The sequence below is a fragment of the Pseudomonas fluorescens genome, from assembly GCF_000968015.1.
GTDB lineage: Bacteria > Pseudomonadota > Gammaproteobacteria > Pseudomonadales > Pseudomonadaceae > Aquipseudomonas > Aquipseudomonas fluorescens_W.
In genome coordinates, this window is record NZ_LACH01000072.1 from 1 (window position 1) to 115,343 (window position 115,343).

Annotated in this window: 105 protein-coding genes and 1 pseudogene (1 of these 106 running past the window's edge); 61 read left to right on the forward strand and 45 right to left on the reverse strand. The window is 58.5% G+C overall.

The window, feature by feature from the left end; genetic code table 11:
• Positions 1–307: 307 nt before the first annotated feature.
• Entirely contained in the window at positions 308–1,609 is a 1,302-nt protein-coding gene (locus tag VD17_RS27385; RefSeq protein WP_259674599.1) for an MFS transporter, read from the forward strand.
• 62 nt (positions 1,610–1,671) lie between these two features.
• On the opposite strand, the gene VD17_RS27390 is transcribed toward VD17_RS27385, so the two are convergent.
• From VD17_RS27390 to VD17_RS27405, 4 genes are all read right to left on the reverse strand, one after another.
• Entirely contained in the window at positions 1,672–2,550 is an 879-nt protein-coding gene (locus tag VD17_RS27390) for a DMT family transporter (RefSeq protein ID WP_033054230.1), read from the reverse strand.
• 43 nt (positions 2,551–2,593) lie between these two features.
• The gene (locus VD17_RS27395; protein ID WP_046056562.1) at positions 2,594–3,409 is read right to left on the reverse strand and encodes a sugar phosphate isomerase/epimerase family protein; all 816 of its coding nucleotides are present in this window, start codon (positions 3,407–3,409) and stop codon (positions 2,594–2,596) included.
• A 2-nt stretch (positions 3,410–3,411) separates the two neighbouring features.
• Positions 3,412–4,467 carry a Gfo/Idh/MocA family protein gene (locus VD17_RS27400; protein WP_046056563.1) on the reverse strand — a complete coding sequence of 352 codons (1,056 nt, stop codon included), beginning with the start codon at positions 4,465–4,467 and terminating at the stop codon, positions 3,412–3,414.
• Positions 4,468–4,652: 185 nt separating this feature from the next.
• Entirely contained in the window at positions 4,653–5,429 is a 777-nt protein-coding gene (locus VD17_RS27405) for an IclR family transcriptional regulator (RefSeq protein WP_046056564.1), read from the reverse strand.
• Between the two features lie 177 nt (positions 5,430–5,606).
• Between VD17_RS27405 and VD17_RS27410 the strand changes: the two genes are divergently transcribed.
• From VD17_RS27410 to VD17_RS27425, 4 genes are all read left to right on the forward strand, one after another.
• A complete protein-coding gene (locus VD17_RS27410) occupies positions 5,607–7,355 on the forward strand; it encodes an FAD-dependent oxidoreductase (RefSeq protein WP_046056565.1) in 1,749 nt (582 codons plus the stop codon).
• On the forward strand, positions 7,339–8,172 hold the full coding sequence (locus VD17_RS27415; protein ID WP_046056566.1) for an aldo/keto reductase: 834 nt from the start codon (positions 7,339–7,341) through the stop codon (positions 8,170–8,172). The genes VD17_RS27410 and VD17_RS27415 overlap by 17 nt, the downstream gene beginning before the upstream one ends.
• A 216-nt stretch (positions 8,173–8,388) precedes the next feature.
• Entirely contained in the window at positions 8,389–9,282 is an 894-nt protein-coding gene (ypfJ, locus tag VD17_RS27420) for a KPN_02809 family neutral zinc metallopeptidase (RefSeq protein ID WP_046056567.1), read from the forward strand.
• Complete coding sequence (locus VD17_RS27425) at positions 9,283–10,239, forward strand: alpha/beta fold hydrolase (protein ID WP_046056568.1); 957 nt, start codon at positions 9,283–9,285, stop codon at positions 10,237–10,239.
• A 93-nt stretch (positions 10,240–10,332) separates the two neighbouring features.
• Here VD17_RS27425 and VD17_RS27430 read toward each other — a convergent pair whose 3' ends face one another.
• The 3 genes from VD17_RS27430 to VD17_RS27440 all read right to left on the reverse strand — a co-directional run bounded on the left by VD17_RS27430 (position 10,333) and on the right by VD17_RS27440 (position 12,465).
• On the reverse strand, positions 10,333–10,926 hold the full coding sequence (locus tag VD17_RS27430; protein WP_046056569.1) for an HAD family hydrolase: 594 nt from the start codon (positions 10,924–10,926) through the stop codon (positions 10,333–10,335).
• On the reverse strand, positions 10,923–11,792 hold the full coding sequence (tesB, locus tag VD17_RS27435) for an acyl-CoA thioesterase II (protein ID WP_046056570.1): 870 nt from the start codon (positions 11,790–11,792) through the stop codon (positions 10,923–10,925). The genes VD17_RS27430 and tesB overlap by 4 nt, the downstream gene beginning before the upstream one ends.
• A gap of 103 nt (positions 11,793–11,895) precedes the next feature.
• On the reverse strand, positions 11,896–12,465 hold the full coding sequence (locus VD17_RS27440; protein WP_046056571.1) for a GNAT family N-acetyltransferase: 570 nt from the start codon (positions 12,463–12,465) through the stop codon (positions 11,896–11,898).
• An 85-nt stretch (positions 12,466–12,550) separates the two neighbouring features.
• On the opposite strand from VD17_RS27440, the gene VD17_RS27445 reads away from it, so the two are divergent.
• Both VD17_RS27445 and VD17_RS27450 read left to right on the forward strand, forming a co-directional pair.
• Positions 12,551–13,471 (forward strand): histone deacetylase family protein, encoded by a 921-nt coding sequence (locus VD17_RS27445; RefSeq protein WP_046056572.1) that lies wholly within the window; start codon positions 12,551–12,553, stop codon positions 13,469–13,471.
• A 185-nt stretch (positions 13,472–13,656) separates the two neighbouring features.
• Entirely contained in the window at positions 13,657–14,898 is a 1,242-nt protein-coding gene (locus tag VD17_RS27450; RefSeq protein WP_185753234.1) for a TIGR03862 family flavoprotein, read from the forward strand.
• A gap of 238 nt (positions 14,899–15,136) precedes the next feature.
• On the opposite strand, the gene VD17_RS27455 is transcribed toward VD17_RS27450, so the two are convergent.
• Both VD17_RS27455 and yedA read right to left on the reverse strand, forming a co-directional pair.
• Positions 15,137–16,471, reverse strand: a complete 1,335-nt coding sequence (locus VD17_RS27455) for a DEAD/DEAH box helicase (protein ID WP_046056574.1) — start codon at positions 16,469–16,471, stop codon at positions 15,137–15,139.
• A gap of 52 nt (positions 16,472–16,523) precedes the next feature.
• Positions 16,524–17,450 carry a drug/metabolite exporter YedA gene (gene yedA, locus VD17_RS27460; protein WP_046056575.1) on the reverse strand — a complete coding sequence of 309 codons (927 nt, stop codon included), beginning with the start codon at positions 17,448–17,450 and terminating at the stop codon, positions 16,524–16,526.
• A 163-nt stretch (positions 17,451–17,613) separates the two neighbouring features.
• On the opposite strand from yedA, the gene VD17_RS27465 reads away from it, so the two are divergent.
• The gene (locus tag VD17_RS27465; protein WP_046056576.1) at positions 17,614–18,057 is read left to right on the forward strand and encodes an Lrp/AsnC family transcriptional regulator; all 444 of its coding nucleotides are present in this window, start codon (positions 17,614–17,616) and stop codon (positions 18,055–18,057) included.
• A 133-nt stretch (positions 18,058–18,190) separates the two neighbouring features.
• Here VD17_RS27465 and VD17_RS27470 read toward each other — a convergent pair whose 3' ends face one another.
• The 3 genes from VD17_RS27470 to VD17_RS27480 all read right to left on the reverse strand — a co-directional run bounded on the left by VD17_RS27470 (position 18,191) and on the right by VD17_RS27480 (position 20,197).
• On the reverse strand, positions 18,191–18,802 hold the full coding sequence (locus tag VD17_RS27470; protein WP_033054214.1) for a 3'-5' exonuclease: 612 nt from the start codon (positions 18,800–18,802) through the stop codon (positions 18,191–18,193).
• A gap of 22 nt (positions 18,803–18,824) precedes the next feature.
• On the reverse strand, positions 18,825–19,304 hold the full coding sequence (locus tag VD17_RS27475) for a LabA-like NYN domain-containing protein (protein WP_046056577.1): 480 nt from the start codon (positions 19,302–19,304) through the stop codon (positions 18,825–18,827).
• Positions 19,305–19,441: 137 nt separating this feature from the next.
• Complete coding sequence (locus VD17_RS27480; protein WP_046056578.1) at positions 19,442–20,197, reverse strand: DUF2076 domain-containing protein; 756 nt, start codon at positions 20,195–20,197, stop codon at positions 19,442–19,444.
• A gap of 178 nt (positions 20,198–20,375) precedes the next feature.
• On the opposite strand from VD17_RS27480, the gene VD17_RS27485 reads away from it, so the two are divergent.
• Complete coding sequence (locus VD17_RS27485) at positions 20,376–21,050, forward strand: YciC family protein (RefSeq protein WP_046056657.1); 675 nt, start codon at positions 20,376–20,378, stop codon at positions 21,048–21,050.
• 75 nt (positions 21,051–21,125) lie between these two features.
• A complete protein-coding gene (locus VD17_RS27490) occupies positions 21,126–22,202 on the forward strand; it encodes an endonuclease/exonuclease/phosphatase family protein (RefSeq protein ID WP_046056579.1) in 1,077 nt (358 codons plus the stop codon).
• Between the two features lie 121 nt (positions 22,203–22,323).
• On the opposite strand, the gene VD17_RS27495 is transcribed toward VD17_RS27490, so the two are convergent.
• The 5 genes from VD17_RS27495 to VD17_RS27515 form a co-directional block, all read right to left on the reverse strand.
• Positions 22,324–23,160, reverse strand: a complete 837-nt coding sequence (locus tag VD17_RS27495; protein WP_046056580.1) for an ABC transporter ATP-binding protein — start codon at positions 23,158–23,160, stop codon at positions 22,324–22,326.
• On the reverse strand, positions 23,148–23,951 hold the full coding sequence (locus VD17_RS27500) for an ABC transporter permease (protein WP_046056581.1): 804 nt from the start codon (positions 23,949–23,951) through the stop codon (positions 23,148–23,150). Before VD17_RS27500 ends, VD17_RS27495 begins: the two co-directional genes overlap by 13 nt.
• 9 nt (positions 23,952–23,960) lie before the next feature.
• Entirely contained in the window at positions 23,961–24,947 is a 987-nt protein-coding gene (locus tag VD17_RS27505) for an ABC transporter substrate-binding protein (RefSeq protein WP_046056582.1), read from the reverse strand.
• A gap of 397 nt (positions 24,948–25,344) precedes the next feature.
• The gene (locus VD17_RS27510) at positions 25,345–26,715 is read right to left on the reverse strand and encodes an aspartate aminotransferase family protein (RefSeq protein ID WP_046056583.1); all 1,371 of its coding nucleotides are present in this window, start codon (positions 26,713–26,715) and stop codon (positions 25,345–25,347) included.
• 23 nt (positions 26,716–26,738) lie between these two features.
• Positions 26,739–28,229 carry an aldehyde dehydrogenase gene (locus VD17_RS27515; protein ID WP_046056658.1) on the reverse strand — a complete coding sequence of 497 codons (1,491 nt, stop codon included), beginning with the start codon at positions 28,227–28,229 and terminating at the stop codon, positions 26,739–26,741.
• 225 nt (positions 28,230–28,454) lie between these two features.
• On the opposite strand from VD17_RS27515, the gene VD17_RS27520 reads away from it, so the two are divergent.
• Positions 28,455–29,369: a LysR substrate-binding domain-containing protein gene (locus VD17_RS27520; protein WP_046048823.1), complete on the forward strand. Its 915-nt coding sequence runs from the start codon at positions 28,455–28,457 to the stop codon at positions 29,367–29,369.
• A gap of 108 nt (positions 29,370–29,477) precedes the next feature.
• Here the strand turns inward: VD17_RS27520 and hrpB are convergent, their stop codons facing one another.
• From hrpB to VD17_RS33220, 4 genes and pseudogenes are all read right to left on the reverse strand, one after another.
• Positions 29,478–31,997, reverse strand: coding sequence for an ATP-dependent helicase HrpB (gene hrpB, locus VD17_RS27525; RefSeq protein WP_046056584.1), 2,520 nt, complete (start codon positions 31,995–31,997; stop codon positions 29,478–29,480).
• A gap of 324 nt (positions 31,998–32,321) precedes the next feature.
• Entirely contained in the window at positions 32,322–33,074 is a 753-nt protein-coding gene (locus tag VD17_RS27530; protein ID WP_046056585.1) for a nucleotidyl transferase AbiEii/AbiGii toxin family protein, read from the reverse strand.
• A complete protein-coding gene (locus VD17_RS27535; RefSeq protein ID WP_185753235.1) occupies positions 33,068–34,075 on the reverse strand; it encodes a hypothetical protein in 1,008 nt (335 codons plus the stop codon). Before VD17_RS27535 ends, VD17_RS27530 begins: the two co-directional genes overlap by 7 nt.
• An 80-nt stretch (positions 34,076–34,155) precedes the next feature.
• Positions 34,156–34,236, reverse strand: a pseudogene (locus VD17_RS33220) (DEAD/DEAH box helicase); the annotation flags it as partial.
• A gap of 362 nt (positions 34,237–34,598) precedes the next feature.
• Between VD17_RS33220 and VD17_RS27540 the strand changes: the two are divergent.
• Positions 34,599–35,018 carry a hypothetical protein gene (locus tag VD17_RS27540; RefSeq protein ID WP_046056587.1) on the forward strand — a complete coding sequence of 140 codons (420 nt, stop codon included), beginning with the start codon at positions 34,599–34,601 and terminating at the stop codon, positions 35,016–35,018.
• Between the two features lie 29 nt (positions 35,019–35,047).
• On the forward strand, positions 35,048–35,953 hold the full coding sequence (locus tag VD17_RS27545; RefSeq protein ID WP_046056588.1) for a cation diffusion facilitator family transporter: 906 nt from the start codon (positions 35,048–35,050) through the stop codon (positions 35,951–35,953).
• Here the strand turns inward: VD17_RS27545 and VD17_RS27550 are convergent.
• Positions 35,938–36,993: a DUF6515 family protein gene (locus VD17_RS27550; RefSeq protein ID WP_046056589.1), complete on the reverse strand. Its 1,056-nt coding sequence runs from the start codon at positions 36,991–36,993 to the stop codon at positions 35,938–35,940. The two genes, VD17_RS27545 and VD17_RS27550, sit on opposite strands and share 16 nt — an antisense overlap.
• Before the next feature lie 436 nt (positions 36,994–37,429).
• Here VD17_RS27550 and VD17_RS27555 point away from each other — a divergent pair, with 436 nt between their 5' ends.
• On the forward strand, positions 37,430–37,909 hold the full coding sequence (locus VD17_RS27555) for an Lrp/AsnC family transcriptional regulator (protein ID WP_007937367.1): 480 nt from the start codon (positions 37,430–37,432) through the stop codon (positions 37,907–37,909).
• 250 nt (positions 37,910–38,159) lie between these two features.
• Positions 38,160–38,369: a DUF2788 domain-containing protein gene (locus tag VD17_RS27560; RefSeq protein WP_007937369.1), complete on the forward strand. Its 210-nt coding sequence runs from the start codon at positions 38,160–38,162 to the stop codon at positions 38,367–38,369.
• On the opposite strand, the gene VD17_RS27565 is transcribed toward VD17_RS27560, so the two are convergent.
• From VD17_RS27565 to VD17_RS27580, 4 genes are all read right to left on the reverse strand, one after another.
• A complete protein-coding gene (locus VD17_RS27565) occupies positions 38,364–39,005 on the reverse strand; it encodes a pseudouridine synthase (RefSeq protein WP_033054187.1) in 642 nt (213 codons plus the stop codon). The genes VD17_RS27560 and VD17_RS27565 overlap by 6 nt on opposite strands.
• A 70-nt stretch (positions 39,006–39,075) precedes the next feature.
• Entirely contained in the window at positions 39,076–40,575 is a 1,500-nt protein-coding gene (gene amn, locus VD17_RS27570) for an AMP nucleosidase (protein ID WP_185753236.1), read from the reverse strand.
• 191 nt (positions 40,576–40,766) lie between these two features.
• Positions 40,767–42,416 (reverse strand): acyl-CoA dehydrogenase family protein, encoded by a 1,650-nt coding sequence (locus VD17_RS27575; protein WP_046056590.1) that lies wholly within the window; start codon positions 42,414–42,416, stop codon positions 40,767–40,769.
• 74 nt (positions 42,417–42,490) lie between these two features.
• On the reverse strand, positions 42,491–44,875 hold the full coding sequence (locus VD17_RS27580; protein ID WP_046056591.1) for a hybrid sensor histidine kinase/response regulator: 2,385 nt from the start codon (positions 44,873–44,875) through the stop codon (positions 42,491–42,493).
• A gap of 325 nt (positions 44,876–45,200) precedes the next feature.
• Here VD17_RS27580 and VD17_RS27585 point away from each other — a divergent pair, with 325 nt between their 5' ends.
• The 4 genes from VD17_RS27585 (at position 45,201) to VD17_RS27600 (ending at position 48,732) form a co-directional block, all read left to right on the forward strand.
• Positions 45,201–45,998 carry a hydroxymethylpyrimidine/phosphomethylpyrimidine kinase gene (locus VD17_RS27585; protein WP_008152868.1) on the forward strand — a complete coding sequence of 266 codons (798 nt, stop codon included), beginning with the start codon at positions 45,201–45,203 and terminating at the stop codon, positions 45,996–45,998.
• A 32-nt stretch (positions 45,999–46,030) separates the two neighbouring features.
• Positions 46,031–46,654: a thiamine phosphate synthase gene (thiE, locus tag VD17_RS27590; protein ID WP_046056592.1), complete on the forward strand. Its 624-nt coding sequence runs from the start codon at positions 46,031–46,033 to the stop codon at positions 46,652–46,654.
• A gap of 15 nt (positions 46,655–46,669) precedes the next feature.
• Complete coding sequence (gene hemL, locus VD17_RS27595) at positions 46,670–47,953, forward strand: glutamate-1-semialdehyde 2,1-aminomutase (protein WP_046056593.1); 1,284 nt, start codon at positions 46,670–46,672, stop codon at positions 47,951–47,953.
• Between the two features lie 224 nt (positions 47,954–48,177).
• Positions 48,178–48,732, forward strand: coding sequence for a tetratricopeptide repeat protein (locus VD17_RS27600; protein WP_046056594.1), 555 nt, complete (start codon positions 48,178–48,180; stop codon positions 48,730–48,732).
• Between the two features lie 159 nt (positions 48,733–48,891).
• Here the strand turns inward: VD17_RS27600 and VD17_RS27605 are convergent, their stop codons facing one another.
• The 4 genes from VD17_RS27605 to VD17_RS27620 form a co-directional block, all read right to left on the reverse strand.
• Positions 48,892–50,268, reverse strand: a complete 1,377-nt coding sequence (locus VD17_RS27605) for a M16 family metallopeptidase (RefSeq protein ID WP_046056595.1) — start codon at positions 50,266–50,268, stop codon at positions 48,892–48,894.
• A 195-nt stretch (positions 50,269–50,463) separates the two neighbouring features.
• Positions 50,464–52,122 carry a Na/Pi cotransporter family protein gene (locus VD17_RS27610; RefSeq protein ID WP_046056596.1) on the reverse strand — a complete coding sequence of 553 codons (1,659 nt, stop codon included), beginning with the start codon at positions 52,120–52,122 and terminating at the stop codon, positions 50,464–50,466.
• A gap of 214 nt (positions 52,123–52,336) precedes the next feature.
• Entirely contained in the window at positions 52,337–53,104 is a 768-nt protein-coding gene (locus tag VD17_RS27615; RefSeq protein ID WP_046056597.1) for a TerC family protein, read from the reverse strand.
• An 85-nt stretch (positions 53,105–53,189) separates the two neighbouring features.
• Complete coding sequence (locus VD17_RS27620) at positions 53,190–54,497, reverse strand: CitMHS family transporter (protein WP_046056598.1); 1,308 nt, start codon at positions 54,495–54,497, stop codon at positions 53,190–53,192.
• Positions 54,498–54,816: 319 nt separating this feature from the next.
• On the opposite strand from VD17_RS27620, the gene VD17_RS27625 reads away from it, so the two are divergent.
• Positions 54,817–55,218, forward strand: coding sequence for a GFA family protein (locus VD17_RS27625; protein ID WP_046056599.1), 402 nt, complete (start codon positions 54,817–54,819; stop codon positions 55,216–55,218).
• Between the two features lie 5 nt (positions 55,219–55,223).
• Here the strand turns inward: VD17_RS27625 and VD17_RS27630 are convergent, their stop codons facing one another.
• The gene (locus VD17_RS27630; protein ID WP_046056600.1) at positions 55,224–55,550 is read right to left on the reverse strand and encodes a DOPA 4,5-dioxygenase family protein; all 327 of its coding nucleotides are present in this window, start codon (positions 55,548–55,550) and stop codon (positions 55,224–55,226) included.
• Between the two features lie 82 nt (positions 55,551–55,632).
• On the opposite strand from VD17_RS27630, the gene VD17_RS27635 reads away from it, so the two are divergent.
• Positions 55,633–56,298, forward strand: coding sequence for an NAD(P)-dependent oxidoreductase (locus VD17_RS27635; protein WP_046056601.1), 666 nt, complete (start codon positions 55,633–55,635; stop codon positions 56,296–56,298).
• A gap of 104 nt (positions 56,299–56,402) precedes the next feature.
• On the opposite strand, the gene VD17_RS27640 is transcribed toward VD17_RS27635, so the two are convergent.
• On the reverse strand, positions 56,403–57,353 hold the full coding sequence (locus tag VD17_RS27640; RefSeq protein WP_046056602.1) for a choline sulfate utilization transcriptional regulator: 951 nt from the start codon (positions 57,351–57,353) through the stop codon (positions 56,403–56,405).
• 114 nt (positions 57,354–57,467) lie between these two features.
• Here VD17_RS27640 and betC point away from each other — a divergent pair, with 114 nt between their 5' ends.
• The 3 genes from betC to VD17_RS27655 all read left to right on the forward strand — a co-directional run bounded on the left by betC (position 57,468) and on the right by VD17_RS27655 (position 61,766).
• Complete coding sequence (betC, locus tag VD17_RS27645; RefSeq protein WP_046056603.1) at positions 57,468–58,982, forward strand: choline-sulfatase; 1,515 nt, start codon at positions 57,468–57,470, stop codon at positions 58,980–58,982.
• 16 nt (positions 58,983–58,998) lie between these two features.
• Positions 58,999–59,919: a choline ABC transporter substrate-binding protein gene (gene choX, locus VD17_RS27650; protein WP_046056604.1), complete on the forward strand. Its 921-nt coding sequence runs from the start codon at positions 58,999–59,001 to the stop codon at positions 59,917–59,919.
• Between the two features lie 278 nt (positions 59,920–60,197).
• Positions 60,198–61,766: a SulP family inorganic anion transporter gene (locus VD17_RS27655; RefSeq protein WP_046056605.1), complete on the forward strand. Its 1,569-nt coding sequence runs from the start codon at positions 60,198–60,200 to the stop codon at positions 61,764–61,766.
• 130 nt (positions 61,767–61,896) lie between these two features.
• On the opposite strand, the gene aroE is transcribed toward VD17_RS27655, so the two are convergent.
• Entirely contained in the window at positions 61,897–62,718 is an 822-nt protein-coding gene (gene aroE, locus VD17_RS27660; RefSeq protein ID WP_046056606.1) for a shikimate dehydrogenase, read from the reverse strand.
• A 13-nt stretch (positions 62,719–62,731) separates the two neighbouring features.
• Complete coding sequence (gene hemF / locus VD17_RS27665; RefSeq protein ID WP_046056607.1) at positions 62,732–63,646, reverse strand: oxygen-dependent coproporphyrinogen oxidase; 915 nt, start codon at positions 63,644–63,646, stop codon at positions 62,732–62,734.
• Between the two features lie 178 nt (positions 63,647–63,824).
• On the opposite strand from hemF, the gene VD17_RS27670 reads away from it, so the two are divergent.
• Positions 63,825–64,802, forward strand: a complete 978-nt coding sequence (locus tag VD17_RS27670) for an NADPH:quinone reductase (RefSeq protein WP_046056608.1) — start codon at positions 63,825–63,827, stop codon at positions 64,800–64,802.
• A gap of 133 nt (positions 64,803–64,935) precedes the next feature.
• Here the strand turns inward: VD17_RS27670 and VD17_RS27675 are convergent, their stop codons facing one another.
• The 3 genes from VD17_RS27675 to VD17_RS27685 form a co-directional block, all read right to left on the reverse strand.
• Positions 64,936–65,493 (reverse strand): L-threonylcarbamoyladenylate synthase, encoded by a 558-nt coding sequence (locus tag VD17_RS27675; protein WP_046056609.1) that lies wholly within the window; start codon positions 65,491–65,493, stop codon positions 64,936–64,938.
• A gap of 54 nt (positions 65,494–65,547) precedes the next feature.
• Positions 65,548–66,651 carry a DNA-processing protein DprA gene (gene dprA, locus VD17_RS27680; protein ID WP_046056610.1) on the reverse strand — a complete coding sequence of 368 codons (1,104 nt, stop codon included), beginning with the start codon at positions 66,649–66,651 and terminating at the stop codon, positions 65,548–65,550.
• An 80-nt stretch (positions 66,652–66,731) separates the two neighbouring features.
• Positions 66,732–67,757 (reverse strand): LysM peptidoglycan-binding domain-containing protein, encoded by a 1,026-nt coding sequence (locus VD17_RS27685; protein ID WP_046056611.1) that lies wholly within the window; start codon positions 67,755–67,757, stop codon positions 66,732–66,734.
• A 172-nt stretch (positions 67,758–67,929) separates the two neighbouring features.
• On the opposite strand from VD17_RS27685, the gene def reads away from it, so the two are divergent.
• From def to VD17_RS27710, 5 genes are all read left to right on the forward strand, one after another.
• Entirely contained in the window at positions 67,930–68,436 is a 507-nt protein-coding gene (gene def / locus VD17_RS27690) for a peptide deformylase (protein ID WP_046056612.1), read from the forward strand.
• A gap of 57 nt (positions 68,437–68,493) precedes the next feature.
• Complete coding sequence (gene fmt / locus VD17_RS27695; RefSeq protein ID WP_046056613.1) at positions 68,494–69,453, forward strand: methionyl-tRNA formyltransferase; 960 nt, start codon at positions 68,494–68,496, stop codon at positions 69,451–69,453.
• A complete protein-coding gene (gene rsmB / locus VD17_RS27700) occupies positions 69,450–70,760 on the forward strand; it encodes a 16S rRNA (cytosine(967)-C(5))-methyltransferase RsmB (RefSeq protein WP_046044915.1) in 1,311 nt (436 codons plus the stop codon). Before fmt ends, rsmB begins: the two co-directional genes overlap by 4 nt.
• A 22-nt stretch (positions 70,761–70,782) precedes the next feature.
• Positions 70,783–72,156: a Trk system potassium transporter TrkA gene (gene trkA, locus VD17_RS27705; protein WP_046056614.1), complete on the forward strand. Its 1,374-nt coding sequence runs from the start codon at positions 70,783–70,785 to the stop codon at positions 72,154–72,156.
• A gap of 192 nt (positions 72,157–72,348) precedes the next feature.
• On the forward strand, positions 72,349–72,663 hold the full coding sequence (locus VD17_RS27710) for a tetratricopeptide repeat protein (protein WP_046056615.1): 315 nt from the start codon (positions 72,349–72,351) through the stop codon (positions 72,661–72,663).
• On the opposite strand, the gene VD17_RS27715 is transcribed toward VD17_RS27710, so the two are convergent.
• From VD17_RS27715 to tag, 3 genes are all read right to left on the reverse strand, one after another.
• On the reverse strand, positions 72,664–72,903 hold the full coding sequence (locus VD17_RS27715; protein ID WP_046056616.1) for a PilZ domain-containing protein: 240 nt from the start codon (positions 72,901–72,903) through the stop codon (positions 72,664–72,666).
• A 106-nt stretch (positions 72,904–73,009) separates the two neighbouring features.
• Positions 73,010–73,897: a lysophospholipid acyltransferase gene (locus VD17_RS27720; RefSeq protein WP_046056617.1), complete on the reverse strand. Its 888-nt coding sequence runs from the start codon at positions 73,895–73,897 to the stop codon at positions 73,010–73,012.
• A 40-nt stretch (positions 73,898–73,937) separates the two neighbouring features.
• Positions 73,938–74,495 carry a DNA-3-methyladenine glycosylase I gene (gene tag / locus VD17_RS27725; RefSeq protein WP_033059707.1) on the reverse strand — a complete coding sequence of 186 codons (558 nt, stop codon included), beginning with the start codon at positions 74,493–74,495 and terminating at the stop codon, positions 73,938–73,940.
• 81 nt (positions 74,496–74,576) lie between these two features.
• Between tag and glyQ the strand changes: the two genes are divergently transcribed.
• The 4 genes from glyQ to VD17_RS27745 all read left to right on the forward strand — a co-directional run bounded on the left by glyQ (position 74,577) and on the right by VD17_RS27745 (position 78,987).
• On the forward strand, positions 74,577–75,530 hold the full coding sequence (gene glyQ, locus VD17_RS27730) for a glycine--tRNA ligase subunit alpha (RefSeq protein ID WP_003213601.1): 954 nt from the start codon (positions 74,577–74,579) through the stop codon (positions 75,528–75,530).
• Positions 75,527–77,581 carry a glycine--tRNA ligase subunit beta gene (gene glyS / locus VD17_RS27735; RefSeq protein WP_046056618.1) on the forward strand — a complete coding sequence of 685 codons (2,055 nt, stop codon included), beginning with the start codon at positions 75,527–75,529 and terminating at the stop codon, positions 77,579–77,581. Before glyQ ends, glyS begins: the two co-directional genes overlap by 4 nt.
• Before the next feature lie 4 nt (positions 77,582–77,585).
• Positions 77,586–78,125, forward strand: coding sequence for a D-glycero-beta-D-manno-heptose 1,7-bisphosphate 7-phosphatase (gene gmhB, locus VD17_RS27740; protein ID WP_185753241.1), 540 nt, complete (start codon positions 77,586–77,588; stop codon positions 78,123–78,125).
• An 82-nt stretch (positions 78,126–78,207) separates the two neighbouring features.
• Positions 78,208–78,987 (forward strand): lysophospholipid acyltransferase family protein, encoded by a 780-nt coding sequence (locus tag VD17_RS27745; protein ID WP_046056620.1) that lies wholly within the window; start codon positions 78,208–78,210, stop codon positions 78,985–78,987.
• 286 nt (positions 78,988–79,273) lie between these two features.
• On the opposite strand, the gene gyrB is transcribed toward VD17_RS27745, so the two are convergent.
• From gyrB to dnaA, 4 genes are read right to left on the reverse strand one after another with little or no spacing between them, the layout of a single operon-like run.
• Positions 79,274–81,697, reverse strand: coding sequence for a DNA topoisomerase (ATP-hydrolyzing) subunit B (gene gyrB / locus VD17_RS27750; protein WP_008155700.1), 2,424 nt, complete (start codon positions 81,695–81,697; stop codon positions 79,274–79,276).
• Between the two features lie 5 nt (positions 81,698–81,702).
• On the reverse strand, positions 81,703–82,806 hold the full coding sequence (recF, locus tag VD17_RS27755) for a DNA replication/repair protein RecF (protein WP_007969883.1): 1,104 nt from the start codon (positions 82,804–82,806) through the stop codon (positions 81,703–81,705).
• Between the two features lie 20 nt (positions 82,807–82,826).
• On the reverse strand, positions 82,827–83,930 hold the full coding sequence (gene dnaN / locus VD17_RS27760) for a DNA polymerase III subunit beta (protein ID WP_008155702.1): 1,104 nt from the start codon (positions 83,928–83,930) through the stop codon (positions 82,827–82,829).
• A 39-nt stretch (positions 83,931–83,969) separates the two neighbouring features.
• Positions 83,970–85,490, reverse strand: coding sequence for a chromosomal replication initiator protein DnaA (dnaA, locus tag VD17_RS27765; RefSeq protein WP_046056621.1), 1,521 nt, complete (start codon positions 85,488–85,490; stop codon positions 83,970–83,972).
• Between the two features lie 567 nt (positions 85,491–86,057).
• Here dnaA and rpmH point away from each other — a divergent pair.
• The 27 genes from rpmH to rloA3 all read left to right on the forward strand — a co-directional run bounded on the left by rpmH (position 86,058) and on the right by rloA3 (position 113,629).
• Positions 86,058–86,192: a 50S ribosomal protein L34 gene (rpmH, locus tag VD17_RS31925; RefSeq protein ID WP_003213577.1), complete on the forward strand. Its 135-nt coding sequence runs from the start codon at positions 86,058–86,060 to the stop codon at positions 86,190–86,192.
• A 16-nt stretch (positions 86,193–86,208) separates the two neighbouring features.
• Complete coding sequence (rnpA, locus tag VD17_RS27770) at positions 86,209–86,610, forward strand: ribonuclease P protein component (RefSeq protein ID WP_027926203.1); 402 nt, start codon at positions 86,209–86,211, stop codon at positions 86,608–86,610.
• Positions 86,603–86,848, forward strand: coding sequence for a membrane protein insertion efficiency factor YidD (gene yidD, locus VD17_RS31930; RefSeq protein ID WP_077430980.1), 246 nt, complete (start codon positions 86,603–86,605; stop codon positions 86,846–86,848). Before rnpA ends, yidD begins: the two co-directional genes overlap by 8 nt.
• A gap of 2 nt (positions 86,849–86,850) precedes the next feature.
• Positions 86,851–88,536, forward strand: a complete 1,686-nt coding sequence (yidC, locus tag VD17_RS27775; protein WP_046056622.1) for a membrane protein insertase YidC — start codon at positions 86,851–86,853, stop codon at positions 88,534–88,536.
• 79 nt (positions 88,537–88,615) lie between these two features.
• The gene (mnmE, locus tag VD17_RS27780) at positions 88,616–89,986 is read left to right on the forward strand and encodes a tRNA uridine-5-carboxymethylaminomethyl(34) synthesis GTPase MnmE (RefSeq protein ID WP_046056623.1); all 1,371 of its coding nucleotides are present in this window, start codon (positions 88,616–88,618) and stop codon (positions 89,984–89,986) included.
• Between the two features lie 551 nt (positions 89,987–90,537).
• Positions 90,538–92,436 (forward strand): tRNA uridine-5-carboxymethylaminomethyl(34) synthesis enzyme MnmG, encoded by a 1,899-nt coding sequence (mnmG, locus tag VD17_RS27785; RefSeq protein WP_046056624.1) that lies wholly within the window; start codon positions 90,538–90,540, stop codon positions 92,434–92,436.
• Positions 92,433–93,077 carry a 16S rRNA (guanine(527)-N(7))-methyltransferase RsmG gene (gene rsmG, locus VD17_RS27790; protein WP_046056625.1) on the forward strand — a complete coding sequence of 215 codons (645 nt, stop codon included), beginning with the start codon at positions 92,433–92,435 and terminating at the stop codon, positions 93,075–93,077. The genes mnmG and rsmG overlap by 4 nt, the downstream gene beginning before the upstream one ends.
• An 18-nt stretch (positions 93,078–93,095) precedes the next feature.
• The gene (locus tag VD17_RS27795; protein ID WP_008155709.1) at positions 93,096–93,893 is read left to right on the forward strand and encodes a ParA family protein; all 798 of its coding nucleotides are present in this window, start codon (positions 93,096–93,098) and stop codon (positions 93,891–93,893) included.
• Positions 93,894–93,902: 9 nt separating this feature from the next.
• On the forward strand, positions 93,903–94,775 hold the full coding sequence (locus tag VD17_RS27800) for a ParB/RepB/Spo0J family partition protein (RefSeq protein ID WP_033059686.1): 873 nt from the start codon (positions 93,903–93,905) through the stop codon (positions 94,773–94,775).
• Positions 94,776–94,923: 148 nt separating this feature from the next.
• Complete coding sequence (locus VD17_RS27805; RefSeq protein WP_007948092.1) at positions 94,924–95,331, forward strand: F0F1 ATP synthase subunit I; 408 nt, start codon at positions 94,924–94,926, stop codon at positions 95,329–95,331.
• A gap of 16 nt (positions 95,332–95,347) precedes the next feature.
• Positions 95,348–96,217: a F0F1 ATP synthase subunit A gene (gene atpB, locus VD17_RS27810; protein ID WP_033059685.1), complete on the forward strand. Its 870-nt coding sequence runs from the start codon at positions 95,348–95,350 to the stop codon at positions 96,215–96,217.
• Between the two features lie 133 nt (positions 96,218–96,350).
• Positions 96,351–96,608 (forward strand): F0F1 ATP synthase subunit C, encoded by a 258-nt coding sequence (atpE, locus tag VD17_RS27815; protein ID WP_002555987.1) that lies wholly within the window; start codon positions 96,351–96,353, stop codon positions 96,606–96,608.
• 56 nt (positions 96,609–96,664) lie between these two features.
• On the forward strand, positions 96,665–97,135 hold the full coding sequence (locus VD17_RS27820; protein WP_008027535.1) for a F0F1 ATP synthase subunit B: 471 nt from the start codon (positions 96,665–96,667) through the stop codon (positions 97,133–97,135).
• A gap of 12 nt (positions 97,136–97,147) precedes the next feature.
• Complete coding sequence (locus VD17_RS27825; RefSeq protein WP_008155712.1) at positions 97,148–97,684, forward strand: F0F1 ATP synthase subunit delta; 537 nt, start codon at positions 97,148–97,150, stop codon at positions 97,682–97,684.
• Positions 97,685–97,705: 21 nt separating this feature from the next.
• Entirely contained in the window at positions 97,706–99,250 is a 1,545-nt protein-coding gene (gene atpA / locus VD17_RS27830; protein ID WP_046056626.1) for a F0F1 ATP synthase subunit alpha, read from the forward strand.
• A gap of 50 nt (positions 99,251–99,300) precedes the next feature.
• A complete protein-coding gene (atpG, locus tag VD17_RS27835) occupies positions 99,301–100,161 on the forward strand; it encodes a F0F1 ATP synthase subunit gamma (RefSeq protein WP_046056627.1) in 861 nt (286 codons plus the stop codon).
• Positions 100,162–100,188: 27 nt separating this feature from the next.
• Positions 100,189–101,568, forward strand: coding sequence for a F0F1 ATP synthase subunit beta (gene atpD / locus VD17_RS27840; protein WP_033059678.1), 1,380 nt, complete (start codon positions 100,189–100,191; stop codon positions 101,566–101,568).
• Positions 101,569–101,613: 45 nt separating this feature from the next.
• Positions 101,614–102,039: a F0F1 ATP synthase subunit epsilon gene (locus VD17_RS27845; protein ID WP_033059677.1), complete on the forward strand. Its 426-nt coding sequence runs from the start codon at positions 101,614–101,616 to the stop codon at positions 102,037–102,039.
• Between the two features lie 116 nt (positions 102,040–102,155).
• The gene (glmU, locus tag VD17_RS27850) at positions 102,156–103,523 is read left to right on the forward strand and encodes a bifunctional UDP-N-acetylglucosamine diphosphorylase/glucosamine-1-phosphate N-acetyltransferase GlmU (RefSeq protein WP_046056628.1); all 1,368 of its coding nucleotides are present in this window, start codon (positions 102,156–102,158) and stop codon (positions 103,521–103,523) included.
• A gap of 203 nt (positions 103,524–103,726) precedes the next feature.
• A complete protein-coding gene (locus VD17_RS27855) occupies positions 103,727–104,503 on the forward strand; it encodes a DeoR family transcriptional regulator (protein WP_046056629.1) in 777 nt (258 codons plus the stop codon).
• A gap of 1 nt (position 104,504) precedes the next feature.
• Positions 104,505–106,337: a glutamine--fructose-6-phosphate transaminase (isomerizing) gene (glmS, locus tag VD17_RS27860; RefSeq protein ID WP_046056630.1), complete on the forward strand. Its 1,833-nt coding sequence runs from the start codon at positions 104,505–104,507 to the stop codon at positions 106,335–106,337.
• Between the two features lie 148 nt (positions 106,338–106,485).
• Positions 106,486–107,643: a TniQ family protein gene (locus VD17_RS32975; RefSeq protein WP_080932084.1), complete on the forward strand. Its 1,158-nt coding sequence runs from the start codon at positions 106,486–106,488 to the stop codon at positions 107,641–107,643.
• A gap of 642 nt (positions 107,644–108,285) precedes the next feature.
• On the forward strand, positions 108,286–108,711 hold the full coding sequence (locus VD17_RS33225) for a DUF6957 family protein (RefSeq protein WP_440130588.1): 426 nt from the start codon (positions 108,286–108,288) through the stop codon (positions 108,709–108,711).
• Between the two features lie 424 nt (positions 108,712–109,135).
• A complete protein-coding gene (locus tag VD17_RS27870) occupies positions 109,136–111,508 on the forward strand; it encodes a heavy metal translocating P-type ATPase (protein WP_080932085.1) in 2,373 nt (790 codons plus the stop codon).
• Positions 111,509–111,598: 90 nt separating this feature from the next.
• Positions 111,599–111,949, forward strand: a complete 351-nt coding sequence (locus VD17_RS32930) for a zf-TFIIB domain-containing protein (RefSeq protein WP_311132814.1) — start codon at positions 111,599–111,601, stop codon at positions 111,947–111,949.
• Positions 111,950–112,128: 179 nt separating this feature from the next.
• Positions 112,129–113,043 (forward strand): cation diffusion facilitator family transporter, encoded by a 915-nt coding sequence (locus VD17_RS27880; protein ID WP_046056633.1) that lies wholly within the window; start codon positions 112,129–112,131, stop codon positions 113,041–113,043.
• Between the two features lie 70 nt (positions 113,044–113,113).
• Positions 113,114–113,629, forward strand: a complete 516-nt coding sequence (rloA3, locus tag VD17_RS27885) for a retropepsin-like aspartic peptidase RloA3 (protein WP_185753237.1) — start codon at positions 113,114–113,116, stop codon at positions 113,627–113,629.
• A gap of 245 nt (positions 113,630–113,874) precedes the next feature.
• On the opposite strand, the gene VD17_RS27890 is transcribed toward rloA3, so the two are convergent.
• A protein-coding gene (locus VD17_RS27890) for a phosphoethanolamine transferase (RefSeq protein ID WP_046056635.1) crosses the window boundary here: on the reverse strand, positions 113,875–115,343 show its 3' portion. The gene runs 232 nt beyond the window's last position; 1,469 of the gene's 1,701 nt are visible here — the last part of the coding sequence; its start codon lies off the right edge, out of view — the gene reads right to left on this strand; it ends in the stop codon at positions 113,875–113,877.

Genomic DNA, 115,343 nt, shown 5'->3' on the forward strand with positions numbered 1-115,343 from the left:
ATCGCAGCCTCGTTTCACTCGACAGCTCCTACGGGGATCAGGGATCGCGTTTATCTGTGAGCGAATTATTGGCCGGGGGAATCTGCACAGCAATTCAAAGTGTACTACCCAGTTAGTTTTGCGTGCGATTATCGAACACAATGGCCCTTGGCGAATTGACGATTTTTCGTCCACTGCGCAACATCGACTCCACATTGAGCCCGGTCACACACCTCGGTCTCGGTGACCAAAGACCCAGAACACCACATAAAAACAATCGGTGGCCTACATGACTCCTTCTCAAAGCTCTCCCGTGGAGCGTTCCTCCATGACTCCTGCCACTGGTGGCATCGGCGACAAGATCCGCGGCGCGATGGCGGTTGGCAAAACCCGTTGGGGCATGCTGGCGCTGGTGTTCTTCGCCACCACCCTGAACTACATTGACCGCGCCGCACTGGGCGTGATGCAGCCCATTCTTGCCAAGGAAATGAGCTGGACGGCGATGGACTACGCCAACATCAACTTCTGGTTCCAGGTCGGCTACGCCATCGGTTTCGTGCTGCAAGGCCGGTTGATCGATCGGGTCGGCGTCAAGCGCGTGTTCTTCTTCGCCGTGCTGCTCTGGAGCCTGGCGACCGGTGCCCATGGCCTGGCCACTTCGGCCGTCGGTTTCATGGTCTGCCGATTCATTCTGGGTCTGACGGAAGCCGCCAACTACCCGGCGTGCGTGAAGACCACCCGGTTGTGGTTCCCGGCCGGCGAACGCGCCGTGGCCACCGGCATCTTCAACGCTGGCACCAACGTCGGGGCGATGTTCACGCCTATGTTGTTGCCGCTGATCCTGCACGTCTGGGGCTGGCAAGCCGCGTTTCTGTGCATGTCGTCACTGGGCGGGATCTGGTTGCTGTTCTGGGGTTTGAAGTACTTCAACCCGGAAGATCACCCGAGCGTTAAACAATCGGAACTGGACTACATCCAGAAGGAAGTAGAGCCGGAACAATCCCGCGTACCGTTCTCGAAAATCCTGCGCATGCGTGGCACCTGGGCCTTCGCCCTGGCTTACGCGATCACCGCGCCGGTGTTCTGGTTCTACCTCTACTGGCTGCCGCCGTTCCTCAATCAGCAATACAACCTGGGGATCAACGTGACCCAGATGGGTATCCCGCTGATCATCATTTACCTCACTGCCGATTTCGGCAGCGTCGGCGGCGGGATCCTGTCCTCGTTCCTGATCGGCCGCGGCGTCAACCCGATCAAGGCGCGGCTAATGTCCATGTTCCTGTTCGCCTGCTGCATCGTCGGCGTGATCATGGCGGCGGGTTCGAGCAGTCTGTGGGTCGCGGTGTTCGCCATCTCCCTGGCCATCGGTGCGCACCAGGCCTGGACCGCGAACATCTGGAGCCTGGTGATGGACTACACGCCTAAACACATGATGAGTACGGTGTTCGGCTTCGGTGGCATGTGCGCGGCCATCGGCGGGATGTTCATGACCCAGTTGGTCGGCCACATTCTGACGATCACCAACAACAACTACACCGTGCTGTTCACCATGATTCCGGCGATGTACTTCATCGCGCTGATCTGGATGTACTTCATGGCGCCGCGCAAAATTCCTACCGTCACAGAGTAACTGTCTGACGCAATACCCCTGTGGGAGCGAGCCGGCTCGCTCCCACAGTTCGTTCACCGTTTTTATCGACGACTCTGCTGCCAGGCTGCCGCCAACCCGCTGCAGCAAATCACCGCGATCCCGACCACCGTGGTCAGGGTCGGCGTGTGAGAAAACAGCAACCAACCCAGCAAACCAGCAAAGACAATCTGGCAATAGCCGAACGGCGCCAACAACGCCGGGGCGGCGTGGCGGAAGGCTTGTGTCAGAAACAGGTGAGCCGTCATCCCGCAGGCGCCCAGCGCCACCATCATCAATCCATGGCCCAGGCTGGGGACTTGCCAGAAGAATGGCACCAGCGCGCTCATCACCAGGGTGTTGCACAGCCCGGCGAAGAAGTTGCTGGTGGTTGGGCTATCGATGTTGCTGAGCTTGCGGGTGAGCAACTGATAGAAGCAGAAAAACAGCGCCGAGCAGAGCGGTAGCAACACCGCCGGGGTAAAGAGTTCTCCGCCGGGATGGACGATGATCAGCACGCCGATGAACCCGCAAATCACCGCAATCCACTGGCCACGCGTGACGTGCTCGCGCAGCAGTGGCACCGACAGCGCAGTCACCAGAACCGGCGCAAGAAAGTTGACCGCCGTGGCTTCCGCCAAGGGGATGTACTGCAAGCCGGTGGTGAAAAACAGACTGGTGCCCAACAGGCACAACGCCCGCAACAGCTGAAGTAACGGCCGTTTGGTTCGTAGGACACCAAGCCCGGATTGCGGTAGAAAAATCCCGGCCATGAGTAAGGTGTGAACCACATAACGAGCCCACACCACCATGACGATCGGGTAGAAGCCCGAGAGGTATTTCGACAAGGCGTCGTGACTGGAAAACAGGAAGGTCGCAACGACGATCAGCAGAATCCCTTTGAAGGGTTGGTTTACACCGGAGAGCGGAGTGCTGACAGTCATTCGGTATCCCTTTTGTTTTGCATCAACTAGTTAAAAGCATCCCTTACAGCCGCGCTAACAACTCATGGGTTTTACTCAACGCCATCCGCGCCCGCTGCAACCCGCTCACGCCCTGCTCAAGCAACTGCACGGTGGGGATCTCCAGGCTCAACGGAATATCGGCCGGTAAATGCTGCAACAACCCCGCCAGATCACAATCGCCATCGCCCGGAAAACGCCGCTCGTTACGGGCCTGGCGCAGAGTTTCCGCCATGTCCGTCGGCCGTGGCCCGGCAACGTCGCACAGCTGGGCATACCGTAACCGTGACGGGGCAACTCTGGCCAGAGCTTCCAGCCGTGAAGCCGAACGGTCGAAGTGAAACGCGTCCACCAACACCGCGCCGTTTTCACGCCCCGCGTTTTCGACGATGCGCACCGCCTGTTCGAGATTGCGCGCATCGGTCCACGGCATGAATTCCAAATGCGGATGAAGCCCGTAAGGTGCCGCCAGATCACACAGCCGAGCGAAGTTGTCGGTGAGCCGCTGTTCGTCAGAATCGTTACCGGCCACCAGCAATTCACTGGCACCAAATTCGGCACCGACAGCCAGCATCTTCTCGAAATCGGCGACGACGGTTTCTGGTTTAAGACGCAGGATCTCGACATCCAACACACGAATGCCGGTCTCGCGCAGTCGCGCCAACGTCCTGCGCCGTAACCCGACATCGGCGACCAGCGCAAAGTGGTGTTCTTCAGGCGTCGCAGGCTCCAACCGTAATCCGACATGACTGTAACCAGCCTGTGCTGCCACTTCGACCATCTCCGGTGGTGACAATTCCAGCACCGTCAGGCTGGCCAGGGAAAAGATCCGATCGTTCATGGTCATTCCTCGATCAAGGTCGGTGCGCAGGCACGGCCGGTTTCGGCGGCCTCGCGTATCGCTTCGATCAGCGCCAACGTGCGGGCGGCGTCGGCGACGCTCACCAACGGCTCGACTTCGCGACGCGCCACGCGCACGAAATGCTGCAACTGCAAACGCAGCGCTTCATCGGCGCTGAAGCTTTCCTGCACCGCCAGCAACGGTTGATGCCATCCCCCATCGGTGTCGGCGTAGTGCCAACGCTTGAGTTGCGGAATGCTCAACGCACCGCCGGTCCCGGCCAGCAGATAGCACGGCTGATCGGCCTGACGTGGGTACACCGGGTTCTCGCCGGAATCCAGCTCCCAGCTCCAGGGCGCCGCGACCGCATCGGAACCGGTCAGGCTACCCAGCGCGCCGCTGTCGAATTGCAGCAACACCGCCGCGCAATCTTCGTTGGCAAACCCGCGCACCGCATTGCTGGTGATCGCCTGAACCTGCCGCACTTCTCCGCACAAGTGCCGGAGCAGATCGAGGTCGTGAATCAGGTTGGTCAGCAACATTCCCGCGCCGGATTCGCGGCGCCAGGACGTCTCGAAATAGCTGTCGGGTTTGCGCAGTTGCCAGAGCGCCGTCACTGTCGTCAGCCGGCCCAGTGCGCCGCTTTGCACCAGTTCATGGGCGCGGACGATCAACGGATTGTGCCGGCGATGATGACCGACCAGCACAGGAACGCCGGTGGCTTTCGAAGCGGCGACCAGCTCGCGGACTTCATCCAGGTGCACGCCCACCGGTTTTTCCAGCAGGACCGGCACGCCGACAGCGAGGCAATCGAGTGCGGTGCTGACGTGCAGCGTATTCGGGTTGGCGACGATCACCGCGTCTGGCTTGACCTGCTCCAACATCTGATGGTGATCAGCGAAATACGCCACACCCCACTCGGCCGCCAGGCCCGCTGCTTGCGGACCCGGATCGGCCACTGCGCACAAGGCCGCTTCCGTCAGGGATTGCAGATGCCGGTAATGCTGTTGGCCCATATTGCCAGCCCCGATCAGGGCAATACGCAGGGGTGAAGTCATCGTGCGGTCCTCTTGTAATCATTGTTGGAAGGGCGAACTCCAATAATTTAGAACCTGGTTCCAGATTCTTACACAAGCAAACCGAAAAAGTGTGCGATCAACGCACAAGATCAAAAGATCGCAGCCTTCGGCAGCTCCGACGCAAACGGTGTAGGAGCTGCCGAAGGCTGCGATCTTTTAGACCGTCATGTGAACAACTCAGAAGCCAGGCTCGCCGCCGACAGCTCCTCGGTAAACTTCAACAACAACGGCGCCAATTCATGCAATCGCGCCCCCGGCATCCGCGCGCTGGGCCCGGCGATGCTCAGCACACCGATGACTCGACCATCACTCGGATGTCGCACCACCGCAGCAATCGCCGAGGTGCCCACCGCCGAACTCTCCTCGACCCAGGCATACCCCTGCTCCCGCGCCATACGCAGGCGCTCCAGCAGTTCGATGTTGGAACGTGGTGCATTCGGCCCAAGGTCCTTTGGCCGCTCGCCACCCTGCCGTTCGACCAGGGACAGCGCCTCGGCATCGCTCATACACGCCAGCCATGCATGCCCCGACGCCGTATAAAACAAAGGCGCATCGCGGCCCATGTCCGGGTCGTAGCGCAGGCCGGAACGGGCGCCCTGGGATTTGGCGATCCAGATCTGCCGCTCACCTTCAATCACCCCAAGCCGCACCAGCTCGCCAGTTTCCTGGGCGAGGCGGTCAAGCACCGGCTGCACAATATCGGCGCCGCTGCCCGACAGGTAACGGAAACCCATGGCCACCAGTTTGGTCGACAGGTGATACCGCAGGCTCTCTGGATTCTGTAGCACGTAACCAAGCCGAATCAGCTCGGCGAGCAACCGGTGGGTCGCGCTTTTGGGAATATCCAGTTGCTCCGCCAGCGTCTGCATCGGCAGGCCCCGAGGGTCACTGGTGAGGCTTTCAAGCACGCTGAAAACACGTTCGATCTGACTGCCGGCCATGGGAGGTTCCACACAAAATTTGTCCGATTCTAGAAGACAACCGACCGAATGCGAAATCTGGAACCCACTGTCCGATAACCGCCCGCTTTACCTGGCGAAAGGTTGCCGAGCTCGATTGCGCTCCTATATTTTCTGGAATCAAATTCTAAAAAATACAAACCGCTGGAGCTTCAGACGATGCCTGCCGATTCAAAAAATCTCCCGGATATCGATTGCGACGTGCTCATCGTCGGCTCCGGTGCGGCCGGACTATCGACTGCAGTGACCGCGGCGTGGCACGGCCTAAAAGTCATCGTGGTCGAAAAAGATCCGGTGTTCGGCGGCGCCACGGCGTGGTCCGGTGGTTGGGCGTGGGTTCCTTGCAATCCTCTGGCTCGACGCGCCGGGATCGTCGAAGACGTCGAGCAACCGCGCACTTACCTGGAACACGAATTGGGCGAGCATTACGAGCCGGCCATGATCGATGCTTTCCTCGAAGCCGGTCCGCGGATGGTGGCGTTCTTTGAGCAGCACACCTCGCTGCAGTTTGCCGACGGCAACGCCATTGCCGATATTCATGGCGATACACCGGGCGCCGGCACGGGAGGACGCTCGGTCATCGCGGCACCTTACGATGGGCGAAAAGTCGGCAAGCTGCTTAAGCGTCTTCGCAAGACTATGCGGGAAACTTCGTTCATGGGCATGCCAATCATGGCAGGCGCGGACCTCTCGGCATTTCTCAATCTGACGCGCTCGCTGTCGGCGGCCTGGCACGTGACCCGGCGCTTTTCGCGGCACCTGCTCGATCTCGCGGTTCATGGTCGGGCGATGCAACTGGTCAACGGTGTCGCGCTGGTGGCTCGGTTGGCAAAATCCGCCGAAGACCTCGGCGTATTGCTCTGGGAGTCGGCACCCGTTACCGAGTTGCTGCGCGATGGCGATCAGGTTCGAGGCGCCGTAGTCAGCACTGCCAAAGGCAAAATCCGCATCCATGCTCGCAAGGCTGTCGTGCTCGCGGCCGGCGGTTTCGCCAATGACATCGAGCGGCGCAAGGCATTGTTTCCCCGTACGCCAACCGGGCACGAACACCTGGCACTGCCACCCCTCGGCGTCTGCGGCGATGGCTTGCGACTGGGTGAAAGCGCTGGCGCCCGAGTCATCACCGACATGGCCTCCCCCGTGGCCTGGGCACCGGTTTCGCAAGTGCCACACGAGGACGGCAGCACCGGCCACTTCCCGCACATCATTGAGCGCGGCAAACCGGGGGTGATTGGCGTGTTGAGCAACGGCCAGCGTTTCGTCAACGAAGCCAACGGCTACTACGACTATGTGACGGCCATGGTCGCCGCCGCTCCGAAGGGCGAAGCAGTCGTCTCCTGGCTGGTCTGCACGCATGGCTTTCAGCGGCGCTATGGCTTGGGTATCTCTCGGCCCTTTCCGCTGCCGCTGTCATCCTTTATCCGCAGCGGCTATCTGAAAACCGGCAACACCCTTGAGGAATTGGCCCACGCCTGCGGCATCGACCCGAATGGTTTGCGCAGCACTGTGTCCGAATACAACCGGCACGCGCGCAATGGTGAAGACCCGCTGTTCGGGCGCGGTTCGACGCCTTACAACCGCAAACAAGGTGATGCGTTGCAGCAACCCAACCCTTGCGTCGCACCGATCGAACAAGGCCCGTTCTATGCCGTGAAGGTCCAGCCCGGCTGCTTCGGCACCTTCGCCGGCCTCAAGGTCAATGAACACGCCCAGGTGCTCGGCGAATCGGGCAAGGCCATCGCCGGGCTGTACGCAGCGGGTGGTGACATGGCCAGCATCATGGGCGGGCACTACCCCGCCGGCGGCATCAATCTGGGGCCGGCGCTGACCTTCGGCTACATCGCCGCGCGACATATCGCAGGTATTACCGTTTACGAACAGGAGATCGACTATGCAGCGCATCGTTAACGCACAGGGTTTGAACATGCCCAAACTCGGCCTCGGCACCTGGCCGATGCTCGGCGAGGAATGCACTCGCGCCGTGGAACAGGCCTTGGCATTGGGTTATCGGCACATCGACACCGCTGCGGCTTACAACAATGAAGACGCCGTCGGCCAGGCGCTGGTGAACAGTCCTACCCCTCGCGATCACATCCACGTCACCACCAAAGTCTGGTGGGATCAGCTTCAACCCGATGCCATGCGCCATTCCCTGGACCGCAGCCTCAAGGCCTTGCGCAGCGATTACGTTGACCTGCTTATGATCCACTGGCCGACCATCGACTGGGACCTGTCGCGCACGATCGAGACCCTGGTGTCGTTCAAGGAACAAGGACTGGCGCGCAACATTGGTGTGGCGAATTTTCCACTGCCGTTGTTGCGCAAAGTCGTCGAGGAACTGGGGGCGCCGCTGTCAGCCATCCAGGTCGAATACCACGTACTGCTCGGACAAAACGCTCTGCTGGACTACGCCCGTCAACATGATCTGGCGCTGACGGCCTACACGCCACTGGCCCGCAACAAGGTCTCGGACATCCCGCAAATCCAGCAAATCGCTACCAAACACGGAGTCCTGCCAACGCAAGTGGCACTCAAGTGGCTGCTTGATCAACCGAACGTGGCCGCCATTCCAAAAGCCAGCAGCCAGGCCAATCAACTGGCCAACCTGGCAGCGCTCGAGGTAAATCTGGATGACGAAGACCGAACGTTGATCGCCGGTTTGTCCAAACGCGAACGCCAGGTCAATCCAGACTTTGCGCCAGTGTGGGATGCGTTCGACCGTTAATCTCGCCGACGCAGGCGGTCGCCTGCTCGATAAAAACCCGTCGCCTGAAGGAATTAGATGGGTTGTCCGTGTTCAATACGAGTCTGGAAGACTCCCGGCCACCCACCACAGGTTGCCGGGAAGGCTGCTGTGCGCAACAAAAGATGGACGACCGGACTGGCGCCGCTCCCACTCAGCAGCAACACTCATCCCCACGGACAATCAGAGGATTCCCACATGCTATGGAAAAAAGGCCGACGCAGCGACAACGTGGTCGATGCACGTGGTGATGATGTCGGCGGTGGCGGTGGCGGGATGCGCTTCGGTGGCGGCAAGGGGCTGAGCCTGACGGCGATTATCTTGATCGTCGGGATTGGCTGGATCACCGGCCAGGACCCGATGCAAATCCTCGGGCAACTGACCGGGCAGATGAGCGAGCAATCGGCACCGGCCCCGACTCAAACCCGCAAGGCGCCGCCGGCCAATGATGAAGGCGCCGAGTTCGTGCGTTCGATCCTCGGCGATACCGAAGACACCTGGGGCCAGATTTTCCAGCAGGCCGGTCGTCAATATAAAAACCCGACCCTGGTGCTGTTCAGCAACCGCGTCAACTCGGCCTGTGGCCTGGCGACATCCGCGACCGGCCCGTTCTATTGCCCGGCGGACCAGAAGGTCTACCTGGACATGAGTTTCTTCCAGGAAATGTCCCAACGTTTTGCTGCCGCTGGCGACTTCGCTCAGGCCTACGTGATCGCTCACGAAATCGGACACCATGTGCAGACCTTGCTCGGTGTTTCCGCGAAAATTCAGACCGCCCGCCAACAGGGCCGGCAGATGGAAGGCGACGGCGGTTTGCTGGTACGCCAGGAACTACAAGCCGATTGCCTGGCCGGCGTCTGGGCCAACAATGCGCAGAAACGGCTGAACTGGCTGGAACCCGGTGACATCGAAGAAGCCTTGAACGCCGCCAACGCCATCGGCGATGACCGCTTGCAACAGCAAGGTCAGGGTCGTGTGGTGCCGGACTCGTTTACTCATGGTACGTCGGCGCAAAGGGTGCGCTGGTTCAAAACCGGATTCGCGCAAGGCCAGGTCGGCCAGTGCGATACCTTTGCAGCGAAAAACCTATAAATGAATAAGTGGCTGTTAGCTCTACTGATCACCTGCGCAAGCGCCCAGGCTGCCGAGCATGCGGTCAAGGACGTCAGCCCCGGACGCCTGTTGCTGACTTCAGGTGAAATCGCGGTGGGCATCGGCCCGGCGCCGAAGAAAATCGAACGCGTGCTGATCATCATCCATGGTCGATTGCGCAATGCCGACACCTATCGCCAGAGCGCCGTGCGCGCAGCCGAACAGGCCGGGCAAAGCGCGAGTACCTTGGTGATCGCACCGCAATTTCTCAATGAAACCGACGTCACGGCCCATACCGTGGCTGACAGCGTATTGCGCTGGCAGGGCAATGACTGGATGGCGGGCGGTTTATCCACCGCTCCACTTTCCATGAGCTCCTACGCGGCGCTAGACGAAATCATCGCCCGAATCGGCGACCGGAAGCAGTTTCCGGACGTGAAGCAGATTGTCATTGCCGGTCACTCCGGCGGCGCTCAGGTGGTGCAGCGATACGCGTTGCTGGGCCACGATCAGCCAGCGCTCAAGGCGGCCGACATACAGGTGCGTTACGTCATTGCCAACCCGTCGTCTTATGCGTACTTCGATGAACGACGGCCAGTAGCGTTCAGCCACGCCGGTTGCCCGAATTTCAATCGCTGGAAGTACGGACTGACGGATTTACCCGCCTATGCCAAAGGGCAAAACGCCAAGCAGCTGGAGGAAAACTACGTCCAACGCGATATCGTTTACCTACTCGGGCAGCAGGACAGCGACCCGAAGCAGCCGGCGCTGGATAAAAGCTGTGAGGCCCAAGCTCAAGGAGCCAATCGATTGGCTCGCGGGCGCAATTATTTTGCTTATCTGAAGCGGCTGCATCCTCAAGGATTGAGTCAGCAACTGATTGAAGTGCCCGGGGTCGGGCATGACGGGGATGGGATGTTCAATTCGCCGCAGGGGCAGAAGGCGTTGTTTCAATAAAAACAAAAAGATCGCAGCCTTCGGCAGCTCCTACAGATGTACACGATTCCACTGTAGGAGTTGCCGAAGGCTGCGATCTTTTGATTTTGAATCTCAAGCCGACAACATTTCCCGCAACGCCACGCAATCGGCGGCATGCCAATCCGTCAATTCCGGCCACGGATTATCCGGCAGGTTCACCAACACCGTCCGCGCTCCTGCCGCCCGACCGCAATCCAGATCAAAGCGGTAGTCACCAACCATCACCATCTCACTGGCCGGTACATTCCAGGCCTGGGCCAACTTCAGCAAACCACCGGGATGCGGTTTTGGCGGTGCTTCATCACGGCCCAGCACATCCTCCACCGCGAAGCAGTCAGCCAGGCCGATCGCCTCCAGCGTGACATGCGCCAGTTCGCGCGCATTGCGCGTGAGAATGCCCAGGCGATAACCGCGCCCGGCCAGCTCACGCACCAGCTCTACCGCACCCGGTGCCGCTTTCGAACCAAGCGCCAGGTCCCGTTCGTGTTCCAGCAGCCACGCATGTTTGGCTGCGGCTTCATCGGCCGGCAGCGCGGCGAGGTGGGTCAGGATGTCGTCTTCGGCAGGAATCGCCAACGCAACGCGGATCGCCGCGAAGTCATGCACGGCCACCGTCAGGGTGCCGTCCATGTCGAACACCCAGTGCCGCACCTCGGCCAGGCTCATGCCCAATCCTTGCGGTGGCGAATCAGGCCTTCCTGCGTGACCGACGCCACCAGTTGCCCGGCACGATTGAACACGCTGCCACGGCAGAAACCGCGCGAGTTGCCCGCCCAAGGACTGTCCATCGCATACAGCAACCAATCATCGGCACGTAGATCCTGATGGAACCACAGTGCGTGATCGAGGCTGGCGACCTGCATGTCTTTCTGCCAGACCGATTTGCCATGGGGCTGCATCGAGGTGGTCAACAGACCGAAATCCGAGGCGTAGGCCAGCAGGTATTTATGCAGCGCCGGCGAATCGGCCAAGGCACCGTCAGCGCGAAACCATACGTACTTGATCGGATCGGACGGTTGCGGGTTGTAGGGATCTTTCTCGGTGATCGGTCGGAACTCGATCGGTTTGGGGCACAGAAATTTTTCGCGCATGTGCTCGGGAATCAGGTGCGCACGCTGCTGAGTCAGTTCCAGCTCTGACGGCAGGTTTTCCGGGCCGACCACAATCGGCATCTCGGCCTGGTGCTGGAAGCCTTCTTCATCGTACTGGAACGACGCACTGCAAGTGAAAATCGGGTTGCCCTTCTGGATCGCCGTCACCCGGCGCGTGCTGAAACTGCCACCGTCGCGTACCCGATCAACCTGATAAACCACAGGCAACGCGGAATCGCCCGGACGCAGGAAATAGCCGTGCATCGAATGCACATGGCGCGCTTCTTCGACCGTCTGACTGGCCGCCGACAGGGACTGACCGATTACCTGACCACCGAACAGCTGACGAAAACCCAGGTCCTGGCTGCGGCCACGGAACAGGTTTTCTTCAATTGGTTCCAGGGTCAGCAGGTCAACCAGATCATCCAACACTTGGCTCATTCAGACTCTCCTCACACAACGCATGCCGCGCAGTCTTGGCTGCGACGGTCGATTCAATTTCTGGCCAGGGCCCATGGGAGCCATTGTAAACGTCCGTGCCGGCTTATCCATGCAAGGTTTGCAGCCATTGTTCACGGGTGATGCGGTACAGCGCATGGTGACGCAGGGGATGATCGGCCGCGAGCATCGGGTGGTTGAAATCATCGGCTGAATCATGGTGCATGCCGATGGCCTGCATGACTTTCTGCGACGGCGTGTTGGTTGCGGTGGTGAAGGACACGACTTCTTTCAGCGCCAACCGGTCAAACCCGCAGCGCAGAGCGGTCCACGCCGCTTCACTGGCGTAGCCAAGGCCCCAGTGCTCGCGGGCCAGGCGCCAGCCGATTTCGGTGGCGGGAGTAAAACGCGCGTCGAAACCGACCACGGCGAGCCCGGTAAAACCGATAAATGCCCCGGTGTCCTTGCGTTCCAACGCCCAGAGACCGAAGCCATGTTCGGCAAAATGGCCACGAATCCGCCCGATCAGCGAGGCACTTTCCAGACGACTCAAGGGCGCCGGAAAATATCGCATCACCTGTGGATCGGCGCACATCGCCGCAAACTCCGGCAAATCCTCATCGCGCCACTGCCGCAACAGCAATCGCGCGCTCTCGAGTTCCAGTATCGGTTCCATCGTGCCCCCCGTTCCCATGCCACAAGTCTACATCGCTGGTAGGATCCTTCACTCATTCCTACCGACCGTCCTGTATAAATCAGCCATGCCCCTGCCCCTGATCTACCACGAAGACTACAGTCCCGAGTTCCCGGCGGATCACCGTTTCCCCATGGACAAGTTTCGCCTGCTGCGCGATCACCTGGTGGACAGCGGACTGACCCGGGACGCTGACCTGCTGCGCCCCGACCTCTGCCCGCCAGAGATTCTCGCGCTCGCACATGACCCTGCGTATATCGAACGCTACATGGGCGGCGAGTTGTCCCGCGAAGACCAGCGGCGCCTCGGCCTGCCATGGAGCGAAGCCCTGGCCCGGCGCACGGTGCGTGCGGTCGGCGGCTCGCTGCTGGCGGCCGAGCAAGCGCTGGAACATGGTTTGGCCTGTCACTTGGCCGGCGGCACCCATCACGCGCATTACGACCATCCTGCCGGGTTCTGCATCTTCAATGACCTGGCGGTGATCAGCCATTTCCTGCTGGAAAGCGGCCGTGTAAATCGGGTGCTGATCTTCGACTGTGATGTGCATCAGGGCGACGGGACCGCGCGGATTCTGCACAACACCCCGGAAGCGGTGACCGTTTCCCTCCACTGCGAGAAGAACTTTCCTGCACGCAAAGCCGATAGTGACTGGGACATTCCACTGCCCAAGGGTATGGGCGATGCTGACTACCTGAAGGTGGTGGACGACGCGCTCAACTATTTGCTTCCGCTCTACCAACCTGACCTGGTGTTGTACGACGCCGGTGTCGATGTGCATAAAGATGACGCGCTCGGCTACCTGAAGCTGACAGACGAAGGCGTCGCCGCCAGGGATGAAAGTGTGATGCGTCATTGCCTGGGCCGGGATATTCCAGTGGTTGGCGTGATCGGCGGCGGCTACAGCAAGGACCGCAAGGCGTTGGCGCGCCGTCATGGAATCCTGCATCACAGTGCGCAACGGGTCTGGCAGTCATCAGGTTGTCATTGAGGTGTGGGTCTTTACCCACAATGCCTGTGGAACTGCCTGTGGATAACCTGAGTGAAAGCGCCTACAGGCCATGCTGCATATAGCCTGCAAAGGGGTGGTTATTTTTTAACCAGCCAGTCAAAACAACATAGAACACCTGTGCTGGTAGAATGCGCCGCTTATCCCGCCAAACCGCAGCGCACTCCATGACTCAGCCTTCGACCGCCCTCACCCCCCACGTTGCCATCATCGGTGGCGGCCCTGCCGGTTTGATGGCGGCCGAAGTGCTGAGCCAAGCCGGGATCAAGGTCGACCTGTACGACGGCATGCCTTCAGTGGGGCGAAAATTCCTGCTGGCCGGCGTGGGTGGCATGAACATCACCCATTCCGAAGCCTACCCGGCATTTCTCTCACGCTACGCCGAGCGCGCGCCGCAGATTGCGCCGCTGTTGCGGTTATTTGGCGCTGATGCGCTGTGCCAATGGATTCATGACCTGGGCATCGAAACCTTTGTCGGCAGTTCCGGCCGAGTATTTCCTACCGACATGAAAGCCGCCCCCCTGTTGCGCGCCTGGCTCAAACGTCTGCGAGACAGCGGCGTCGTTATCCACACCCGTCACCGCTGGCTTGGTTGGGATGACAGCGGTGGTTTGCGCATCGACAGCCCCGAAGGCGAGAAAACCGTCAAGCCTGACGCAACCTTGCTGGCCCTCGGCGGTGGCAGCTGGTCGCGGCTCGGCTCGGACGGCGCCTGGATGCTGCCACTGGAACAACGCGGCGTAAGACTCGCGCCGCTGCAGCCTAGTAATTGCGGCTTCGAGGTGCAGGCCTGGAGCGAGTTGATGGTCAGCAAATTCGCCGGCGCCCCACTGAAAAACATCGCCATCGGCCTCAATGACGACGTGCCGCGGCTCGGTGAATGTGTAATCACGGCAACCGGGATTGAAGGCAGTTTGATCTACGCCCTGTCGGCGCCGATCCGCGAAGCCATCAATCAGCACGCCTCGGCAACCATTCACCTGGACCTGTTGCCGGGCAGGCCTGTGGATAAAGTGCAGGCTGCGCTGAGCAAACCACGCGGTTCACGCTCCATGTCGAAACATCTGCACAGCCAGCTCGGGATCGATGGTGTGAAAGCGGCGTTGCTGCGCGAACTCACGCCAGCCGAAAGCTTCGCTGACCCGGCGCTGCTGGCCAAAGCGATCAAGGCGTTGCCACTGACGTTAGTGAAAACCCGCCCACTGGACGAGGCCATCAGCAGCGCCGGTGGCGTGATGTTCGAGTCGATGGATGAGCGTTTGATGCTCAAGCAACAGCCCGGCGTGTTCTGCGCGGGGGAAATGCTGGATTGGGAAGCGCCGACGGGCGGCTATCTGCTGACCGCGTGTTTCGCCAGTGGGCGAGCGGCGGGATTGGGGATGGTGGAGTGGTTGAAGCGAGGGGCGTGATGTGTTGGCCACACGTACTTCTACAGCCTTCAAGATCCACCCCTCACCCTAACCCTCTCCCCAAAGGGGCGAGGGGACTGACCGAGATGTACTTTCAAGCTACATCGACCTGAAAGTTCGAGTCGAACTCACGTTTGAAAGCTATGAAGATCGGCTCCCTTTCCCCCTCTCCCCCTTGGGGCGGTCCGACGTTTCGGGAGGGCTGGGGTGAGGGGTGGTTCTAGAACCGATCACACCATCAAGGCTTCTTCTTACGCGGCCCGGTATTAAACACCGGCACCTTGCGCACAGGTTTGATCGAAGGCTCCGGCGCCGACGCATCACCGCTCTCAACCCACTTGCCCAGGTTGCGTTTACCGCCACCGGAGGTCTTTGGCTTCTTCGGTTTTTTCGGCTTCTTGACCACCTGACCGCTGGCATCGGTATCCGGCACCCGGTGCTCAGGCTCGAAGTCATGCTCCATCTGGCGAGGCAATGTCTGACGGGTCAACGTCTCGATGGCCGACAGCAGATTCACTTCATCGGCGCAGACCAGCGAAATAGCCTGCCCGGTTGCACCCGCGCGACCGGTACGGCCGATCCGGTGGATGTAGTCCTCTGCCACGATCGGCAGGTCGAAGTTGACCACCAATGGCAAATCTTCGATATCCAGACCACGGGCTGCAACGTCAGTGGCCACAAGAATCTGCACTTCACTGGCCTTGAAACGGTCCAGTGCGCGCTGACGGGTTGCCTGCGGTTTGTCGCCGTGGATGCCGTCGGCGTTGATGCCCAGGCCCTGGAGTTTTTCCACCAGCGCGTCTACGCCGTTGCGGGTCTTGGCAAACACCAGCACCTGCTTCCACTTGCCCTTGCGCATCAAGTGAACGAACAGTTCCGACTTGCGCTTCTTGTCGACCGTCACCACCCATTGCTTGACGGTGTTGGCAGCCACGTTGCGTGGGCTGACTTCGATGCTCAGTGGATCGTTGAGCATTTGTCCGGCCAGCAAGCGGATCGCGTCGGAGAACGTCGCGGAGAACAACAGCGTCTGACGTTGCTTGGGCAGCACGCGGTAGATGTTCCCCAGTTCCTCGGAGAAACCCAGATCAAGCATGCGATCGGCTTCGTCCAGAATCAGGGTTTGCAGCTGATTGAACTTGAGGGCCTTCTGGCGATACAGGTCGAGCAAACGACCCGGCGTCGCCACCAGCACGTCAACACCCTTGCGCAGCTTCATCATTTGCGGGTTGATGCTGACGCCGCCGTACACCGCGTAAGTGCTCAACGGCAGGTTCTCGGCGTACTGACGCACGGCTTCGTGAACCTGTTCGGCCAATTCGCGGGTCGGCACCAGGATCAGTGCGCGCACCGAGTTAGACGCCACTTTCGGCCCTTCCATGGCCAGCAATTGCAGGAGCGGCAGCGCGAAGCCGGCGGTCTTGCCAGTCCCGGTCTGGGCGGCGGCCATCAGGTCGCGACCGGCCAGCACCGCCGGAATGGCTTGCGCCTGAACCGGCGTCGGGGTCTGGTAGCCGAGCGTCTCGAGAGAGCGCAGCAAGGGTTCGATCAGGCCAAGGGTGGCGAAAGTCATGGGATTACCGTAGGAAAAATCAGCGCGGGTGTGCAATGGCGCGCAGTTTACCCTAATTCACACGGGATTCTGTCGGCACAACAACGGCGGGCCGTTCAGGCGCACGGCGCCACTGCGGCAATCCGATCAGCACCACGGCGCTGATGATCACCAACATGGCCAGCGCTTCTTCGATCCCGATGGTCTCGCCGACAAACACGATCCCCAGCAACACCGCCACGGCCGGGTTGACGTAGGCATAACTGGTGGCCGCCGCCGGCCGCACGTTTTTCAACAGATACATATAAGCGTTGAAAGCGATGATCGAGCCGAAGAAGGTCAAGTAGGCCAGGGCCGCCCAGCCTTCGATCGGCGGCATGGCCTCCAGATGCTCACCACTCAGTGCACTGCCGATCAGCAGCGCGACACCGCCCACCAACATTTCCACGGCACTGGCCATCGCGCCCTGGGGCAACGGCAAGTGTTTGCTCCACACCGAACCGAAGGCCCAGGACGCAGCCGCGAATATCAGCAACATGGCACCCAGCGGGCTCGATTGCAGGTTGGAACCGAGGTTGAGCATGGCAATGCCGATCAGCCCGAGCACAATCCCGGCCCATTCGAGACGGGTATTACGCGCGCCCCAGAAATATCCGCAGAGCAAGGTAAACAGCGGCACCGTTGCCACCGCCAACGCAGCCACACCCGAGGCGACACCCATGTGTTCAGCCACGCTCACCCCGCCGTTACCGCACGCCAGCAGCAAAATCCCGATGATCCCGGCGGCTTTCCACTGCGCCCAGGTCGGTGCCGGCGCCCCGCGCCAACGCAGGAACGCATACATCAACGTCCCGGCGATTACGAAGCGGATACCGGCGAGCAGCAACGGCGGCCAGTACTCCACGCCGATGCGAATCACCAGGTAAGTCGAGCCCCAAATCACGTACAACGCGAAGAAGGCAGCGATCAACGGTATGGGAAAACGACGTAAGCCAGGCATGGGGCAGCTCGTAGGCAAGACAAGTGAACAGCTATTCTAGAAAGGCCAGCGGCGTAAAATAAGTTACAAAACCTGTTTATAGGGCCGGTACACTTTTCAAAACACGGAGATCATCGCTATAAACCGTGTTTTCGAAAGTCAGTCATTTTTCAGGAGTCCGACGATGGACAAATACGACCGCATGCTCCTCAGCGCCCTGTTGGAAAACGGTCGTGCGTCCTACGCCGACCTGGCGCGCAAGGTCAACCTGTCCGCTCCGGCCGTAGCCGAGCGCGTGGCCAAACTCGAAGCCTGCGGGGTGATCACCGGTTACCAGGCGAAAGTCGACATGGCCAAGCTTGGCTTGCCGATCCAGTGCGTGATCGAACTGCGTTTGAACCAGCACGGTAATCAGAAGGCCTACGACGATTTGATCAAAATCCCGCAACTGACCGAATGCCATCGGGTGACGGGTGATCCGTGTGTGATCATGCAAGCGGCCGTGGGTTCGATGCCTGAGCTGGAAGAGTTGATCAACCGGATCGCCAAGTTCGGGTTCAGCAAGACGTCGATTGTGTTGTCGAGCGCGATAGAGAAGCGCGTGCCGTTGGGGCAGTTGGAAGGATGACCAATCTGATGTCGAACGACAATCCCCGTGGGAGCGAGCTTGCTCGCGATGGCGACTGATCAGTCAACATTGATGTCGACTGACAGCCCGCAATCGCGAGCAAGCTCGCTCCCACAGGGGATTTGCATCGTTATCAGAACCCGCGATGACGCTTCAGGTGCTCATTGATCTTCGCCGCCGGCACTTTCTGCAAGCTCACCAGCAGATCATGCGACAACTCGCGCAACCCATGCTTGTGCCGCAACTCCTGCGCCAGATGCGCCGTCAGGTTGGCCGCCATCTCGGCATCGGCCATGGCCCGGTGAGCTTTACCGGTGTGAGGCAGGTTGGCGAACGTGGTGAGGGTGCCGAGTTTGTGGTTCGGCGCGGCGGGCATCAAACGGCGGGCCAGGAGCAGCGAGCAGGCGAAGTTCTGCAAGCGTGTGCGTTTGATCCGCCCCAGCTCAAAGTCCCAGAACTTCTGGTCGAACGCGGCGTTGTGGGCCAGCAGCGGTGTGATGCCGACGAATTCGTTGACCTCGTTCATCACCTGCTCGGCCGACGGTGCGGTGCGCAGCATGGCGTTGCTGATGCCGGTGAGTTGTTCAATGAAGGCCGGGACGCGCACGCCGGCATTCATCAGGCTCTGGTAACGCTCGACGATGCGCCCCTGTTCAAGGATCACCACGGCAATTTCCGTGGCCCGGCAGCTGCTGCTCGGGGAGATCCCGGTGGTTTCAAAGTCGATGACTGCTATGCGTTCCAAACCTGTTTCAACTCCGTAAAAATCAATTCTTGAGCAGCAAGGCGCCTTCGATCGGCACATAGCGGCTGGCGGCGCGGATCAGCGAATTGGCCGTCAGGCCCGGCACGCCGTAGGCCACGGCTTGCACCCCGTGCTTGGTGATGATGCGCTCCAGCAACATGTCGAAATCACCGTCACCGGAGGCCAGCACCACTTCGTCGACATGATCGGCGGCGTCCATGATGTCGAGGGTGATGCCCACGTCCCAGTCGCCCTTGGCCGAGCCATCGCTGCGCTGGATGTAGGGCTTGAGCTTCACAGTGAAACCGAGGTTGCGCAGGATCTGCTGGAATTGCTGTTGTTTGCTGTCGCCACGATCGATGGCGTAGGCATAGGCCTCGACGATATCGCCCTGTTTGCTGATATCAGCCCACAGCGCGGCATAGTTGAAATGGCAACCATAGGCCTGACGCACGGTGTAATAGAGGTTCTGGACATCGGCGAACACTGCGATTTTTTTCACCGGTCATCCTCGTTGGCGCGCCGGAGCGCGGGCAGGATCAGGCACCAGGCCCGAAAAGTTGCCCAGTATGCCAGTCTGAAGGATTGTTCCGCGAATAATCGGCCCGAAGCGCCGTAGCGCTCCGGACGAATGGCGTATCAGACGAAGGAATCGTCGTCGCCGCCGAAGAACGATGAGCTGTCATCGCTGTAGTCGGCGTCGGTAAAACCGCCCTGATCATTGGCGTTGTCAGCCACGCGCTGATCATCGCCCCAGCCGTTGCCACCGCTCTGATCGTTGACCTGAGCCGGTTCTTCCTTGATCACTTCAACCACTTCCGGCTGCTGATTGTGATGGAACAGGCTGCTGATACCTTGCGCCAGCATCACGCCACCGGCCACACCGGCGGCGGTTTTCAGCGCGCCCCCGAGGAAACTGCTGCCGGCAGGCTGTTGCGGCGCGTAATTCTGCTGAGGCGGCGCTGCACCGAAGTTCTGTTGTGGCGGTTGCGAGTTGAACGACGGCCGCGCCGGTTCACGCCAGCCGCCACCGCTCGATGCGGGTGGGCTTTGGGTCGGCGCTGGCTGCGGATCACGGGAACCGCCACCGAAGATGCTCGACAGGAAGCCACCGCTGCCCGGTGCCGCAGCAGCCGGCTGAGCCTTGGCCGATTGCAGTTCGGCCTGCAATTGCTGGACTTGCCGAGCGAGTTGTTTGTTCTGTTCGTCGAGGCTTTTGATGGCGGCCTCTTGCACCAGAATCGCCTGGGTCATGAAATAGCCCGCCGTGGGCTGGCGAGTCAGGTGTTCCTTGATCCGCGCCTCGGCCTGGGCGTCGCGCGGGGCTGAGTCCGTTTCGGCCTGTTGCAGCCGGGAAAACAGTCCATCGATCAGGGTTTGTTCTTCGCTGTTCATGGCGACCTCGTAGATTGCCGGGAATATCGTCACCCTTATCCACTGTGGATAAGGTGCTCATCCGTAATGGAGGCTGATACAGGATGTTTCAATGGTCTTTACCGAACGTTTACGTTTGCGCCCCAAAGCGCATCATCGGTTAAAGTGGGCCACTGCTTCCAACCTGCGATACCGACTGATGAATTCGTTCGATGTGCTGCGTGACTCTCTGTATTTCTTCAAGCGCAATCTGGGCCAGATCGTGCGGCTGTGCCTGCCGCTGGTGATCTTCGAGTCGCTCCTGCAACAAGTGGTCGACCACTCCACCGAGCCGGACAGCTTTCCCGGAATCAGCGTGATGGTTGGCTTGCTGGTTTATCCGCTGTACACCGCCGCGCTGATCCTGTTTCTCGATGCCCGCAGTCGTGGCGAATCACCGCGCAATCGCGACCTGCTGGCGATGTCCGCGACCCTGTGGCCACGCTTCGCCCTGCTCACCGCGCTCAACACCCTGCTGATCCTGATCGGCCTGTCGCTGTATTTCCTGCCGGGCATCTGGCTGATGGTGACGCTGGCGTTTGGCGAGTACCTGCTGGTGCTGCGCGGCTTCGCACCGCTGGCGGCGATGAAGGAAAGCCTGCGCCTGACCCGCGGCCATTTCCTGCGCATTCTGGTGTGCATTCTCTGTGTAATGGGCCCGTTGTGGGTGCTCAAGGGCGCGACCCTTGCGGTCTATCCCGAACCGCAGAACCCGGTGATTTCCGTGCTGATCGACAGTGCCCACAGCTTCCTGCAACTGTTCGTCAGCGTGGTGCTGTTCCGCTTGTTCATGCTGATCGACGAGGTGCCCGAGAAAATTGACGGGCCGCTCTGACCGCTCTACCCGTGGGCTTAAGGCCGTCTGTCGGTTATGCTCAGGCTCAACTTTTGTAACGCTATAAGCCGAGCCATGACCCGTCTACTGCGCTACACCCTGCTGGGCCTGTTGATCGTGACCGGCCTGATTGCCTTGCTGATCTATAACCTGACCTGGCGCCCCGAAGCCAAGGAAACCCTACCGGTCAGTTGCAACGCCCAGGCACCGACGCTGGTGCCCGGTCAGGCGCTGAAGGTGATGACCTGGAACGTCCAGTACCTGGCGGGAAAACGCTACGTGTTCTGGAATGACCTGGCGGCCGGCAATGACGAAAAACCCACGCCCGAAGACATGGCCTTCAGCCTCGATGAAGTGGCGCGGGTAATCCGCGACGAGCAACCGGACGTCGTGCTGGTGCAAGAGCTCGATGACGGCGCCAAGGCCAGCGATTACCAAAACCAGCTCAAGCTGCTTCAGGAGCGGGTCGCAGACTTGTATCCGTGCAGCGCTCACGCCTTCGACTGGAAAGCCGACTTCGTGCCTGAGCCACACATCTTTGGCAGCGTCGGCCGGCAACTGGCCACCCTCAGCCGCTACCAGATCGAACATGCCGAACGCCTGCAGTTACCGGTCGAACCAGCGAACTTCATCACCCGCCAATTCAAACCGAAAAATGCCTTGTTGGTCACGTATCTGCCGTTGAGCGACAACAGTCAGATAGCGGTGCTCAACACCCATCTGGACCGCGTTATCCCGCCCGGCGAAACACTGCAATCCCAGGTGACGGCCACGGTCAAAGTCCTCGACAAGCTCGAAAGCCGCGGCACGCCGTGGTTGATCGGTGGGGACTTCAGCCTGTTGCCGCTGGGGCAATATCGACGCCTGCCCGACGAGCAACGCACGCCCTACTCCGCCGACAGCGCGCTGCATGTGCTGTGGGACAAATACCCGATGATCCCGACCAACAACGAAGCCAGCGGCATCGACCGGGCGCGGTGGTTGACCCATTACCCGAATGATCCGGGCTTGAACGGCCCGGACCGGACTGTCGACTACCTGTTCTACAGTCCGCGGATCAAACGGGTCGAGGCGACGGTGAGACAGGACGACACCTTGCGGATCTCCGATCACTTGCCGGTGATCGCCCGCTTCCTGCTGCCGGCCAACTGACAACGAGCAACTGTAGGAGTGAGCCTGCTCGCGATGGCGTCGTGTCAGTCGACATCAATGTAGCTGGAACACCGCAATCGCGAGCAGGCTCACTCCTACAGGGATTGGTGCAAGGCTGGCATCAATGCACCTCCTCCAATCCGTCATGCAGCAGCCCGAAGATCTTGCGTTTCATGTCGATAAACGAGCGCTCCATGACCATATCCAGGGTCCGTGGGCGTTCGATCGGCACGTCCAGAATCTGCTTGATCCGCCCCGGCCGTGCGCCCATCACGTAGACCCGGTCACCCAGCAGAATCGCCTCGTCGATATCGTGGGTCACGAACAACACGGTCTTCTTGCTGTTGCCCCAGACCCGCAACAACAGCTGCTGCATTTGCAGGCGCGTCTGGCTGTCGAGTGCACCGAAGGGCTCGTCCATCAGCAGGATTTGCGGATCGTTGGCCAGCGCCCGAGCAATGGCGACGCGCTGCATCATGCCGCCGGACAGCTGCTTGGCGTAGTTGTCGGCGAACCCGGTCAGGCCCACTTCGTTGACGTAGTAGTCGACGATTTCCTTGCGCTGAGCGGCGGCCATACCGCGACGCTTGAGGCCGAACTCGACGTTCTGCCGCACCGTCAGCCAGGGGAACAGCGTGTAGCTCTGGAACACCATGCCGCGATCCGCACCCGGCCCTTGAACTTGCTGGCCCCCGACGTAGATTTCGCCTTCCGTGGGCTCATTCAATCCGGCGGTGAGGTACAGCAGACTCGACTTGCCGCAGCCCGAAGGCCCGACCAGTACAGCGAATTGCTGATCCGGCACTTCGAACGACACCTGATCCAGCGCGGTGAACACTCCACCATCGGGCTTTTGATAGCGAAGGCTGACCTTGTCCACTTGCAGCCGTGGCGCGGCGTGTACCGGCGCAGCCTGTGGCGTGATGAAACGAGGGTTGACGGCGCTTACTGAGCCCATGCGGCGATCCTCAGACGTAGGAAACGGAACAGTTGATCGGTGACCAGGCCCAGCAGGCCGATGATCGCGATTGCCAGGAAAATCACATCCACCTGAAAGCCGCGCATGGCTTTAAGGCTCAAGTAACCCAGACCGCTGGAGGCCGCGACCAGCTCGGCGACCACCAGGTAAGTCCAGGCCCAGCCCATGGTCACGCGCAAGGTGTCGAGCACACCCGGCAACGACGCCGGGGCGATCACATGCAGCACCGCATCGCGACGGTTAGAGCCCAAGGTGTAAGACGCGTTGATCAGATCCTTGGAGATGCCTTTGGACACGTCCGCGATCATCACCAGTTGCTGGAAAAACACGCCGAAGATGATCACCGACACCCGCTGCTCCAGACCGATGCCGATCCACAGAATGAACAGCGGCACAAACGAAGTTACCGGCAGGTAACGGATGAAGTTCACCATCGGTTCAAGGAACGCCTGAACGATGCGAAAGCTGCCCATCAGCAACCCCAGCGGCACCGCCACCAGCGACGACACGATGAAACCGACCATCACCACTTCGACGCTGGCCCACACATGCTGGCCGAGTGTGCCATCGCGGCCCAGGCGCACGGCGGCCTCGACCACCGCGCCCGGTGTCGGCAGGAACATGCCCGGCACCACGCCGCCGTAAGACAACCCGGCCCACAGGCCGACCAACAACACCCAGGCCAGACCGCTCGCGCTCCAGATCACCGAAACCGGCAAACCGGTCTTGGGCGTGATGCAGCGGCTCAGCCATGAATTGCGCTTGAACATGCAAACCTCCTAGAGCGGGCTGACGAAGCGGTTGTCGATCAGGTCGTCATTGCTGACGTTGTAGGGTTTGCCCTGCAATTCGCTGGCGGTCTCGTTGGCCAGTTTGATCAGCGGTTCGCTGTCGCCCGGGTTGCCCGGCGAGCCGAGGAGTTTTTCGCTCATGGCCTGATCGTAGAAGCGCACGCCTTGCGCAGCGGCGGCCAGTTCCTTCGGGTCGGCGAGGTAACCGCCAACGCCTTTGGCCATGATTTTGTAAGCTTCTTGCGGATGATCCTTGGTGTACTGGACCGCTTTGTACAAACCGGCCACCAACGCCTTGACGTCTTCCGGCTGCTTCTCGATGACCGTGCAGTTGAGCGCGACCACATCGACAATCACTCCCGGCGTGCTGCTGCTGTCGATCAGCACCTTGCCTTGTTGCTTGCTGCGAACCATCGACAGGTGCGGTTCCCACGTCACGGCGGCTGGCACGCGACCGGCGATGAACGCGGTGGCGGCGTCGTCGGCCGTCATGTTCTGCACGGTGATGTCACTCATTTTCATGCCGTGCTTTTTCAGCAAGTACGACAGCCAGAACTGCGAAGTCGAACCTTCGTTCACCGCCACGGCTTTGCCTTTCAGCTCCTGCAGACTCTTGACGTCCTTGCCGACCAAAACACCGTCGCCACCATGGCTGTCATCCAGTGCTGCGACGGCTTTGAAGCAGAATTGCGGGCGGTACTTGAGCACTTCGTCGATGGTCGACGCCGAGCCCGACAACTCGCCCGAGGCTTGCGCGGCCATGTACATCGAAGCCTCTTCGACGACAGGCAATTCGACGGTCAAACCGTTTTCCTTGAAGTAGCCCAGGTCCTGAGCCAGGTAGAGCGTGCCGTAACCGACCCACGTGGTGTGGCCGATAGAGAGGGTGCCGGCCTGGGCGCTGGTGGCGACCGTCGCGGCGATGGCGGTGACCGCCAGTGGATGAGCGATGCAGTTCAGCAAGGACTTGATCATGAAGCACTCCCAAAGCTGTTGATTTAGTTTTGTCATGGGCAGTACGGCCAGCGGCCTTGGGTTAGCTGTCACCTGCGGTCTCTGGTGGACTTTTTGGTGGGCAGCGTTCGGCTGACTGGCGAAGTCGATGTTGGCCCAAGGCCGGGATTAGTAAAATTAGGAAATATGTCGAGGCGAGCGATGAAAAAACTGGGTAGCGTGCGCTGCGAAAGGGCGCTGTGGGCGGGGGTGCACGGGGTGGGTGCAAAAGCCTGGAGAGGTGTGTTGAATGGGCGAAAGCAATCGCGAGCAGGCTCACTCCTACAGGGGGACTGTGTCACCTCTCTACCGAGGTCACACAGATCCAATGTAGGAGTGAGCCTGCTCGCGATAAGGTCCGCAGGACCTTCAGACAATGTCAGAGTCGGCCGAATTCCTGCGCCGTACGATCAACAGCTTTCAGGGTCTTGCCAACCAGTTCATCAACCTCTTCACGACTCGCAATCAACGCCGGCGCCATGATCATCCGCCCCAACGTCGAGCGAATAATCACGCCCTCTTCAAAGCCAATCGTGCGGCAACGCCAGGCAATGTCGTTCTCGTTGGTAAAGCGCTTGCGACTGGTTTTGTCTTCAGCCAATTGCAGCGCCGCCACCATGCCGACACCCTGAATATCGCCCACCAACGGGTGATTGCCGAACACTTCGCGCAAGCACTGTTGCAGGTAAGGCCCGATGTCGTCCTTGACCCGTGTCACCACCCCTTCATCGCGCAATGCCGTGAGGTTGGCGATGGCCACCGCCGCCGCCACCGGGTGCCCGGAGTAGGTCAAGCCGTGAGCAAACACCCCGCCCTGCTCCACCAACACCTGAGCCATTTTCTTCGACAGAATCAATCCGCCCATGGGGATGTAACCTGAGGTCAAACCCTTGGCGATCGACAGCGTGTCCGGCTCGAAACCGAAGTGCTCGTGGGCGAACCATTCGCCGGTGCGACCGAAGCCACCGATCACTTCATCGGCGCACAACAGCACGTCGTATTTACGGCAGATCCGCTGAATTTCCGGCCAGTAACTTTCGGGTGGAAAGATCATCCCGCCAGCGCCCTGGAACGGTTCGGCGATAAACCCGGCGACCTTGTCCGCGCCGAGCTCGAGAATCTTCGCTTCCAGTTGCTGCGCCGCCCGCAGACCAAATTCGGCCGGGGTCAGGTTGCCTTCGTGGGCGAAAAAGTACGGCTCATCGATGTGTTCGATGTCGGGGAGCATGCCGCCCATTTCGTGCATGAACTTCATGCCACCGAGCGCCGTCGCCGCCAGGGTCGAGCCGTGGTAACCGTTCCAGCGACCGATCATGACTTTCTTCTCAGGCTTGCCGAGAATCGTCCAGTAACGCCGTACGGTGCGGATCAGTACCTCGTTGGCCTCGGAGCCGGAGTTGGTGTAGATCGCGTGGCTGTAGTGCCCTGGCAACAGGCTGAACAGCAACTCCGAGAGCTCGATCACCTGTGGGTGGGTGGTGTGGAAAAACATGTTGTAGTACGGCAACTGCTCCAGCTGCCGGGTCGCGGCGGCAGCCAGGTCCTTGCGCCCGTAACCGAGGTTGGTGCACCACAGCCCGGACATGCCGTCGAGGTAACGCCGACCATCGTTGTCCCACAGGTGCAGGCGCTCGCCACGGACCATCACCCGAGGCCCTTCATCGTTGAGCGCTTTTTGATCGACGAATGCGTGGATGTGGTGCGCAGCGTCGGCGGCCTGGTAGTCGCGGGTTTCACGTGGTGTGGTCATCGCCAGTTCTCCGTTTCTTGTTGTTAGCGCAATTGAAACCAGGTGGTCTTCAACTGGGTGTATTTATCGAATGAGTGCAGCGACAGATCGCGGCCGAAACCGGATTGTTTGCCGCCACCGAAAGGCACGGTCACATCCAGCGCATCGACGCTGTTGACCGACACCGTACCGGCTCGCAATTGCCGCGCCACGCGGTGGGCGCGGTTTAGGTCATCGGTCCACAGCGACGCGGCCAAACCGTAGACGCTGTCGTTGGCCAGTTGCAAGGCGTGGGCCTCATCATCGAACGCCGTGACCGCCAGCACCGGGCCGAACACTTCATCGCGAAACAGCGGCATGTCCGGGCTCACGCCGGTGAAAATCGTCGGCTGAATGAAGTTGTCGGAGCCGTTGAAAATCGACTGTCGACCGCCACAAAGTTTCGTCGCACCTTGGCGTTCGGCCTGCTGGATGAACTTCATGATGCGCGCGGTCTGGCGGCTGTCGACGATTGCGCCGGCGCCGCTCGACGGGTCCAGCGGATCACCCGGTTGCCAACGTTCGGCGTGCACTTTGAGGCACTCGACGAACTCGTCATGAATCGAGCGTTCCACCAGCAAGCGCGAGTTGGCCGAGCAGACTTCGCCCTGATTGAAGAAGATCCCGAACGCGGCTTTCTCGGCGGCCAGATCCAGGTCCTGACAATCAGCGAACACCAGATTGGCGCTCTTGCCGCCACACTCCAGCCACACCTGTTTCAGGTTGGATTGCGCCGAGTACTGCATGAAATATTTGCCGACTTCCGTGGAGCCGGTGAACACCAGGCAATCGACGTCCGGGTGCAAACCGAGGGCTTTGCCGGTCTGCTCGCCGAGCCCCGGCAGCACGTTCAGCACGCCGGCTGGCAGGCCGGCTTCCAGCGCCAGTTCGGCCAGACGCAGGGCGGAAAACGGTGACTGCTCGGCGGGTTTGAGAATCACCGAATTGCCCGCCGCCAGCGCTGGCGCGAGTTTCCAGGCGGCCATGTCCAGCGGGAAATTCCAGGGCACCACGGCCGCAACCACCCCTAGCGCTTCGCGGGTGATGGTCGCCAGCACGTTCTGCGCGCTTGGGGCGATCTGGTCATAGAGTTTGTCGAGGCTTTCGGCGTACCAGCGAAACACCCCGGCGGCGCCCGGTACGTCGATGTTGTAGGCGTCCATCACCGGTTTGCCCATGTTCAGCGAATCGAGCAGCGCCAGTTCTTCGCGATGGCTCATGATCAGATCGGCCAGACGCAACAGCACTTGCTTGCGCTCACTCGGCGAACGCGCCGACCAGGTACCAGCCTCGAACAGGTGCCGCGCATTGCGCACCGCCGCGTCAACGTCTTCATCGCCGCACGCGGCCACGTTGGCCAGGCACTGGCCGGTGGCCGGGTTGATCGCAGCGAAGGTCTGCCCCGACTGCGCCGCACGGGGGTTACCGTCGATCACGGCCTGATCGGGAAACCGCAGCGCAGCGGCTTTGTTTTGCCAGAATGTAAGCTCGAACACGTTCAGATGCTCCATGGGCTTTCTTGTGGATTGGATGTTGGCCCAGGCCTGTGTCCAGTAAAAATAGTAAAAATGTCTTCGCAGACCATGAAAAAACTGGGCAGCCAATCTCCCCGGTGGCGCGGTATGTGGTTATTGTTCAGGCATAACAACACCGTCGTCAGAACGGATGCAGTCGGCGCGAAAATTGCCTGGATGTCGAAATCATCCACCCCGAGGTTTGCCGTGGCTGCCTACAACCTGCGTCAATTGAAGTACTTCATCACCACCGTCGAATGCGGCAGCGTCGCCGAGGCGTCGCGCAAGCTGTACATCGCCCAGCCGGCGATATCCACGGCGATCAAAGGCCTGGAAGACAGCTTCGGGGTGCAACTGCTGATCCGTCATCACGCTCAGGGCGTGTCATTGACCCCCAGCGGCGCGCGCTTCTACCGCAAGGCTCAGGAACTGCTGCGCATGGCCAAGGAGTTCGAACAGAACGCCCTCGCCGACAACGACGTGGTGGCCGGGCAAATCGATATTGGTTGTTTCGAGACGGTCGCGCCGCTGTACCTGCCGCAGTTGATTGCCGGATTCTCGGCGCTGTATCCGGGGGTGAAAATCCGCATCCGCGACGGCGAACAGCAAGAGCTGGTGCAAGGCCTGACCTCGGGCACCTTCGACCTGGCGATCCTGTATGAACACGACCTCGACGCCACCATCCAGACCGAACCCTTGATGCCGGCGCAACGGCCTTATGCGTTGCTGCCGGCGGATCATCGCTTTGCCCAACTCAAGCAAGTGTCGCTGCGTGATCTGTGCCTGGAGCCGATGATTCTGCTGGACGTGCAACCGAGCCGGACCTACTTCGTCAGCCTGTTCGAAGAGTTGGGGCTGACGCCGAACATCGCCTTCAGCTCGCCGTCGATCGAGATGGTCCGGGGCATGGTCGGGCAAGGGTTCGGCTTCTCTATCCTGGTCACCCGACCGCATTCGGAATGCACCTATGACGGCCAGAAAGTGGTGTGCGTGGACATCGTCGAAGACATCACCGGCTCAGGGCTGGTGGCGGCGTGGTTGAAACGCGGGCAGTTGACTAAACCGGCGCAGTTGTTTGCCGACTATTGTCGGGAGCAGTTGACCGCCAAAGCCGCCTCTTGAACATCAACGTCAAAAGATCGCAGCCTCGTTTCACTCGACAGCTCCTACATGTACCGCGTATCCCTTGTAGGAGCTGTCGAGTGAAACGAGGCTGCGATCTTTTGACCTTCAGCTTTTACGAGGCTTGATCCGCGCGGTTGCCTCGGCCACCAGCGGATCATCCGGCCAGTAGTGCTTCGGATACCGCCCCTTCAAATCCTTCTTCACCTCGGCATACGTACTGCGCCAGAAGTTCGCCAGGTCCTGGGTCACCTGCACCGGTCGCCTCGCCGGGGACAGCAAATGCAGTTTGACCACTTGCCGGCCACCGGCAATCCGAGGGGTCTCGGCCAAGCCGAACAACTCCTGCAACCGCACTGCCAGAATCGGCGGCTGCTCACTGTAGTCCAGACGAATCGATGAACCCGAAGGCACGCTCAAATGATGCGGCGCCAGCTCATCGAGCCGTTGCGGCAGCGGCCACGGCAATAGGTTGTGGACGATGCTCGACAGGTCCAGATTGGCGAAGTGACTGAGCCGCGAAACTTTGCCCAGATATGGCATCAGCCAATGTTCGAGGCTTTTGAGCAGTGCAGCATCGCTGACATCCGGCCATTCACTCTGCTCTTTACTGCCGAGATCCAGCTGCCGCAGCAACGCCACTCGCGCTTGCCACTGACGCAGCTCCGGGGTCCACGGTAATAGCTCCAGACCTTTGCGTCGCACCAGATTCACCAGCGCCTGACTGCGGGCGGTCTCATCTAGTCCGGTCAACGGCTCGCGGCTGAGGATCAATTCACCGACCTTACGCTGACGCTCGGCGCGCAACACGCCTTCGCGCTCGTCCCAATCCAGTTGATCGACCACGCGCACTTGCTCGGCCAACACTGAATCGAACAGCCCTGGATCGAAATCCGCCGCCAGATAAATCCGTTCTTCACGCTGGCCCTGACGGCTGCCGAGATCGGCGATCACCAGCCACGGTTGCTTCATCAAACTGTCGGCTTCGGCGAACAACGCTGCGCGACCGTTGGCCAGGCGATACTCAGCGCCACCGGCACGACGCTGCTGGGCAACACGGTCGGGATAGGCCAACGCCAGCAGTGCGCCGAGCCAACGCGGATGATCCGGATCGCTGACCGGCTCCGACGCCTTGCCCCGCAGATAACCGCGATACTGACGCGCCAGTTGCCTGGCACGTTGCACGCCACCCTGAGCGCCGCGTGCGGCGCGCTCTTCGCCGGACAACAGCACCAGTCGACTGTGCAGATCCGCCCCGGCGCCACGCAAAATATCCCGCTCACCGAGCAATGCCGCGACATCGCACGCCATGTCGGCCAAGCCAAGCGCCTGACCGCGCAACAGCAAATGCGCAATACGTGGATGCGCCGGCAGTTCGGCCATGGCCTGACCGTGGCGGGTCAGCGCTTCGCCGTCCAATGCGCCCAGGCGCTCAAGCAAGTCCTGAGCCTGTGCATAAGCGGCCGCTGGCGGCACGTCGAGCCACACCAATTGCCCCGGCGTCACGCCCCAGCGGCCGAGCTGCAACGCTAGCCCGGCAAGATCCGCCGAGAGGATTTCCGCACTGGCATAGGCCGCCAGTTGTTCATGCTGATCCTGCGACCACAACCGATAACACACACCCGGTTCCAACCGCCCTGCCCGGCCCGCGCGCTGAGTGGCGCTGGCTTTGGAAATACGTTGAGTGTCGAGGCGGGCCATGCCGCTGCCCGGGTCGAAACGCGGCACCCGCGCCAACCCGGCATCGATCACCACGCGCACGCCATTAATGGTCAGGCTGGTCTCGGCGATGTTGGTCGCCAGCACCACTTTGCGTTTGCCGGCGGGGGCCGGATCAATCGCCGCGCGTTGCGCGGCGAGGTCCAGTTCACCGTGCAACGGGCAGAGCAGCACTTGCGTGCTCTCGCCCAGTGCATCGGCGAGTTGTTGATGTACCCGACGGATTTCCGCCTGCCCCGGCAAGAACACCAGCACGCTGCCGGTTTCATCATTCAGTGCTTCGAGAATGGTCTGCACCAGACGCGGCTCGATGAATTCACCCGGTTGAAACGGCCGCCCCCAGCGCATCGCCACCGGGTACATGCGGCCTTCGCTGCGCAGGATCGGCGCGTCATCGAGCAACCCGGCCAGGCGTTCGCCTTCCAGCGTTGCCGACATCAACAGGATTTTCAGCGGTTGATCGTCACGAAACAGCTCGCGGCCATTCAGGCTCAAGGCCAGCGCCAGATCGGCGTCGAGACTGCGCTCGTGGAATTCGTCGAAAATCAGCAGGCCAACGCCTTCGAGCGCCGGGTCGTCCTGCAAGCGTCGGGTCAGAATCCCTTCGGTGACCACTTCGATGCGGGTGTTGGGGCCGACTTTGCTGTCGAGACGAATGCGATAGCCGACGGTTTCGCCGACCTTCTCGCCCAGCTCACTGGCCAGACGCTCCGCTGCTGCCCGCGCGGCCAAACGGCGCGGCTCAAGCATCAGAATGGTCTGCCCGGCCAACCAGGGCTCGTTGAGCAAGGCCAACGGCACACGGGTGGTTTTACCGGCACCGGGCGGTGCTTCGAGCACGGCTTCGTGGCGTGTAGCCAAGGCTTCACGCAGGGCGGGTAAAACTTCATCAATCGGCAAAGAAATCATGCTGGCTCCCCAGGGCGTGCCCACAGTAAATTGCGAGTCGCGTTGAAGCTGTGGGCGTGCCAGGCAAGGCGCGGGACGCAGGTAAGGGTCGTTTCCTTACCAAGTTCCGCAACGCAGCATGGCACGTCCACAGCTTCAGCCCGGAGGGCCGAACCCCAGTAAAACTTATTAGCCATTGCGCGTGGTCGATCTGGAAAAAACAACTTCAGTACTCAACTAATCCTGGAAGGGGTGAGACGCGGCCGAAATTTACTGTGGGCACGCCCTGCCGCCGGGAAGTATAACGGCGAAGCGCCCGGCTCAATGTAACCGGGCGCTCAGAATCTAGATTTTGAACGCGGTTCGTATGCGCGTCGCTATTTCACCGATAGTCACTCCACGCAGCCCGATGGCTTTCATGTCCACGTCCAGTGAAGGCATGACATCCAGAAACTGCCGTAAATCCTCTGTGATGCTTTCCGGTAGATCAAACTCAGAGTCTGCTGAAAGAAGCCGAGACAAAACAATAATGTCTTTCAGGTGTTTATTGCTTTTGCGGCCGGCGTTCGACTCTTCGCACTCCGGGCGGCTGAGATTGGTCCATGCCTGTGCTTTTAGCGGGATCAGTCGGTCGACACCAATGTAGGAAAGATCCGCAGTGTCGTTACGACCTTCTACGATGAAGGCGTAATAAGCCTCGTCGAGCAGAATTGCTGACAGATCGGAAATATCTCCGTCTACAGGGACTGGAGTCAGGTGAGCACCTTCCGGCAATGACAAGCCTTCAGGGGCCCTTGAGAATAACTCCAAAAGTACCGGGTAGTTCTCGGCGGCAGGATTGCCGAATCTATAGCGTCTTGTCGGCCCATCAAGCGCCTGACGCTCCGTGTAACCGCCGCGCTTCACGAACGCCCAGAACTCGGCGCCGAACACGTCATCCAAAGCTTCAATGATGAGAACGATATCCAGATCACGGGTCGCCCGGAACTCCAGGCCTGCTTCTTCAAGGGCCAGACTGGCTGCAACGCCGCCGATCAGCACATATCGATCCGCGTGTCCGGCAAAGGCCCCGCGAAAGGTATCCAGTCCTTTTACCATTCGATCTTCTCCATCATTTCATCAAGACTGATCTGGACTCTGTCGTCTACGTCATCCTTCAAGCTGAGGTAGAGAGACAGAGGGTCCACACTTTCTCTCGACACTGGAACACAGGTTTTGCCAAGAATGTGATCGGGAGAGTAACTCCAGATTTCGACCTCAAAATCGGGATCATCAAATCGACCGACTTCTTTGCGGCCGGAGCCCCTGACCTCCAGGTCCCACTCTTCTTTGGAAAACGCGATTATCGGTATCGGAGGCTCCCCGAGCATCGATGCTTTGCTGAGCGCAGACAGACCAGCCAATCGCTGCAACACAGGGGGCCAATCAGAGTACGTCACCCGTTTCACCGGGTTTTGTAATGCTGGAAGGGCTTTTTCCCAGATAACTTCAGGCGTCGCTACAAAGCGCCAGCGAGGTGGTTTGTCATTCGAGGCAGGCTCTATCAATCCGAACGATTGGAATTCTTTCATCGCCCTGGACATTGTCATTTTCGAATACGCCTCACCCCCCACCAGATCTGCGCCTCGAAAGGTAAAGTCCTTATCCCACCCTCGGCTGATGGCTGCGATAAGCAGTACCTGGCTCGCTGGGCCCATGACTTGTTTTTCGACTTGCCTGCTGCGAAAAAACTCACGCAGATCCATTCCAAGCTGTGGAGCGAAGAGTTGATTGCCAGGCACTACAAACTGAACGCCCGACTCGATGAGACGTTTTCTTTCATATGATTTGAGTGCACCGGTCGCGTAGAGGATCGGGTGATCCACCATTTTCTGCAGAATTTCGATGTGCTTGCGGATCGTCGTAACGTTTTCAAAAGGCTCGTGAGCAAGCAATACGAGGCATTGCCGATCGTAGAGCGTCACGATGTCGAAGGCGTATTCGTCCAAGAGATAAAAGGGTAAACCTATGGTTTTCCCCCAGCGCTTGATTTCGGGTTTAACCCCGAAAATCGATTCGAAGTAATCTTGAATCTCTTGTCTGCTGGTTTTCACTTTCACACCAAATAACACGTTTTCAGCACAGTAACAGCCAGGCTGTTACTGTTCAATAATCGCGTTACCAGCGTATTAGTTCAGCACGCTTCCAGCACGGCTTCGTGGCGTGTAGCCAAGGCTTCACGCAGGGCAGGTAAAACTTCATCAATCGGCAAAGAAATCATGCTGGCTCCCCAGGGCGTGCCCACAGTAAATTGCGAGTCGCGTTGAAACTGTGGGCGTGCCAGGCAAGGCGCGGGACGCAGGTAAGGGTCGTTTCCTTACCAAGTTCCGCAACGCAGCATGGCACGTCCACAGCTTCAGCCCGGAGGGCCGAACCCCCAAAAACCCATCAGCCGTCACGCGTTGTCGATCTGGAAAAAACAACATCAATCCTCAACTATTCCAGTGGGGGTGAGACGCGGCCACAATTTACTGTGGGCACGCCCTGCCGAGCGCGAGTATAACGGCGAACTGCTTGTCGCTCATTGCTGTCCTAATTCATATAGACGCCCCTTCGTTTTCCAGATGACTCAGGAGATTTCATATGCGTGTTCCCTTTCGCTTGATTGGCGGTGTATTGGTCGCGACATTGCTGACCCAGGTGACCGCTTGCGGATCGATTTTCTACCCTGACCGTCGCGGTCAGATTGACGGCAAGATCGACCCGGCCATCGCTGCGCTCGATGCCGTGGGCCTGCTGTTCTACATCATCCCCGGCCTGATCGCGTTTGCCGTGGACTTCGCCACCGGCGCGATTTACTTCGAGCCAGGCAAGACCGCCCAGGTGGCCCCGGAAAAACTCAAGGAAGCCATCGGTGCCGACGGCAAGGTCGATAACCACAAGTTGCAGACTATTCTTGAAACCGAACTGGGCCGCAGCTTCCCGCTGGATGACCCACGCCTGATCCAGCACAAGGGCAGCGCCCAGCAACTGGCCATGTTCGGCCTGCAACCTGCCGCGTAATCCGTGCACTTAAAGGAATAGCCGCACTTATGATCGCAAGCTCCGAACACGCCCGCCTGCTGCTGCTGGCGACCCGTGCCTCGGTGGCGGTGGCGTGCACGTTGATCGTCGCCAAAGCCATCGCCTGGTGGTTGAGCGGTTCGGTGAGCATGCTCGCCGGGTTGACCGACTCTACGCTCGACGGCGTCACCTCGCTGCTCAACCTGCTCGCTGTGCATTACGCCTTGCGCCCGGCCGACGATGATCATCGGTATGGACACGGCAAGGCCGAGTCGTTGGCGGGCATGGCTCAGGCGTTGTTCATTGGCGGCAGTGCGGTGCTGATTGCCTTGCAGGCGATTGATCGACTGAAATACCCGGAACCGGTGGGAGCGCCGTGGATCAGCATCGGGGTGATTGTGTTTTCCCTGGCGCTGACCCTGGCCCTGTTGATGTTGCAACATCGGGTCGTCAAGGCGACCGGCTCCAACGCGGTGCGCGCCGATTCCCTGCATTACCGTTCGGACATGCTGCTCAACGGCAGCATTCTGGTGGCGCTGGTGCTCGCCGGGTTCGGTTGGCATCAGGTCGACCCCTGGTTCGGATTGGGGATCGCCGCCTACATTCTATGGAGCGCGATTCAGATCGCCCGGGAAAGTTTTATGGTGCTGATGGATGAAGAACTGCCGTCGGACGTCAGCCAGCACATGCTCAAACTGGCCTGCAGCGTACCGGGAGTATTGGGGGCGCACGACCTGCGTACACGGGTTTCCGGCAACCAGTGGTTCGTGCAGTTGCACCTGGAATTGCCGGGGGACCTGACCCTGTCAGTCGCTCACGGCATCAGCGACCAAGCCGCCGATGCCATTCATGCCGCCTACCCGCGAGCCGAAGTGCTGGTGCACGCCGACCCGCAGGAAGTGGTGCTGGCAGGCAGGGCTCAGAAAGAAACCTGATAGCCGCGACTGCTCAGGCAGTTGCCCTGGGCCTGTCGATAGGCTTGTACCACCGACGGGTCTGGCTGGTAGGTAGCCGTTCGCGGATCGAAGCCACTCTGCTGCACTGCGTATTGATAGCAGTCGTAACCGTCCTGGTTGACCTGCTCCGGCGACTGACCGTTGGCCGGATACGCCACCACGTCATAACCATTGCTGACCGGTTGCGGCTGCGGTTGCAGGGGCGGTTCGACCACGACGTAATCCTGAGTGTTTTCCTGATAGGCGTAATAAGAACCGGCCGCGAGGAACAACAGCGCCCCGCCGATCCACACTTCACGCGCGTAATCCGGCAAGTAGCTGACGCGAATCCCGCGTGGAGGCTCAACCACCACGTAGCGCGGGCCTTGCGGGCGATACCAGTAGCCGCCGGAGTAGAAGTAATCCTGACCACGGTACGGCACACGGTAATCACGGTCGGGGAAGCGATCGATCACATGACCGGGACGGTACTGCGGGCCAGGCCCCCAGCCATTGCCATGCCCATCCGGGCGACCGGCCCAGCGATGGTCATCGGGACGCGGACCGTTGTTCTGCCAATACTGGTTGTAATCGTTGCGCCGCGGCACGTCCTGGTAGTAACCACGCTGCGGCTGCTGGGTCTGGCGCACGGTGTCGGGCCGCCCCTGAATCGGCAGGTCGTTGGCTGGTAACTGCGGAGGTGGCGGCGGCGAGCGAACCGGATTGTTGTAATCGTGCTGCGGCCGGGGCTGGTTCTGCCATTGGCCGTTGTTCTGATTCTGGTCGTTGTGCTCGAACTGGCGACTGTTGTCACCACGAATGATTTCGTTATTCTGCGCACGCGGCTGGTTTTGCTGCGGATTGTTCTGCGGGCGCGGCTGGTTATCGCCGCCGTGGCCCTGATTGTTTCCCTGGTGGCCATCCGAGCCGCGCTGCCCGCCATCGGGGCCACGGTTTTGCGGCTCATCGGCCAGCGATTGCGCAGTGACACTTACACACAGCAAACCAACACCGGCCAAACGCCAGATGCGCGACTTCATGCTTTTCCTCACTGCGGGTTAGGGCCTGTACGTAAGACTGGGAAAGCACAGGCCGGTTCTGCAACAGGTTATCAGTCACGCAACTTATTTATTGAGGGCAGTCGGCAAATTCCGGGCAAAAGAAAAGGGAGACCCGTCGGCCTCCCTTTAGAGAACTTCGTCCGTGCTCGACGCTTATGACGTCGGCTCACCTCACGCCGTCTTCTGGACAGTGTGTAGCTCGGGGGCCGACACATCCCCTGTGGGGGTGGCGGCCGCAGCTGGCCTGATTGGGCGAGCTGCTGTGGACTGTTTGTCCGAGCAGTGATTCTGGTGATAAGAATAGGCCGGAGGCGCCGGCAGAGGATTGCGAAGATTGCTCAAATAAACATCACTTGCGCAATTTTTAACCCTGGATAGATAATCCACCGCAATAGTTATGACAAAGGCCTGATTGATGAGCAAACTCGACCGATACGACCTGAGCATTTTGGCGGAATTGCAGCGTGACGCGCGCATCTCCAACCAGGAGCTGGCCGAACGCATCGGCCTGTCCCCCTCGCCATGCTCGCGGCGGGTCAAGCAGCTGGAGGACGACGGTTACATTTCCCGCCAAGTGGCCCTGCTGGACCGCAAGATGCTTGGCCTGAGCCTGACAGCTTACGTGTTGATTGGTATGGACCGGCATACGCCGGAGCGGTTCGAGAACTTCGAAGCGGCGATTCGTACGTTGCCGCAGGTTCTGGAATGCAGTTTGGTGACCGGGATGGATGCCGACTACCAGCTCAAGGTCGTCGTACCGGATATGGACCACTATCAAAAATTGCTGCTGGGACACCTGACCCGGATTGAAGGGGTAACGAGTGTGCGGTCGAGTTTTGTGCTTAATCAGGTGCTCAACAGCACTGAGTTGCCCCTCACTCACTTGCGCAGCTGAGACCCGATTCTGTAGATCCGTAGGACTGTAGGAGCTGTCGAGTNNACGAGGCTGCGATCTTTTGACTTTTCTTTTAAAAACAAATCAAAAGATCGCAGCCTCGTTTCACTCGACAGCTCCTACACAGCTCCTACAAGGGTAGAGCCGGGCGACGAATAGCTGCGACACACTGCCGCAGGCCAATACTTCGCCAATCCCCCATGCCGTATACTCCAGCGCCTTTTAGCCCTGCCCGCGCTGGAGATGTCCGATGGATCCTGCAGTATTCGAAGAGTGGATGATGACTGGACTGGTCAGCATCCTGATCATTTTCATGGGTTTCATCGTCTGGGATCTGGCGAAAAAATCTAAGGCCGGGCGTTTTGGCTCGTTCATCCTGTTCTTCGTACTCGGCTTGGGCGTGGCCGCGTTCGTGATCAAAAGCGTGGTCATCGGCCTGATCGAATCCGGCACGTTATAAACGCGCCGGCACTTCCTTCCACTGGCCCTGATCGAGCCCTTCGATCGACCAGTCACCGATTCTGACCCGCACCAGACGCAACGTCGGCAAGCCGACCGCCGCGGTCATGCGCCGTACCTGACGGTTACGCCCTTCGCGAATCACCAACTCCAGCCAGCTCGTCGGCACGCTTTTGCGAAAGCGTACGGGCGGGTTGCGTGGCCACAGTTCAGGTTCTTCAAGCTGCCGCGCTTCAGCCGGTAGCGTCATGCCATCGTTCAGCTCCACGCCATCGCGTAAACGCTGCAATTGCTCGGCACTCGGCTCGCCTTCCACCTGCACCCAATAGGTCTTCGCCAGTTTGTGCTTCGGGTCGGCGATCCGCGCCTGAAGCTGGCCATCGTTGGTCAGCAGCAGCAAACCTTCGCTGTCGCGGTCCAGCCGTCCTGCCGGGTAAATCCCGGGAATCTCGATGTAATCCTTGAGCGTCGCCCGCCCTTCGCCGTCGCTGAATTGCGTCAGCACATCGAACGGTTTATTGAACAGAATCAGCTTCGGCTCGGCCGGCGGCGCTTTAGCGACACGGCGCGGGGCTGAGGACGATGGCGCAGGCTTCACGCCAGGGCGGCGGGAAACGGGACGTTGAGGACGGGACATGGGAAAAGGAACATCTAACGGTCGGGGCTGCTAATGCTAGTGCCCTGACCGCTAAATGACCATCTCGCAATCAGCGGAACGGCGGCTCGTCGAAGCTGCGCAGTTTGCGCGAGTGCAGCGAGTTGAGTTCGGTGCGCAACAGATCCACCGCCTCGATACCGATCTTCAAGTGCTGGCTGACCGCGCGCTCATAGAAGGCGTTGGCCGAACCCGGCAGTTTGATTTCGCTGTGCAACGGTTTGTCCGAGACACAGAGCAACGTGCCGTACGGAACCCGCAAGCGATAACCTTGCGCCGCGATGGTGCCGCTTTCCATGTCCACCGCCACGGCGCGAGACAGGTTGATCAGCGGACGCTCCTGAGCCCAGCGCAATTCCCAGTTACGGTCGTCGTAGGTCAGTACGGTGCCGGTGCGCAGGCGTTTTTTCAGCTCGTCGCCCTTCTCACCGGTGATATTGGCCGCCGCTTGCTGCAACGCCATCTGCACTTCCGCCAGGGCCGGTATCGGAATATTCGGCGGCACGACCCGATCCAGAATCCCGTCGCGGCGCATGTAAGCGTGCGCCAGCACGTAATCGCCAATCGTCTGCGACTGACGCAAGCCGCCACAGTGGCCGATCATCAGCCAGCAATGCGGACGCAGCACCGCCAGGTGGTCGGTGATGTTCTTGGCGTTGGACGGGCCGACGCCGATGTTCACCAGGGTCACGCCGTGGCCGTCGCTGGCGATCAGGTGATAGGCCGGCATCTGATAACGGTGCCAAACCACACCGGCGGCAATCGCCGAGGCTTCGCCGTGGTCCATGCTTTTTTCGATGATCACGTTGCCCGGTAAGACCATGCGCACGAAACGCGGATCGCTGCGCAACTGTTCCAGGCCATGGACGATGAACTGGTCAACGTAGCGGTGGTAGTTGGTCAGCAGAATCCATGGCTGCACATGACGCCAGTCGCTGCCAGTGTAATGCACCAGACGGCGCAGGGAGAAATCCACCCGCGCAGCGTCGAACAAGGCCAACGGCAGCGGGTCGGTGTTTTCCCAATCGTACAAACCGTCGGCGATGCCATCGGTCGCGGCCGACAAGTCGGTACTCGGGAACACCCGCGCCAGCACGGCCGCAGTCACGCCGGAGCCGGCCAGCTCATCGCCCTGCTCAACCACGTACGGATAAGGAATATTTTGCTGACTGATGCCCACTTCTACCGTCACGGTGAAGTCGTGCATCAACGGCACCAGCTGTTCCAGCAGGTATTTACGGAAGGCGGCGGGATGAGTGACGGTGACGCTGTAAGTCCCCGGCAGTTGAACCTTGGCGTAGGCGCGAGTGGTCTGTGGGACTTCGCCCTGGCAATGGTAGGTCAGACGCAATTCGGGATAACGAAACATCGCACGCTGTTCGGCGTCCGGTTCGACTCGATCCTTGAGGTAACGCTTGAGCGCCTGGTTCAGCGCGGTGGTTGCACGATTGTGCAAGAGCGCAAGCCGGTCCACGGCTTGCTCGGCGGTTTGAACGACAATAAAAGCTTCGGTCACGATCAGCATCCTGTGTTCTGACTTGCAGGCCTTCATCTTGCCTTGATCGTCGCTTCACGGGAACAGCGGAGTGTTGATTCACAGATGCTGTGCACACCACCTATCCAATGTGGGAGCGAGCTTGCTCGCGATGACTGACTAACATCCGGCAGAGATGTCGAATGTCATACCGCTATCGCGAGCAAGCTCGCTCCCACATGGGTTCAGTGTCATTCATCAAGGACTGGTCAGAACCCTTGTGGGGTCGACCGGGCCACAATCGCTTCCACATCCAGCCCACGTGGCAACGCGCCATACACCCGACCGGCCGAACCGAGGCGGCTCGCAATGAAAGCGTCACTCACGGCGGCGTTGCCCGCCTCCAGCAACAGCTTGGCCTGAAGGCCCAACGCAATGTCTTCGGTGAGCTGCCGCGCACGATACTGAATGTCGCTGGTGTCCTTGAACGCTGCCTGCAATTGGCTGATGTGTGCGGCCAGGCGTTTGTCGCCATGACCATCGCCCAATTCGCTGAACAGTACGTCGAGCACACCCGGTTCCTTCGACAACGCTCGCAACACGTCGAGGCATTGCACGTTGCCGGAACCTTCCCACGTCGAATTGACCGGTGCCTCACGGTACAACCGCGGCAAGATACTGTCTTCGACATAACCGGCACCGCCCATGCATTCGGCCGCCTCGTTGATCATCCCGGGCGCGCGCTTGCAGATCCAGTACTTGCCCACCGCCGTGACCAGCCGAGCGAATTTGGCTTCATGGTCGTCATCCAGATGATCCAGCGCCTGGCCCATACGCAGGCTCAAGGCCAGGGCGGCTTCGCTTTCCAGGGCCAGGTCGGCCAGTACGTTCTGCATCAAGGGTTGCTCGCTGAGCAACTTTCCGCCGACCTTGCGGTGGGCGCAGTGATGGCTGGCCTGGGTCAGGGCCTGGCGCATCAGCGAACTGGAACCGACCATGCAATCGAAGCGGGTCATGGCGACCATTTCGATGATGGTCGGAACTCCCCGCCCTTCCTCGCCGACCATCCACGCCAGCGCACCACGGAATTCCACTTCGCTGGAAGCGTTGGAGCAATTGCCAAGTTTGTTCTTCAGGCGCTGTATGTAGAACTGATTGCGCGTGTCGTCCGGGCGATGGCGCGGCAGCAGGAAACAGGTCAACCCCTTGTCAGTCTGGGCCAAGGTCAGGAACGCATCGCACATCGGTGCCGAACAGAACCACTTGTGGCCCACCAGTTCATACGCCTGGCCCGGACCACTGGCGCCGACCGGAAAAGCCTTGGTGGTGTTGGCCCGCACGTCGGTGCCGCCCTGTTTCTCGGTCATGGCCATGCCGATGGTGACCCCGGCCTTGTGGGCCATGCCGACGTTGCGCGGGTCGTATTCGGTAGAAAGGATTTTCGGCAGCCACTGCTCGGCCAGGTCCGGTTGCAGACGCATCGCTGGAACGCTGGCGAAGGTCATGGTCAGCGGGCAACCACTGCCTGCTTCGGCCTGGCTGTGCAGGTAGGTCATGGAGGCGCGGGCGACATGAGCACCGGACTGCGGATGCGCCCAGGGCAATGAGGTCAAACCGTGTTCGACCGCGGTGCGCATCAACTCGTGATACGCCGGGTGAAATTCCACCAGATCGATGCGATGGCCGTAACGGTCATGGCTGCTGAAAACCGGTTTGTTCTGATTGGCCAGGAACCCCGCTTCCATCAGTGGCCCGCCGGCCAGCGCGCCGTAAGCGTCGATCCGCGACTCGGCCCACTCGGCCCCGAAACGCCGCGACCACTCCTGCAACGGCAAGTCGATGCGATACAGGTTGGCGCCGTCCAGCGACGGTGGCTGGTTGGTGACTTCGTGGGTTTCGGCGAACTGATGCAGGTTCATGACGGGGCTCCTTTGGTCAGCCAAGTGACTTCAGTTAAGCACCGCCCCTTGGCCGAACAAAGTGTCATATCTGCCTAACTGTCGGCGCTTTCACCCTGTCTTGGACACAGCACCCGGCGATAGAGCGCTGCCTGCAGGTCCTCGAATTTCACCGGCTTGCTCAGGTAATCGATCAAGGCACCGGTCGGGCAGCGTTCCCGATCAATGCTCAAGGCAATCACGAACACCGGCAGTTCGGCGCAGCCCGGCAACGCGCGTATCTGGCAACAAAGGGACGTGCCACCCAGAGATGGAGGCTGGCAATCGAGCAATACCGCATCGAAGGTTTCGCGCTGCAAGTGATCGATCGCGCTAGCCCCGTTGTCGGCGGTGCGAACCCGGAAGCCCAGCTTGAGCAACATGCCACGCATCACCAGCTGATTGATGCTGTTGTCATCAACCAGCAGGACGGTGCAGTCCTGAGGCAGCCGCAGACGAGGAAATTCCCGGGTCATCAAGGGCACTGACGGCCGCTCCACCACAGGCAGTTCGAACTCGACGTCGAGCTGGAAGCGGCTGCCGCGACCAAGCTCGGAGCGGTGGGTCAGTTTTCCACCGAGCAATTCGACCAGTTGCCGACAGATCGCCAGGCCGACGCCCAGACCGCCGTATTCACGGGTCATCGAGCCATCGAGCTGGAAGAACCGCTGATACAGTGTCGCCTCCCCCAGATCGGTGAAGCCGATGCCGGTGTCGATCACCGCAAAGGACAGGGCCAATCGGTCGGGCGCCACGGGTTTACCCGTCACCCGCAGCGCCAGTCCGCCGATCCGAGTGAACTTGATCGCGTTATCCAGCAGGCACTCCAGGCATTGCGCCAACTTGGCGCTGTCACCGTGCAAGCGATCCGGCAGCCCCGGCGTGACCTCGACTTTGAAGTCCAGCGACTTGCTCAACGCGTTGCCCTCGAACTGCAGGCGCAAAGCCTCGACCACGCCGCGCAAACTGAAAACGGCCGGATAGGTCTTGAGCTTGCCGGCCTGCAACTCGGTCAGGGTGAGGATGCCGTTGACCATGCGCATCATGTCTCGCGCGGAACCGGCGGCCGTTTGCTGGTATTGCTCCAGCTCCGGGTCCATCTCGACGGTCTGCATCAACTCCAGCGAGCCGATCACACCGTTCATGGGCGTGCGCAGTTCGTGGGTCAGGGTGGCGAGGAATTCGTCCTTGAGCTTGTTACTGCGAGCCAGTTGCTGGTTGAGCACTTCAAGCGTTTGACCGGCATCGAACAGGGTCTGCGCCTGTTGCTCGCGCATGGCATTAATGCGATCGGCCAGCGCCAGGGACAGCAGCGCCACTTCTATCGCCGAGCCAATCTGGCTGGAATACATGGTCAGGAACACGTTTGGCAGGTAACCCAGCACCATCAAGGTGTTGACGATGCCGCCGAGTAAAAACGCCGACCAGGCAATAATGAAATAACGCGCCACTCGCAGACCACGCAGCCAGGCGAAAATCCCTGCGGCAAAAATCACTACGGTGAAGATCAGTGCCAGCGCCGTCGCCAGGCGCAGGGCCAGTGCGTAACTGGTCATCAACGACAACCCGACCACCACCGCGCTAAACGCAATCAATGCCAGCAGTAAGCGGTCGAGCCAACGACTGTGGGTTGCCGTCTGCAAGAAGCTGCGCGCGAACTGGCTGCCGAACAGGCCTGCGCAACCGATGAAAAACGGCGTCGCTGCGTTGGCCCACCAAGGATTGTTCGGCCAGAAATATTCCACCGCCGCGCCATTCACTGACAGCTGATACAAGCCGAACGAGGCGATATAGAAGATGTAATAGAGGTAGCTGGTATCGCGCACGCTGAGATAGATGAACAGGTTGTACACCAGCATCCCCAGCAACACGCCGTAGATCAGCCCCAGCACATAAAGTCGGATGGGTTGCGCTTCCAGGTAAGCAGTGCTCGACCATAGGGTGACCGGCGCCTGGATCGACCCTTCACTTTGCAGGCGCAGGTACAGGGTTTGCGCTTGATCAGGAGTGAAGTTCAGATCGAACAGGTAGTTGTTCTGGCGGATTTCGCGACTGTCGAACGGCAAGGCATCGCCGGTCTGACGTGCCAGTTGATAGCCACCGGCCGCATCGGGCAAATAGAGATCAATGTGATCAAGGGGCGGATAGGCCAGTTCGAGCAACCAGGTGCGTTGCACCGCGGGGTTGTCCGGGCGGTAATGCAGGTCGATTTTCAGCCAGAACACTGAACGCGAGTAACCGGCGTTGAGGGTGGCTTTGTCGTGGGGTTTAAAGTTTCCGGCCGCGGCTTGCGCACGGACATCGGCGATGTTCGCCTGACCGCCCGCGTCTTCGAACACTTGCAAGGTTCGGCCCAGGGGAAGGCTTTGAGTGAACTCGTCGAATTCGACTGCACTCGCCATGAGAGGCAAGCACAACAGCAACATCAGCAAATAGCGCATTTAAGCCCCAGCGTGGCCTGTCCGGTTATCTCAGGAAGCCCCTCATTCCTTTTGAGTAGACGTAAAACCGGTATTACCTGTTATTGATTTGGATCCACTCTAGCATAGCCGTTGGTGGCCATTGAACACCATTGAAATTTTTCCTACAAAGGCTCTAGAACGGGCGTTCCAGCTAAATGCATTGGGCTAGAGCTGTTTCTCCGGTCAGATTGTGACAATGCCCTGCTCCCTGTAGCAGCTGGCGAAGCCGGCGTTCGGCCCAGGCCGCGTTATGACTCATTGGGGGGCACCCGAAAAAAGATGTTTGGTGGTAAGCTCGCGCACCATGAATATCTACAGCTCTCGCCCCGTTGTCCTCTGTCTCTCCGGCCACGACCCAAGTGGTGGCGCCGGCTTGCAGGCAGATATCGAAGCCCTGCTCGCTCAGGGTTGTCATGCAGCCCCGGCCGTCACCGCCCTGACCGTGCAAGACACGGTCAACGTCACTGACTTCCGCGTCCTCGACCGTGAGTGGGTGTTGGCCCAGGCCAATGCCGTGCTCAACGACTCGACGGTCGCGGCGGTGAAACTGGGCATGCTCGGTTCCCTGGAAATGGTCGACACCGTGGTCGAACTGTTGTCGGCGCACCCGCATTTGCCGGTGGTCTGCGACCCCGTGCTGCGCGCCGGTGGCGGCGGACGCCTGGGCAAGGACGAAGTCGGCTATGCCATGCGCGAGCGCCTGCTGCCTCTGTCGATCATCGCCACCCCAAACCTTCCCGAAGCCCGCATCCTCGCCGAACTGCCCGAAGGCACCGCGGACGAGTGCGCTGAAAAACTCCTGCCATTCGTCAAACACCTGCTGATCACTGGCGGCCATGGCGATGAACACGAAATCCACAACCGCCTGTACAGCCGCGACGGTCACCGCGAAACCTTCACCTGCCAGCGCTTGCCCGGCAGTTATCACGGCTCCGGTTGCACGCTGGCCAGTGCCCTCGCCGGTCGTCTGGCCCTCGGCGAAAATCTCGCCAGTGCCGTGCAGACCGCGCTTAACTACACGTGGCGCACCCTGCGTGATGCGGAGCAGTTGGGCAAAGGCCAGTTCGTGCCGCGCCGCCTGCCGCTGGATTTCTGTTCGTAACTGTCCATGCGTAAAGCAAAAAGGATTGCCCGATGAAGCTACGTGGCCTGTACGCCATTACCGATAGCCAACTGCTGGCAGGTAAATTTCTTTCGTACGTGGAGGCGGCGCTGGAAGGCGGCGTCACCCTGCTGCAATACCGCGACAAGAGCAGCGACGAGGCCCGCCGCCTGCGCGAGGCCGAAGCCTTGCGCGATCTGTGCGAACGCTACAAGACCCAGCTGATCATCAACGACGATGCCGAACTGGCCGCACGCCTGAACGTCGGCGTGCACCTGGGTCAGACCGATGGCCCGCTGACCCCGGCCCGCGCATTGCTCGGTCGCCAGGCGATCATCGGTTCGACCTGCCACGCGCAACTCGAACTCGCCGAGCAAGCAGCCAAGGAAGGCGCCAGTTACGTCGCCTTCGGTCGTTTCTTCAACTCCAACACCAAACCCGGCGCACCGACTTGCAGCCTCGAATTGCTCGACCAGGCCCGCAGCAAACTGCACCTGCCGATCTGCGCGATTGGCGGCATCACCCTGGACAACGCCGCGCCACTGGTGGCCCACGGGGTTGATCTGCTGGCGGTGGTCCATGGCCTGTTTGGCGCCGAGAGCACGGCTGAAGTGACACGCCGCGCCCGCGCATTCAACGAATTACTGAAAATCTGATTTGAGAGCCCGATCATGTCTCGTTCCGAAACGCTGTTTGCCAATGCCCAGAAACACATTCCCGGTGGCGTGAACTCGCCTGTTCGCGCCTTCAAAAGCGTGGGCGGCACGCCGTTGTTCTTCAAACACGCGGAAGGCGCCTACGTCACCGACGAAGACAACAAGCGGTATGTGGACTACGTCGGTTCCTGGGGGCCGATGATTCTTGGCCACAGCCACCCCGACGTACTGGACGCCGTGCGCAAACAGCTTGAGCATGGACTGTCCTACGGCGCACCGACCGAGATGGAAACCCAGATGGCTGATCTGGTCTGCTCGATCGTGCCATCGATGGAAATGGTGCGCATGGTCAGCTCCGGCACCGAAGCGACCATGAGTGCGATCCGTCTGGCCCGAGGTTTCACCGGCCGCGACAGCATCATCAAGTTCGAAGGCTGCTACCACGGTCACTCCGACAGCCTGCTGGTCAAGGCCGGCTCCGGCGCCCTGACCCAAGGCGTGCCGAGCTCGGCCGGTGTGCCGGCGGCCTTTGCCAAACACACCCTGACCCTGCCGTTCAACGACATCGACGCCGTAGCAACCATGCTCGCCGAAGTCGGCCAGGACGTGGCGTGCATCATCGTCGAGCCAGTGGCCGGCAACATGAACTGCGTACCGCCGGCGCCAGGTTTCCTCGAAGGCCTGCGCACCCTGTGCGACAAGCATGGCGTGGTACTGATTTTCGACGAAGTGATGACTGGTTTCCGTGTCGCCCTCGGCGGCGCACAAGCCCACTACGGCGTGAATCCAGACCTGACCACCTTCGGCAAAATCATCGGTGGCGGCATGCCGGTGGGCTGCTTCGGCGGCAAGCGCGAAATCATGTCGCACATTGCGCCACTGGGCCCGGTCTATCAGGCGGGCACCTTGTCGGGTAATCCGCTGGCAATGGCCGCCGGCCTGACGACCCTGCGCCTGATCAGCCGCCCGGGCTTCCACGCAGAGTTGACTGCCTACACCAGCCGCCTGCTCGATGGCTTGCAACAGCGCGCCGATGCGGCGGGCATTCCGTTCGTGACCACACAGGCCGGCGGCATGTTCGGCCTGTACTTCAGCGGTGCCGACGACATCGTGACCTTCGACGACGTGATGGCCAGCGACGCCGCCCTGTTCGGGCGCTTCTTCCACTTGATGCTCGAAGGCGGCGTGTACCTGGCGCCGAGCGCCTTCGAAGCCGGCTTCACCTCGATCGCCCACGGCGAAACCGAGCTGAAACTGACGCTGGATGCCGCCGAGCGCGCATTTGCTGCATTGAAATAACGCTGTGTCGCTGACGTTGGCGATTGCCAGCGTCAGCTTTCACCTTCATTCCCGCCCTTATTCCTACGCTTGTGCTCAAAATTCCCAGCAAAGTGGGCGATATATTCCCCGCGCAGCAGAAAAACGAGTAAAGACTTTGTAAGGTTGGCCCTGCTTATTTCATAATGCGCGCTTATTGGATCCCTCGATGGGTCCGCGCGCCCTTCAGAGGTAAGTCGATTCCCATGAACCGCACCGGCCGCGCCCTTGCACTGGGCTGCCTGTTGCTCCTTCAGCCCCTGCTCGCGCTCGCACAAGCAGGCGGCAACTCGTTGTTAATCCCAGCGATGGGTCGTTGCACCCTCAATACTCAGCCGCAAGATCTGGCGCAGGCTCTCGCCGACTGCCAGAAAGCGTCGGATGAAGGGGATGCGCAAGCGCAATACGAGTTGGGTGAGTTCTACTACGACGGCAAAAATACGCCGCGCGACCTCAAAAAAGCCCTGGGCTACTTCGAAAAGGCCTCGTTGCAAGGCCATGCTCAGGCGCAATTCAAACTCGGCTCCATGTTCTTCCACGGTGAAGGCGTACCGGCCAATAACGTCCAGGCGTATATCGTGCTGAAAATGGCTGCGGTCAATGGCGCTGAAGAAGCGTTGGACACCGCCGACGAAGTCGCCGAGAAAATGCCCCGCGAAGAACTTGAAGTGGCGACCCAGGTGCTGGGGCAAATCTTCCGCAAATATCTGATGGAATTGCAGAGCGCCGATGGGCGTACGCCGTTCTCACCACTTCCCTGACTGTGGCGAGGGGATTTATCCCCGTTGGGCTGCGAAGCGGCCCTGCAACCAGCCATCGCATTCTTTCAGGTGAATCGCATTCGCTGACTTTACAACTGCTGCGCAGCCGAACGGGGATAAATCCCCTCGCCACAAAAGCTCCCTCGCCACAGGGAACTGTTACTTTCGGCGATGTATTCGCCAAGCCAACAGACTGAGTACAAGCAACCCCAGCATCCCGGCAATCGCCCAAATAAACTGATCATCACTGATCAACGGCTTTTCGATCCGCAGGTAGCCCGGCTGCATCAGCAATTCACGCATGGCCTTGTTTGCTGCCTCCAGCGTCACCCCTTGCAGTTCCTTGGCCGGGTTGGCAAAACGGCCATCCTCGTAGTCCCCAAGGGCACTCCAGTAATAATCGGCCAACGCGCTGTTGCCTTGCACGGCCCAGGCCTGGCGGGCGATGGCGGCCTCTTTGAGGCGGTTGAAGGTGCGGGCATTGAGACCGTCCCTGAGCAACCCGGCCTTCAGATCATCCAGCACCTGCTCGGCCTCCGGCACGTCGTCGCGCTCAAGGTCCGCGTTCAGGCTCATGAAGCCCACACCGCCAAACACCTCGCGCTCGGCCGAAGGCCCATAGGACAAGCTATGGGCCAGGCGCAATTGGCGGTAGAGCGCCCAGTCCAGATAGTCCTTGAGCAAGTCGAAGGTTTCGTCGTGCCGATCTTCCAGCACCGGCTCTGGCACCAGCCAATGCAACTTGGCACTGCCGCCGACAAAACCGTGACTCAGGGTGCGCTCATGGGCAGCACTGGCCTGGATCGCCGGCAGGGGTGGGTGATCGGTCGGGTCGACCGCTTCAAGCGCGCCATAAGACCGTTCCAGATAGGACGGCAGCAACCGGTCGAGGTCGCCGACGACGATCAGGGTCATGTTGTTGGGCGCGTACCAGGCCTTGCGTACCTTTTCCAGCTGATCGCGGGTCAGGTGATCGACCTCAGGCCGCTCGGGGCATTTGAGGCCCAGTTCCACCGCCAGTTGTTTACTCGCCGTGTGGCCAAGATCCTGACGATCCAGCCAGCGTTGCAGGTGCGAGTAATGGCCGCCGTCTTCGCGCTCGACCACTTGTTTGGCGGCGTTGATGGCGTTGTCGTCGATTCGGGTCTGGGTCAGCAGCGCCAGCAGCAGGTCGAGGACCTTGCGCTGGTTTTTCGCCGGGGCTTCGATGACGAACGTCGTGTCAGCATTACTGGTGTAGGCGTTCCACTCGCCACCCAGGGCCTGCATGCGTTCTTCCAGCCCGCCCTCGCCCGTGGCATCGATGCCGCTGAACAGCAAGTGCTCAAGCAGGTGCGGCAGCTCCTTGTCGGCGCAGCTGAAATCATCGATGCCGACGCCGACCACCAGACGAATCGCCACATGCCCGTGCTCGGTACCGGGTTTGAGCAGCAATTGCAGGCCGTTGGGCAACGTATAGCCCTCGACCTGAAAGCGATCCAGGGCAAATGAAGGGAATGAGCCAAGCAACAGACAGGCGAACAACAAACAACGCATAACGAGTTTCCAGGCAACCAATCGGAGATCCGTGTCGTCAGCCAGGCCGCCTTCGCGAGCAGGCTCGCTCCCACAGGTGATCTGACTCGGACACAATTTCCGAGTACACCGAAGATCCACTGTGGGAGCGAGCCTGCTCGCGAAGGCAGTCTTTATGCTGAATCAATGTTACTGACTGACCACTCTGCCAGACGTTCAAGGTGAATGCGTGATGTCAGCCAAATCATCGACAATGAGTGCGCCGGTGTCGGAAGTTTCCAGCACCACATAGGCGCTGCTGCAAAACAGCGAATTCAGACGCTTCATATCGGCAATCAACTCCAGGTGCAACGAGCTGGTCTCGATACTCTGCACGATCTTACGTTGCAACCGGCTCACGTGAGCATGGGCCAGGCGGCGTTCCTGTGCGCGAAAGCGACGTTTCTCACGCAGTAACTGGCGGGCACTTTCCTTGTCGGCACTGAGGAACACTGACAACCCCAGGCGCAGGTTGGAAATCAACTGACTGTGCAGCCCTGCCAACTCTTCCAGGCCAACCTCGGAAAAAGACCGGCGCTGCGAGGTTTTCTGCTGCTGAACCTTGCGCAGCATGCGTTCGATGACGTCGCTGGCGAGTTTAAGGTTGATCGCCAACTCGATGATTTCTGCCCAACGCCGGCTGTCCTGCTCACTGAGGTCTTCACGGGGCATTTGCGCCAGATACAGCTTGATCGCACTGTAAAGCGATTCCACATCATCGGTCAGGCGCCGCATTTCCTGGGTAACGGCGGTTTGCTTGCCGTTCAGCACGTCGAGCATGGCCTCGAGCATGTTGTCGATCAGGTCGCCGATACGCAGGGTTTCCCGGGCGGCATTCGCCAGTGCCAGGCTGGGCGTGACCAGCGCCGTCGGATCAAGATGCCGCGGTTTGGCGGTGCCGTTGACTTGCGGGCGCTCCGGCAGCACCCACGCACAGAACCTGGCCATCGGTCCGACACTTGGCAGCAGGAGCAGGCAGCGCGCGGTGTTGTAGAGCAGGTGAAAGCCGATGACCATTTCCTGAGGGCTGAAGTCCAGGCTGTCGATCCAGTGCACCAACGGGTCGAGCACCGGGATGATCAGCAACAGACCGATCAACTTGTACAGCAGACTGCCCAACGCCACCTGGCGGCCGGCGGCGTTCTGCATGCTGGTGCTGAGGAAGGCGAGGATGCCGCTGCCGATGTTGGCGCCGATCACCAGGCCGATGGCGACAGGCAGGCTAATCACTGCGGCACCGGCCAGGGTCGCGGTCAGCAGGACGGCGGCCAGGCTGGAGTAGGAAACCATCGCAAACAGCGCGCCGACCAGGGCATCCAGCAAGATGTCGCCGGTCAGCGAGGCGAAAATCACTTTCACGCCTTGGGCCTGGGTAATCGGTGCGGCAGCCTCGACGATCAGTTGCAGCGCCAGAATGATCAGCCCCAGTCCGATGCTGACCCGGCCCATCTGGCCCAGTCGGGTCTGTTTGCGCGACAGGAAGAAAATCACCCCGAGAAAGATCAGCAGCGGTGACAGCCATGACAGATCAAAGGTCAGCACCCGCGCCATCAGCGCGGTACCGACGTCGGCCCCGAGCATGGTCGCCAGGGCCGGGGTCAGCGCCATCAGGCCCTGACCGACAAAGGAGGTGACGAGCATGGCGGTTGCGTTGCTGCTCTGGACCATCGCGGTCACGACGATCCCCGAGATGAACGCCAGCCAGCGCTTGGACATGTTCCGGCCGATCACATGGCGCAGGTTGGAACCGTAGACCCGCAGGATGCCGGTTCGGACGATGTGCGTGCCCCAAATCAACAAGGCCACGGCAGATAATAAATTGAGCAGGGTGAGCATGCAGGCCCCCTGTGGTGGTAGCGCCCCAAAGGGGCAAGTTGACGGTGCCGCGCGACGTTCTACGTTCGTGTACTTAAGCTGTAGTTGGCTAACGGTCTGCGCGCCAGCATCGCACAGCTAAAGTAGCGATTGAAACAAAACTGCCATAAAAACAGCTTGATGCAGAGATGAAAAAGGGGCCCGAAGGCCCCTTTGTCATCACATGGCATCCGGGTTACTGACCCGGAATGTCCTTGCGCAGTTTCACTGGGTCTGGCTGCTTGCGCTTTTTCGCCATCGCAGTGCGCATCTTGATGTTGATCGCTTCCACCGCCAGCGAGAACGCCATGGCGAAGTAGACGTAGCCTTTTGGCACGTGAACGTCGAAGGATTCAGCAATCAGCACAGTGCCGACGATCAACAGGAACGACAGCGCCAGCATCTTCAGCGACGGGTGTTTGTCGATGAACTCGCTGATGGTGCCGGAAGCCCACATCATCACCAGCACGGCAACGATGATCGCCGCGACCATGACCGGTACGTGGGACACCATGCCCACGGCGGTGATGACCGAGTCCAGCGAGAACACGATGTCGATGATCGCGATCTGAATGATGGTGTAGAGGAAGTTGCCGCCCTTGCCGCCCGGCTGCTCATTGGTTTCGTCTTCACCTTCCAGCGCGTGGTACATCTCTTGCGAGCTCTTCCACAGCAGGAACAGGCCACCGAAGAACAGGATCAGGTCTCGCCCGGAAAAACCCTGGCCGAACACTTCGAACAAGTCGGCGGTAAGGCGCATGACCCAAGTGATCGACAGGAGCAACAGGATCCGCGTAACCATGGCCAGCGCCAGGCCGAAAATCCGGGTGCGCTGTTGCATGTGCTTGGGCATGCGGCTGACCAGGATCGAAATCATGATGATGTTATCGATACCCAGAACGATTTCCAGGGCGGTCAGGGTGAAGAAGGCAACCCAGATTTCAGGGTTGGTCAGCCATTCCATGTGTATTCCTTTGTGCGAGTGTTAAACCACGAAGGGCCCAGGCTTCAAACAACAAAGCCTGGACCCGTCATGGTGAGTCTTGGGCTTATAGAGTGCTGAACAGCGGAAAAATCCCCATCAGCAAGGCGGCGATCAGTATGCACATGCAAACCAGCACTGCCCACTTCAGGGTGAAACGCTGGTGATCACCGAAGTCGATACCGGCCAGGGCCACCAACAGGTAGGTCGATGGTACCAACGGGCTCAACAGGTGGACGGGCTGACCGACGATCGAGGCACGTGCCATTTCAACCGCGGTTATACCGTAATGGCTGGCGGCTTCCGCAAGTACCGGTAACACGCCGTAATAAAATGCATCGTTCGACATGAAGAATGTGAACGGCATGCTCACCAGTGCAGTGATCACTGCCAGGTACGGGCCGAGGAAGTCCGGGATGACCGCCAACAGGCTTTTCGACATCGCATCGACCATGCCGGTGCCCGTCAGGATACCGGTGAAGATACCGGCCGCGAAGATCAAGCCGACCACCGCCAGCACGCTACCGGCGTGGGCCGCAACGCGGTCCTTCTGCTGTTGCAGGCATGGGTAGTTGACGATCATCGCGATACTGAACGCCACCATGAACAGCACCGGCAGCGGCAACAGACCGGCGACCAGGGTGCCCATCAGGGCCAGGGTCAGGGCGCCGTTGAACCAGATCAAACTCGGACGACGGGCATCCGGGAATTGCGAAACAGTGATTTCACTGTGGTCGATTTCATCACCGACCAGATGCAATTCACCAAGACGTGCACGCTCGCGTTTACCGTAGAAGTAGGCAATCGCCAGAATCGCCACCACGCCGGCCAGCATTGCCGGAATCATCGGTACGAAGATGTCGGACGGGTCCACATGCAGCGCACTGGCCGCACGAGCGGTCGGACCGCCCCAAGGGGTCATGTTCATCACGCCACCGGCGAGGATAATCAGACCGGCCATGATCCGCGGGCTCATGCCGATGCGGCTGTAGAGCGGCAGCATGGCAGCCACGCAGATCATGTAAGTGGTGGCGCCATCACCGTCCATGGACACGATCAGCGCCAGCACGGCAGTACCGACCGAAACTTTCAACGGGTCGCCCTTGACCAGTTTGAGGATCTTGCGCACGGCCGGGTCGAACAGGCCGGAATCGATCATCAGGGCGAAGTACAGAATGGCGAACATCAGCATCACACCGGTCGGTGCGAGCTTGGTGATGCCTTCGAGCATCATCGGGCCGATCTTCGGCGCGAAACCACCGAACAGCGCGAACAGGATCGGGATGATGATCAGAGCGATCAGCGCGGAAAGGCGCTTGGTCATGATCAGGAACATGAACGTGATGACCATGGCAAAGCCAAGGAAAGTCAGCATGGGAATACTCCAGGCATAGCGCGGCTAGGGAATGGGCGAACCGGGTGGGTCAGCGCAGAACGGGAAGCACGAGGCGTATGGGCGGAGTGACAGCGAAGTGGCGGGTAGCAAAGGACATCAGGATCACCATTGTTGTTGTTAAATGGGCTGTGCGAGCGATAAAACACTGGCATTGGCCGACCGGTCTGTTGCCGGTAGTGGGGGCGATCCTAATCGGGGAAGCTTTCACCCAGCTTTCGCGGATGAAAGCATTGACCAGATGTGCAACCGGTCGTCGGACGGGTTCAAAGTCCCTGAATACGGGGCAGGAGGTAAAAACATGGCCGACATTCATACAGGCGGCTGCCACTGCGGACATCTGCGCTATCAATTCAGCGGGCCTTTGCACGATATCGCCCACTGTCATTGTTCGATTTGCCGACGGGTCAGCGGCGGGATCGTGACCACCTGGATCACCGTGCCCGCGTCAGCCTTTGAATGGGTGAAGGGGATACCCGCGCAGTACGATTCTTCAACAACCTGCGTGCGGTATTTCTGCGGAAACTGTGGGGCGCAGCTGGCGCTGGTCTCGCACCTGAGCCCGGACAGCATCGACGTGACCATCGCCACCCTCGATCATCCCGAGCAGGCACCCGCCGAAAAACATATCTGGACTGACAACCGACTGCCCTGGCTGCATCTGGACGAACATTTGCCCGGCGAAGCCGAGGAACAGTTGTAAACTGATCAAAAAATAGACAGATCCAGTGGCCGAATCGCGCCCATCCAGATGGCGTGCTCGGTGTGGTCGAGCAGATCGTCGCCAGTGTCCGGGTGCAGGAACACCACCAAACCCTTGCGGTTGAGCGCAAGCCAGGGCAGCACGTCGCCGATGTATTGCGGCTCGAAAGCCAACTGGCAGCTCCAGTCCGGGTGCGGGCCCACCGGGCGTTCATGGACGCGACCCATCTTCACTGGAAACAATTGCGCTGCCTGCTCACACAAGGCTCGCGCCTGAGGAAGGGTGTTGGCGTCGAAGTAGACATGGGCGTGGTAGCCCTTGATCCGCTGCATTTGAAACCCTCTGAACCGAGTCGAACCGGCGTTGTTTCCCACAGGTCACACGCCATAGAGATAGGAAGAACGGAGCACGGCCATGAAAAATGCCGAAACCCCGGTGGTAAAAGTGGTGCTTTATGGTGCCATGAGTAGCCTGGGCAGTGCGCTGATGGCTGAAATGCTGCGGCGCCAACATGAAGTGATCGCGATTCTCGATGACCTGACGGCGCTCGCGCCGCGCCCGGGTCTGCGGACCAAGACTGGCGATTTGTTCGACGCCAAGCGGGTCAAGCAGAGTGTCGCCGGTTGTTCGGCGGTGATCTGTCTGCTGGATGCACCCGGGTTGCCGATGAGCAGCGAGCACGTGGAAAAATCCATCGTGCCGGGCCCGGTCGAGCAAGTGCTGGCGGTGGATGCGCTGATCGATGGCATGCAGGCCTCGGGGATAACCCGGCTGTTTCTGGTGGGCGATTTCGAGGTACTGGACGATCCGGAGATAGAAGATCGACTGCAACGCCACGCCGCCGAAGAAATCCGCGAGGCCCTGCAAAGCAGCACCTTGCACTGGACACTGATCAATGCGCCGCTCGGGGTGCCCGGGCTGACCATCGAGCATTTCAGCCACGTCAGCCGCAGCCTGGAGTCGGGCCTCGCCGAACCGCTTGAACGGTTGAGCCGGGTGGCCGTGGGGATTGCCGATGAATTGCGGTTGAACCTGCATGTCGGTGAGCACGTAACCTTCGTCGCGACTTCAGAGCCGTAAAGATCGCAGCCTTCGGCAGCGCCTACAGGAGCCGCGCATGGCAAAGATCGTTGCCGATACGCGGAGCCACTGTAGGAGCTGCCGCAGGCTGCGATCTTTCGCTTTTAAACGGCAATCGACGGCAACGGTAAGCCATTCAGCGATTGCGCACTGCTGGCCTGCTCAGCCATCAGCCAGTCCACAAACTGTTGAATCAGCGCACCACGCCGTTTCCGCTGGGGCAGGACCACGTAATAGCCGAGCCTGGAAATCACCGTTTCCGTAATCGGTCGGCATAACAATCCCTGCGCCAGCAAGTTATCCACAAGGTGCCGCCAGCCAATCGCCACACCTTGACCGCCAATCGCCGCTTGAATCAGCAGCGTGTAATTGTCGAAGCGCAATTGCCCGGGCGCAGGTGCCGAAGCGATCCCCAACTCACGAAACACGCCGCTCCAATCGAACCAGTTGCTGCTGTGTTCGCCTCGAAGGTGTAGCAGCGGGAATTCCAGTAATGACTGGGCCGGCAAGGGCAGGGGACGATCCTTCAACAGCAGCGGGCTGCACACCGGAAACACTTCTTCGCTGAACAGCCAATGGCTTTCGCCCTGCTTGAATCGACCATCACCAAACAACACCGCCACATCAATATCGGTGCGCAGCATATTGAGGCTGCGTTCGCTGGTGACCAGGCTGACATCCACTTGAGGATTGGCGGCATGAAAGCGGTGCAGGCGCGGCATCAGCCAATACGCGGCGAAGGCGAAATCGGTGGCGACCTGCAACACTTCATGTTGGTGCTGTGCGCTGATCGCGCTCAATCCTGCGTCGATGTTCTGCAAACCGAGCTGAACCTGCTCAAACAGGATCGTCCCGGCCTCGGTCAGTTCGATGCCGCGATAGATCCGGTCGAACAGCCGCGTCCCGAGTTGTTCTTCCAACCGTTTGATCTGCTGGCTGATGGCCGGTTGCGTGGTGCCAAGCTCCACCGCGGCAGCCGTGAAACTGCGCTGACGGGCCGCCGCTTCAAAGGCGCGGAGCAAATCCAGAGACAAATCACCAAGGGCGTCATACATAAGCTGTGCTTATCCTAGTCATTGCCGTGCATGGGCTTTACCACAAATTGCTTGGGCTACATGCTCAATCGCAGCACTCTCGCATAAATATTCACTATGGAATGCCGCGATCACATGAAGCGCAAGAATATTCTTTTCATCATGGCCGATCAGATGGCCGCGCCAATGTTGCCGTTCTACGGCCCTTCGCCCATCAAACTGCCCAATCTCAGCCGCCTCGCCGCCGAAGGCGTGGTGTTCGACGCCGCCTATTGCAACAGCCCACTGTGCGCGCCGTCGCGTTTTACCCTGGTCAGCGGTCAGTTGCCGAGCAAGATCGGCGCCTACGACAACGCGGCCGATTTCCCCGCCGACGTGCCGACTTATGCCCACTACTTGCGTCGACTCGGCTACCGCACCGCGCTGTCGGGCAAGATGCATTTCTGCGGACCGGATCAGCTGCACGGCTATGAAGAACGCCTGACCAGTGACATCTACCCGGCCGATTACGGCTGGTCCGTGAACTGGGATGAGCCGGACGTGCGTCCAACCTGGTTTCACAACATGTCGTCGGTGCTGCAGGCCGGGCCGTGTGTACGTACCAATCAGCTGGATTTCGACGAAGAGGTGGTGTTCAAGGCGCAGCAGTATTTGTTCGATCACATTCGAGAGGATGGCGATCAGCCGTTTTGCCTGACCGTTTCCATGACTCACCCACACGACCCGTACACTATTCCCAAGGCCTTCTGGGATATGTACGACGACGCCGACATCCCATTGCCTGAAACCCCGGCCCAGTCCGAACTCGATCCGCACTCCCAGCGTTTGCTCAAAGTTTATGACCTGTGGGACAAACCACTGCCTGTGGATAAGATTCGCGATGCACGCCGTGCGTACTTCGGTGCGTGCAGCTATATCGACAGCAACGTCGGCAAACTCCTGCAAACACTCGACGATACCGGGCTGATCGACGACACCATCATTGTGTTCTCCGGCGACCACGGCGACATGCTTGGCGAGCGTGGGCTCTGGTACAAAATGCACTGGTACGAAATGGCCGCCCGCGTACCGCTGTTGATCAGTGCGCCGGGGCAATTCGGGGCTGGCCGGGTTAGTGCTGCAGTTTCCACCGCCGATCTGCTGCCGACGTTTGTGGAGTTGGCCGGCGGCTCATTGGAGCCAGGCCTGCCGCTGGACGGCCGCTCGCTGGTCTCGCATCTGCAAGGGCAGGGCGGTCATGACGAGGTCTTTGGCGAATACATGGCTGAAGGCACCATCAGCCCGCTGATGATGATTCGCCGCGGCGCCTACAAATTCATCTACAGCGAAGACGACCCTTGCCTACTCTTCGATGTACATAACGACCCGCGCGAACTGGAGGAACTCAGCAAATCGCAGCAACATCGGCCTATTTTCGATGAATTTCTCGCTGAAGCCCGAGCCAAATGGGATATCCCGGCGATCCACCAACAAGTGCTCGCCAGCCAACGGCGCCGACGTTTTGTTGCCGATGCATTAACCATCGGCAAACTGAAGAGCTGGGATCACCAGCCGCTGGTGGACGCCAGTCAGCAGTACATGCGCAACCACATCGACCTCGACGATCTGGAGCGTAAAGCACGTTATCCACAACCCTGCCAAAACCAATAATGTTAAGGGGAATGCCATGCGTAGGTTATCCACAGCAATGACGGTCGGGCTTCTGGCTCTGGGCAGTGCATCGGCGTATGCCGATCAGAGTTGCGAGACGGTGAAAATGGCCGACCCTGGCTGGAGCGACATCGCCGCGACCAACGCCATCACCGGGTTTCTGCTGGACGGCATGGGTTACAAGGCCAAGGTCGACACGCTGGCGGTGCCGATCACCTTTGGCGGCTTGAAAGATGGTCAGGTCGACGTGTTTCTCGGTAACTGGATGCCAGCACAACAGGGTTTCTACGACAAGTTCGTGGCCACCGGCGATGTCACGCAACTGGCGAAGAACCTCGATGGCACCGAATTCACGCTCGCCGTCCCGGATTACGTCTGGGACGCGGGTGTGCATAACTTTTCCGACCTGAACAAATACGCCGACAAGTTCGACAAGAAAATCTACGGCATCGGCTCCGGCGCTCCCGCCAACATCTCCTTGCAGGAAATCATCAAGAAGAACGACTTCGACATGGGCCAGTGGAAATTGGTCGAGTCCAGCGAGCAGGCAATGCTGGCCGAAGTGTCTCGCGCGGTGAAAAAACAGAAGTTCGTGACCTTTCTCGGCTGGACCCCGCACCCGATGAACGTGCAGCTGAAAATGCATTACCTCAAGGGCGGCGAGAAGTACTTCGGCGACACCGGCAGCGTCCACACCCTGACCCGCAAAGGTTATGCACAGGCCTGCCCGAATGTCGGCAAACTGCTCACCAACCTGAGTTTCACCCAGGAAATGGAGAACAGCATCATGGCCGAGGTGGTGAACAAGAAGGTCAGCAACGCTGATGCGGCCAAGGCATGGATCAAGGCTAATCCGGCGATGCTGGATAAGTGGCTGGATGGGGTGAAGACCGTGGATGGGAAGGATGCATTGGGGGCGGTGAAAGCGAAGCTTTGATCGGGTGATGGTGAATTCTGTGTCTGGCTCAGGATCCACCCCTCACCCCAACCCTCTCCCCATAGGGGAGAGGGGGAAAGGGGGCCGATCTCTATGCTTTTCAAATCCTGCGTTCACCTCGACATTTCAGGTCGATGTAGCTTGAGAAAACAACTCGGTCAGTCCCCTCTACCCTCTGGGGCGGTCCGACGTTTCGGGAGGGTTAGGGTGAGGGGTCAATCAAACTGACACCCCTCACACCCTGCTACCCTTGCGCAAAATCTCACCCGAGAGGACCCATGGCCTTCCCAAGCCGCCATTCGCTCTTCCCCTTCCTCAGCTGGTTGCCTCGGCAAACCCGCGCCAGCGTCGGTCGTGACCTGATCGTCGGCCTCAGCGGTGCGATTCTCGCGTTGCCGCAATCCATTGCCTACGCGCTGATCGCCGGTCTCCCACCTGAATACGGTCTGTACGCGGCGATTATCCCGGTGCTGATCGCCTGTCTCTGGGGTTCTTCGTGGCACCTGATCTGCGGGCCTACGGCGGCGATTTCTATTGTCTTGTACGCCAGCGTCAGTCCGCTGGCCGTTCCGGCGTCAGAGGACTACGTCACTCTGATCCTGTTGCTGACGCTGCTTGCCGGCATTTTCCAGTGGCTGCTCGGTTTGCTGCGATTCGGCGCCTTGGTGAATTTCGTCTCGCACTCGGTGGTGCTGGGTTTCACCCTCGGCGCGGCGGTGGTGATTGCCATCGGCCAACTGCCGAACCTGCTGGGGCTAGACTTGCCCAACCAGGCAACAGCGCTGAACAGTTTGATGATGCTGTTCAGTCATCTCGGCGAAGTGGATAAACCGTCGCTAATGCTGGGCCTGGCGACGGTCGTCGTGGGCGTGATCCTGAAATTGCTCCTGCCGCGCTGGCCGACGCTGTTGATCACCCTGGCGCTGAGCGGATTGCTGGTCTGGCTCTGGCCATCGATGTTCGGTCATGTGAAGTTGGTCAGCGCGTTTGTCGGGCGGCTGCCGCCCTTCAGCCCGCTGCCGCTGGATCTGGACCTGATTTTGCGCTTGCTACCCAGCGCGGTGGCGGTGGGCATGCTCGGGCTGGTCACCAGTCTGTCGATTGCCCGATCCTTGTCGGCCCGCTCCCAGCAGTTGCTCGACGCCAATCAGGAAGTCCGCGCCCAGGGTTTATCGAACATGGTCGGAGCGTTTTTTTCCGGCTCGCTGTCAGCCGGTTCCTTCACCCGCTCCGGCCTGAGCTACGAAGCGGGTGCCTGTTCGCCGATGGCCGGCGTTTTTTCGGCGTTGTGGGTGGCGCTGTTCGCCATCTTCGGCGCGAATTTGATCGCGCACATTCCGATCCCGGCCATGGCCGGCAGCATTCTGTTGATCGCCTGGGGGCTGGTGGATCATCGCGGCATTCGCGCGTTGTTGCGGGTCAGCCGCGCTGAGTTCCTGGTCATGGCGCTGACCTGTGTCGCCACGCTGCTGCTGGAATTGCAGACCGCGATCTACGCCGGGGTGCTGGCTTCGCTGTTCTTCTACCTCAAACGCACCTCGCAACCGAGGGTCCAGCATTGGCGAGATGGGGATGAAGACATTCTGCGGGTTGGCGGTTCGATCTTTTTTGGCGCCAGCCATTACCTGCAAGTACGCCTGCAGCGGATGCACGGCGCGCGCGTGGTGATCGAAGCGCAGCAGATCAACTTCATCGACTATTCAGGCGTGGAGATGCTGCATCAGGAAGCGCGACGGCTATTGCGCCAGGATCGCAGCCTGACCCTGCGGCGGGCGCGGCCGCAGGTGGTGGAAGAATTGAGGAAGCTGGAAGGGGCGGAAAAATGCCCGATCCGGTTTGAGGACTGAAACACCACTGTGATGACGAAAGCATAACCTGTGGCGAGGGGGCTTGCCCCCGTTGGACGGCGAAGCCGTCCCCCAAGAAGCCACGACCGCTTCGCGGCCGAACGGGGGCAAGCCCCCTCGCCACAAAAGCCTAGAGCGCGAGTTGGCGGCGGAGTTCAGCCAGCACCGGCGCCGTATCCGGACGCACGCCGCGCCATAGGAAGAAGGCTTCTGCCGCTTGTTCAGCGAGCATCCCCAAGCCATCCATCGACACCGCCGCGCCATGTTCAGTGGCCCAACGACAGAACGAGGTCGGCTCCTTGCCGTACATCATGTCGTAGCACACCGTTTTGCCCGGCTCGATCAAACTGCTCGCAATCGGCGGTACATCCCCTGACAGACTGGCGGACGTCGCATTGATGATCAGGTCCACCGACTCCTTCAACCAATCAAAGCCACTGGCCGACACCGGCCCCAGGTCCGCGAACAATTCCGCCAACAGTTCGGCTTTTTCCACCGTGCGGTTGGCAATGATCACCGAGGCGGGTTGCTCGGCCAGCAACGGCTCCAGCGCACCGCGCACCGCGCCGCCAGCACCGAGCAGCAGGATGCGTTTGCCCTTGAGGCTGAAACCGGCGTTGACCGTCAGGTCTCGCACCAGTCCGGCGCCATCGGTGTTGTCGCCCAGCAGGCTGCCATCGGCCAGTTTGCTCAACGTGTTCACCGCACCAGCCCGCTGCGCCCGCGCTGTCAGACTGTTCGCCAGACGATAGGCCTCTTCCTTGAATGGCACCGTCACATTCGCTCCGCGACCTTCGAGGAAAAACGTCCGGGCGCAGGTGGAAAAATCGTCGAGGGGCGCCAGCAACGTGCTGTAGTCCAGTTTCTGAGCCGTCTGCTCGGCGAACAGACGGTGAATCAGCGGCGACTTGCTGTGGCCAATCGGGTTACCGAATACGACGTAACGGTCCATCAGAATTCCTCGTTCAGGCCTTGGCCAACCAATCGCGGTCTTGCAGGAAGTACTCGGTCAGCCGCGCTTCTTCGCTGCCCGGCTCGGATTTCCAGTCGTAGCTCCAGCGTACTTGCGGCGGCAGAGACATCAGGATCGACTCGGTACGCCCGCCCGATTGCAGACCGAACAGCGTGCCGCGGTCGTAGACCAGGTTGAATTCAACGTAGCGCCCACGGCGGAATTCCTGGAATTCACGCTGTTTAGCGGTAAACGCATCATTTTTGCGGCGCTGCACGATCGGCAGGTAGGCGTCGATGAACGCGTCACCGATGGCACGCATGAAGGCGAAGCTGGTGTCGAAGTCCCACTCGTTCAAGTCATCGAAGAACAGGCCGCCGATGCCGCGCGGCTCGTGGCGATGCTTGATGTGGAAGTAGCTGTCGCACCAGGCCTTATAGCGTGGGTAGACGTCCGGGCCGAACGGCGCGCAGGCCTGTTCGGCGACGCGGTGCCAGTGCACACAGTCTTCTTCATTGCCGTAGTAAGGGGTCAGGTCGAAGCCACCGCCGAACCACCAGACCGGTTCTTCGCCTTCTTTTTCAGCGATGAAAAAGCGCACGTTGGCGTGGGACGTCGGCACGTGCGGGTTGTGCGGATGAATAACCAAAGACACGCCAAGCGCTTCGAAGCCACGGCCGGCCAATTCTGGCCGATGGGCGCTGGCGGAGGGTGGGAGACCGCTGCCGAAGACGTGGGAAAAGTTGACGCCGCCCTTTTCGATGACCGCGCCGTTTTCGATCACCCGGGTGCGACCGCCACCGCCGGCAGGTCGGGTCCAGGCGTCTTCGATGAACTGCGTGCCGCCGTCTTCAGCTTCGAGGGCCGCGCAAATGCGGTCTTGCAGGTCAAGCAGGTAGGCTTTTACGGCCTCGGTGCGGGTCGTCATGTCATCACCTTGAATCGGGCAAAGCTACGCGGCGCTCCATCGGAGCAGGGCCGGCGCAAATGGGCGCGTAGCATAACATTGCAGGTGGGCCTGCCGCAGTTGACGAAGATCAAGCATGAGAGTTCGATAGGGAGCTTCGCGCTACAACTCCAGTAGCCAAGACCTAAGGAGAGTTCTGATGGCTAAGCGTATCCAGTTCCGCGCCCATGGCGGCCCCGAAGTGCTCGAGTATGTTGACTACCAACCCGCCGAGCCCGGTCCGCAGCAGGTTCGCGTGACCAACAAGGCCATTGGCCTGAATTTCATCGACACCTATTACCGCAGCGGCCTCTATGCGCCGCCAGCCCTGCCATCGGGCCTGGGCTCGGAAGGCGCGGGCGTGGTCGAGGCGGTGGGCAGTGATGTCACCCGGTTCAAGGTCGGTGATCGCGTGGCGTATGGCAGCGGTCCATTGGGCGCCTACAGCGACATTCACGTGTTGCCGGAGGCCAATCTGGTCCTTCTGCCGGACGCGATCAGCTTCGAACAGGCCGCCGGCGTAATGCTCAAGGGCCTGACCGTGCAGTACCTGCTGCGTCAGACGTATGAACTCAAGGGCGGCGAAACCATCCTGTTCCACGCTGCCGCGGGTGGCGTCGGCTCCCTGGCTTGCCAATGGGCCAAAGCGTTGGGCGTGAAGTTGATCGGCACGGTCAGCTCACCGGAGAAAGCCGCACTGGCCAAGGCCAACGGCGCTTGGGCGACCATCGACTACAGCCATGAAAACGTCGCACAGCGCGTACTGGAATTGACTGACGGGAAAAAAGTCCCGGTGGTGTACGACGGCGTCGGCAAGGACACGTGGCTGACTTCGCTTGATAGCACGGCGCCTCGCGGTCTGGTGGTGAGCTTCGGCAATGCGTCGGGCGCGGTAGACGGAGTGAACCTGGGCATTCTGTCGGCGAAGGGTTCGCTGTACGTGACTCGCCCTACGCTCGCGACTTACGCCAACAATGCCGAGAACCTGCAGCGTATGGCGGATGAGCTGTTTGAGATGATCATCAGTGGCAAGCTGAAGGTGGACATCAGCCAGCGGTATCCATTGGCTGATGCAGCTAAGGCGCAGACCGAGTTGTCGGCGCGGCGTACGACTGGCTCGACTGTTCTGTTGCCCTGACAGCGAACTGTGGCGAGGGGGCTTGCCCCCGTTCGGGTGCGAAGCACCCGCCATTGAGCAATTCGTTCTAACTGTCAGAGCGCAGATTGGGGACTGCTGCGCAGTCCAACGGGGGCAAGCCCCCTCGCCACATTTAATCCGGGCGCACAACCTTGCCCGTCGCCAGATCGCGGATCACGCTCGGATTCTTGCGCCCACCCAGATTCCCACCCAACACGTAATCCACCTGCCCACGGAAATACTGCTCGACGCGAATCCGCGTCCGCGCCGCCGGTTGGCCCTGTGGGTTGGCCGACGTTGAAACCAACGGCCCGACCACCGCGCACAAATCCCGCACCAACGGGTGATCACTGACCCGCAATGCCACCGTTTCATGCACGCCGGTAATCCACTGCGGCAACATATTCTGATGCGGCACCAGCCAGGTGTTCGGCCCTGGCCAGGTGCTGGCCATGCGATCCATCCACAACTCAGGAAAGTCTTCGAAGAGGAAGTCGAACTGGCGAATGTTGTCGGCTACCAGAATCAACCCTTTTTCCACCGACCGGCCCTTGATCGCCAGCAGACGATAGACCGCCTCTTCGTCCCACGGGTCGCAACCCAGGCCCCAGACCGCTTCGGTTGGGTAGGCAATTACCGCGCCTGCGCGAATGGCTCGTGCGGCTTGTTGCACACGCCAACTGTTCACCATGAAAAACTCTCCGGAATAAGGCTCTGCGCAGTTTACCGATCTTCCTTATAAAACCTAGCTCACCCGCGCAAACCATCGCCCGCTTTCGCAGACTGCCCGGCCATCCATTTCCAGCTCCGTCAGTGCCGCCAGCACTTTCGGCAAGGCCCAGCCGCTGGCGACGGACAACGCTTCACAGGTGTGGGGCGCGGCATGCAGCAGCATGAGCAACGGATGTGTCACCACTGGTGTCGTCTGTGTGGATAACGGCAACTGCTGCCAACCGCGCAATGCTTCGAGGATATGCTCGATGGTTTCCACCAGCACCGCACCGTCGCGGATCAGCTGATGACAACCCTTTGCACCGGGGTGGTGGATCGACCCTGGGATCGCATACACCTCGCGCCCTTGTTCCGCCGCCAGTCTCGCGGTAATCAGTGAACCGCTGGCGACACTTGCCTCGACCACCAGCACACCCAGGGATAACCCGCTGATGATCCGATTGCGCCGGGGGAAGTTACTGGCGGTCGGCCCGGCGTCCAGAGGGAACTCCGAAAGCACCGCGCTGCCCGAGGCGATCATCGCGTCTGCCAGCCGTCGATTGCGCTGTGGATAAAACTTTTCAAGTCCCGTGCCAAGTACACCGACCGTTCGCCCGCCCACGTCCAAAGCGGCTTGATGGGCGGCGGCATCAATGCCCAGCGCCAAACCGCTGGTAATGACAAAACCGGCGCCGGCCAAACTGCGGGAAAAGGCGGCGGCGGTGTCCATGCCCGGCCGCGAAGCGCGACGGCTGCCGACCATCGCCACCTGCGGTTTTTCCAGAATGCCGGGATCGCCCGCCACGAATAACAGCGGCGGCGCATCACTGATTTCCGCCAGCAGTGCCGGATAGTCAGATTGGTCCCACATCAGTAAATGCTGGCCCGGACGCTCTAACCAGGCCAATGCATGGCTTGCGCCATCACGGATTTCACTGGAGCGCCTGGCCTCCGCGCAAGCGAGGGGCAAACCCAGCGAGCGCCAGGCACTGGCCGGCGCGCTAATCGCCTTGGACGCCGAGCCGAAGGCCTCAAGCAATTTCTTGAAACGCGCAGGACCGAGTTCCGGCAGGCGATGCAAACGTAAACGAGCTTCCAGTTCCGCAGGGGAAACCGGTGCAAAAGCAGGCAGCGACATGGATCATCCTTGATCGTTATGAGCCCCGTTCAAACGGGAATAAGCTGTGGATAACTCTGTTGGTAACTTGTGGAGCCTGCTTATGGATTTCGCACCTTGTCCAGCACCGCCAACGAGCGCGAGGCGTAGAGCACCAGCCCGTAGCTGAGCTTGTCGTAGGTGCGGAAAACCATCAGCAGACCGGCACGCTCATCGGGGATTTTCAGTGGCTGACCGGTGATCCGGTCACGCACGGTTTCGCCGGTTTTCATTACCACCAACACGTTGCCTTCGGCCAGGCCATCGCGCTGGCCCTTGTTCAGCGTGACCACGTCCATCGCGCCAATCTGGGTCACCCCGCGCGGCACATCGATGATCAAACCCGAGACAGGCGTTTTCGGTGCACTGGGCATGAAGGTCGAGTTGATGGAGCGTTCTTCACCGCTGAACAAGCGGTCACCGAGTCGAACCTCCTGGGTTGTGCGTTGCAGGGCGAGGGTGGCGACATCGCCTTCAGTGGCGACAATCTCGCCGCCGCCGATGTCGTCGGCATTGATCCCCAGGAACTCCTTGGTCTCGGGGTCGGTATAGACCTTGCCTTGACGGAAGATGCCGTAGATCGGCTGGTTCGGGTCGAAATGGCCACGGGCGAAGATGCGGTCACCCGTGCCGCTGAGCACGCGCTCGGCATCTCCGGCGACAATGTAGGGCGCCTTGTCGAAATCCTCGACCTTGTCGACGATGCGGTTGCTCAACAGAAAACTGTTGATTGATCGCAGCGGAATGCTAGGAATCGCATCGGCCACCGGCGAGCTGCGCACCCGTGGCGAAAGCTTGATGGTGCCCCAGGAAGCGCCGCGATTGAGGGTCAGGCGCGGCTGGCCATTGATGTAGACCAGCGTCAACGAATCCCCGGGATAGATGAGATTGGGGTTTTCGATCTGTGGATTGGCTTGCCATAGCTCCGGCCACTTCCACGGCTCTTGGAGGTATTTTCCCGATATGTCCCACAGTGTGTCACCCGATACCACGGTGTATTGCTGTGGAAAACCTTCCTTGAGTTGCACTTGCCCGTGCGCCAAACCAGCCGAGGCCAGAAGGAGCAAGGCGAGTAGTGATTTCCTCATGCGGTGAATCCCTTTATTATGTGCATTCGCGTAGAACGCCAGAGCCCTCGTGGCTCGCTCCCGACTCTTTACCAAAAAGAGAAGGAAGCTACGTTTTACAACGGTAGCCTGCATCTTCGGACCCGCCAGGCCATCGACCCGACATTACCTCAAACGTGCAGCAATTAAGCTTATGGCCATTTTAGACATCCTCGAATTCCCCGATTCGCGCCTGCGCACTATCGCCAAACCTGTGGCCGTAGTGGACGACGAAGTGCGTCAGTTGGTCGATGACATGTTTGAAACAATGTATGAAGCGCCAGGCATCGGCCTCGCCGCGACCCAAGTCAACGTGCACAAACGTATCGTCGTGATGGACCTCTCCGAAGACCGCAGCGAACCACGGGTGTTCATCAACCCCGAGTTCGAAACCCTGACCGACGAGATGGAGCAATATCAGGAAGGCTGCCTCTCGGTGCCGGGCTTCTACGAAAACGTCGATCGCCCACAGAAGGTCAAAATCAAGGCCCTGGACCGCGACGGCCAGCCTTACGAACTGATCGCCGAAGGCCTGCTCGCCGTTTGCATCCAGCATGAATGCGACCACCTGAACGGCAAATTGTTCGTTGACTACCTGTCCAATCTCAAACGCGACCGAATCAAGAAGAAACTGGAAAAGCTCCATCGCCAGAACGCTTGATGCCCTCCTTTCAAAGGCTTGCTGCGGCAAGCCTTTTTCTTTTGCGAGACCTTTTGAATGACTGAGCCACTGCGCATCGTCTTTGCCGGCACCCCGGAATTCGCCGCCGAACACCTCAAGGCCCTGCTCGACAGCCCTTACGAGATCGTCGCGGTCTATACCCAACCGGACCGTCCGGCGGGTCGCGGGCAAAAGTTGATGCCAAGCCCGGTCAAGCAGTTGGCTCTCGAGAACAACATCCCGGTGCTGCAACCGCCAACCCTGCGCAACGAAGACGCTCAGGCTGAACTGGCCGCGCTCAAGCCGGACTTGCTGGTGGTGGTCGCCTACGGCCTGATCCTGCCGCAAGTGGTGCTGGATATTCCACGCCTGGGTTGCATCAACAGCCACGCCTCCTTGCTGCCACGCTGGCGCGGTGCGGCGCCGATCCAGCGCGCCGTTGAAGCGGGCGACAGCAAAAGCGGTGTGACCGTGATGCGCATGGAACTGGGCCTCGACACCGGGCCGATGCTGCTGAAAGTCACTACGCCGATCACCGGTGAAGACACCGGTGGCAGCCTCCACGACCGTCTGGCGGAAATGGGCCCTCCAGCGGTGATTCAGGCGATTGCCGGCCTCGCTGCGGGCACTTTGAAAGGCGAAGTGCAGGACGACAGCCTCGCCACTTATGCTCACAAATTGAACAAAGATGAAGCGCGCATCGACTGGAGTCGCCCGGCGGTTGAGCTGGAACGTCTGGTTCGCGCCTTCAACCCATGGCCGATCTGCCACAGCACGCTGAACGGCGAAGCGCTGAAAGTCCTGGCCGCGAGCCTTGCCGAAGGGCAGGGCGCACCGGGGGAAATCCTCAGCGCCAGCAAGGATGGGTTGATCGTCGCCTGCGGTGAGCAAGCCCTGTGTCTGACTCGTCTGCAATTGCCCGGCGGCAAGGCGCTGAACTTCAGCGACTTGTTCAACAGCCGTCGTGAGAAATTCGCCGTCGGCACCGTTCTCGGGCAAGCGGCGGACGCTCAATGAATCCACGTCTGGCCGCCGCCAAGGCACTTGCTGCTGTTCTTAACGGAAAAGCCTCACTCAACAGTTCCCTGCCGACACAAATGGACAAGGTTGAAGATCGCGACCGCGGCTTCACCCAAGACCTGGCGTTCGGCACCGCTCGCTGGCAGCCACGGTTGTCGGCGCTGGCGGCCAAGTTGCTGCAGAAGCCATTCAAGGCAGCCGACGCCGATGTCGAAGCGCTGTTGCTGGTCGGTCTCTACCAGTTGCTCTACACAAGGGTTCCGGCCCATGCCGCCATTGGTGAAACCGTGGGTTGCGCCGACAAGCTGAAAAAGCCTTGGGCCAAGGCCTTGCTCAACGCCGTGCTGCGCCGCGCTCAACGTGAAAGCGAAGCGCTGCTGGCCGAACTGGAACACGATCCAGTGGTGCGCACTGCCCACCCGCGCTGGCTGCAAAAATCCCTGAAAGCCTTCTGGCCGGAGCAGTGGGAAGCCATTTGTGCGGCGAACAACGCGCATCCGCCGATGATCCTGCGGGTCAACCGTCGTCATCACAGCCGCGATGCTTATCTCGGGTTGCTGACCGACGCCGGCATCGCCGCCACGCCGTGCGTTTACAGTCAGGACGGCATCATTCTCGACGCCGCCGCCGACGTGCGCAGCTTGCCGGGGTTCGCCGAAGGCTGGATCAGCGTGCAGGACGAAGCCGCGCAACTGGCCGCCGATCTGCTTGACCTGGCTCCGGGCCAACGGGTGCTGGACGCCTGCTGCGCACCGGGCGGCAAGACCTGCCACATCCTTGAAGCCGAGCCGGCACTCGCCGGCGTGGTAGCGGTGGACCTGGAAGCCAAGCGTCTGGTGCGGGTGCGGGAAAACCTCGCACGCCTGGGCCTGAGCGCCGAACTGATCGCCGCCGACGGCCGCGACACCGCCACCTGGTGGGACGGCAAACCGTTCCAGCGCATTCTGCTGGACGCGCCGTGCTCGGCCACCGGTGTGATTCGTCGTCACCCGGACATCAAGCTGACTCGCCAACCGGACGACATCGCCGCACTCGCGGTTCTCCAGGGCGAACTGCTCGATGCCATGTGGATAACTTTGGAGGTTGGCGGCATCCTGCTTTACGCCACCTGCTCCACGCTGCCGACCGAGAACACCGAAGTCATCGAAGCCTTCCTCGCTCGCACGCCGGGCGCCCGTGAACTGGACCTCGCCACTCAAGCCGGTATCAAGCAACCTCACGGTCGCCAACTGCTGGCCCAGGACGGCGGCCACGACGGGTTCTACTACGCCAAGCTGATCAAGATCGCCGCCGCGCGCGGTTAATGGGTTTTAAGGGAGTGACTGGATGAAAATCATCATCCTCGGCGCAGGGCAGGTCGGCGGTTCGCTGGCAGAACACTTGGCCAGCGAGGCCAACGACATCACCGTGGTCGACACCGACGGCGAACGCCTGCGCGACCTCGGCGATCGGCTGGACATCCGCACCGTGCAAGGCCGCGGCTCGCTGCCGACGGTACTGCGTCAGGCCGGCGCGGACGACGCCGACATGCTGGTGGCGGTGACCAACAGCGACGAAACCAACATGGTGGCCTGCCAGGTTGCCCACACCCTGTTCCACACGCCGACCAAAATCGCCCGGGTTCGCGAAGCCGCCTACCTGACTCGCTCCGAGCTGTTCGACAATGACGCGATTCCGGTGGACGTGCTGATCAGCCCGGAGCAAGTGGTCACCAATTACATCAAGCGCCTGATCCAGCATCCGGGCGCTTTGCAGGTGATCGACTTCGCCGAAGGCAAAGCCCAATTGGTGGCGGTCAAGGCGTACTACGGCGGCCCGCTGGTGGGTCAGCAACTGCGTCAGTTGCGTGAGCACATGCCGAATGTCGAAACCCGTGTGGCGGCGATTTTCCGTCGTGATCGGCCGATCCTGCCGCAGGGCGATACGGTGATCGAGGCAGACGACGAAGTCTTTTTCATCGCCGCCAAGGCAAATATTCGCGCGGTGATGAGCGAAATGCGCCGCCTCGATGAGAGCTACAAACGCATCGTCATCGCGGGCGGCGGGCAGATCGGTGAGCGTCTGGCCGAGGCCATCGAAAGCCGTTACCAAGTGAAGATCATCGAGATGAACCCGGCCCGCTGCCGTCATCTCTCGGACACCCTCGACAGCACCGTGGTGTTGCAGGGCAGTGCCTCCGACCGCGACTTGCTGATGGAAGAAAACATCGCCGACGCCGACCTTTTCCTGGCCCTGACCAACGACGACGAAGCGAACATCATGTCCTCGCTGCTGGCCAAACGCCTGGGTGCGAAGAAGGTGATGACCATCATCAACAACCCGGCCTACGTAGACCTGATCCAGGGCGGTGACATCGACATCGCTATCAGCCCGCAATTGGCGACCATCGGAACTTTGCTGGCCCACGTGCGCCGTGGCGATATCGTCAGCGTGCACTCATTGCGCCGGGGCGCGGCGGAAGCCATCGAGGCGATCGCCCACGGTGATGAGAAGTCGAGTAAGGTCATCGGCAAGGCCATTGAGAACATTGGCCTGCCGCCGGGCACCACCATCGGCGCAATCATCCGCGACGAAGAAGTGATCATTGCCCACGACGACACGGTGATTGCGGCGGGCGACCATGTGATTCTGTTCCTTGTGGATAAAAAGCATATTCGGGATGTGGAGAAGCTGTTCCATGTGGGATTGAGCTTTTTCTGATCCGGAAGCGGCGGTGATCGGTCTGGCCTCATCGTCGGAACGCCGCCCGGAGCAAGCTCGCTCCCACAGGGGTTCTCGGCCGTACACACATTTTGTGTTCACTAAAGATCTACTGTGGGAGCGAGCTTGCTCGCGATGACGATCTCACTAAAACAGATCAACCTCTGACACACCTCACCAAGGAATCCACAGATGATCGAATCCCTGGAAAAAATGCTCGCCAAGGGTGTGGACAACTCATTGCTGCGCTTCGGGCTGGGCAAGGGTTATCTGGATCTTGGGGAATACGCCAAGGCCGCTGAGCATTTCCAGCGTTGTGTCGAGTTCGATCCGAAGTATTCGGCAGCCTGGAAGCTATTGGGCAAGGCCCATCTGGGGCTGAAGGATTTCGCGTCCGCACGTCAGGCGTGGGGACAGGGTCTGGAAGCCGCTCGCGCCCATGGCGACAAGCAGGCCGAAAAGGAAATGACGGTGTTTCTGAAGAAGCTTGAGCGTCAGGCTCACTGATCAGAGGTAGCGCAGGCCAATGCCCTCGGCATCCACCAACACCACTTCCATGCGCACGCGCGGCGCGCCTGTGGGTAAGTCCTGCACCTGACCGTACACCACCGCGCCCTTGGGCAATGTCGACAGGCCCGGATGCTTGACGTAGACGCCTGTCGTCGACAGGTTACGCGTCTGGCCCAGGCATTCGCCGAAGCTGTGGTGACTGATCTTGATACGAAATGATTTGCGGTGTTCGGACATCTTCTGCGCCCTTTATTGAACGTGTTGTGGATAACTGAGAAGCCAGATCAAAAGATCGCAGCCTTCGGCAGCTCCTACAGGTTATCCACAGATCATGCCAATCGACTCAGTACCAGCGCTCTTCACCTGGCGGGCGCTTCTTGAAGCGCTTCATGCTCCACATGTACTGGCTCGGATACGCCCGCACATAGCGCTCGACCACCTGGCTCATGGCCGCGCAGGACGTCTCGGTATCGGTGCTGTACATGGCCTCTGGCGCGGCTTCGAGGATCACTTTGTAACCCGAACCGTCCGGCAGCCGTAGCGCATGCAGAAACACGCCGACCGCTTTGCCGCCAGCGAGCATGTTCGGTACGAACTTGCTGGTCAGGGCCTGTGTAGCGAAGAACGGCACGAAGATCCCGGCGGATTCGGACGGTTCCGGGTCAGCGGGAATGCCCACTGCACCACCTTTGCGCACTTCCTTGATGATGCTGAGGATGCCTTCCTTGGTGGACGCCGCAACACGATTGCCCAATTGCACCCGTTGTTTGCGCAGCAAATCATCCACAGCCTTCAACTTTGGCGGGCGATAGAAAATGATCGGTTTGCACTGGTTGCAATAGAAGTGGTTCAACACTTCCCAGTTGCCCAGATGACTGGTGATGCCGACGACCCCTTTGCCGGAGGCGAGGGCGTCCCTTAGAACCTCAAGACCTTCAACTTCACGCACCAGATCGATGGAGCGCTGGGCCGGCCAGATCCAGGCGCAGGCGCTTTCGGTCAGCGACTTGCCAATGTCTTTAAGGCTCTGACCGACTAGACGCTCTCGTTCAGCCGTGTCCATGTCCGGGAAACACTTGGCGAGGTTGATCCGCACGACATCGCGGGAACGGTTGGGGGTTTTCCACATGACCCAGCCGATGGCCGAGCCCACTGCCTGCACTGCCCGCCACGGAAGCAAGGCAAACAGCCGCAGAGCGCCTACCAGCAAGGCGCCTTTCAACTTATCCACAGGTCACTCCTGATCTTGTGCTGTGCGCGAGGCGGCTATTCTAACCGCCGTTCGCCAGCGCCGCGTAGCGATCGCAATCCTGGGTGTGATCCATGACCATGCCCGAGGCCTGCATCAGCGCGTAACAAATGGTCGGGCCGACGAACGTGAAGCCGGCCTTTTTCAGGCCTTTGCTCATCTCCACGGCGGTCGGCGTCACGGCCGGCACTTCGCTGCGGTCCTTGAAATGGTTGATCACAGGCTTGCCGTCGACGAAGGACCAGAGAAACTCCACCGGATCCTCCAGCGCCAGCCAGGCCTGGGCATTGCGCCGGGCCGCGTTGAGCTTGAGGCGATTGCGAATGATGCCCGGATCGAGCATCAATTCATCGATTTCGGCGTCGCTCATCTGCGCCACGCGCTGTACGTCAAAGCCGAACATCACCTGACGATAGTGCTCGCGTTTACGCAGCACGGTGATCCAGGAAAGGCCGGCCTGGAACCCTTCGAGCAAAAGCAACTCGAACAATCCCTGCGCATCGCGTAGCGGCGTACCCCACTCCTGATCGTGATAAGCCATGTACAGCGGATCTTCGGAACACCAAAAGCAGCGTGGCATAAGGCTCCAGGGGGCGTGCGCAGGACCGAATCGGGTATACTCCCGCTCTTTAAATCGCAGCCCAAGAAACAGGTGAATTTCGTGAGCCAGCCTACGCCAGCCGTGCGTACCTTCCAAGACTTGATCCTCGCCCTCCAGCAATACTGGGCCGAGCAAGGTTGTGTGGTACTTCAGCCCTACGATATGGAAGTAGGCGCCGGGACTTTCCACACTGCCACGTTTCTGCGCGCCATTGGCCCGGAAACCTGGAACGCCGCTTATGTGCAGCCCAGTCGTCGCCCGACTGACGGCCGCTACGGCGAAAACCCGAACCGTCTGCAGCACTACTACCAGTTCCAGGTCGTGCTGAAGCCGAACCCGGACAACTTCCAGGAACTGTACCTGGGCTCCCTCAAGCATGTCGGCCTGGACCCGTTGGTCCACGACATTCGCTTCGTTGAAGACAACTGGGAATCGCCGACCCTCGGCGCCTGGGGTCTGGGCTGGGAAGTCTGGCTCAACGGCATGGAAGTGACGCAGTTCACTTACTTCCAGCAAGCGGGCGGCATCGAGTGCTACCCGGTGACCGGCGAAATCACTTACGGTCTTGAGCGTCTGGCCATGTACCTGCAAGGCGTGGATTCGGTCTACGACCTGGTCTGGGCTGACGGTCCGTTCGGCAAAGTGACCTACGGCGACGTGTTCCACCAGAACGAAGTGGAGCAGTCGACCTACAACTTCGAACACGCCAACGTCGAGAAACTGTTCGAATTGTTCGATTTCTACGAAAGCGAAGCCAAGCGCCTGATCGAACTCGACCAGCCGCTGCCGTTGCCGAGCTACGAAATGGTGTTGAAGGCCTCCCATACCTTCAACCTGCTGGATGCTCGCCGGGCGATCTCGGTGACCGCGCGTCAGCAATACATTCTGCGTGTCCGCACCCTGGCGCGTTCCGTTGCGCAAGCCTACCTGCTGGCTCGCGCCAAGCTGGGCTTCCCGATGGCGACCCCCGACCTGCGTGACGAAGTGTTGGCTAAGCTGGAGGCTGCACAATGAGTGCTCTAGATTTTCTGGTTGAACTGGGCACCGAAGAACTGCCACCCAAAGCCCTGAACACCTTGGCCGACGCGTTCCTGGCCGGTATCGACAAGGGCCTGCAAGCCGCTGGCCTGAACTACGAGACCAAAACCGTCTACGCCGCGCCACGTCGTCTGGCCGTACTGATCACCGATCTGGCGACTCAGCAGCCGGATCGCAGCATCAACCTTGATGGCCCGCCACGTCAGGCTGCGTTCGATGCTGAGGGCAACCCGACTCAAGCGGCATTGGGCTTCGCCAAGAAGTGCGGCGTCGACCTGAGCGAAATCGATCAGAGCGGTCCGAAACTGCGTTACAGCCAAAACATCGCCGGTAAACCGACCGCGAGCCTGCTGCCCACCATCGTCGAAGATTCCCTGAACGACCTGCCGATTCCCAAGCGCATGCGCTGGGGTGCTCGCAAGGAAGAATTCGTTCGTCCGACCCAGTGGCTGGTGATGCTGCTCGGTGACCAGGTCATCGATTGCACGATCCTTGCCCAGAAGTCCGGCCGCGATTCCCGTGGTCACCGCTTCCACCACCCGGAAAGCGTACGCATCACCTCGCCGGCCAACTACTTGACCGACCTGCGTGCCGCTTACGTTCTGGCCGATGCCAACGAGCGTCGTGAGCTGATCAGCAAGCGCACCGAAGAACTGGCGACGATGCAGGAAGGCACGGCAATTGTTCCGCCAGCCCTGCTCGACGAAGTGACCGCGCTGGTTGAATGGCCGGTGCCGCTGGTGTGCTCGTTCGAAGAGCGTTTCCTCGACGTGCCGCAAGAAGCCCTGATCACGACCATGCAGGACAACCAGAAGTATTTCTGCCTGCTGGATGCCGACGGCAAGTTGCTGCCTCGTTTCATTACCGTGGCCAACATCGAAAGCAAAGACCCGCAACAGATCATCGCCGGTAACGAGAAAGTGGTTCGTCCACGCCTGACCGACGCCGAGTTCTTCTTCAAGCAAGACAAGAAGCAGAAACTCGAAGACTTCAACCTGCGCCTGCAGAACGTGGTGTTCCAGGAAAAACTCGGCAGCGTCTACGACAAGGCCGAGCGCGTTTCCAAACTCGCTGCGTTCATCGCTCAACGCATTGGCGGCAACGCCGCATGGGCCTCCCGTGCCGGCCTGCTGTCCAAGTGCGACCTGTCGACCGAGATGGTCGGTGAGTTCCCGGAGATGCAAGGTGTCGCCGGTTACTACTACGCCCTCAACGACGGCGAGCCGGAAGAAGTTGCACTGGCGCTGAACGAGCAGTACATGCCGCGCGGTGCCGGCGCTGAACTGCCGACCACCCTGACCGGTGCGGCCGTGGCCATCGCGGACAAGCTCGACACGCTGGTGGGCATTTTCGGTATCGGCATGCTGCCAACCGGTAGCAAAGACCCGTACGCCTTGCGCCGTGCAGCGCTGGGCGTGTTGCGCATCCTGATCGACAAGAAGCTCGATCTCGACCTGAACGACGCCGTGGCGTTTGCCGTGAATGCGTTCGGTACCAAGGTCAAGGTTGCTGGTCTGAATGACTCAGTGCTGGAGTTCATCTTCGACCGTTTGCGTGCCCGTTACGAAGACGAAGGCGTTGATGTCGGGACGTACCTGTCGGTACGTGCCCTGAAACCGGGTTCGGCGCTGGACTTCGATCAGCGCGTACAAGCGGTAGAAGCGTTCCGCAAATTGCCGGAAGCCGCTGCCCTGGCCGCGGTGAACAAGCGCGTTTCGAATTTGCTGAGCAAGGTCGAAGGCTCTGTTCCTTCAGTCGTGGAAGCCAAGTACTTCGACAACGCCAACGAGTTCTCCCTGTACTCGGCGATCCAGCAGGCTGACCAGGCTGTGCAGCCGATGGCCGCTGCGCGTCAGTACAGCGAATCGCTGGCACGTCTGGCCGCCTTGCGCGAGCCGGTGGATGCGTTCTTCGAAGCCGTAATGGTCAATGCGGAAGATGCCAAGGTCCGCGCCAACCGTTATGCGCTGCTGTTGCGCCTGCGTGGGCTGTTCCTGGGCGTCGCCGACATTTCGCTGCTGGGTTGAGGGGCTGCTGTTGAAACTGCTGATTCTCGATCGGGACGGAGTGATCAATTACGACTCCGACGCTTACATCAAGTCGGTGGAGGAGTGGATTCCGCTCCCTGGTTCGATCGAAGCGATCGCGCAGTTGAGCAAGGCCGGCTGGACGGTAGCGGTGGCTACCAACCAGTCGGGCATCGCTCGCGGCTATTACGACATCGCCACCCTGGATGCCATGCACGCTCGCTTGCGCGAGTTGGTGGCGGAGCAGGGTGGCGAAGTCGGGCTGATCGTCTATTGCCCGCACGGGCCGGACGATGGCTGCGATTGCCGCAAACCAAAACCCGGGATGTTGAAAACCATCGCCGCGCATTACAACGTATCGCTGACCAATCTTTGGTTCGTCGGCGATACCCTTGGTGACCTGGAGGCCGCCAAAGCCGTCGATTCTCAGCCAGTTTTGGTAAAGACCGGGAAAGGCGAAAAGACTTTGGGCAAGACCCTACCGGTAGGCACCTTGATTTTTGACGATCTGGCGGCGATTGCCGCAGAACTTATCCACAATTAGAGTGCTTCGATTGTTCCTGACCAAGGATTGATCGGGAGTGCGCTTTATATAGACGGGCAGAGCCCGCACGGTAAACGTCGCTATGTCGATATTGCAGGCCATCAGAACTTTCCTCTTTTACCTGCTGCTGGGCACCAGCTCGTTGCTCTGGTGCAGCCTGAGCTTTTTCATCGCGCCTTTTCTGCCGTTCAAGGCGCGGTATCGCTTCATCAACGTGTACTGGTGCCGCTGCGCCTTGTGGCTGAGCAAAGTTTTCCTGGGCATCCGCTACGAAGTGAAGGGTGCCGAGAACGTGCCTGACCAGCCCTGCGTGATTCAGTCGAACCACCAGAGCACCTGGGAGACGTTCTTCCTCTCCGCTTACTTCGAGCCCTTGAGCCAGGTGCTCAAGCGCGAACTGCTCTACGTTCCATTCTTCGGCTGGGCCATGGCCATGCTGCGGCCGATCGCCATCGACCGCGACAACCCGAAAGCCGCGCTCAAGCATGTGGCGAAGAAGGGCGACGAACTGCTGAAAGACGGCGTCTGGGTCCTGATCTTCCCAGAGGGAACGCGCGTTCCTTACGGCACCATCGGAAAATTCTCTCGCGGTGGTACCGCTCTAGCCGTCAACGCCGCACTTCCCGTGCTGCCGATTGCGCACAATGCTGGCAAGTTCTGGCCGAAAACCGGTTGGGCGAAGAAGCAGGGTGTCATTACCGTGATCATCGGCGCACCCATGTATGCAGAGGGTAGCGGGCCGCGAGCGATTGCCGAGCTGAATGATCGGGTCCAGGCCTGGAACGAGCAGATGCAACGTGAAATGGGCTCGCTGCCACCCGCCCCGCAAGCCCCGACTGCTACCGATCAAGTGGCTGTCTGAGATTTTGTGGATAACCTGTGTACTGTTTTGTTGAAAAGCGTCTGATTTTGTTTTCAAGCTTATGATTTATATACATATTTTATAAACCCATAAAAAACCGAAAAAGGTGCATAAGTTTTTTTCGGACGTAAAAAAACCGGCTGATATAGCCGGTTTTTTTATGCCTGCGGTAACGTGTTTCAATGGTTGAACAACAGCAGGGTTGGTTTATTACCCGAGCCGATAACGGACAATAAAAAAGGCCAACGCTAAGCGTTGGCCTTTTTCGTTTGGCAGGTTTGCTGGATCAGAAGTCCAGGTTGGATACCGCCAAGGCGTTGCTTTCGATGAAGTCACGACGAGGCTCGACCGCATCACCCATCAGGGTGTTGAAGATCTGGTCCGCGCCAATGGCGTCTTCGATGGTCACTTTGAGCATCCGGCGTTGGCTTGGGTCCATGGTGGTTTCCCACAGCTGATCCGGGTTCATCTCACCCAGACCTTTGTATCGCTGGATGGTGTGACGCTTGGTGCTTTCGGCCATCAGCCATTCAAGGGCTTCCTTGAACTCCGTTACCGGCTTCTTGCGCTCGCCACGCTGGATATACGCGCCGTCGTCCAGCAAGGTGCTCAGTTGAGCGCCCAGAGAAACAACAGTCTTGTAATCGTTGCTGCCGAAGAAGTCGCGGTTGAAGGTGACGTAGTTCGACAAGCCGTGGGAGATCAGTTCAACCTCAGGCAGCCAGACATTACGTTCACGGTCTTCACGCAGGCTGGCTTTGTAAACCAGGCCGGACTTCTCGACGGTGCGCAGGCGAACTTCGTACTGGGCCATCCAATCCTGCATCGCTGCGTGATCGGACAATTGCTCCAGGCTAACGGCTGGCAGGTAGATGAAGTGCTCGGTCAGCTCCTGTGGGTACAGGCGCGACAGACGCTTGAGGGTCTTCATTACCAGACGGAAGTCATTCACCAGACGCTCGAGGGCTGGCCCGGAAATACCCGGGGCTTCCTCGTTCAAGTGCAGGCTCGCATCTTCCAGGGCCGACTGCGTCATGTACTCTTCCATGGCGTCGTCGTCTTTGATGTATTGCTCTTGCTTGCCTTTCTTGACCTTGTACAGCGGTGGCTGGGCGATGTAGATGTAGCCGCGCTCGATCAGCTCCGGCAACTGACGGAAGAAGAAGGTCAGCAGCAGGGTACGGATGTGCGAACCGTCGACGTCAGCATCGGTCATGATGATGATGTTGTGGTAACGCAGCTTCGCGATGTTGTACTCGTCACGGCCAATGCCGCAGCCCAGCGCAGTGATCAAGGTGCCCACTTCTTGCGAAGAGATCATCTTGTCGAAACGCGCCTTCTCGACGTTCAGGATCTTGCCCTTGAGAGGCAGGATGGCTTGGGTCCGACGGTTACGTCCCTGCTTGGCGGAGCCGCCAGCAGAGTCACCTTCCACGAGGTACAGTTCGGAAAGGGCAGGGTCTTTTTCCTGGCAGTCAGCCAGTTTGCCCGGCAGGCCGGCGATATCCAGCGCGCCTTTACGGCGGGTCATCTCACGGGCTTTACGCGCCGCTTCACGAGCGCGAGCCGCATCGATCATCTTGCCGACGACCAGCTTGGCTTCGTTCGGGTTTTCCAACAGGAAGTCGGAGAAATACTTGCCCATTTCCTGTTCGACCGCGGTCTTCACTTCGGAAGAAACCAGCTTGTCTTTGGTCTGGGAGCTGAACTTCGGATCCGGCACTTTTACCGAGATGATCGCGGTCAGGCCTTCACGGGCATCGTCACCGGTGGTCGCGACTTTGTGCTTCTTCGCCAGACCTTCGGCTTCGATGTAAGTGTTCAGGTTACGCGTCAGTGCGGAACGGAAACCCACCAGGTGAGTACCGCCATCGCGCTGTGGAATGTTGTTGGTGAAGCACAACAGGTTCTCGTTGAAGCTGTCGTTCCACTGCAAGGCGATTTCCACGCCGATGCCGTCTTCACGCTGGATGTTGAAGTGGAACACCTGGTTGACCGGGGTCTTGTTGGTGTTCAGGTATTCAACGAACGCACGCAGGCCACCTTCGTACTTGAACAGCTCTTCCTTGCCGCTGCGCTCGTCCTTGAGGACGATACCGACACCGGAGTTGAGGAAGGACAGTTCACGAATCCGCTTGGCCAGGATGTCCCAGCTGAAGTGGATGTTCTTGAAGGTCAGGTCGGACGGTTTGAAGTGAATCTGGGTACCGGTGGTTTCGCTTTCGCCAACGATTTTCATCGGCTCTTTCGGAACACCGTGAATATAAGTCTGTTCCCAGATCTTGCCGCTGCGGCGAACGGTCAGGACCAGCTCTTCGGACAGGGCGTTCACAACCGACACACCTACACCGTGCAGGCCGCCGGATACTTTGTAGGAGTTGTCGTCGAACTTACCGCCGGCGTGCAGCACGGTCATGATGACCTCCGCTGCCGAGACGCCTTCTTCTTTGTGCACGTCTACCGGGATACCACGACCGTTGTCGCGAACGGTGATGGATTCGTCCGGGTGGATGATGATGCTGATGTCGTCGCAGTGGCCAGCGAGCGCTTCATCGATGGAGTTGTCGACTACCTCGAAGACCATGTGGTGCAGACCGCTACCATCGTCGGTGTCACCAATGTACATACCGGGACGTTTGCGTACGGCATCCAGGCCTTTCAGCACTTTAATGCTCGTTGAGTCGTAGGTATTCGTATTTTCTTCGCTCAATGCCTTCACTCCCGATGGTCGTGGGTCTGGGTGATACGGCCCTGTTCCACGTGGAACAGAGCGACTGGCGTTTCCGTCTGCCAGCCTTCCCTCAATAATTCGTGATCTACACAGGTGATAAACACCTGGCAGCGTAAGTCTTCCAGCAAGCGGCAAAGCGCGCGGCGGTGGTGCTCGTCCAGTTCGGACGGCAGGTCATCCACCAGATAAATACACTGGCCGCGTCGGGCCTGGCTGACCAAGTGCCCTTGGGCAATCCGCAATGCACAGACCACCAGTTTCTGCTGACCGCGAGACAAGATGTCCGCGGCGTTATGTGCGCCCAATCTAAGACGCAAATCAGCGCGTTGTGGTCCGGCTTGGGTATGACCCATTTGCTGATCCCGCTGAAGGGACCCGGCGAGCACTGCACTCAGTTCGCGGTCTTTGTCCCAACCTCGGTAATAGCTGAGCGTTAAGCCCTCGAGCTCAACCAGTTCGCTCAAGGTCTGTTCAAAGACTGGTTTCAAGGCTTTGATATAAGCGCGGCGGTATTCATCAATTTCAGCGCTGGCCTGACACAGTTCCCTGTCCCAAACCGCTTGCGAAACGGCGTCAAGTGTACCATGCCGCAGCCAAGAGTTTCTCTGGCGCAGGGCCTTCTGCAAGCGCTGCCAGGTGGACATGAATCGTGGTTCCACGTGGAACACGCCCCAATCGAGAAACTGCCGGCGAATTTTCGGTGCGCCTTCCAGCAAGCGGAAGCTATCAGGGTTGATCAACTGCAGCGGCAGGATTTCCGCCAGTTGCGCCGCGCTGCGAGCATTCTGCCCGTCGATGCGAATCTGGAACTCCCCTTGACGGTCTCGGGATATCCCTAAGGCGCTGTGGCCACCCTCGGCCAACTCCACCTGACCAAACACCGTACAGGCGAGCTGCTCATACTGGATGACCGGTAACAGGCGGGTGCTACGAAACGAACGGGCAAGCCCCAGCAGATGAATGGCTTCCAGAACACTGGTTTTGCCGCTGCCGTTGGCGCCGTAAAGAATGTTGATTCGGGGGGAGGGGGAGAAGGTCACCGGGTGCAGATTGCGCACCGCGGTGACCGAGACGCGACTTAAAGACATCTAGCTTCTGCTGAGCATGATTACAGACGCATCGGCATGACAACGTAGGCCGAGTCGTCGTTGTCGGACTCTTGCACCAGCGCACTGCTGTTGGAGTCGGACAGGATCAGACGAACCTGCTCAGTCGTCATGACGCCCAACACGTCCAGCAGGTAGCTCACGTTGAAGCCGATTTCCAGATTGCCGCCGTTGTACTCGACGCCCACTTCTTCTTCCGCTTCTTCCTGTTCCGGGTTATTCGCCTGGATCTTCAGTTGACCGTTGGCCAGTTGCAGACGAATGCCGCGGTACTTCTCGTTGGACAGAATCGCGGTACGGCTGAACGCTTCACGCAGGGCCTGGCGGTCGCCGAGCACCAGCTTGTCGCCACCCTTAGGCAGAACGCGCTCGTAGTCCGGGAATTTGCCGTCGACCAGTTTCGACGTGAAGGTGAACTCGCCAGTGGTCGCACGAATGTGGTGCTGACCCAGTACGATACTGACGATGCCGTCCGGCTCAGTCAGCAGGCGCGCCAGCTCAAGGATACCTTTACGTGGCACGATGACCTGGTGGCGATCCGGCTGACCGATATCAGCCTTCATCGAGCACATGGCCAGACGGTGACCGTCAGTCGCCACGGCGCGGATGATGCCTTCAGAAACCTCCAGCAGCATACCGTTCAGGTAGTAACGCACGTCCTGCTGGGCCATGGCGAAACTGGTGCGTTCGATCAGGCGACGCAATTTGCTTTGCTCAAGGCTGCACGTCAGCGAACCCGGGCCTTCTTCCACAGTCGGGAAGTCATTGGCCGGCAGGGTCGACAGGGTGAAGCGGCTACGGCCGGCCTTCACCACGAGCTTCTGCTCGTCGACCTTGATGTCGATCAGCGCATCGTTCGGCAAGCTTTTGCAGATATCCATCAGCTTGCGCGCAGGCACAGTGATGGAACCTGGATCGGCAGGCTCTTCGAGTTGTACACGACCGACCAGCTCGACTTCCAGGTCGGTACCGGTCAGCGACAGTTGCTGGCCTTCGACAACCAGCAGCACGTTGGAAAGCACCGGCAAGGTCTGTCGGCGCTCGACGACGCCTGCGACCAGTTGCAGGGGTTTCAACAGGGCTTCGCGTTGAATGGTGAAATGCATGGTCTAGTCCCTTGCCTTAATAAGCTGCGCTGGTGTTCATCAAGTGGTCAGTGTACGCAGCAGGTTCTTGTAGTCCTCGCGGATGTCCGCGTCGGATTCCTTAAGTTCGTTGATCTTGCGGCAGGCGTGCAAAACAGTCGTGTGGTCCCGGCCGCCAAACACGTCGCCGATTTCCGGCAAGCTATGGTTGGTCAGTTCTTTGGACAAAGCCATGGCGACCTGACGCGGACGAGCTACCGAACGCGAACGACGTTTGGACAACAAGTCGGAGATCTTGATCTTGTAGTACTCGGCGACCGTGCGCTGAATGTTATCCACAGAGACCAGTTTGTCTTGCAGTGCCAACAGATCTTTCAGGGATTCGCGAATCAACTCGATGGTGATATCGCGGCCCATGAAGTGCGAGTGGGCGATCACACGTTTGAGCGCGCCTTCCAGCTCACGGACGTTGGAACGAATACGTTGGGCAATGAAGAACGCCGCGTCATGGGGCAGATCGACTTTGGCCTGATCGGCCTTTTTCATCAGGATCGCCACACGGGTTTCCAGTTCCGGCGGCTCGACGGCTACGGTCAGGCCCCAGCCGAAGCGGGATTTCAGGCGCTCTTCAAGGCCTTCAATTTCTTTCGGATAGCGGTCACTGGTGAGAATGACCTGCTGGCCACCTTCAAGCAGGGCGTTGAAGGTGTGGAAAAACTCTTCCTGGGAACGTTCTTTGCGGGCGAAGAACTGAATGTCATCGATCAGCAATGCATCCACCGAACGGTAGAAGCGCTTGAACTCGTTGATGGCGTTCAGCTGCAAGGCCTTGACCATATCGGCCACGAACCGCTCGGAATGCAGGTACACAACCTTGGCATTCGGATTCTTCTTTAACAGGTGGTTACCCACAGCGTGCATCAAGTGGGTTTTACCCAAACCGACGCCACCATAAAGGAAGAGCGGGTTGTAACCGTGCTTGGGGTTGTCCGCCACTTGCCAGGCTGCAGCCCGGGCCAGTTGGTTGGACTTGCCCTCGACGAAGTTCTCGAAGGTGAAGGTGCGGTTCAGGTAGCTGGTGTGCTTGAGCGCGCCTTCGACCTGCACCGTACGCTGTTCGGCGCGAATCGGAGCTTGTTGCGAACTGGCCCCGGCCATCGGGTCGAAGCTGTCGCGCGATGGCTCTTCATTAACCTCGGCAACTTTTTGCGTCGCACGCTTGGTTGGAGCGGCTACCTGGGCTGGCGCCGGGGCGCTGACAGGTGCTTGAGCGGCCTGAGCCTGTGAAGCAGCGGCGGCCAACGGAGCATTCGGGGCGGCACGCGGTGCCGAACTGCGTTTGCTGCCTATTAATAAGGACAGCGCCGGCGCCATGCCATTGCCATGCTCATCCAGCAGTTCAAGGACGCGGCCCAGGTACTTTTCGTTGACCCAGTCGAGAACAAAACGATTCGGTGCGTAGACACGCAACTCGTCGCCTTCGGCTTCGACCTGTAGTGGACGGATCCAAGTGTTGAATTGTTGGGCAGGCAGCTCATCGCGCAAAAGCTCCACGCACTGCTGCCAAAGTTCCACTGACACGGATATCCCCTAAGTTGAAAGCCGGTGAGGCAAAAACAAGCCGCCATTGTAGCCGACCAAGCCCCGACTTATCCACACGAAGGTTGTGCACCTCCCATGAAGAATCAGTGCTTTATACGAAATAAAGACGACCAGCGGTCTGTGCATAAGCTCTGTGGATAACCGGGCCTAAGGTCGTTGTACAAGTGGGGGCGAAACTCGGTGGATAACCATGCTGTGGATAAGTGCCTCTTTCACACACAGCTTATCCGACAGCGCAGCACAGGGTTACCACCGTTTTCCACCGTAGTTGTCATTCTCTGTACATCACGAATTTAAAGGGCTGATGGCAGTTATCCACAGATGATCGCGTCCTTAGCTTTTATAAGCTTTACAGAAAAGCTTTAAATACTTTCCTTCTTAATTTCTATATCTAGCCAAGGAGCCCGGCAGGAAAAACGTCTGGAGATCTATTTATAAGGAAACGCTGGTTGGAAATTGACCTAGAGGCTTGCTTTCTCTAGAATCCCCGGTCTCTTAAAACGGGGGCCATTCCGGCCCGTTGTGGACGAACCAGGTAACACGACAATGAAACGTACTTTCCAACCAAGCACTATCAAACGCGCTCGTACCCACGGTTTCCGTGCTCGCATGGCTACCAAGAACGGTCGTGCCGTTCTGTCGCGTCGTCGCGCCAAAGGTCGTGCGCGTCTGGCAGTTTGATAAGCCGGCACTGGAGGTGAGTCAGGACTTCAGTCGGGAAAAGCGTCTGCTTACTCCCCGGCATTTCAAGGCAGTCTTTGACTCCCCTACCGGCAAGGTTCCGGGGAAAAATCTCCTGCTCCTTGCGCGCAACAACGATCTTGATCACCCCCGTCTCGGGCTGGTTATCGGGAAAAAGAGCGTAAAGCTCTCCGTCGAGCGCAATCGCCTCAAACGTCTGATGCGCGAATCGTTCCGTCTGCACCAGGATTCACTGGTCGGCTGGGACATTGTTATCGTCGCGCGCAAAGGTTTGGGTGACGTAGAAAACCCCGAATTGATTCAGCATTTCGGCAAACTCTGGAAGCGTCTGGCACGCAGCACGCCAGTACCAGCAGTCAAAACCGAAACTGTAGGGGTAGACAGTCCCGATGCGTAAACTGGCACTCGTTCCGATCCAGTTTTATCGCTATGCCATTAGTCCCCTGATGGCCAACCACTGTCGCTTCTACCCCAGTTGTTCCTGCTACGCGTTAGAGGCCATAGAAAATCATGGTCTTCTGCGCGGTGGCTGGCTGGCCTTTCGTCGTTTAGGTCGCTGTCATCCGTGGAATCCCGGTGGTTATGACCCGGTTCCACCTATCCCTACCTCCCGTTCTTCTTCGATGGCCGAGTAATCATGGATATCAAACGCACGATCCTGATCGTCGCCCTGGCAATCGTGTCCTACGTTATGGTTCTTAAATGGAACCAGGACTATGGCCAGGCTGCCCTGCCGACTCAGAATGTTGCTTCCAGTACTACCGCACCGGGCTTACCGGATACGGCGACTGGCAATAATGCTTCTGTCAGTGACGACATTCCACGCGCCGCAAGCGATACCAGTGCAACTGCACCTGCTGAAACTCCAGTAGCTGCAAGCAAAGACCTCATCCAGATCAAAACGGATGTGCTCAACCTGGCAATCGATCCACAAGGTGGTGATGTTGCTCAGTTGACGCTGCCGCTGTATCCACGTCGCCAGGACCATCCGGAAATTCCATTCCAGTTGTTCGATAACGGCAACGAGCGGACTTATCTGGCTCAAAGCGGTTTGATCGGCACCGACGGTCCGGACGCAAGTCCTGCCGGTCGTCCGGTTTACTCCTCGGAGAAGAAGATTTTCCAACTGGCTGACGGTCAGGACCAATTGGTCGCAGACCTGAAGTTCAGCAAGGACGGCGTCAACTACATCAAGCGTTTCACCCTGAAACGTGGCCTGTATGACGTAACCGTTTCCTACCTGATCGATAACCAGAGTGCCAAACCCTGGTCCGGTGCAATGTTCGCGCAATTGAAGCGTGACGCCAGCTCCGATCCTTCTTCCAGCACTGCCACCGGCACCGCGACTTACCTGGGCGCCGCCCTGTGGACAAGTAACGAGCCGTACAAGAAAGTGTCCATGAAGGACATGGACAAGGCTCAGCTGAAAGAAACCGTTAACGGTGGTTGGGTTGCATGGTTGCAGCACTACTTCGTGACCGCGTGGATTCCGGCGAAAGGCGAGAACAACCTCGTCCAGACCCGTAAAGACAGCAAAGGCAACTACATTATCGGCTACACCGCTCCGGCAATGACTGTCGCGCCAGGTGCAAAAGCCGAGACCAGCGCTGTTCTGTATGCCGGTCCGAAAAGCCAAGCTGTGCTGAAAGAGTTGTCCCCAGGTCTGGAACTGACCGTCGACTACGGCATTTTGTGGTTCATTGCCCAGCCAATCTTCTGGCTGCTGCAACACATCCACGCGCTGGTCGGTAACTGGGGCTGGTCGATCATCTTCCTGACCATGCTGATCAAAGGGATCTTCTTCCCGCTGTCGGCTGCCAGCTACAAATCCATGGCCCGCATGCGTGCAGTGGCACCGAAACTGGCTGCGCTGAAAGAGCAACATGGCGACGACCGGCAGAAGATGTCGCAATCCATGATGGAGCTGTACAAGAAAGAGAAGATCAATCCGCTGGGTGGTTGCTTGCCAATCCTCGTGCAGATGCCGGTTTTCCTTTCGCTGTACTGGGTTCTGCTGGAAAGCGTTGAAATGCGCCAAGCGCCGTTCATGCTGTGGATTACTGACCTGTCGATCAAGGATCCGTTCTTCATTCTGCCGATCATCATGGGTGCAACCATGTTCATCCAGCAGCAGTTGAACCCGACTCCGCCGGATCCGATGCAGGCCAAGGTGATGAAGCTGATGCCAATCATCTTCACCTTCTTCTTCCTGTGGTTCCCGGCTGGTCTGGTGCTGTACTGGGTCGTGAACAACTGCCTGTCGATCGCCCAACAGTGGTACATCACTCGTAAGATTGAAGCAGCTACCAAAGCAGCTGCCTGATTTACACTGTGGATAACCACTCAAAACGCCCCCTAGTGGGGCGTTTTGCTATCTGTCACTTTTGTCTGGATAACGGTTTATGAGCGTTCCTCGTGAAACCATCGCCGCCGTCGCCACCGCTCAAGGTCGCGGCGGTGTGGGCATCGTCCGTATTTCCGGACCGCTGGCGAGTGTTGCGGCCAAGGCCTTCAGCGGTCGTGAACTCAAGCCAAGGTTTGCCCACTACGGCCCGTTCCTCAGTGAAAACGATGAGGTGCTGGATCAAGGCATCGCCCTGTATTTTCCGGGCCCGAACTCGTTCACTGGCGAAGATGTGCTGGAACTCCAGGGCCACGGCGGTCCGATAGTTTCGGATATGCTGCTCAAGCGTTGCCTGGAACTGGGCTGTCGGTTGGCCCGACCGGGTGAATTCAGCGAGCGCGCGTTCCTCAATGACAAACTCGACCTGGCTCAGGCCGAGGCGATTGCCGACTTGATCGAGGCAAGTTCTGCACAGGCTGCACGAAATGCCCTGCGTTCCTTGCAGGGCGCATTTTCCGAGCGTGTGCATAACCTCACCGAGCAACTGATCGGCCTGCGCATCTATGTCGAAGCGGCGATCGACTTTCCTGAAGAAGAAATCGACTTCCTCGCCGATGGTCACGTCTTGAGCATGCTCGACAAAGTGCGTGACGAGTTATCCACCGTACTACGCGAAGCCGGGCAAGGTGCCTTGCTGCGTGACGGGATGACCGTGGTGATCGCCGGCCGGCCGAATGCCGGTAAATCCAGCCTGTTGAATGCACTGGCCGGTCGTGAAGCCGCGATCGTCACCGAGATCGCCGGCACCACCCGGGACATTCTTCGTGAACATATCCACATCGATGGTATGCCGCTGCACGTGGTCGACACCGCTGGTCTGCGAGATACCGACGACCAGGTGGAAAAAATCGGCGTCGAACGGGCGCTGAAAGCAATCGGCGAGGCTGATCGCGTACTGTTGGTGGTCGATGCGACGGCTCCTGAGGCACTTGATCCGTTCTCATTGTGGCCTGAATTTCTGGAAATCCGTCCCGATCCGGCGAAAGTCACGTTGATCCGAAACAAGGCTGACCTCACTGGCGAAGCCATTGCCCTGGAAGTCAGCGAGGATGGCCACGTCACCATCAGCCTGAGCGCCAAATCTGCAGGTGAAGGGCTGGAATTGCTGCGCGACCACCTCAAGGCCTGCATGGGCTACGAACAGACCTCGGAAAGCAGCTTCAGTGCTCGCAGGCGTCATCTTGAAGCGTTGCGTCACGCAAGTGCTTCCCTTGAGCACGGCCGTGCACAGCTGACCCTGGCGGGTGCCGGTGAACTGTTAGCCGAGGATTTGCGACAAGCCCAACACGCCTTGGGTGAAATCACCGGTGCATTCAGCTCCGATGACCTGCTGGGACGGATCTTTTCCAGCTTCTGTATCGGTAAATAAGACGCTCCGTTGTCCACAGACAGGCCATTCGTGCCTGTCTGTTCCCTCCTTTTCCTGAATTCTCTTCCAGTGCTGAGCAGATTCTTTCTGCTTGAGCGGATTTTCCGTGCCCGGGATTTGCTTATTCAGCCGTTTTCTGTGGATTAAGCCCTGTGAATAACTGCCTCTAAGGGCAGTTGATAACAGGGCCTCAAAACTGAAGATAACCGCCCCTGTGGATAAGCACCCCTTTCATCCACAGGCTTAAACCGGTTATCCAAGGGCCTCCTTGCCACATGACCACAGGGTTTTGAATCTCTGTACATATTGAATATAAAGGCCTGTAGAGATCTATCCACAGAAAGGTGGCTCAGTAGAAATAAACATAAAAACAAAGATTTAATAAATTTCTTTCTTTTTAATTTCTATAACCGCGACTTCTCCACAGCTGGTTAAATTTTGTGCAAAGGGTTCTTTAGGAAGGGCGAAGTCCCTATACTTGCCGACCAGGTCCAAAAACCTGAGCTCAAACTATTCCTGATTACCTAACTGAAGCAGGCACGAGGTGCGTGGTGGATTTCCCTTCCCGTTTTGAAGTGATCGTCATCGGCGGCGGTCATGCCGGTACCGAGGCAGCACTGGCCTCAGCACGTATGGGTGCAAAAACCCTGTTGCTGACGCACAACGTGGAAACCCTCGGTGCCATGAGTTGCAACCCCGCTATCGGTGGGATCGGCAAAAGCCATCTGGTCAAGGAAATCGATGCCCTTGGCGGCGCGATGGCCATGGCTACCGATAAAGGTGGTATTCAATTTCGCGTGTTGAACAGCCGCAAAGGCCCGGCCGTGCGTGCAACCCGCGCTCAGGCTGACCGGGTTCTGTACAAGGCCGCTGTCCGCGAAATCCTTGAAAACCAGCCGAACCTGTGGATATTTCAACAGGCCGCCGACGACCTGATCGTTGAGCAGGAACAAGTGCGCGGTGTTGTCACCCAAATGGGCCTGCGTTTCCTCGCGGACTCCGTGGTGTTGACCACTGGCACCTTCCTCGGTGGACTTATCCACATCGGAATGCAGAATTTTTCCGGTGGCCGTGCCGGTGATCCGCCTTCGATCGCCCTGGCTCACCGTTTACGTGAATTGCCATTGCGCGTTGGTCGCCTGAAAACCGGCACACCGCCGCGTATCGACGGTCGTTCTGTGGATTTCTCGGTGATGACCGAGCAAGCCGGCGATACACCGATCCCGGTGATGTCATTCATGGGTTCCAAAGAGCAGCACCCGAAACAGGTCAGCTGCTGGATTACCCACACCAACGCCCGCACCCACGAAATCATCGCTGCGAACCTCGATCGTTCGCCGATGTATTCCGATGCAGGTGTGATCGAAGGTATCGGCCCGCGTTACTGCCCGTCGATCGAAGACAAGATCCATCGCTTTGCCGACAAGGAAAGCCATCAGGTCTTCATCGAACCGGAAGGCCTGACGACCAACGAGCTGTACCCGAACGGGATATCCACATCCCTGCCGTTCGACGTGCAACTGCAGATCGTGCAATCGATCCGCGGCATGGAAAACGCGCACATCGTTCGTCCGGGTTACGCCATCGAATACGACTACTTCGACCCGCGTGACCTGAAGTACAACCTGGAAACCAAAGTTATTGCCGGTCTGTTCTTCGCCGGGCAAATCAACGGCACCACCGGGTACGAAGAAGCCGGCGCCCAGGGTTTGCTGGCCGGGGCCAACGCCGCACTGCGTGCTCAGGGCAAAGATGCCTGGTGCCCGCGTCGCGACGAGGCGTACATCGGAGTGTTGGTCGACGACCTGATTACCCTGGGTACCCAGGAACCGTATCGGATGTTCACGTCCCGCGCCGAATACCGCCTGATCCTGCGCGAAGACAACGCCGACCTGCGCTTGACCGAAAAAGGTCGCGAACTGGGTCTGGTGGATGACGCACGTTGGGCTGCGTTCTGCACCAAACGCGAGAGCATCACGCTGGAAGAGCAACGCCTGAAAAGTACCTGGGTTCGCCCGGGCACAGAGCAAGGCGATGCGATTTCCGAGAAGTTCGGCACGCCGTTGACCCACGAATACAACTTGCTCAACCTGCTGAGCCGTCCGGAAATCGACTACGCTGGTCTGATCGCCGTGACCGGTGGCGGCGCAGAAGATCCACAAGTCGCCGAGCAGGTCGAAATCAAGACCAAATACGCCGGTTACATCGATCGTCAGCAGGATGAAATCGCTCGTTTGCGGGCCAGCGAAGACACAAAACTGCCTGTGGATATCGACTACACGAATATTTCCGGTCTCTCCAAAGAGATCCAGAGCAAGCTGGGTGCGACCCGTCCAGAGACTTTGGGTCAGGCGTCGCGTATCCCGGGTGTGACGCCGGCAGCTATTTCGCTGTTGATGATTCATTTGAAAAAACGCGGCGCGGGCCGTCAGTTGGAGCAAAGCGCTTGAGTTCGTTGGTCACCTCGCAACACGCAGAAGAGTTATCCACAGGTGCGCGCCAGCTCGGTGTCACGCTGACAGAAAGCCAGCACGCGCAGCTGCTGGGTTATCTGGCCCTGTTGATAAAATGGAACAAGGCTTACAACCTGACCGCCGTACGCGACCCGGATGAAATGGTTTCCCGTCACTTGCTCGATAGTTTGAGCGTGATGTCGTTCGTCGAAAACGGTCGCTGGCTGGACGTTGGCAGCGGTGGCGGCATGCCGGGTATTCCGTTGGCCATCCTGTTTCCAGAGTCCCAAGTGACTTGCCTGGACAGCAACGGCAAGAAAACCCGCTTCCTGACTCAGGTCAAACTCGAACTCAAACTGGATAACCTGCAAGTTATCCACAGTCGCGTCGAAGCTTTTCAGCCTGATCAGCCATTCAACGGGATCATCTCCCGGGCGTTCAGCAGCATGGAGAACTTCAGCAACTGGACTCGCCACCTCGGCGACACCGAAACACGTTGGCTGGCAATGAAGGGCGTTCATCCCGCCGATGAGCTGGTAGCATTGCCGGCAGACTTCCACCTCGATAGCGAACACGCCCTGGCCGTACCCGGTTGCCAAGGCCAACGCCATCTGCTGATACTGCGCCGCACGGCATGATTGGGAACACAAGCAAGAATGGCTAAGGTATTCGCGATAGCGAACCAAAAGGGTGGTGTGGGCAAGACCACCACCTGCATCAACCTCGCAGCTTCCCTGGTCGCTACCAAGCGTCGGGTGCTGTTGATCGATCTCGATCCACAGGGCAACGCCACCATGGGTAGCGGTGTGGATAAACACGGCCTGGAAAATTCGGTCTACGACCTGCTGATCGGCGAATGCGATCTGGCTCAGGCCATGCATTACTCCGAGCACGGTGGTTACCAACTGCTGCCGGCCAACCGCGACCTGACTGCGGCCGAAGTGGTTCTGCTGGAAATGCAGATGAAGGAAAGCCGCCTGCGCAGTGCGCTGGCGCCGATCCGTGAAAACTACGATTACATTTTGATCGACTGTCCACCGTCGTTGTCGATGCTCACGCTTAACGCACTGGTTGCGGCGGACGGGGTGATTATCCCCATGCAGTGCGAGTACTTCGCGCTCGAAGGCTTGAGCGACCTTGTGGATAACATCAAGCGCATCGCTGAGTTGCTGAACCCGAACCTGAAAGTCGAAGGCCTGTTGCGGACCATGTATGACCCGCGCCTGAGCCTGATGAACGATGTTTCGGCGCAGCTCAAGGAACACTTCGGCGAGCAGCTCTACGACACGGTGATTCCGCGCAACATCCGCCTGGCTGAAGCACCTAGCTATGGCATGCCGGCGCTGGCGTACGACAAATCATCGCGGGGCGCCATTGCCTATCTGGCATTGGCGGGCGAGATGGTTCGTCGTCAACGCAAAAACTCACGCACTGCCGCTGCTCAGGCAACTTAAGGAATCCCCATGGCCGTCAAGAAACGAGGTCTCGGACGTGGACTGGATGCACTGCTGAGTGGTCCGACTGTCAGCTCGCTGGAAGAACAAGCTGTGCAGGCTGATCAGCGTGAGCTGCAGCACCTGCCCCTGGACCTGATCCAGCGCGGCAAGTACCAGCCGCGCCGGGACATGGATCCTCAGGCGCTGGAAGAGCTGGCGCAGTCGATCAAGGCTCAGGGCGTGATGCAGCCGATCGTGGTTCGTCCGATTGGCAGCGGTCGCTTCGAAATCATCGCAGGTGAACGCCGCTGGCGCGCCAGTCAGCAGGCTGGGCAGGAAACCATCCCGGCAATGGTTCGCGATGTGCCGGATGAAACCGCGATCGCCATGGCGCTGATCGAGAACATCCAGCGCGAAGACCTCAATCCAATCGAAGAAGCGGTGGCTTTGCAGCGTTTGCAGCAGGAATTCCAGCTGACGCAGCAACAAGTGGCCGAAGCCGTGGGCAAATCCCGCGTGACCGTGGCCAACCTGCTACGCTTGATCGCGTTGCCGGAAGTCATCAAAACCATGCTGTCCCACGGCGACCTGGAAATGGGTCATGCCCGTGCTTTGCTCGGTTTACCGGAAAATCAACAGGTTGAAGGGGCGCGACACGTTGTCGCACGGGGGCTGACTGTACGCCAGACTGAAGCACTGGTTCGCCAGTGGTTGAGTGGTAAACCGGAACCTGCTGAACCGGTAAAGCCGGACCCGGATATCGCTCGACTCGAACAGCGTCTGGCTGAGCGCCTAGGCTCTGCGGTGCAGATTCGCCACGGGAAAAAGGGGAAAGGGCAGTTGGTGATTGGTTACAACTCCCTGGATGAGCTTCAAGGTGTACTTGCACACATCCGCTGAAACATTTCCTCATGTAGCGTGGAGTCGGAAATCACTACCTGACAGTTGAATAGGGGCAGAACCGCCCCTATACTCTGCGCGCATTTTGTCGGCACAAATTATGCCAAGTTATTGAATTCTGGCAGCCGATCATTGGGGAGCAAAAACGATGGAGAGCCGCACGCCAAACCGCTTGCCGTTCCATCGCCTGGCAGTTTTTCCGGTCCTACTGGCTCAATTTGTCGTTTTGGTACTGGCCGCTTTGGCGCTTTGGTACTGGCATGGAGTCGTAGCCGGGTACTCAGGACTCTGCGGAGGCCTGATAGCCTTGCTACCCAATGTTTATTTCGCTCACAGGGCATTTCGGTTTTCCGGCGCCCGAGCAGCTCAAGCCATCGTCCGGTCTTTTTATGCCGGCGAGGCGGGCAAACTAATTTTGACGGCAGTGCTCTTTGCATTGACGTTTGCAGGTGTGAAGCCATTGGCGCCGCTAGCTGTATTCGGCGTCTTCGTGTTGACCCAACTGGTCAGCTGGTTCGCGCCCCTGCTGATGAGAACAAGACTTTCGAGACCTTAGGGCGTTTGAGGCAACCATGGCAGAGACAACCGCTTCGGGCTATATCCAGCACCACTTGCAGAACCTGACCTTCGGTCAGCACCCAACTGGCGGGTGGGGTTTTGCCCACACCGCAGCAGAAGCCAAAGAAATGGGCTTCTGGGCTTTCCACGTCGATACTCTCGGCTGGTCGGTCGCGTTGGGTCTGATCTTCGTTCTTCTTTTCCGCATGGCGGCAAAGAAGGCGACTTCCGGTCAGCCTGGCGGCTTGCAGAACTTCGTCGAAGTTCTGATCGAGTTCGTCGACAGCAGCGTGAAAGATACCTTTCACGGCCGTAATCCATTGATCGCACCATTGGCGCTGACAATTTTTGTCTGGGTGTTCCTGATGAACGCCGTCGACCTGGTTCCGGTCGACTGGATTCCGAAAGTGGCTGCCTTCATTACTGGCGACCCGCATCTGGTCTTCCGTGCTGTTCCGACCACTGACCCGAACGCGACTCTGGGTATGTCCCTGTCGGTGTTCGCGTTGATCATTTTCTACAGCATCAAGGTCAAGGGCATCGGCGGCTTCATCGGCGAACTGACCCTGCACCCTTTCGGCAGCAAGAACGTCTTCGTTCAAGCCCTGCTGATCCCGGTGAACTTCCTGCTGGAGTTCGTGACACTGGTTGCCAAGCCAATTTCCCTGGCACTGCGTCTGTTCGGCAACATGTACGCCGGCGAACTGGTCTTCATTCTGATTGCTGTGATGTTCGGCAGCGGTCTGCTCTGGCTTAGCGGCCTGGGTGTAGTTCTGCAGTGGGCGTGGGCTGTGTTCCACATCCTGATCATCACCCTGCAGGCGTTTATCTTCATGATGCTGACCATCGTTTACCTGTCGATGGCGCACGAAGAGAACCATTAAGACCAGTCTCGACTGGTCTGATGTCCCACTCGGTCAAACGAGTGGGTGCCCGAACAGGGCTATGAAACGATTTGTTTTACCGCTTTAAAATCTAAAAAACCTAAACCATACGACGTAAAAGTCGGGAGGAAAGATGGAAACTGTAGTTGGTCTAACCGCTATCGCTGTTGCACTGTTGATCGGCCTGGGCGCACTGGGTACCGCAATTGGTTTCGGCCTGTTGGGCGGCAAGTTCCTGGAAGGCGCAGCGCGTCAGCCAGAGATGGTTCCAATGCTGCAAGTCAAAATGTTCATCGTTGCCGGTCTGCTCGACGCCGTAACCATGATCGGTGTTGGTATCGCTCTGTTCTTCACCTTCGCGAACCCATTCGTTGGTCAACTCGCTGGCTAATTACTCGAACCTTCGAGTAATTGGTGTGATGTGCAACGAACGAGCGAGGTGTTGGCGTGAACATTAATGCAACCCTGATTGGCCAGTCCGTTGCGTTCTTCATTTTTGTACTGTTTTGCATGAAGTTCGTGTGGCCTCCGGTCATCGCGGCTTTGCACGAACGTCAGAAGAAGATCGCGGATGGACTGGACGCTGCCGCCCGAGCAGCTCGCGACCTGGAGTTGGCCCAAGATAAAGCGGGTCAACAACTGCGCGAAGCAAAAGCTCAGGCAGCCGAAATCATTGAGCAAGCCAAGAAACGCGGTAACCAGATCGTCGAAGAGGCTGTTGAAAAAGCCCGTATCGACGCTGACCGTGTGAAGGTTCAGGCTCAGGCCGAGATCGAGCAGGAACTGAACAGTGTCAAAGACGCGCTGCGTGCCCAATTGGGTGCTCTGGCCGTTGGCGGCGCCGAGAAGATCCTGGGTGCCACAATCGATCAAAACGCGCACGCGGAGCTGGTAAACAAACTGGCTGCTGAAATTTAAGCGAGGGCGATCATGGCAGAATTGACCACGTTGGCCCGACCTTACGCTAAGGCAGCCTTCGAGCACGCCCAGGCCCACCAGCAACTGGCCTCTTGGTCAGCCATGCTCGGCCTGGCTGCAGCAGTGTCGCAAGACGACACCATGCAGCGCGTGCTCAAGGCCCCGCGACTGACGAGCGCAGACAAGGCCGCCACGTTTATTGACGTGTGCGGCGACAAGTTTGATGTGAAGGCACAGAACTTCATTAACGTCGTTGCCGAAAACGACCGTCTCCCGCTGTTGCCGGAGATCGCCGCTCTGTTTGACCTGTACAAGGCCGAACAAGAGAAATCGGTAGACGTTGAAGTCACCAGTGCTTTTGCATTGAACCAAGAACAGCAAGACAAACTCGCCAAGGTTCTCAGTGCACGACTCAACCGGGAAGTGCGCCTGCAAGTCGAGGAAGACAAATCCCTTATTGGGGGCATTGTCATCCGCGCCGGCGACCTGGTAATCGATGGCTCGGTTCGCGGAAAACTCGCAAACCTTGCCGAAGCATTGAAATCTTGAGTTTGAAGGGGCAGCAGAGCAATGCAGCAACTCAATCCTTCCGAAATAAGTGAAATTATCAAGGGCCGCATCGACAAGCTCGATGTGACCTCCCAAGCCCGTAACGAAGGCACTGTCGTCAGCGTATCTGACGGTATCGTGCGGATTCACGGTCTGGCCGACGTAATGTACGGCGAGATGATCGAGTTTCCGGGCGGCATCTTCGGTATGGCTCTCAACCTGGAGCAAGACTCTGTAGGTGCCGTTGTATTGGGCTCCTACCAGTCTCTGGCTGAAGGCATGAGCGCCAAGTGCACTGGCCGCATCCTCGAGGTTCCGGTTGGTAAGGAACTGCTGGGTCGCGTAGTCGACGCACTGGGTAACCCAGTTGACGGCAAAGGTCCGCTGAACAACACCGAGACCGATGCGGTCGAGAAAGTTGCTCCAGGCGTGATCTGGCGTAAGTCGGTAGACCAGCCTGTACAGACTGGCTACAAGGCTGTCGATGCCATGATTCCTGTCGGCCGTGGCCAGCGTGAGCTGATCATCGGTGACCGTCAGATCGGTAAAACCGCTCTGGCGATCGACGCGATCATCAACCAGAAAAACAGCGGTATTTTCTGCGTCTACGTAGCGATCGGTCAGAAACAATCGACCATCGCTAACGTGGTTCGCAAGCTGGAAGAAAACGGCGCACTGGCTAACACCATCGTCGTTGCCGCGAGCGCTTCGGAATCTGCAGCACTGCAGTTCCTGGCACCGTACTCCGGTTGCACCATGGGTGAATTCTTCCGCGACCGCGGTGAAGACGCGCTGATCGTTTATGACGATCTGTCCAAGCAAGCAGTGGCTTACCGCCAGATTTCCCTGCTGCTGCGCCGTCCACCAGGCCGTGAAGCTTACCCAGGCGACGTGTTCTATCTCCACTCCCGTCTGCTGGAGCGCGCATCCCGCGTTTCGGAAGAGTACGTAGAGAAGTTCACCAACGGCGCAGTGACCGGCAAAACCGGTTCCCTGACCGCACTGCCGATCATCGAAACCCAGGCTGGCGACGTTTCCGCGTTCGTTCCGACCAACGTGATTTCCATCACCGACGGTCAGATCTTCCTGGAATCGGCCATGTTCAACTCCGGGATCCGTCCTGCTGTGAACGCCGGTGTTTCGGTATCCCGTGTGGGTGGTGCCGCTCAGACCAAGATCATCAAGAAGCTCTCCGGTGGTATCCGTACCGCTCTGGCTCAGTACCGTGAACTGGCGGCATTCGCCCAGTTCGCTTCTGACCTGGACGAAGCGACCCGTAAGCAACTTGAGCATGGTCAGCGCGTTACCGAGCTGATGAAGCAGAAGCAATACGCACCAATGTCGATCGCTGACATGGCGCTGTCGCTGTATGCCGCTGAGCGTGGGTTCCTGACTGACGTTGAAATCGCCAAGATCGGCAGCTTCGAACAAGCGCTGATTGCTTTCTTCAACCGCGATCACGCCGAATTGATGGCGAAGATCAACGTGAAGGGTGACTTCAATGACGAAATCGACGCTGGCATGAAAGCCGGTATCGAGAAGTTCAAGGCCACCCAAACCTGGTAAGCCGCAGCGGGAGCCGCAAGGCTCCCGCTTGCTAACCTGATAGGTGTTACATGGCAGGCGCAAAAGAGATTCGCAGTAAGATTGCGAGCATCAAAAGCACGCAAAAGATTACCAGCGCCATGGAAAAAGTGGCGGTCAGTAAAATGCGCAAGGCACAAATGCGCATGGCTGCTAGCCGTCCTTACGCGGAGCGCATCCGCCAGGTTATTGGTCATTTGGCCAACGCCAACCCGGAATATCGCCACCCCTTCATGATCGAGCGTGAAATCAAGCGCGTCGGTTATGTCGTAGTGAGCAGTGACCGTGGTCTGTGTGGTGGCTTGAACACCAACCTGTTCAAGGCCCTGGTCAAGGACATGGCGGTAAACCGCGAAAATGGCGTCGAGATCGATCTGTGTGTTGTTGGTAGCAAGGGTGCGGCTTTCTTCCGCAACTTCGGCGGTAACGTCGTTGCAGCTATCAGCCACCTGGGTGAAGAGCCGTCGATCAATGATCTGATTGGCAGCGTCAAGGTGATGCTGGATGCCTACCTGGACGGCCGTATTGATCGCCTGTCCGTGGTGTCCAACAAGTTCATCAACACCATGACGCAAACGCCTACTGTGGAGCAGTTGATTCCACTGGAGGCAACCCCGGATCAATCGCTCAAGCACCACTGGGACTATCTCTACGAACCGGATGCCAAAGAGCTGCTTGACGGCTTGATGGTCCGCTACGTTGAGTCGCAGGTCTACCAGGCGGTGGTCGAGAACAACGCGGCTGAACAAGCTGCGCGGATGATCGCGATGAAGAACGCTACCGACAACGCCGGTGATTTGATCAGCGATTTGCAGCTGGTCTACAACAAGGCGCGTCAGGCTGCGATCACCCAAGAGATCTCGGAAATCGTCGGCGGCGCTGCCGCGGTTTAACGGTTCAAATATTCAGAGGATCCAGCTATGAGTAGCGGACGTATCGTTCAAATCATCGGCGCCGTTATCGACGTGGAATTTCCACGCGACAGCGTACCGAGCATCTATAACGCGCTGTTGGTACAAAGCGCGGCAGGGACCACTCTGGAAGTTCAGCAACAGCTGGGCGACGGCGTGGTTCGTACCATTGCGATGGGTTCCACCGAAGGCTTGAAGCGCGGTCTGGAAGTCAAGGACTCTGGCGCAGCCATCTCCGTACCGGTCGGTAAAGCGACCCTGGGCCGGATCATGGACGTACTGGGTAACCCGATCGACGAAGCTGGCCCGATTGACACCGAAGAGCGCTGGGGCATTCACCGTCCTGCGCCAACCTTCGCTGAACAAGCTGGCGGCAACGACCTGCTGGAAACCGGCATCAAGGTTATCGACCTGGTTTGCCCGTTCGCCAAGGGTGGTAAAGTTGGTCTGTTCGGTGGTGCCGGTGTAGGCAAAACCGTAAACATGATGGAACTGATCCGTAACATCGCCATCGAGCACAGCGGTTATTCCGTGTTCGCCGGTGTGGGTGAGCGTACTCGTGAGGGTAACGACTTCTACCACGAGATGAAGGATTCCAACGTTCTGGACAAAGTGGCACTGGTTTACGGTCAGATGAACGAGCCGCCGGGTAACCGTCTGCGCGTAGCACTGACCGGCCTGACCATGGCCGAGAAGTTCCGTGACGAAGGTAACGACGTTCTGCTGTTCGTCGACAACATCTATCGTTACACCCTGGCCGGTACTGAAGTATCCGCACTGCTGGGCCGTATGCCTTCCGCAGTAGGTTACCAGCCGACCCTGGCCGAAGAGATGGGTACTCTGCAAGAGCGTATCACTTCGACCAAAAACGGTTCGATCACCTCGATCCAAGCGGTATACGTACCTGCGGATGACTTGACTGACCCGTCGCCAGCGACCACTTTCGCCCACTTGGACGCCACCGTCGTTCTGTCTCGTGACATCGCTTCCCTGGGTATCTACCCAGCGGTCGATCCACTCGACTCGACTTCGCGCCAGCTGGACCCGAACGTAATCGGCCAGGACCACTACGACACCGCTCGCGGCGTACAGTATGTTCTGCAACGTTACAAAGAACTGAAGGACATCATTGCGATCCTGGGTATGGACGAGCTGTCGGAAGCCGACAAGCAGTTGGTAAACCGTGCTCGTAAGATCCAGCGTTTCTTGTCGCAGCCGTTCTTCGTGGCTGAAGTCTTCACCGGTGCTTCGGGTAAATACGTTTCCCTGAAAGACACCATTGCTGGCTTCAAAGGCATCCTCAACGGTGACTACGACCACCTGCCAGAACAAGCGTTCTACATGGTCGGCGGCATCGAAGAAGCGATCGAGAAAGCCAAGAAACTGTAATCCCGGCGCCCGGCAACGGGCGCTAATTTAGGTTGAGGCAATCAGATGGCTATGACAGTCCATTGCGATATCGTCAGCGCGGAAGGGGAAATCTTCTCCGGCCTGGTCGAGATGGTGGTTGCGCACGGTGCACTGGGTGATCTTGGTATCGCCCTGGGTCACGCGCCGCTGATCACTAATCTCAAGCCGGGCCCGATCCGCCTGATCAAGCAGGGCGGGGAAGAGGAGGTGTATTACATCTCCGGCGGTTTCCTCGAGGTTCAGCCGAACATGGTCAAGGTACTTGCCGACACTGTGCAACGTGCTGCCGACCTGGACGAAGCCTCCGCTCAGGAAGCCGTTAAGGCTGCCGAGAAGGCCTTGCATGACCGTGGTGCAGAATTCGATTACGGTTCTGCTGCCGCACGTCTGGCCGAGGCGACAGCTCAGCTGCGCACCGTCCAGCAGATCCGCAAGAAGTTCGGCCACTAATAGGCCACCGCTTGTTGTGCGATTGATTAAAAAGGGTAGCCTCGGCTACCCTTTTTTCTTTTTAGATATTCACAACCTGGTCGCAGCCGCTGACCACCCAGGATTGGTAGCCAGTCATGTCTTTAGAAATCGTTATCCTCGCTGCTGGTCAAGGCACTCGCATGCGTTCGGCACTGCCGAAAGTTCTGCATCCGATTGCCGGCAACTCGATGCTCGGCCATGTTATCCACAGCGCCCGGCAACTTGATCCACAGCGCATCCACGTAGTGATCGGCCATGGCGCCGATGCAGTGCGCGAGCGTCTGGCGGCTGATGATCTGAATTTCGTCCTGCAGGATAAACAGCTTGGGACTGGCCACGCGGTTGCTCAAGCGGTGCCTTTCATTGAGTCCGACACCGTCCTGATTCTTTATGGTGACGTGCCATTGATCGAAGTCGAGACCCTGCAGCGTTTGCTCAAGCAAGTAGCGCCGCAGCAACTGGGTTTGTTGACAGTCGAACTGGACGACCCGACCGGCTATGGCCGCATCGTCCGCAACGCTGACGGCGAAGTGACAGCCATCGTTGAGCAGAAAGATGCCAACGAAGCCGAACGCGCGATCACTGAGGGCAACACCGGCATTCTGGCGCTGCCGTTCGCGCAATTGGCTGGCTGGATGAGCCGTCTATCGAACAACAACGCCCAGGGCGAGTACTACCTGACCGACGTGATCGCGATGGCGGTTAGCGATGGTCTGGTGGTGGCCACTGAGCAACCGCATGACGCCATGGAAGTGCAGGGCGCTAACGACCGCAAGCAGCTTTCCGAGCTTGAGCGTCACTATCAACTGCGTGCCGGTCGTCGTTTGATGGCTCAGGGCGTGACCCTGCGTGATCCGGCTCGTTTCGATGTGCGCGGTGAAATCACCGTCGGCCGCGACGTGCTGATCGACATCAACGTGATCCTCGAAGGCAAGGTCGTTATCGAGGACGACGTGGTGATCGGCCCGAACTGTGTGATCAAGGACAGCACCCTGCGCAAAGGTGTGGTGATCAAGGCCAACAGCCACATCGAAGGCGCGATTCTCGGCGAAGGCAGCGATGCCGGCCCGTTCGCTCGTTTGCGTCCAGGTACTGTGCTGGAAGCGCGCGCCCATGTGGGTAACTTTGTTGAGTTGAAAAACGCTCACTTGGGCGAAGGCGCCAAGGCCGGTCATCTGACCTATCTGGGTGATGCCGAGATCGGCGCGCGTACCAACATCGGCGCGGGCACCATTACCTGCAACTACGATGGCGCGAATAAGTGGAAAACCGTGCTGGGTGAAGATGTGTTCATCGGTTCCAACAACTCGTTGGTTGCGCCTGTGGATATCTCTTCGGGGGCGACCACGGCGGCGGGTTCGACCATTACGCAGAATGTGGATAACGCGCAGTTGGCTGTAGGCCGTGCGCGGCAGAAGAATATCGATGGCTGGAAGCGACCTGAGAAAATCAAGAAGAGCTGAGTTATCCACAGTTCTTGAAGATCAAAAGATCGCAGCCTGCGGCAGCTCCTACAGAGTGAACACGAACTCCCTCTAGGAGCTGCCGCAGGCTGCGATCTTTTTAAGGGTTATCCACAGGCCTTTTTATCGCCCCACGCTTGACGAAGTTTCGACAATAGGTTTTGATTGCTTCCGTTATCTTTCGAATCGAAACTTATCAAACCATGTCGAAGCGCAATACACCTCAACGCCGTCACAACATCCTCGCCTTGCTTAATGAGCAGGGCGAAGTCAGTGTGGATGAGCTGGCCAAGCGCTTCGAAACCTCGGAAGTTACGATCCGCAAGGATCTCGCGGCGCTTGAGACCAACGGTTTACTGCTGCGCCGTTATGGCGGAGCGATCACCCTCCCTCAAGAGCTGGTGGCCGACCTTGGTCAGCCGGTGTCCAAATACAAGCAGGCTATCGCCCGCGCCGCCGTTGCGCGGATTCGTGAGCATGCGCGGATCATCATCGACAGCGGCAGCACCACGGCGGCGATGATTCCGGAACTCGGCCAGCAGCCGGGCCTGGTCGTGATGACCAACTCCCTGCATGTGGCCAATGCCTTGAGCGAACTTGAGCATGAGCCGGTACTGTTGATGACCGGCGGCACCTGGGACCCGCATTCCGAGTCCTTTCAGGGACAGGTGGCGGAGCAGGTCCTGCGCTCTTACGATTTCGACCAGTTGTTCATTGGTGCCGATGGCATCGACCTGGTTCGCGGTACCACCACCTTCAACGAACTGCTGGGACTGAGCCGGGTCATGGCTGAAGTCGCCCGGGAAGTGGTTGTCATGGTGGAGGCCGACAAGATCGGCCGCAAGATCCCCAACCTGGAGCTGCCCTGGAGCAGCGTCCATACCCTTATTACCGATGATCGCCTGCCGCTTGAGGCACGAGATCAGATTCAGGCCCGCGGAATCAATTTGATCCTCGCGGCTGTCAATCAGGAGAAATAGCATGTGTGGAATTGTCGGCGCAGTCGCAGAACGTAATATCACCGCCATCCTGCTCGAAGGCCTGAAACGCCTGGAATACCGTGGCTATGACAGTGCCGGTGTAGCGGTCTACACCAATGACCAAAAGCTTGAGCGCCTGCGTCGCCCGGGCAAGGTCAGTGAATTGGAACTGGCGCTGGCCGAAGAACCGCTGGTCGGCCGCCTGGGTATCGCCCACACCCGCTGGGCCACTCACGGTGCACCGTGCGAGCGCAACGCTCACCCGCATTTTTCCGGTGATCTGGCTGTGGTGCACAACGGCATCATCGAAAACCACGAAGCCCTGCGCGAGCAACTGAAAGCCTTGGGTTACGTATTCACCTCGGACACCGACACCGAAGTCATTGCTCACCTGTTGAACCACAAACTCAAGGATCTGCCTGATCTGACCGTGGCCCTGAAGGCTACTGTCAAAGAGCTGCACGGTGCTTACGGTCTGGCGGTGATCAGCGCTCAGCAACCGGATCGTCTGGTGGCGGCCCGCAGTGGCAGCCCGCTGGTCATCGGTCTGGGCATGGGTGAAAACTTCCTGGCTTCCGATCAGCTGGCCCTGCGCCAGGTCACTGACCGCTTCATGTACCTGGAAGAAGGCGACATCGCTGAAATTCGCCTCGACAGCGTGCAGATCTGGGACGTGAGCGGCCAAGTAGTCAAACGCGAATCCGTGCAGTACCGCGATGGCGCCGAAGCCGCCGACAAGGGCGAATTCCGACACTTCATGCTCAAGGAAATTCACGAACAACCGGCCGTGGTGCAGCGCACCCTGGAAGGTCGCCTGAGTCCCAACGGCGTGCTGGTGCAAGCGTTCGGTCCACAGGCTGCCGAGCTGTTCGCCAAAGTGCGTAACGTGCAGATCGTCGCGTGCGGCACCAGTTACCACGCCGGCATGGTTGCCCGTTACTGGCTCGAAGAACTGGCCGGCATCCCGTGCCAGGTCGAAGTCGCCAGCGAATTCCGCTACCGCAAGGTAGTGGTGCAGGCAGACACCCTGTTCGTGACCATCTCCCAGTCCGGCGAAACCGCCGACACCCTGGCCGCTCTGCGCAACGCCAAAGAATTGGGTTACCTCGCCAGCTTGGCAATTTGCAACGTCGGCATCAGCTCATTGGTGCGTGAATCCGATCTGACTCTGCTGACCCAGGCCGGTCGCGAAATCGGCGTGGCCTCGACTAAAGCATTTACCACTCAACTGGTCGGTCTGCTATTACTGACTTTGTCCCTGGGCCAGGTTCATGGCACGTTGGCCAAAGGTGTCGAAGCCACATTGGTTGAAGAGCTGCGTCGGCTGCCAACCCGCCTCGGCGAAGCCCTGGCCATGGACGGCACCGTCGAAAAAATCGCCGAGCTGTTCGCTGAGAAAAACCACACCCTGTTCCTCGGTCGTGGCGCGCAATTCCCGGTGGCAATGGAAGGGGCGCTCAAGCTCAAGGAAATCTCCTACATCCACGCTGAAGCCTATCCGGCCGGCGAGCTGAAACATGGCCCGTTGGCGCTTGTGGATAACGACATGCCAGTGGTCACTGTGGCACCGAACAACGAACTGCTGGAGAAGTTGAAATCCAACCTTCAGGAAGTCCGCGCCCGTGGCGGCGAGCTGATCGTCTTCGCAGACGAGCAGGCCGGCATGACCAATGGCGAAGGCACTCATGTTGTGCAAATGCCACACATCCACGACATCCTGTCGCCGATCCTCTACACCATTCCGCTGCAGTTGCTCTCCTATTACGTTGCCGTGTTGAAGGGCACCGACGTTGACCAGCCGCGTAACCTGGCGAAGTCGGTGACGGTGGAATAAGTTATCCACAGGTGATGGAAACATGGATTTAGAGAATTAAAACTGTCGCAGGCGGCTGAGGGAGTTGTTCCTCCCCTCATCCCGCCTCTCAGCGCCATGTACCTCGCAATCGAACGCCCTCATCGGCGACCGGGGCTCAATATCGAAAATGTGGCAGCGAATCCAATCTGATGAATCCCTTCGCTCGTATGTCGCAAGAAATCTCTTCGTCAATCGTAACGATCCTACCGTTAATGGACTGAGAGGGTTTTCGATACTTGGGATATCCTCGGAGGGAATCAAGAAGATCGCGTCAGTTTTGCAATGGCCTGGATGTCACCGGTTCAATCGCTTGCTTCATCATCATACGGCTTACCCTCTCAAGTCAGTCATCAAGAGCCCACGCGACCACTCGTATTCGCAAACGACCTATACTAGTGCGCGGCATTGGTACGAGTTGAATTCTGAGCCGAGTTCGTTTTGCCCGGAGTGTGTCAGAGAAGACCTTCGCACGTTGGGTTTTTCATACTGGCGCCGGTCATTTCAAGATGATGTAACTGTTTGCCCGAAACATAATTTGCTCTTGTTGAATACTTGCCCTTTCTGCGACAAGCCATTCTCAGATGGCGGTCACGGCTTAGAGGTTATGTGGTCAAAGTGCGGGGGCACGCACCTCGGTGATGCGGTAGGTATACCCAATAAAGATCCTTTGGCATTGAAGCGGGCTCGCTTCGTAGAGAGCCTATGTTCCTTAGCATTTCACATACCAGATGACGCAGCCATTTGTATTCTTTATGAGAAACTGCTTTCGATTGAGCCTCGAACAGCTGCGTTGAAGAGCAAACGTGAGCGCAAGTTGGAATGGCTTCGCGACTCGTTAAAAGAGATTGATCAGGCTGATGATAATAGTGACTCGCGAAGACTAAATGTCCATGTTAGAGAGATTTTTGAGATATTGATTCTGACCTATGAAAGTTTAGAAGATTTCGTGACTGACTATCTGATATATGGGGACGACTTTCGGCCAATAGACTCTCTATGGTCAACGTATAACGCTGGTGGCTTCGAATCGGTACACTATATCGAAGAAAGCTATACTGATGGCGTTGGTATCTGGTCATGTCCTTTCCCATCACCATTGTCATTAGACGCATGGAGTAATGATGTCATGGCCAATGAGCGGCCAGTTAAATACCATTGTTGCAATCACTCCCAACCTCAAACTATGGTAAGACGATGGGCTCCCCGATCACCTCGGATGGTTGGCCCTGCCATGTCCAGGATCCCGGTCGAGGAGCGCGTTACAGCGAGCCTTACCTGCGGCTAATTGTTTCGATTGCTGTATCAGGTTGAGCTAACCTTCCCAGCGCTTTGACGCGATGGCCATTAGCCTGTCGTTTTCCAGTGCATGGAGGAAAATCTATTCTCCGCATCGACGCCTTATCAGTGAACGATATGGCGTTCACATGTTTCCCGCTAGGTGCTCGAGCGTAGGTCCCGCATCAGGCCCGTTTGGATTTCTCTCGTAAGCGGCAGGTGATCGCGCCAAGTACGCGACGGCCAATAGTGCTATCCAGTCGTTCTAATTTGCAGCAAGCATGTCTATGCAGTAAGATTTGTCTGCGCGTAGATTCTGTGTTGCCGGTTCACAACAACCCTTCGCCGTCTCTGTTGCTGCTCCCCTGATGTAGGTTGTGCTCCACCAGGGTCGAATTCTTAAACAAAAGCCCGCTTACGCGGGCTTTTGTATTTCTAGGGCTTCCTCCATTTACTGGCCTCCAGCGTGGGAGGTGGCACCTTCCGTTCCTGGCGGTGAAGAATTGGTACTGGGGGGCGAACTCGGTGTACCGGATGCGCAGGCTGCTTCAAGAGCTTTGGCACAGTCGATCAGATAGCGCATTTTGGCCCGGTGTTGGCGCTGATACGATTTTGACCTAGCTGCTGACTTCGGCTGCCCCATACTTAGCTTATGAATTTTCGCGCAAGGTCATCGTTTGCTGACCCTCCAGGTGGGTCAACGAATTCCGGCAACCTGGGTCAACATCGTATCAGCGTGAACAAGCTAGCTCATTCAGACGCCTTGGCACTGGTCAGATTTTACTTCCCAGGCCGCGCCTATTGCCTGGTCGCTGACTGGACAGTGGTTGATATAGTGGTCTCCCCCCGTCAGTTAAAGGCCGTTGCTAAAAGAGGAGTCACTCCTACTTTGGTCAACGCTTTATGTGTTATCCACGATAGCAAAGGACGTTTCCCTCGCGGTCATTGGGTAAGAACCTCATTGGGTGTTTCATTCACCCATGATTGCCTGTTCGAGACTAAAAACACCGTTTATGTGTTGATGGGACCCGGTCGAAGGGTACGAACAGACCTGGACGTCGCGCAGAGCCTGTACTGAAGATCCACTGGTGCGCAATGTCATCGACGTTCCGCGGTGTAAGTTTCGTCCGTCTCAGCCATCCCTATATTTTTCCGGTGCTTACCAAGACATGGCGCTGGACAGCAACCGTGTCGAACAGTACATGCATGTAGGCAGTACTTAGGTTTGCCCTTGCGCATGATCGTGGTCATGTTGTGTGCGGGATTAACCATCCTTGAGCAACCAGGCTAGGCGATGTTCACTAGCAGTCCCACAATTCTAATGGGATGGCTTGGTCATAGTGAATCGCAGAGGGGGATATCAAACACTCAATCGATTGATAGAAATCACTGTGTGGGGCATACCATGCCACGACAAGAAACGGCAGACTTCATTCCGTGCTTGACCCTGTAGTAGGTACAGGCTGTTGAATGGTGGAATTATCCTCTGCGGTAGAAACACCATGAACCAGGAAAACAAGCTCAAGCCGGTCCTCCGTCTTCACGTACAGAAGAAAGAAGAGTGTTGCGGATCTGACCATCAGCATGGGTCTGTTGAGGCTGCTGAACCTAGACATCATAAAGAACATGGTCACGACCACGACCACGACCACGACCACAAGCATGAGCATGAGCATGCCCACGATCATGCCGATGCGTGTTGTGCTCATGGCACGCAAGCTACCGAAGGTGTTGCGATTATCAAGAGTAGTCCCGCTCCGGAAGGGACCAACAGGGTTCGATACCGCATCGACAAAATGGATTGCCCCACAGAGGAGCGCCTGATCCGTAACCGGCTGGAACCCATGTCCGGAATTGTCCGACTCGACTTCAATCTCTTGAATCGTGAGTTGACCGTGCACCACCGCTTAGATGATCCGCAGTCAATCGTCACCGCATTAGTCGCGTTGGACATGGGGCCGAGCTTGCTTGAGGCCGGTGCCGCGCCATCGGCGGTTCCCCCTGCCCTGAGCGCAAAATTGAAAGGATTACTGGCCATTAGCGGCCTGGCTGCTATCGCCGCTGAGGTCATTGCGTGGACAACTGGGCAGGAAGGCTCCTGGCCGGTGATGGTGCTTGCCGCTCTGTCCATTCTTAGCGCTGGCCTGCCTACCCTCAAAAAGGGTTGGATTGCGATTAAGAACTTCACGCTGAACATCTATTTTCTGATGTCGCTGGCTGTCGTCGGTGCTCTCGTCATAGGTAAATGGCCTGAAGCGGCGATGGTGGTTTTTCTCTTCGCTATTGCTGAGGCTATCGAAGCACTTTCTCTGGAGCGCGCGCGTAACGCGATCAAGTCGCTAACTGCGTTAGCGCCAGAAACCGCTGAAGTCATGATTGATGGCGGTTGGAAAGACCAGCCGGTGGCAAGTGTGTTACTCGGTAGTCGTATTCGGGTTCGCACAGGTTCACGAGTACCCTTGGATGCTAGCGTCGAGTCTGGTCGTGCGGCCCTTGATCAGGCTCCAATTACCGGCGAAAGCCTGCCGGTTGATAAGCAGGTCGGCGATCCTCTTTACGCAGGCAGTATCGTTACTGATGGTGTGGTTGAAGCGACTGTGACGGCTGTAGCAGGAGAAAGCACTCTTGCTCGTATCGCGTCGGCGATACAAGACGCGCAATCTCAGCGAGCACCTACTCAGCGCTTTGTGGATCAGTTTGCACGCTATTACACCCCGGCTGTAGTGGTACTTGCCCTCTTGGTTGCTGTATTGGGCCCTGTTCTGATCGGTGGGACCTGGGGCAATTGGCTCTATCAGGCGCTGGTCTTATTGGTCATTGCTTGCCCTTGTGCCTTGGTGGTTTCAACGCCAATTACCATCGTCAGTGGTCTGGCTGCGGCTGCCAAACATGGCATCTTGATTAAAGGCGGCGCATACCTTGAAAGTGGCCGACTTCTGAAGGTTGTCGCACTCGATAAGACCGGCACCTTGACCCAAGGCAAACCAATACTGACTGATACCGAGCCGTTTGGTGATCTGCCCATCGGGATGGCCTTGAAGATTGCTGCGAGTCTCGATGACCACAGCACACACCCAGTGGCAAAGGCCCTGGTCAGCGGATGGAAACTACAGCAGCCAGACGCCTCGACCCTGCCGGTCGAGGACTTCGGTGTACTCAACGGGCGTGGCGTCAAAGGCACTATTGACGGTCAATCATGGCACTTGGGTAACCACCGCTTGGTAGAGGAGCTGGGTGTATGTTCGCCAGCGCTTGAGGCCCGATTGTCGTTGCTGGAAAACGCAGGAAAAACAGTAATCGTGCTCTGCGCCACCAGCGGCCCAGTGGCGATTTTTGCTGTGGCGGACACAATAAGACCTGAAAGTATTGCAGCCGTAACTGCTCTGAAAGCGTTGAATGTCGTACCGGTGATGCTCACGGGTGACAACCCTGCAACAGCCAAATCAATTGCCGCGCAGCTCGGCATTCAGGATGCGCGCGGAAACCTGATGCCGGAGGATAAACAAGCCGCCGTCGCTGAACTCAAACGCCGTTTTGGTTCTGTTGGCATGGTGGGTGACGGCGTAAATGATGCTCCAGCATTGGCACAAGCCGATATTGGTTTTGCAATGGGGGCCGCAGGGACTGCCACAGCGCTTGAAACGGCTGATGTAGCCATCATGGATGACGACCCGCGCAAGATTGCTGATTTTATTAGCCTGAGTCGTCGATGTGCCACTGTTTTGAAGCAAAACATCGGACTGGCGCTGGGCATCAAAGTTGTTTTTTTGACGCTTGCATTGTCTGGCCACGCTACGTTGTGGATGGCTGTTTTCGCCGATATGGGGGCGAGCTTGCTCGTCGTATTTAACGGCCTGCGGTTATTGCGTCGGTGATACGAAAGCTGCGACCTCTTCTTCAACTATATGTCCGCACAAGGAAATCAAATCATGCAATGTCCAATCTGCAAAGATACTGCCCTCGTAATGACTGAGCGCCAAAGCATCGAAATTGACTATTGTCCTCAATGCCGTGGTGTTTGGCTCGACCGAGGTGAACTCGACAAGATCATCGAACGCAGCCAACAACAGGAGGCCGTCAGGTTTCTTCCACAGAACGCAATTCCACCGGCGCAATATGCTCCTCCAGCAGCACAGCCTGATCACAGCCAGCATGGAAGTGGCCAAGGCCACGGTGATCAGCAAGGACACCATGGTGGCGGTTGGAGAGACGGTGGTCATAAGAGCAGCCATAAGAGCGGCCATCAAAGTCAGGGTGGCCATCAGGGGCAACAGTCGTACCGTAAAAAATCGTTTTTGCAGGAGCTATTTGATTAAGGGTGAGATATCGCGATTTGATTGAGATTTACCTCAAACCACTATCAACCCTGAAGTGGAATATCGCTTAAGGGAACGGTTTGGGGTAGTCTCAGGTCCTTATGTTCTGCAACCGACTGTAGCAACGTAATACCAGGATGGGTGGGGTTTTCCCGAGTCACTATTAGGAGAATAAGATTATGGGATCTGGACACAGTCACGGCCAGGTGCGCGCAGGCCATGAGAAGATGTTGTGGATCGCTCTCGCCCTAACGACGAGCTTTATGGTGGCGGAGGTCATCGGGGCCTTTGTCACCGGCAGTCTGGCCTTACTATCCGACGCGGCTCACATGTTGACGGATGTGGCTGCTTTAGCGATATCCTTGGTTGCTATTCATATAGCCAAGCGCTCTGCGGATAAAAAACGGACCTTTGGTTACGCAAGATTCGAAATACTTGCAGCCACATTCAATGCGGTTTTGTTATTTTTAGTCGCAATATATATCGTGTATGAAGCGTATCTGCGACTTAAGGCCCCTGCAGAAATTCAGTCGACTGGCATGTTGGTTATCGCGGTGATCGGGCTCATCGTCAACCTCATTTCAATGCGTCTGCTAAGTGCTGCCAGTGGTGAAAGCCTCAATGTTAAAGGTGCCTATTTAGAGGTTTGGAGTGACATGGTGGGGTCTATTGGCGTCATTATCGCCGCCCTGTTGATCCGCTTTACTGGTTGGAACTGGGTAGATTCCCTTGTCGCTGCCGGTATTGGGTTTTGGGTGCTGCCCAGAACGTGGTCATTACTTAAGGAAAGCTTGAACATATTGCTTCAAGGAGTTCCAGGCGGCATCGATATACAGGAGGTGGAGGCGAGGCTTTATGGGATTGATGGCGTCAAAAATGTGCACGACTTGCATGTTTGGGCTTTGACCAGTGGAAAAAGTGTAATGAGCGTCCATCTGGTCGCTGACTCCACTTCCCGTAGTGAGCAAGATATTTTGTCCGAAGTAACCTCACTTATGAGTGGGGAGTTTCAGATCAGTCATACGACTGTTCAAATGGAAGGTTCGGACTTTCATAGCAAACTAGCTGACGACCATGAGGGTATGGCCCACTAACTGAGTTGCATTTATTTTAACCGGACGCAAGTTTTTACATCGCTGATACCGATCAATAGGGTTGATTAAAATGATCAGAAATATTTTAAGTTGTTCTGGGCTGGCAATGCTTTTGGCTTTTGTAGCACAGCCGGCTTTTTCAACACCTGCTAATCCAGAAAAGGTATTCGGGTGGATTGAAGAAGGAATACTTTTACCGGAAAATATTGCCGTGAAAGTAAAATTAGATACAGGGGCTCTTACCTCTTCGATGGATGCGAAAGACTTGGAACGATTCCGAAAAAATGGAGAGGAATGGGTTCGTTTCAACGTTAAAGTCAAAGATACCAAAACTAAGAAGGTGAGTAACGCACTCTTCGAGCGACGCGTCGAAAGAAATGTAAAGGTTAGAGGCGCCGGCGGCGCTGAACATCGTCCTGTAGTCATGATGACGATGTGCATAGGTGATAAAATTTATGAGGAAGAGTTTTCACTGAAGGACCGAGGCGACATGAATTATCCCGTCTTGCTTGGTCGCCGAACTTTGGGGGCGTTGGGGGCGGTCGATGTCTCGCGCACCTTCACTGACGAACCCAACTGTAATTAGAACTAACATCCTACGTGCAGGGTGATTGTACTAAGGAAATAGCTCGGCAGAAGTTTACAGCTTTTTTGACGTTTAGGATGGTCGACTAAATAGTCTTATAAAAAGATGCTCAACAAGATATTAGTTTTTAGGAAGAGTTAGAGGCGGCGCCATGCAAAGACCAATAATCATATTTGCATGGCTTTGAATGAAGAAGTAATCCTATGGGGTGATTGCTGAGTTTAGATTTTTCTCGCAGCCCCATCTTATTTGGGTGTTTTCACTGATTGACGCTCAAATGTTTGCACGAGCTTTAATGATGTTGACACTTTGGGCTGACAGGTGCTGAACAGATCAAGCTCTGGGCGATACGCTGTAGTTTGAATACCCATCAATCCCAATATAGAATGGAATAAGTTGTCATGGGACAGTGATACGCCACGCTGTTCCTTCAGGCATTGGGGGTCGAGGGTTTGACGCGACTGCATGTCTTTGGAGATCCAGAGTACCATTGGGATACTAGTCTGCTCGCTGGGAGCCATGGCATAAGGAAGTCCGTGCAAGTAAAGCCCATTCTCGCCGAGAGACTCACCGTGATCAGAGACATAAAGCATCGCCGTATCAAAACGCTCAGCGTTGCGCTTTAGCAGGTCGATCGTTTGCCCTAGTACATAGTCCGTATAACTGAGACTGTTATCATAGGCATTGACAATGCTTTCGCGCGTACAACGTTCAAGTTGGTTATTATCGCAAACCGGACCGAATCGTTCGAACGCTGGAGGATAGCGCTTGGAATAGGATGGTCCGTGACTGCCTTTCATGTGTAGTACTACGATTGAATCCCGGTGTTGTTGATCTAGGTAGGCTTGTAGATCTTGCAACAAGATTTCGTCATAACATTCGTCAGCTTTACATAAGCTCTGCGCTTTCTGATTTTTAAATTTTTCATTGGGTACGCGGTCGCAAATACCTTTGCAACCTGAGTTATTGTCTCTCCAAAGGACCGATACGCCGGCCCGCTGCAACACGTCTAATAGTCCTTCTCTACGCAAGGCCATACCGTCTTTGTAACCCTCTTTACCCACGTCCAGAAACATGCAGGGTAAGGAAACGGCCGTAGCTGTCCCACATGAACTGACATGGGTAAAACTTAAGACACCACGACTGGCCAATTCCGGATTGGTATCCCGGGTATAGCCATTGAGGGAGAAGTTTGCGGACCTGGCGGTTTCACCCACCATCAGTACCGTTAGCCGTGGTTTGCGCACACCGGCACTAGCTTCTTCACGGCGAGCATCAGCACCAATTATTTTTATTTCGGCGGGAACTGTTAGTTGGCGACGTGTATACCCATGGATTGCCGAAACGACATTCGAAGGAACCAACATCAATCTGAGTTCGCGATGGTTACGTATCAGCGATGCATAGGATTGATAAAGCGTAAATACGATGATCGCCAAGCAGGTGAGCGCTACTGCTACTCCCGTCAATCGATGAGCAAGTGCGCGGGACCACGATCGTTGAATCAAATGGACTCGGGTGATAATCATCACCGGCATAACACCAAAGCCCAACATCCACAGTAGTAGATCCCAGTTCAGCAACTCCTTGGCTTCAGAACTGTCGGTCTGCATCACATTCGTTAGCATGCTGTAATCAACTACCATGCCATAGCTATTCATAAAGTAACTCGTTACTGCCGCAACCAGCAGCACGACAGCTAGCACAGGCTTCA

Coding starts and splice junctions, on each gene's coding strand:
- VD17_RS27580 (WP_046056591.1), bottom strand. CDS start 44,875: ATGCGCTATTTGCTGATGTTGCTGTTGTGCTTGCCTCTCATGGCGAGT.
- VD17_RS27585 (WP_008152868.1), top strand. CDS start 45,201: ATGAATATCTACAGCTCTCGCCCCGTTGTCCTCTGTCTCTCCGGCCAC.
- VD17_RS33225 (WP_440130588.1), top strand. CDS start 108,286: ATGAATTTTCGCGCAAGGTCATCGTTTGCTGACCCTCCAGGTGGGTCA.
- VD17_RS27385 (WP_259674599.1), top strand. CDS start 308: ATGACTCCTGCCACTGGTGGCATCGGCGACAAGATCCGCGGCGCGATG.
- VD17_RS27405 (WP_046056564.1), bottom strand. CDS start 5,429: ATGGCCGGCAGTCAGATCGAACGTGTTTTCAGCGTGCTTGAAAGCCTC.
- VD17_RS27415 (WP_046056566.1), top strand. CDS start 7,339: ATGCAGCGCATCGTTAACGCACAGGGTTTGAACATGCCCAAACTCGGC.
- VD17_RS27560 (WP_007937369.1), top strand. CDS start 38,160: ATGGATCCTGCAGTATTCGAAGAGTGGATGATGACTGGACTGGTCAGC.
- VD17_RS27825 (WP_008155712.1), top strand. CDS start 97,148: ATGGCAGAATTGACCACGTTGGCCCGACCTTACGCTAAGGCAGCCTTC.
- thiE (WP_046056592.1), top strand. CDS start 46,031: ATGAAGCTACGTGGCCTGTACGCCATTACCGATAGCCAACTGCTGGCA.
- VD17_RS27605 (WP_046056595.1), bottom strand. CDS start 50,268: ATGCGTTGTTTGTTGTTCGCCTGTCTGTTGCTTGGCTCATTCCCTTCA.
- VD17_RS27845 (WP_033059677.1), top strand. CDS start 101,614: ATGGCTATGACAGTCCATTGCGATATCGTCAGCGCGGAAGGGGAAATC.
- VD17_RS27565 (WP_033054187.1), bottom strand. CDS start 39,005: ATGTCCCGTCCTCAACGTCCCGTTTCCCGCCGCCCTGGCGTGAAGCCT.
- VD17_RS27670 (WP_046056608.1), top strand. CDS start 63,825: ATGGCTAAGCGTATCCAGTTCCGCGCCCATGGCGGCCCCGAAGTGCTC.
- VD17_RS27795 (WP_008155709.1), top strand. CDS start 93,096: ATGGCTAAGGTATTCGCGATAGCGAACCAAAAGGGTGGTGTGGGCAAG.
- VD17_RS27615 (WP_046056597.1), bottom strand. CDS start 53,104: ATGGAATGGCTGACCAACCCTGAAATCTGGGTTGCCTTCTTCACCCTG.
- VD17_RS27600 (WP_046056594.1), top strand. CDS start 48,178: ATGAACCGCACCGGCCGCGCCCTTGCACTGGGCTGCCTGTTGCTCCTT.
- VD17_RS27540 (WP_046056587.1), top strand. CDS start 34,599: ATGCGTGTTCCCTTTCGCTTGATTGGCGGTGTATTGGTCGCGACATTG.
- VD17_RS27395 (WP_046056562.1), bottom strand. CDS start 3,409: ATGAACGATCGGATCTTTTCCCTGGCCAGCCTGACGGTGCTGGAATTG.
- VD17_RS27480 (WP_046056578.1), bottom strand. CDS start 20,197: ATGAACAGCGAAGAACAAACCCTGATCGATGGACTGTTTTCCCGGCTG.
- VD17_RS27800 (WP_033059686.1), top strand. CDS start 93,903: ATGGCCGTCAAGAAACGAGGTCTCGGACGTGGACTGGATGCACTGCTG.
- VD17_RS27620 (WP_046056598.1), bottom strand. CDS start 54,497: ATGCTGACTTTCCTTGGCTTTGCCATGGTCATCACGTTCATGTTCCTG.
- ypfJ (WP_046056567.1), top strand. CDS start 8,389: ATGCTATGGAAAAAAGGCCGACGCAGCGACAACGTGGTCGATGCACGT.
- VD17_RS27500 (WP_046056581.1), bottom strand. CDS start 23,951: ATGTTCAAGCGCAATTCATGGCTGAGCCGCTGCATCACGCCCAAGACC.
- VD17_RS27630 (WP_046056600.1), bottom strand. CDS start 55,550: ATGCAGCGGATCAAGGGCTACCACGCCCATGTCTACTTCGACGCCAAC.
- trkA (WP_046056614.1), top strand. CDS start 70,783: ATGAAAATCATCATCCTCGGCGCAGGGCAGGTCGGCGGTTCGCTGGCA.
- atpA (WP_046056626.1), top strand. CDS start 97,706: ATGCAGCAACTCAATCCTTCCGAAATAAGTGAAATTATCAAGGGCCGC.
- VD17_RS27410 (WP_046056565.1), top strand. CDS start 5,607: ATGCCTGCCGATTCAAAAAATCTCCCGGATATCGATTGCGACGTGCTC.
- VD17_RS27430 (WP_046056569.1), bottom strand. CDS start 10,926: ATGAGCCTGGCCGAGGTGCGGCACTGGGTGTTCGACATGGACGGCACC.
- hrpB (WP_046056584.1), bottom strand. CDS start 31,997: ATGATTTCTTTGCCGATTGATGAAGTTTTACCCGCCCTGCGTGAAGCC.
- mnmE (WP_046056623.1), top strand. CDS start 88,616: ATGAGCGTTCCTCGTGAAACCATCGCCGCCGTCGCCACCGCTCAAGGT.
- amn (WP_185753236.1), bottom strand. CDS start 40,575: ATGAAGGCCTGCAAGTCAGAACACAGGATGCTGATCGTGACCGAAGCT.
- VD17_RS27715 (WP_046056616.1), bottom strand. CDS start 72,903: ATGTCCGAACACCGCAAATCATTTCGTATCAAGATCAGTCACCACAGC.
- choX (WP_046056604.1), top strand. CDS start 58,999: ATGCGTAGGTTATCCACAGCAATGACGGTCGGGCTTCTGGCTCTGGGC.
- yedA (WP_046056575.1), bottom strand. CDS start 17,450: ATGCCTGGCTTACGTCGTTTTCCCATACCGTTGATCGCTGCCTTCTTC.
- VD17_RS32975 (WP_080932084.1), top strand. CDS start 106,486: ATGTGGCAGCGAATCCAATCTGATGAATCCCTTCGCTCGTATGTCGCA.
- VD17_RS27880 (WP_046056633.1), top strand. CDS start 112,129: ATGGGATCTGGACACAGTCACGGCCAGGTGCGCGCAGGCCATGAGAAG.
- fmt (WP_046056613.1), top strand. CDS start 68,494: ATGACTGAGCCACTGCGCATCGTCTTTGCCGGCACCCCGGAATTCGCC.
- VD17_RS27550 (WP_046056589.1), bottom strand. CDS start 36,993: ATGAAGTCGCGCATCTGGCGTTTGGCCGGTGTTGGTTTGCTGTGTGTA.
- VD17_RS27490 (WP_046056579.1), top strand. CDS start 21,126: ATGACCCGTCTACTGCGCTACACCCTGCTGGGCCTGTTGATCGTGACC.
- VD17_RS27675 (WP_046056609.1), bottom strand. CDS start 65,493: ATGGTGAACAGTTGGCGTGTGCAACAAGCCGCACGAGCCATTCGCGCA.
- glmS (WP_046056630.1), top strand. CDS start 104,505: ATGTGTGGAATTGTCGGCGCAGTCGCAGAACGTAATATCACCGCCATC.
- def (WP_046056612.1), top strand. CDS start 67,930: ATGGCCATTTTAGACATCCTCGAATTCCCCGATTCGCGCCTGCGCACT.
- yidC (WP_046056622.1), top strand. CDS start 86,851: ATGGATATCAAACGCACGATCCTGATCGTCGCCCTGGCAATCGTGTCC.
- dnaN (WP_008155702.1), bottom strand. CDS start 83,930: ATGCATTTCACCATTCAACGCGAAGCCCTGTTGAAACCCCTGCAACTG.
- rsmB (WP_046044915.1), top strand. CDS start 69,450: ATGAATCCACGTCTGGCCGCCGCCAAGGCACTTGCTGCTGTTCTTAAC.
- tag (WP_033059707.1), bottom strand. CDS start 74,495: ATGCCACGCTGCTTTTGGTGTTCCGAAGATCCGCTGTACATGGCTTAT.
- hemF (WP_046056607.1), bottom strand. CDS start 63,646: ATGACGACCCGCACCGAGGCCGTAAAAGCCTACCTGCTTGACCTGCAA.
- dprA (WP_046056610.1), bottom strand. CDS start 66,651: ATGTCGCTGCCTGCTTTTGCACCGGTTTCCCCTGCGGAACTGGAAGCT.
- VD17_RS27505 (WP_046056582.1), bottom strand. CDS start 24,947: ATGATCAAGTCCTTGCTGAACTGCATCGCTCATCCACTGGCGGTCACC.
- betC (WP_046056603.1), top strand. CDS start 57,468: ATGAAGCGCAAGAATATTCTTTTCATCATGGCCGATCAGATGGCCGCG.
- atpE (WP_002555987.1), top strand. CDS start 96,351: ATGGAAACTGTAGTTGGTCTAACCGCTATCGCTGTTGCACTGTTGATC.
- glyS (WP_046056618.1), top strand. CDS start 75,527: ATGAGTGCTCTAGATTTTCTGGTTGAACTGGGCACCGAAGAACTGCCA.
- VD17_RS27545 (WP_046056588.1), top strand. CDS start 35,048: ATGATCGCAAGCTCCGAACACGCCCGCCTGCTGCTGCTGGCGACCCGT.
- VD17_RS27390 (WP_033054230.1), bottom strand. CDS start 2,550: ATGACTGTCAGCACTCCGCTCTCCGGTGTAAACCAACCCTTCAAAGGG.
- VD17_RS27465 (WP_046056576.1), top strand. CDS start 17,614: ATGGACAAATACGACCGCATGCTCCTCAGCGCCCTGTTGGAAAACGGT.
- glmU (WP_046056628.1), top strand. CDS start 102,156: ATGTCTTTAGAAATCGTTATCCTCGCTGCTGGTCAAGGCACTCGCATG.
- VD17_RS27805 (WP_007948092.1), top strand. CDS start 94,924: ATGGAGAGCCGCACGCCAAACCGCTTGCCGTTCCATCGCCTGGCAGTT.
- VD17_RS27485 (WP_046056657.1), top strand. CDS start 20,376: ATGAATTCGTTCGATGTGCTGCGTGACTCTCTGTATTTCTTCAAGCGC.
- tesB (WP_046056570.1), bottom strand. CDS start 11,792: ATGAGCCAAGTGTTGGATGATCTGGTTGACCTGCTGACCCTGGAACCA.
- atpD (WP_033059678.1), top strand. CDS start 100,189: ATGAGTAGCGGACGTATCGTTCAAATCATCGGCGCCGTTATCGACGTG.
- VD17_RS27440 (WP_046056571.1), bottom strand. CDS start 12,465: ATGGAACCGATACTGGAACTCGAGAGCGCGCGATTGCTGTTGCGGCAG.
- VD17_RS27635 (WP_046056601.1), top strand. CDS start 55,633: ATGAAAAATGCCGAAACCCCGGTGGTAAAAGTGGTGCTTTATGGTGCC.
- VD17_RS27455 (WP_046056574.1), bottom strand. CDS start 16,471: ATGACTTTCGCCACCCTTGGCCTGATCGAACCCTTGCTGCGCTCTCTC.
- hemL (WP_046056593.1), top strand. CDS start 46,670: ATGTCTCGTTCCGAAACGCTGTTTGCCAATGCCCAGAAACACATTCCC.
- yidD (WP_077430980.1), top strand. CDS start 86,603: ATGCGTAAACTGGCACTCGTTCCGATCCAGTTTTATCGCTATGCCATT.
- VD17_RS27685 (WP_046056611.1), bottom strand. CDS start 67,757: ATGAGGAAATCACTACTCGCCTTGCTCCTTCTGGCCTCGGCTGGTTTG.
- VD17_RS27640 (WP_046056602.1), bottom strand. CDS start 57,353: ATGTATGACGCCCTTGGTGATTTGTCTCTGGATTTGCTCCGCGCCTTT.
- VD17_RS27530 (WP_046056585.1), bottom strand. CDS start 33,074: ATGGTAAAAGGACTGGATACCTTTCGCGGGGCCTTTGCCGGACACGCG.
- VD17_RS27510 (WP_046056583.1), bottom strand. CDS start 26,715: ATGACCACACCACGTGAAACCCGCGACTACCAGGCCGCCGACGCTGCG.
- VD17_RS27745 (WP_046056620.1), top strand. CDS start 78,208: ATGTCGATATTGCAGGCCATCAGAACTTTCCTCTTTTACCTGCTGCTG.
- VD17_RS27575 (WP_046056590.1), bottom strand. CDS start 42,416: ATGAACCTGCATCAGTTCGCCGAAACCCACGAAGTCACCAACCAGCCA.
- VD17_RS27495 (WP_046056580.1), bottom strand. CDS start 23,160: ATGGGCTCAGTAAGCGCCGTCAACCCTCGTTTCATCACGCCACAGGCT.
- rloA3 (WP_185753237.1), top strand. CDS start 113,114: ATGATCAGAAATATTTTAAGTTGTTCTGGGCTGGCAATGCTTTTGGCT.
- VD17_RS27425 (WP_046056568.1), top strand. CDS start 9,283: ATGAATAAGTGGCTGTTAGCTCTACTGATCACCTGCGCAAGCGCCCAG.
- VD17_RS32930 (WP_311132814.1), top strand. CDS start 111,599: ATGACTGAGCGCCAAAGCATCGAAATTGACTATTGTCCTCAATGCCGT.
- VD17_RS27610 (WP_046056596.1), bottom strand. CDS start 52,122: ATGCTCACCCTGCTCAATTTATTATCTGCCGTGGCCTTGTTGATTTGG.
- VD17_RS27445 (WP_046056572.1), top strand. CDS start 12,551: ATGCCCCTGCCCCTGATCTACCACGAAGACTACAGTCCCGAGTTCCCG.
- rpmH (WP_003213577.1), top strand. CDS start 86,058: ATGAAACGTACTTTCCAACCAAGCACTATCAAACGCGCTCGTACCCAC.
- atpG (WP_046056627.1), top strand. CDS start 99,301: ATGGCAGGCGCAAAAGAGATTCGCAGTAAGATTGCGAGCATCAAAAGC.
- recF (WP_007969883.1), bottom strand. CDS start 82,806: ATGTCTTTAAGTCGCGTCTCGGTCACCGCGGTGCGCAATCTGCACCCG.
- VD17_RS27400 (WP_046056563.1), bottom strand. CDS start 4,467: ATGACTTCACCCCTGCGTATTGCCCTGATCGGGGCTGGCAATATGGGC.
- VD17_RS27870 (WP_080932085.1), top strand. CDS start 109,136: ATGAACCAGGAAAACAAGCTCAAGCCGGTCCTCCGTCTTCACGTACAG.
- VD17_RS27855 (WP_046056629.1), top strand. CDS start 103,727: ATGTCGAAGCGCAATACACCTCAACGCCGTCACAACATCCTCGCCTTG.
- VD17_RS27710 (WP_046056615.1), top strand. CDS start 72,349: ATGATCGAATCCCTGGAAAAAATGCTCGCCAAGGGTGTGGACAACTCA.
- VD17_RS27655 (WP_046056605.1), top strand. CDS start 60,198: ATGGCCTTCCCAAGCCGCCATTCGCTCTTCCCCTTCCTCAGCTGGTTG.
- VD17_RS27450 (WP_185753234.1), top strand. CDS start 13,657: ATGACTCAGCCTTCGACCGCCCTCACCCCCCACGTTGCCATCATCGGT.
- aroE (WP_046056606.1), bottom strand. CDS start 62,718: ATGGACCGTTACGTCGTATTCGGTAACCCGATTGGCCACAGCAAGTCG.
- atpB (WP_033059685.1), top strand. CDS start 95,348: ATGGCAGAGACAACCGCTTCGGGCTATATCCAGCACCACTTGCAGAAC.
- VD17_RS27625 (WP_046056599.1), top strand. CDS start 54,817: ATGGCCGACATTCATACAGGCGGCTGCCACTGCGGACATCTGCGCTAT.
- VD17_RS27555 (WP_007937367.1), top strand. CDS start 37,430: ATGAGCAAACTCGACCGATACGACCTGAGCATTTTGGCGGAATTGCAG.